Below are 110851 nucleotides of genomic sequence, written 5' to 3'. Positions count from 1 at the left end.
CGGGTCCGAGCGGCTCCCCGGCGAACGGATGGTCCCCCGCCGGGATCCTGGCCAACGGCTGGGCGCGTCTGCTCCTTGGATTGATCATTCCCGCCGCGGTGCTGGCCGCCTGGCAGCTGTCCACAGCGGCCGGGGCGTTCAGCGTGGTGCAGCTCCCGCCGCCGGCCATGGTGTTCGAGGCAGGCATCGACCTCCTCCAGCGCGGGCAGCTGGGCCAGCACATCGCCATCTCCACCCAGCGTGTGCTGATCGGCTTCGCCGCCGGCGCGGCCCTGGGCCTGGTGCTCGGCTCGCTGGTGGGCCTGTCCAAGGTTGCGGATGCCCTGCTGGCACCGACCATCGGCGCGCTCCGCGCCGTCCCGTCGCTTGCGTGGGTGCCGCTCCTTATCCTCTGGATGAAGATCGGCGAGGACTCCAAGGTCACCCTGATCCTCATCGGCGCGTTCTTCCCGGTGTTCACCACCGTCTCCCTCGCGCTGCGGCACGTGGACCGGAACCTGGTGGAAGCGGCCCGCGCCTTCGGGCTCAAGGGCGTGAAGCTGCTGACCACCGTCCAGCTTCCGGCCGTGGTTCCGGCCGTCTTCTCCGGCCTGCGGCTGGCCCTCGCCCAGGCGTGGCTGTTCCTTGTGGCCGCCGAACTCATCGCTTCCTCGATGGGCCTGGGCTTCCTGCTCACCGACTCCCAGAACAACGGCCGCACCGACCGGCTCCTGTTGGCCATCGTGCTGCTCGCCGTGATCGGAAAAACCACCGACGCCCTGCTGGGCCTCGCAGAGAAATGGGCGGTGAAACGATGGGCGTAACCACAGAAGCGGCGCCGGCCGTGATCCCGGCCGGCGCCCCGGCCACCGAAGCGGAACGCCTCGCGTTCTGGGAAGCAGCCGCACTCCGGCTCGACTGGGAAGAGGCGCCCGGGCAGGACCGGCCCTGGCACACCACCCACCGCCGCGTCCCGGCCGACGTCGGGGCCGGCCTCGGCCCGGACATCACCTGGTTCGCCGGCGGCCGGCTCAACGTCGCCACCAACTGCGTCGACCGCCATGTAGCGGCGGGACGCGGGAACAAAGTCGCCTTGCACTTCGAAGGCGAACCGGGCGACCGCCGCACCATCACCTACGCGGACCTCCAGCGCGAAGTCTCCAAGGCCGCCAACGCGCTCCTGGACCTCGGCATCACCAAGGGCGACCGGGTGGTGATCTACCTCCCGGTCCTCCCGGAAACCGTGATCATCACCCTGGCCGTGGCCCGGATCGGCGCCATCCACTCGCTGGTCTTCGGCGGTTTCTCAGCCGAGGCGCTCCGCTTCCGGGTGGAGGACACCGGCGCCAAACTCCTGGTCACCACGGACGGCCAGTTCCGCCGCGGCACCGCCGTGCCAGTGAAGGACAACGCGGATACCGCCGTGTCCGGGGACAACGCGATCGAACACGTCCTCGTGGTCAACCGGACCACGGCTCCGGAATTCCTGCACACCGTTCCCATGACGGCAGGCCGCGACGTGTGGTGGCACGACGCCGTCGGGCAGGCCTCCGACGTGCATGAAGCGGAAGCGTTCGATGCCGAGACGCCGCTGTTCATCATGTACACCTCCGGCACCACCGGAAAGCCAAAGGGCCTGGTGCACACCTCCGGCGGCTACCTCACACAGGCGTCCTGGAGCTTCGAACACCTCTTCAGCAACCCCGACCCCGCCCTGCGCGACCAGGACGTCCACTGGTGCACCGCCGACCTCGCCTGGGTCACGGCGCACACCTACGAGCTGTACGGGCCCCTGTCCAACGGCGCCACCCAGGTGATCTTCGAGGGCACCCCGAACACCCCGCACCCCGGCCGGCACTTCGAGATCATCGAACGCTACGGCGTCACCCAGTACTACACCGCGCCCACCCTGGTCCGGTCCCTCATGGGCTGGTTCCCCGACGGCGTCCCGGCCGGCTACGACCTTTCCTCCATCCGGCTGCTCGGCACTGTGGGTGAGGCCGTCAACCCCGAGGCCTGGCGCTGGCTGCGGGACAACGTGGGCGCCGGCACCGCGCCCGTGGTGGACACCTGGTGGCAGTCCGAAACCGGTGCCACCATCCTCTCCCCCGCCCCCACCGACACGACATTCAAGCCCGGCTGCGCGGCCCGCCCGCTGCCCGGCGTCAGCACCCGGATCGTGGACGACGCCGGCAACACCGTGCCGCCGGGCGTCCAGGGCTTTATTGTGGTGGACGCCCCCGGCCCCGCCATCGCCCGCACCGTGTGGGGCAACCCGCGGCGGTACTTCGACTCGTACTGGCGCCAGTACGCGGACCAGGGCTGGTTCCTCGCGGGCGACGGCGCCAAGTACGACGACGACGGCGACATCTGGATCCTGGGGCGGGTGGACGACACCCTCAACGTCTCCGGCCACCTGCTCTCCACGATCGAGATCGAATCGGCGCTCGTCGCCCACCCGGACGTGGTGGAGGCCGGCGTCTGCCCCGTCGCGGACCCGAAGACCGGCCACGCCATCGTCGCGTTCGTCGTACTTCGGGAATCGGCGGTTACCCCCTCCCGCCGCTTAGCGTTCACGGACTCCCCCGAGCTCGCAAGCTCGCCCGGGGACCCCGGTCCGATCACTTCACTCGCTCGTTCCTCGCTCGCGCGATGCGCGGCTACGGAGGGGGTTACCGCCGATTTGAAGGCTTGGGTCGGCGACAAGATCGGGCCGATCGCCAAGCCGCGCGACGTCGTCGTCGTTCCCGATGTGCCGAAGACCCGCAGCGGCAAAATCATGCGCCGGCTGCTGACCCAACTGTTCGAAGGAACCCCGCTCGGCGACACCACTTCCCTGCAGAACGAACCGTGCATCGCCGGCATCCAGTCCGTCCTTCGTGAACGCAACAACACCACCGCACCACCTGCAAGTAAGGAACTCCCATGACTGACAACAGCAACGTCGCCCGTCTTTCCGAACCGCTCAAGTTTGCCTACTGGGTCCCGAACGTCTCCGGCGGCCTGGTGGTCTCCACCATTGAACAGCGCACCGGCTGGGACTTTGAGTACAACAAGAAACTCGCCCAGATCGCCGAAAGCTCCGGCTTCGAGTACGCCCTCACCCAGACCCGCTACGCCGCTTCCTACGGCGCCGACAAGCAGCACGAGGCCACCTCGTTCAGCCTGGCGCTCCTGGCCGCCACAGAGCGGCTGAAGGTGATCGCCGCCGTCCACCCCGGCATGTGGCACCCCGGTGTGCTGGCGAAATACCTCATCACCGCGGACCACATCTCCAACGGCCGCGCCGCCGTGAACATTGTCTCGGGCTGGCTCAAGGCGGAGTTCGAAAACTTCGGCCTCGAATGGCTGGAGCACGACGAGCGCTACGTCCGCACGGAGGAATTCATCAAGGTCCTCCGCGGCCTGCTGACGGAAAAGAACTTCAGCCAGTCCGGCAAGTACTACAACATCACCGACTTCACCCTGCAGCCCGCCCCGGTGGACGTGCCGGGCCGGGCCCACCCCGACATCTTCTTCGGCGGCAACTCCACCGCCGCCCAGGCCACCGCCGGCCGGGTGGCGGACTGGTACTTCTCCAACGGCAAGGACCTGGAAGGCTTCAAGGAGAACATCGCCGGGGTGGTCGCCTCCGCCCGTGAGGCCGGCCGGGGCACCGGGGGCGCCCTGGCGGCCCCGAAATTTGGCCTCAACGGCTTCGTCATCGCCCGGGATTCTGAGAAGGAGGCCCGCGAGACCCTCCGTGAGATCGTGGCAAAGGCGCACAAGCCCGCCGTCGAAGGCTTCCGTGACGCGGTCCAGGAGGCCGGCGCGTCCACCAAGGACGGCAAGGGCATGTGGGCCGACTCCAGCTTCGAGGACCTGATCCAGTACAACGACGGGTTCAAGACCCAGCTGATCGGCACCCCCGAGCAGATCGCGGAACGAATCGTCGAGTACAAGAAGATCGGCGTGAACCTCCTCCTGACCTGCTACCTGCACTTCCAGGAGGAGGTGGCCGCGTTCGGTAAGGACATCCTGCCGATCGTCCGCGAACTCGAGGCCGACCTGGCCCGCAAACACGGCACCGAACTCGTCCCCACCCACCACACCAAGATCGAGGTGAACGCGTAATGGCTGACCGTACCTTCGGATTCCGCACCCGCGCACTGCACGCCGGGGGCACGCCCGACGCCGAGCACGGCGCCCGGGCCGTGCCGATTTACCAGACCACGTCCTTCGTGTTCAAGGACACCCAGGACGCCGCCAACCTCTTCGCGCTGCAGAAGTACGGCAACATCTACTCCCGGATCGGCAACCCCACCGTGGCCGCGTTCGAGGAGCGCATTGCGTCCCTGGAGGGCGGAATCGGCGCCGTGGCCACGTCCTCGGGCATGGCCGCGGAGTTCATCACCTTCGCCGCGCTGACCCAGTCCGGTGACCACATCGTCGCGGCCTCCCAGCTCTACGGCGGCACCGTGACCCAGCTGGACGTCACGCTGCGCCGCTTCGGGGTGGACACCACGTTCGTCCCCGGGACCGACCCCGCGGACTACGCCGCCGCGGTCCGGGAGAACACCAAGGCGATCTTCGTCGAGGTGGTGGCCAACCCGTCGTCGGAAGTCCAGGACCTGGAGGGGCTGGCCAAGGTGGCGCACGACGCCGGCATCCCGCTCGTGGTCGACGCCACCTTGAGCACCCCGTACCTCGTGCGGCCGATCGAGCACGGGGCGGACATCGTGATCCACTCCGCCACCAAGTTCCTCGGCGGGCACGGCACCACCCTCGGCGGCGTGATTGTCGAAAGCGGCCGGTTCGACTGGGGCAACGGCAAGTTCCCCGCCATGACCGAGCCCGTCGCGTCCTACGGCAACGTCTCCTGGTGGGGGAACTTCGGCGAGTACGGCTTCCTCACGAAGCTGCGCTGCGAGCAGCTGCGTGACATTGGCCCGGCGCTGTCCCCGCAGTCGGCGTTCCAGCTCCTGCAGGGCGTCGAGACCCTCCCGCAGCGCCTCGACGAGCACCTGCGGAACGCCCAGGCCGTGGCGGAATGGCTGGAGGCGGACGAGCGCGTGGCCTACGTAAACTTCTCCGGCCTGCCCTCGCACCCGCACTTCGAACGGGCCGCGAAGTACCTGCCGCTGGGCCCCGGTTCGGTGTTCTCCTTCGGCGTGAAGGGCGGCCGGGCCGCGGGACAGAAGTTCATCGAGTCCCTGCAGCTGGCCTCGCACCTGGCCAACGTCGGCGACTCAAGGACCCTGGTGATCCACCCCGGCTCCACCACCCACCAACAGCTCAGCCCGGAACAGCTCGAATCCGCGGGTGTCCCCGAGGACCTGGTCCGCATTTCGGTCGGGCTCGAGGACATCGAGGACATCCTGTGGGACCTCGACCAGGCCCTGGCCGCCGCGTCGGACGTCCCGGCCGACGGTGTATCCGCGGACACTGAACCCACTGAGGCAGAAACCTGCACGATCGGAGCGAACGCATGAGCACGCAAGAGCGGACTTGGACCGGGCCCTCGGCGCCGGAACGGCTGAACCTGCTGCGGCAGGCAAAGTCCATCGCGATTGTGGGCGCCTCGGACAAGCCGTCCCGCGCCAGCTACTTTGTGGCGACCTACCTGCAGTCCTCCACGCGCTACAAGGTGTATTTCGTCAACCCCGTGGTCAAGGAGATCCTGGGCGAACCCACGTACGCCTCGCTCGCGGACCTGCCGGAAAGCCCGGACATTGTTGACGTGTTCCGCAAGCATGATGACCTGCCGGGTGTCCTGGACGAGGCCGTCGCGGCCGGCGCCAAGACGCTGTGGCTGCAGCTGGGGTCGTGGCATGAGGACGTTGCCAAGGAAGCGGAGGCCGCCGGGCTCGACGTGGTCATGGACCGGTGCGTGAAGATTGAGCATGCCCGTTTCCACGGCGGCCTGCATCTGGCCGGGTTCGATACCGGCGTCATTTCCTCCAAGCGGCAGGTCCTGGCCTAGCCATCTCCGGGGCCCGGCTGCCGAACTCGCTGGAAACATGCGGGCTCGCCGTTTAATTACGGCGAGCCCGCACGTTTCCCGCGAACCGGCTGTCCGGCCGGCTAATTGCTGGGGAGTGTGGGGAGCACCGCGGGAAGCGTCGGCTCCGGCTTCGGATCCGACGGCGCACCCCGGTCTTTACCCGGCGCGGGGAGCCCAGGCACGCCCGGGCTGACGGGACGGCGCGGCGGGTCCGGAAGGACGCCGTCGCGTCCAACAGCTGGCGGAGTGGCGGCTCCGGGCGTCGCAGGAACGGCACCGGCGGAGCCGGGTGCCTTCGGCACGACGCCTGCCGCCGGAGGCGTGGCACCGCCCGGCACCTTTGCGGGCGCGGGAGCTGCCGGAAGGTCCGTCGGCGAGGGCCTGGCGGGTTCGGGCGCGACGTCGGGCGCCTCGTCGACCGGCTGCCAGATGATGCCCACGGTCTTGCTGACGCTGTCCCGGAAATCCTCGCTGGAGGCCGCCACAGCGCCGACCCCGAGTGTCATGGCGCCGATGACGGCGCCTCCGACGATCGCCAGCCTGCGCTTCCGGCCGCGGCGCTCGGTAAGGCTTACGACGCCGGCCGGCTGGTCCACCGCTGAGACGGCGGGCATCGCCGTCGTATCGGCCGCGACGGCAGGCATCATGGTGGTGGAGGCTTCTCTTGCCGCGCCGGCTCCCTGGCCGCCGGACAGGAGCGCGGCGAGGTCGGCGCGGGGCACCGGGGCCCGGTCCGGCACCAGGGCGCGCAGTTCCTCGAGTGAGCTGCGGAGTTCAGTGGAGGTCTCGAGCCCGGAATCACGGAGCATCGCGTGGATGCTGCCATCCTGCTGGGGGTCGCGTGTTCCGGTCATGATGCTGCGTGGTCCTTTTCGGTGACGAGTTCGCGCAGGGCGTTGAGCCCGCGACGCTGAAGCTGTTTGATGGCCCCCGGGGTTTTGTCCATGATGCGGGCCACCTGTTCGATGGAGAGGTCCGCGACAATCCGCAGGACCAAAACTTCCCGTTGCTCCTCATTGAGCAGGGAGAGGGAATCTGCAATCCCGCCCAGGGAGCCCAGCACCTCGTCCTCGGCGGACGCGGCGTACCGCGTGTCGTCCAGGGGATCGTACTCGGCCAGATGGGGGGTTCGTTCGGCCCGCCGGCGGTGGTCCACCAGGCGGGCGTGGGCCACGGAGAAGATGAAGGTCCGCAGCCCGCTGTGGCCGCCGGTGACTTTGGCCAGTTTCGGCAGGACGTCCACGAAGACGTCCTGTGTCAGGGCCTCGGCGTCATCCACGCCCCGGGCCCGGAAATAGCCGAGCACCGCGGGTGAAATGACGGTGTAGACAGCGCTGAATCCTGACGGGTCGCCAGCCAAGGCTGCTGACAATTCGTCGTCGCTTAGCTGTGCTGCCAAGTGGCTGTCCTTCCGGTTACTGCTGGGGTGCGGCCCCCGGCAAGTCTAGCGGCCGCACCCCGGGTGCCTCCAAGGAGGCGTTTGTTGCCTACTTGCTGCGCTCGGGAAGCTCGTCCGACGGCAGGGTCGGAACGCCCGGAACAGCGGGGGCGGCCGGAACGGCCGGAACGGCCGGGGTGCCCTTGGCGCCCGGAACGGCGGGAACGGCGGGAACAGCAACCGTCACGTGGGCCCCGGCCCGGGCAGCGACCTCGGCCTGGGCCGCGCCCTTGGCGTTGGCGGCACCCTCGGCGGAGACGGCGTCCTTGTCAGCGGCAACTTCTCCGGCGGCGGAGCCTTCGGTGCCTTCAATGTCTGACTCGCCCTCGGCGGAGCCATCAACGGACGGGGAAGCCGGAACCGCGGGGACGGCCGGCGTGGCGGGAAGTTCGGAAGTCGCCGGAACCTCGGGGGTTGCCGGGATGGCGGGCGTAGCGGGGGTCACTTCAGCTTGCTGGGTGTTCGAAACCTGGGCCGCGTTGGCCAGGCCGATACCGGAGAAGCCTCCGACCGCGAGAATCGCGGCGCCGACAGCAATCTTGGTGGTCTTGCTAACACTCTTCATATGAAACGTACATCCTTTGTTTTGTTTGAAGGCTGGCTGAGGCCTGATGGGGGCAGTCAACAGCCCGCGCTTTCAGTGGAAGGCTGGCCAGCGCCCGATGGGGGCGGGCGCTGGCCTGCACTTGCAGTGGAAGGACCGGCCGGAGTCCTGGTGGGGGGTCCATCCTCCGGCGGCGCTTACAGAGGGGTAATCGTCGGGGCGCGCCAAAAGGTTACGCACCCGGCGGAAGTTTTTTCGCCGGCGGGTTCCGGGCGTTAACCACGACGGCGGCGGGCCACCTTTGAAAGGTGACCCGCCGCCGTCGTGCGTCAGTTGGTAAAGCGTCAGTCGTTGATGAGGTCGTTGACCACAATCGTCTGGTCACGGTCCGGGCCGACGCCGATCGCCGAGAAGCGTGTGCCGGAGAGCTTCTCCAGGGCCAGGACGTAGTCTTTGGCGTTCTCCGGGAGATCGTCCAGGGTGCGGGCGCCGGTGATGTCCTCGGTCCAGCCCTCGAAGTACTCAAAGATGGGCTTCGCGTGGTGGAACTCGGTCTGGGTCATGGGCATTTCATCGTGCCGGACGCCGTCGACGTCGTAGGCCACGCAGACCGGGATCTGCTCGATGCCGGTGAGGACGTCCAGCTTGGTGACGAAGTAGTCCGTGAAGCCGTTGACGCGGGAGGCGTGGCGCGCCAGCACGGCGTCGTACCAGCCGCAGCGGCGCGGCCGGCCGGTATTGACGCCGAACTCGCCGCCGGTCTTCTGCAGGTACATGCCCATGTCATCGAACAGTTCCGTCGGGAACGGGCCTGCGCCGACGCGGGTGGTGTAGGCCTTGATGATGCCGATGGAGCGCGAGATGCGGGTGGGGCCGATGCCCGAGCCCACGGAGGCGCCGCCGGCAGTGGGGTTTGAGGAGGTCACGAACGGGTAGGTGCCGTGGTCAACGTCCAGGAACGTGGCCTGGCCGCCTTCCATGAGGACCACCTTGCCTTCGTCCAGCGCCGTGTTCAGCACATAGGTGCTGTCGATGACCAGTGGGCGGAGGCGTTCGGCGAAGGACAGGAAGTACTCCACGATCTCGTCCACCTCGATGTCGCGGCGGTTGTAGACCTTGACCAGCAGCTCGTTCTTCTGGCGCAGCGAACCTTCCACCTTCTGGCGCAGGATGGAGGCGTCAAAGACGTCCTGGACACGGATGCCGAGGCGGGCCACCTTGTCCATGTAAGCCGGGCCGATGCCGCGGCCCGTGGTGCCGATGGCGCGGCTCCCGAGGAAGCGCTCGGTGACCTTGTCCAGGACCTGGTGGTAGGGCGCCACGAGGTGGGCGTTGGCCGAGACGCGCAGCTTCGAGGTGTCGGCGCCGCGGGCTTCCAGCCCGTCGATCTCCTGGAACAGCGCCTCGAGGTTCACCACGCAGCCGTTGCCGATAATCGGAACCGCGTTGGGGCTCAGGATGCCGGCAGGAAGGAGCTTGAGCTCATACTTCTCACCGCCTACGACGACGGTGTGCCCGGCATTGTTGCCGCCGTTGGGCTTGACGACGTAGTCGACACGGCCCCCGAGCAGGTCAGTGGCCTTACCTTTGCCTTCGTCGCCCCACTGGGCTCCGACGATCACGATTGCTGGCATGGGATCCTCCCCCATTCGTTCGGGCTGAAGTCCGGGTGATGCACCGAGGTGGTCACCGGGGGTTCAGCGCCGTTCATGAGAATGCCCCGAATCTACCGCTGTGAGCAGTACCACTACGATCTGTACTGCTTCGATCTGCACTGGTTTGATCCATGCCGTCAACGCCAGAGTCCGGGGCTCTTACCACCCAAGTTTAGCCGATGGCGGGGGCGGCAGCTCATTTGACCATCCAATGGACTTCCGCAGGGCTTGATAGACTACTAACGACCGCTCATGAATTCGGTCCACACCACATTTTCAAACCACACCGTACTTGGCGTGCCCGTGTTCCGCGTGCCCGCGTGCGGTCTGGCAGCGTTACCAATCCCGCAGGAGACTCAGCAACATATGACAGCCTTGGCCACTGAAAATTCCCGCGAGCAGCTTTTGAGCCGCCGCTACGAACCTAGCGTCGCAGCCGTCAACGAACTGTGCGACACGCTGCAGGCGGCCAAGGCCGGCACCACCGTCCCCTACGTCGATCCGATGCACGACGTCGACGAGTGCCGGATCATCAGCCTCTTCTCCAACATCGGAACCGAGGACAAGTCCGGGTTTATCACCGCCGGCGACGATGAGGCCGCCACCCGGCTGCTCGGCGTCCAGTGGAAGCTGGGCCTGCGCCCTGAGTACGTCATGCCGTGGAACGTCCACCCTTGGCACGTCCCGGGCGAGCCGAACGGAAAGTTCACGCCGGACCAGATCTCCGCGGGCCTGAAGCCGCTGCTGAAGTTCCTCGCCCTGGTGCCCCGCGCCTCCGTGATTGTGGCCCACGGCACCGAGGCGAACCGCCTCGCCAACCTGCTCCTGAAGACCGAAGTTCCCATGATCTGGCGCCGCGGCCTCAAGACCTACAAGGTCCGCTCGCTCAGCGGACGCGCCTTCGCCGGAACCCCGGCCCGCCAGGAGCAGTACCTCGAAGAAATGGGCACCGTGTACGCGGATGCCATGGCACGCACGGGCCTGGCCAAGGCCAGCTGACCTTCCAGAGCACGACGGCGGGCGCCCACCTTTGGTGGACGCCCGCCGTCGTGCGTTAACAAACAACGCGGGGTCAGTTCCCGCCCATCCCAAGGGGATTTATGGGCGGGAGCTGACCCCGCGTTGGTTTGTCAGCGCTTCTCGGCTTCGATCGCTGCCTTGGCGGCGGGATCGGAGTCGTTCAGGAACTTTTCGATCCGCTCCGGCTCGTCCGCCTCGCCGATCGCCGCTGATGCGCGGCCCAGCGAGTACAGGGCGCGCAGGAATCCGCGGTTGGGTTCGTGCTCCCACGGGATGGGCCCGACGCCGCGCCAGCCGTTGCGGCGTAGCGAGTCCAGGCCGCGGTGGTAGCCGACGCGGGAGTAGGCGTAGGAATCGATGGTCCGTCCCTCAGCCCACGCTTCCTCGGCCAGCACGGCCCAGAGCAGCGAGGACGTCGGGTGCTTCGCCACGAGGTCCAGGGCCTCCTGGCCGAGGGCCAGGTGCTGGTAGACCTCGGTCTCCGCCGGCAGGAGCGTGGGCTCGGGGCCCATCAGGTTCTTGCGGAACTCGTCCGACATGCCTAGAACGTCTTGCCGGTGGAACCGAGCTGCTGGGCGGCTTCGACGACGCGGGCCGCGAGGCCTGCCTCGGCGGAGGCGCCCCACACGCGGGGGTCGTACAGCTTCTTGTTGCCCACCTCGCCGTCGACCTTCAGGACGCCGTCGTAGTTGCGGAACATGTGGTCCGCCACCGGGCGGGTGTAGGCGTACTGGGTGTCCGTGTCGATGTTCATCTTGATCACGCCGTACGAGACGGCGTCGGCGATTTCCTGATCGGAGGAGCCGGAGCCGCCGTGGAAGACCAGGTCGAACGGGCTGGACTTGCCGATCTTGGCGCCCACCTGCTCCTGGATGTCCTTGAGGATTTCCGGGCGGAGCTTGACGCCGCCGGGCTTGTAGACGCCGTGCACGTTGCCGAAGGTCAGCGCCGTGATGTAGCGGCCGTTTTCGCCGGAACCGAGGGCGTCGATGGTGGCCAGGGCGTCCTCGACGGTGGTGTACAGCTTGTCGTTGATGGCGTTCTCGACGCCGTCTTCCTCGCCGCCGACGGTGCCGATCTCAACCTCGAGGATCATCTTGGCGGCAGCGGTGCGCTCCAGGAGTTCACGGGCGATGCGCAGGTTTTCCTGCAGGGTTTCCGCGGAGCCGTCCCACATGTGCGAGTTGAAGAGCGGGTTGCGGCCGGCTTTGACCTCGGCCTCGGAGGCGGCCAGCAGCGGCAGGACGAAGCCGTCCAGCTTGTCCTTGGGGCAGTGGTCGGTGTGCAGGGCGATGTTGACGCCGTAATTCTTGGCCACCTCGCGGGCGAACGCGGCGAAGCCCAGGGAGCCGGCCACCATGTCCTTCGTGGACGCGCCGGACCAGTACGCTGCACCGCCGGTGGACACCTGGACGATGCCGTCGGACTCGGCCTCGGCGAAGCCGCGGAGGGCCGCGTTGAGGGTCTGGGAGGAGGTGACGTTCACGGCGGGGAACGCGAAGCCGCCCGTCTTAGCGCGGTCGATCATCTCGGAGTAAATCTCTGGGGTTGCAATGGGCATGCTGACTCCTAAAGTGAATTTCGTCTGCGGGCTGGGGTGCCCCTGCGGGGAACCTCGTCGGCTACGAACCATCCTAGCCATTCCGACGCCGGGGGCCGTGTTTCCGGTCACTCGGCCTGTAATACTCGCCCCCCGCCGAGACGACACTTCGCGGCAGTGACCCTCTGGGCAGGTCAATTGATCGGAGCAACGCGGGAAAACCGCGGCGGCCCTCAGCCCGGGGGCTGGTGGAACACGTGCCGGCGGATCCAGGCGTGCATCGCGATGGCCGCGGCCGAGGCGGCGTTGATCGAGCGGGTGGAGCCGAACTGCTCGATCGACAGGGTGTCCACCGCGGCCTCGTGGACCTCGGGGGACAGCCCCGGGCCCTCCTGCCCGAACACCAGCACGCAGTCCTTGGGCAGCTCGTAGGTTTCCAAAGGCACGGAATCGGGGAAGATGTCGATCCCGATGATTGCCAGGCCCTCTCCCTGCGCCCATTCCACAAAGTCCTGGACGGTGGGGTGGTGCCGGACGTGCTGGTAGCGGTCGGTGACCATGGCGCCGCGGCGGTTCCACCGGCGTCGTCCAATGATGTGGACTTCCTTGGCCAGGAACGCATTGGCGCTGCGCACTACCGTGCCGATGTTCATGTCGTGCTGCCAGTTTTCAATGGCGATGTGGAAGTTGTGGCGCTTGGCGTCCAGGTCCGCGACGATCGCCTCGTGCTTCCAGTAGCGGTACTTGTCCACCACGTTGCGGCGGTCGCCGTCCGCCAGGAGGTCCGGGTCCCAGTGCGCACCCTCCGGCAGTTCGCCTTCCCAGGGCCCGACGCCGACCTCCGGCTTGGGCTCCCCCTCCGGCGCTAGCGCCAGCTCCGGCTCCGGCTCCGGCTCTGGCTCCGCCAGGTGGCCGGGGCGGGTTTCGCTGGGGATCTCGGGTTCAGTCACCAGTCAACATTAGACTGGGACTGGCATCGGCACATTATCGGCGGAGGACAGCATGGCGGAGCAGCAGGAACAGCACAGGGACAACCCGGACGACGTGCGCTCGGCACCGTCGGTGTACCGCAGCGGCCAGGAGATCGAGTGCTGGCTGACCGACATGGACGGTGTCCTGGTCCACGAAAACCAGCCGATTCCGGGCGCCGCGGAACTGATCCAGCGCTGGGTGGACACGTCCCGGCGGTTCCTCGTCCTGACCAACAACTCCATCTTCACGCCGCGGGACCTCGCCGCACGGCTGAAGAGCTCCGGCCTGGAGATCCCCGAGGAGAACATCTGGACCTCGGCCCTGGCCACCGCCCAGTTCCTCAAGGACCAGGTACGCGGCTCGGAGTCCGGCAACCGCGCCTACACGATCGGCGAGGCGGGCCTCACGACGGCGCTGCACGAGGCCGGCTTTATCCTCACGGACCAGGACCCGGACTTCGTGGTGCTGGGCGAGACCCGCACCTACTCCTTCGAGGCCATCACCATGGCCATCCGGCTGATCCTGGGCGGTGCGCGGTTCATCGCCACCAACCCGGACGCCACCGGGCCCTCGAAGGACGGGCCCATGCCGGCCACCGGCGCCATCGCGGCGCTCATCACCAAGGCGACCGGCCGCGAGCCGTACATTGTGGGCAAGCCCAACCCGATGATGTTCCGCTCGGCCATGAACCAGATCGACGCGCATTCGGAAACCACGGCCATGATCGGCGATCGGATGGACACGGACATCATTGCCGGGATGGAGGCGGGGCTGCACACGGTGCTGGTGCTCAGCGGCATCACGCACAAGGACGACATCGCCGCCTACCCGTTCCGTCCGAACCAGATCCTGAACTCCGTAGCGGACCTGAAGAACCAGATCTAGGGCCAGGCCTCAGAACGCGGTCTTCTTGCCCCCGCCGGAGGGCAGCGGGAACATCCCGTCCTGCAGTTCCTCGATGATGGGCCGGTAGATGAACGGGTTCCAGCCCGGGCTGGCGTGCGCCGGACGGGCGCCGTCGGTACGCAGGGAAGCGTTGGCCATGTTGTCCTTGAAGGTCAGCGACCAGGAGTCCCGGGCGGTCTCGTAGTCCACGGTCCGGTCCCGGGGGTTGCCGACGAAGGCCATCCGGGTCCCGCCGAGTTTCCCCGCGAAACGGGTGGCATCGAAGTGGTAGATGTAGGCGGACTCGGACTGGATGAGCACGCTGGAGGGTGCGATCGGCGACAGCTGCTCCAGGGTCTGGTCCAGGATCTGCCCCCAGCTGCGCTCGTCCTTGTGCAGCATCCGCTCCCCCAGTTCGTAGCCGCCGCGCAGCACGGTGGGGAACCGGAAGCCTTTTTCGTAGAGGAACACCACCCCCTCGAACCAGCTTTGGTCCAGCACGTCGTACTTGCTGCACGGGCTGGAATCGAGCAGGATAAACGCCACCTCGATGCCGTGCAGCTCCCGGAGCCGGGCGGCGACCTGGGTGGCCACCATGCCGCCGAAGCTGTGGCCGTAGAAATAGAGGGTAGTCAGCTGATGCGCCCGGGCATGCTCCACCACAGCGATCACGATCTGGTCAATGTCCAGGCCCACGTTGGAATAGCCGACGGCGGCCAGCTGGCCGCGTTTGTTCAGTGTTCCGCGCAGCGCGTTCAGGATCCACAGGGCCTCCTCCCAGCTCGTCTTGTAGCCGGGGAAAAGGAACCAGCTGGCGTTGGGGTAGTAGGTCTCCGCGGTCTCGTCCGGCACCGGGAGGATCCGGTGGACCCGCCGTTCGGCCTGCACCCGCCGGGTGAACAGCATGTCGGCCGCCAGCACCGAGGCGGCCGCCGTGCCGCCCAGGAACCCGCGCCGCGAAAACCGCTGGAGTTCGGCGGCGTGCCGCAGCACACGGGCGTCGGCGTCGCCGGCCCCGCCCAGGTTCTGATTCTCCGGCTCTTGCGGCACATCACTACCGTAGCCACCGGGGCTGCCGGATCGGAAACGCGCAGAGAACGGCCCCGGCGCCGGAATGACGCCGCCGCCCTGCCTACGCGGGCTTGGCGGCGCGGCCAACTTCGCGGCGGGCGATTTCCAGGGAAATGTCGTCGAAGGTGGCCAGGAGTTCCGAGCGGGCCATGACGGCCGGGTTGTCTAGGAGCCCGAACACCGAATCGCTGGCGGCCAGCAGTTCGTCGTCCGAATAGCCCGCCAGCGGGCGCAGGCCGGACGTGTCCATGGGCGTCTGGACTTCTCCGGCAAGGTCCAGGGGCTGCAGCGCCGCCGCGGGTCCGAGGACACCGGTGGAAAGCATCAGCGAGACACCACTTCCCTTGGCGGCCGTGCCGGCAACGGGGCCAGCGCCGCCGTCAACGGCGTTAAGGTCGGCGCGGAGACCGGCCAGGGCGGCAGATTCAACGAATGCTGCGCTGCCCAGTTCCACCCGGATGTGCGAGGTGATCCCCATCTGGCGGACACGCCGGATGGTCTGCATGAGGGACGGCCGGGAGATCTGGGTGAGGCTGCCAAGGACGTCGATCCGAACGGTATCGGAGACGGTATCAATCCTGACCTGAGCATTAAGAGACTGGTCCATAGGTACTCCAAAAAATAGGAATCTATGGCCGACGGCTCAACCTCGTTCAGACTATAGGTCCCCGACAGTGCGCACAAGTCATATCCCGCTCCCGGTTCAGCCGGTGGCCTGCCGCCCGGGTTCCTCGAAGTGGGTCCGGGACGCCGTGCCGCCGACGGAGCGGACCAGGGACGCGGCAATGTCACGCAGCTTGACATTCCCATTGCTCGAAGCGTCCGTGAGGATGCGGACGGCCGTTTCCTGGTTGCAGCGGTTCTGCGCCATGACAATCCCGATCGCCATGTCGATAACGGTGCGGGATTCGAGGGTGGCCCGGAGGTTGGTAGCGCTGTCCGTGTGCAGGGAGAAGCGGACCGCGAGCCGGAGCGCCTGCGAGATCTGGCGAGTGTAGTCGCGCGCCCGGGCGGCCACATCGCCGTCGAACTTGTGCGGCGCGTCGGAGTACAGGTTCAGTGCCGCCTGGGCCTCGCCCTGCAGGTGGAACGGTACGGAAAGCACCGAGCGAAGGCCGTGGGACGCGACGGCACTGGCATAGTCCGGGCCCCAGCGATCCTCTTCGAACAGGTCCGGAACATAGACTTCCCGTTCCTCCTGGGCCGCCGTCAGGCACGGGCCCTGCGAGAGCCGGTACTGGATTTCGTCCACTTCGCGCGCGGACTCGCTGCTCCAGCCGATGGTTGCTGCCTTCCGGTCGCGCAGCAGGGTGATCCCGCACAGGGCATCGTCCCCGGCGCCCGCCACCTGGTGCGCCGAAAACCGCGCGAGTTCGTTGAGGAAATCCTCGAAGTCGGCACTGTCCAGAATGAGGTTCTGGACCTGGTCTACGGTGGTGAGGTGCTCGGATTCGAGGAGTTCGTCGGGTTCGGGCAGGAGCATGTCGCGTGGTCTCCGGGGGCTCTGGTGGCTATCTGAAAATGATAAGACACCGCAAACCCCCGGTCCACACGCGTCCGCTGAGGGAAGAACGCCTAGCTCAGGCCGAGTTCGTCCTTGCCGAAGGCGAAGAGATAGGGAACTCCGGCCTCTGCCTCGATCTTTTCCTTGGCGCCCGTGTCGCGGTCCACGATCACAGCGACGGCGACGACGTTGCCGCCGGCCTTGCGGACGCCCTCGACGGCGGCAAGCGCCGAGCCGCCGGTAGTGGACGTGTCTTCAAGCACCAGCACCTTGCGTCCCTCAACGGAAGGGCCTTCCACCTGGCGGCCCATGCCGTAGGACTTCTGCGCCTTGCGGACCACGAACGCGTCCACGGGGCGTCCGCCGTCGACCGCGGCATGCATCACAGCGGTGCCGACGGGGTCGGCCCCCATGGTCAGCCCGCCCGCGCACTCAAAGTCGATGCCGGCGTCGTCCATCAGGGACAGCATGACCTGGCCCACCAGCTTGGATGCCTCGTGGTGCAGCGTGATGCGGCGCAGGTCGATGTAGTAGTCGGCCTCGGCGCCGCTGGAGAGGATGACCTTGCCGCGGACCACGGCCAGTTCCTTAATCAGTTCCAGCAGGCGGGCACGGGCGGCAGCGGCATCGGCTGCGGGGACACTGGTGGCAGTCATGGGACCCAGTTTAGTGGCTGGACGGCACGCGACTGCCCGCGGCCCGGTTGGATGTCGGGGACTCCCGGGCGGCCCGCGCCGGGCCTTTTTCCTCTAGGCACCCCCTCCGGGCTGGAGTGCCATGGAACCATGACGGCAGGAACGGAACCTTCCACCCGCTGGCCCGCCATCCCCAAGGACCCCGCGAGCTTCCGGGTCCGCCCGAACCTGGTGGACTACGACGCCGCGTGTGCTGCGTTTTCGTGGAACGAGGCGCGCCACGAACTGTCCGGCCTGCCCGGCGGCCGCGGCGTGAACATCGCCTATGAGGCGGTGGACCGGCACACCGCAGGCGCTCTCGCGGGGCACGAGGCGCTGCGGTTCATCCGGGCCGACGGCAGCGTCCGTTCCCTCAGCTTCGCCGGGCTCGCCGAGCAGACCAGCCGGTTCGCCGCGGTGCTCCGCGGCCTCGGCATCGGACGCGGCGAGCGCGTCTTCTCGCTCACCGGGCGCAGCCCGGCGCTCTACATCGCCGTGCTGGGAACACTCAAGAACGCCAGCGTCTTTTGCCCGCTGTTCTCCGCCTTCGGCCCGGAACCCGTCCGGCAGCGGCTGCACCTGGGCTCCGGCCGGGCCCTGGTGACCACCCGGGCGCTGTACCGCAAGAAAATTGCCGGGATCCGCGGGTCCCTGCCGGAGCTCCGGCACGTCCTGCTGACCGACGCCGACGGCGACCCGGAACCGGGCACGCTGGACCTCACCGCGCTGATGCGCGCAGCGCCCGCCGACAGTGAGGTAGCCGCCACGCAGGCAGAGGACATGGCCCTGCTGCACTTCACCTCCGGGACCACGGGCACGCCGAAAGGCGCCATCCACGTGCACGACGCCGTCACCGCGCACCACGCGACGGGCACCACCGCCTTGGACCTGCACCCGGACGACATTTACTGGTGCACGGCCGATCCCGGCTGGGTCACCGGAACCTCCTACGGCGTGATCGCGCCGCTCACCCACGGGGTGACCACCATTGTGGACGAGGAGGAGATGGACCCGGACCGCTGGTACCGGATCCTCGCCGAACAGCACGTCACCGTCTGGTACACGGCCCCGACGGCGCTGCGGATGCTCATGAAGGCCGGGGCGGACCGGGCCCGGGGCCACGACCTGTCCGCGCTGCGCTTCGTCGCCAGCGTCGGTGAACCGCTGAACCCCGAGGTGGTGGCCTGGGGCCAGGAGGCGTTCGGCCTGCCCGTGCACGACAACTGGTGGCAGACCGAAACCGGCGGCATCATGATCTCCAACTATGCCGCCACCGAAATCCGGCCCGGCTCCATGGGCCGGCCGCTGCCCGGCGTCGAGGCGGGCATCGTGGCCCGGGACGCCTCCGACAAGCCGATCGTCCGCGACGGGAAGGCGGTCCTCGTAACGGAGCCGGACGCGGTGGGCGAGCTGGCCCTGCGGCCGGGCTGGCCGTCGATGTTCCGCGGCTACCTGCACGAGGAGGAACGCTACCGCCGCTGCTTCGCGGGCGGCTGGTACCTCACCGGCGACCTCGCCAGGCGCGACGCCGACGGGTACTACTGGTTCGTCGGGCGCGGCGACGACGTGATCAAGTCCTCCGGCCACCTGATCGGCCCGTTCGAAGTGGAGAGCTGCCTGATGGAGCACGACGCCGTCGCCGAGGCGGGGGTGATCGGGGTCCCCGACCCCGTGGCCGGCGAGGTGGTGAAGGCATTCGTGGAGCTCCGGTCCGGCTGGCAGCCGTCCGAGGACCTGCAGCTGGAGATCATCGGCTTCGCCCGGAAGCGCCTCGGACCCGCGGTGGCGCCGAGACTGCTGGAGTTCACCGCGGCCCTGCCCCGGACCCGCAGCGGCAAGATCCTCCGGCGGCTGCTCAAGGCCCGGGAACTGGGCCTGCCCGAAGGCGACACGTCCACGGTGGAGTCCCCCGTTGAGTCCCCTGCCGGGGCGTCGGAGCCGGAACCCGGAGCACCGCAATGACCGGCCCCCTCGACCCTCCGGCCCGCGTCCTGGACCCCGCCCACGGCCGGCACCTGTTGCTGCAGATGCTGCGCGTCCGGCGGCTCGAGGAAAAGTGCGTCGAGCTCTACAGCGCCGCCAAGATCCGCGGGTTCCTGCACGTGTACATCGGGGAGGAAGCGGTGGCGGCCGGCGTCCTGGAGACGCTCGCCCCGGACGACGCCGTCCTCGCGACCTACCGGGAACACGGCCACGCCCTGCTCCGCGGGGTCCCCGCGGGGGCGATCCTCGCCGAGATGTACGGCTACGTCGAGGGCTGCTGCCGGGGCCGCGGCGGCTCCATGCATCTTTTCGACGCCGCCACGCGCTTCTACGGGGGCAACGCGATCGTGGCCGGCGGCCTGCCGCTCGCCGTTGGGATGGCGCTCGCGGACAAGATGACCGGCCGCTCCCGCGCCACGGTGTGTTTCTTCGGCGAGGGCGCCGTCGCCGAAGGAGAATTCCACGAGAGCCTCAACCTTGCCGCGCTGTGGCAGCTGCCCGTGCTGTTCTGCTGCGAAAACAACCTGTACGCCATGGGAACCGCACTGGGGCGCTCGGAATCCCAGACGGACATGGCGCTGAAGGCCGCCGGCTACGAGGTGGCCGCGTGGGCCGTGGACGGCATGGACGTGCTGGCGGTCGAAGATGCGGCCCGCCGCGCCGTCGAGGCTGTGCGCTCCGGCGGCGGCCCGCATTTCCTGGAGCTGCGCACCTACCGTTTCCGGGCCCACTCGATGTTCGACCCGGAACGGTACCGCGACAAGGCCGAAGTCGCCCGCTGGCTGGAGCGCGACCCCATCACCCTGCTGCGCACCTCGATGGAGGCCGCGGGCCAGCTCACCGCGCAGGAGTGGGAACAGCTGGAGGAGGAGGCCGATGCGGAGGTCGCCGCCGCCGTCGACTTCGCCGAGGCCGGGACCCTCGAACCCGTGGAGGACCTGACCCGTTTTGTCTACAGCGAGCGCGGCGCGGACAGCCGGGCAGCCACCGGGCGGAGCGGGCCATGAAGTCCAGCTACCGCGAAGCGCTCCGGGCCGGGATCCGCGATGCGATGCTCCGCGACGAACGGGTCTTCCTGATGGGCGAGGACGTGGGGTCCTACGGCGGGTCCTTCGCCGTGAGCCTCGGCCTGCTGGAGGAGTTCGGCCCGCAGCGCATCCGGGATACGCCGCTCTCCGAGTCCGGTTTTGTGGGCGCCGGGATCGGCGCGGCGCTGGCCGGTTTGCGTCCCATTGTGGAGATTATGACCGTCAACTTCAGCCTGCTGGCCCTGGACCAGATCGTCAACAACGCCGCGAGCCTGCTGCACATGTCCGGCGGGCAGTTCAACGTCCCGCTCGTGATCCGGATGACCACGGGCGCCGGCCGCCAGTTGGGCGCCCAGCACTCGCACAGCCTGGAGGGCTGGTTCGCGCACATCCCCGGCCTGCGCATCCTCGCCCCCGCCACCCTGGCGGACGCCCGCGGCATGCTGTGGACGGCGCTGCAGGACCCGGATCCGGTGCTGATCTTCGAACACGGCTCGCTGTACAACGTCGCCGGCGAACTCGACGACGACGCCGGGGCCGTGGACATTGACACCGCCGCGGTCCGGCGGCCCGGCGCCGACGTCACCCTGATCACGTACGGCGGGACGCTCCAGCCCGTCCTCGATGCCGCCGAACAGCTCGCCGTCGACGGCATCGACGCCGAGGTGCTGGACCTTCGGACGCTCCGTCCCCTCGACGAGGCCGCCATCCTCACCTCCGTCCGCAGGACCCACCGCGCCGTGGTGGTGGACGAGGGCTGGCGCAGCGGCAGCATCTCCGCCGAAATCAGCGCCCGGATCACCGAGAACGCCTTCTATGACCTGGACGCCCCGGTGGGCCGGGTCTGCAGCGCCGAGGTGCCGATCCCCTACTCGAAGCACCTTGAGCTGGCGGCCCTGCCCTCCGTGGACCGGATCACCGCGGCGGCGCGGCAGGCGGTCAGCGCCGGTGGCTGACTTCCTGATGCCCTCGCTGGGGGCCGACATGGAACACGGCAAGGTGGTCGAGTGGCTGGTCCGGCCCGGCGACTACGTCCGCCGCGGGGATCTGGTGGCGGTGGTGGACACGGACAAGACCGTTATGGACGTGGAGTCCTTCCAGGAGGGGGTGGTGGCCGAGCTCCTGGTGGACCTAGGCACCACAGTGCCGGTGGGCACACCGCTGGCCCGGATCACTCCGACCCCGGCCGAGACCAGCGCCACACCCGGCCCCGCGGCCGGAGCCATATCGCCGCCGTCCGCCGCTCCGGCCCCCTCCCCTGCCGGGGACGCTCCGGCCCCCTCGCATGCCGGGGAGGCTGCCCCGATCGCGCCGCCCGTCCGGCATCTGGCCCACGGGCTGGGCATCGACCCGGCCCGGCTCCATGGCACCGGCAAGGGCGGCGCGGTCACTCGGGCCGACGTGGAGCACGCAGCCGCGGCCCGGCCGTCCGCAGGACGGGTACGGTCCTCCCCCCGGGCGCGGCGGCTGGCCGCGGAACTCGGCGTCGACCTGTCCGCCGTCAGCGGCAGCGGCCCGGACGGTGCCGTGACCGTGGCGGACGTGCAGCACGCCGCGGGCCGCCTGCCGGAAGCCGCGGCTGCTGCCGCCGTCGGGCTCCCCCCGCCCCCGCAGGAGCAGCCCCCGCCCGCGGCTCCGGCCCCGGGCAAAACCGCGGAAGCCCGCGAGCGCGTCGCCAGCCTGCGCCGCGCTGTGGGGGCCCTGATGTCGCGGTCAAAGAAGACCATTCCGCATTACTACCTCAGCACCACCCTGGACCTGCGGGCCGCCGTCGCCTGGATGCAGTCCGTCAACGCGCAGCGGCCGGTGGCGTCCCGGCTGGTGGCCTCGGCGCTCCTGCTGAAGGCCGCGGCGCTCGCGGCCCGGGATGTGCCGGAGGTGAACGGCTTTTACGACGACGACGGCGGGTTCCGGCCCAGTGCGTCCGTGCACCTCGGCGTCGCGGTGGCCCTCCGGCAGGGCGGCATTGTGGCCCCGGCCCTCCACGACGCGGACACCCTGGCCGTGGACGTGCTGATGGAGCAGCTGCGGGATCTGGTCAGCCGGGCGCGCGCCGGGCGGCTGCAGCGCGCCGAAATGGCCGATCCCACCATTACGGTGACCAACCTCGGGGACCTGGGCGTGGACAGTGTCTTCGGTGTGATCTACCCGCCGCAGGTCGCGATGCTGGGCCTCGGCCGGGTGGTGGAGCAGCCGTGGGCGCACGACGGCATGCTGGGTGTCCGTCCCGCCGTGACGGCCACGCTCTCCGCCGACCACCGGGTCAGCGACGGCCTGCGCGGGGGCCGCTACCTGACCCGCATTGATGAGCTGCTGCAGAAACCGGAGGAGCTGTGAGCCGGGGCCGGAGCGGGAATCGGATCGGAACGCGGGAGGAACCATGAACGAACAGGACGCCCGGTTGGCGGTGCAGGCCGCGATCGGCAAGGTGGCGCCTGACGTCGACCTGGCCGACGTGGACGAGGACGCCCGGTTGCGGCAGGACCTGGAACTCGACTCGCTGGACTTCCTCCGGCTCATCGAGACGATCGACACCGCCACCGGCGTCGACATTCCGGAGCGGGACTACCCGGCGGTGGCTACGGTCAAGGGACTCATCGAGTACCTGGCCTCCCGCGGCTGACCCTCTCCGCTGCTCCGCCCTTCTGGGGCTGCACGGGCTGTTACGGAGCAATCGATGGAGGGGAAGGAACGCGGCGGGCGAAGGCGGGCGCGTGTTCGGGCCGCGGCCCGAAGGCCACGAACCGCGGGACCACCCTTCCGGCGGCCGGGACGTGCCGGGCCAGGAACAGCAGGATGGCCGGCGCCCCGGCCCGCGTCCCGGTCATGATCGGCTCGAACAACAGCCGGTGCATCACGCGCTGCACAGTCTGGACGACGACGGTGGGCAGGCGCCGCCGTCGGACAACCTTCGCCAGGTCGGCGCGGGTGACCTGCCCTCGGAGCAGCGCCGGGGCCAGGCAGTCCGCGGCGGCCACGGCGTCCTGGATTGCCAGGTTGATCCCCACCCCGCCGGCCGGCGACATCGCATGGGCGGCGTCTCCGATACAGAGCATCCCGTTGATGTGCCAGCGGCGCAGCCGGTCCAGGCGCACGTCCAGCCAGTGCAGGTCCTCCAGCGACGCGATGGCATCCACCCGGTCGGCGAGATCGGGGCGGAGGGCCGCAATCCGGCGCCGGAACCCTGCCACCCCCTCGGCCCGGATCCGGGCATCCGTGCCCTTGGGCGCGAGGTAGCCCATTTGGAAGTAGTCGGTCCGATTGAGCGCCAGCAGCGCCTCGCCGCGGCCGAACGCCGGCACAATGCCCGCGATCTCACCGCGCTCGGAGGCGAGCCTCGGCAGCCGGAACCACCATGTGTCGAACGGCACCGGGTACTCTTTCGGGGCAAGTCCGGCCGCGCTGCGCAGGGCGGAATGGCGCCCGTCCGTCGCAACCACCACGTCCGCCAGGATCTCCCCCGACTCCCCGTCCGCGGTCCGGTAGTGGACGCCCCTGACCCGGCCGCCGTTCCGGACCAGCGCAGTGGCCCGGTGGCCCATCCGCAGGCTGAAGGAGGGCTCCTGGGCGGCGGCGCCGGCCAGGAAGTTCAGGAAGTCCCACTGCGGCATCATGGCGACGTAGTTGTACGGCGGGGGCAGGGCATCGAAGTTGCCCATCGTCACGGGTGGACCGCCGGGCACCGGGAACGCCACGTTGCTCAGCCGGCTCTGCGGGAGCCGGCGGAACTCCTCGCCCAGGCCCAGCTCATCGATCAGCCGGATGGTGGACGCATGGACGGTGTCGCCGCGGAAGTCCCGGAAGAAGTCCGCGTGCTTCTCCAGCACCGTGACCTGAACGCCGGCCCGGGCCAGCAGCAGTCCCAGCATCATGCCGGCGGGGCCGCCGCCCACCACCACACATCCGGTCTTCTCCATGGCCATACGCTACGCCTGCGGAGCCCGCCCGCGGGAGGGGTTTCCCCCACCCACCTCACGGTCCGCGGCTCCACCGCCCCGGCCCCGCTCGCAACGCCGGGCTGACTGACTTAGTTGAGCACGGTTGACACTGCTGGCTAGGCTTTGAGTCATGCGTGAACTCCAGGCGAAGATCATCGAAGAAATGGGTGTCCAGCCCCGGATCGACCCCGCCGGGGAGGTGCGCAAGCGCGTCACGTTCCTGAAGGACTACCTCCTGGCCACCCACACCAAGGGCTTTGTCCTCGGAATCTCCGGCGGGCTGGATTCCTCCCTCGCCGGCCGGCTGGCCCAGCTGGCGGTCGAGGAGCTCGCGGCCGACGGCGTCGACGCCAACTTCGTGGCCGTCCGTCTCCCCTACGGGGTGCAACACGACGAGCAGGACGCCCAGGCCGCGCTGGACTTCATCCAGGCGAAAACCGAATGGACGTTCAACATCTCCGCGGCCGTGGACGGCTTCGAGGACGAATTCGAGAAGACCGTGGGCAACGGAATCTCCGACTTCCACAAGGGCAACACCAAGGCCCGCACCCGCATGATTGCGCAATACGCCCTCGCCGGGGAACACAACTACCTGGTGATCGGCACGGACCACGGCGCAGAATCCGTCACCGGGTTCTTCACCAAGTTCGGCGACGGCGGCGCGGACATCCTGCCGCTGTTCGGGCTCAACAAGCGCCAGAACCGGGCCCTGCTCGCCGAACTCGGCGCCCCCGCCCGCGTCTGGCAGAAGGTCCCGACGGCGGACCTCCTGGACGGCCAGCCCGGCCGCACCGACGAGGACGAGCTGGGCCTGACGTACGACCAGATCGACGACTACCTCGAAGGCCGCGAGGTCCCGGACGCCGTGGCCGAATCCATCGAGCAGAAGTACCTCCGCACCCGGCACAAGCGCACCGTCCCGGTCACCATCTTCGACACCTGGTGGAAGTAGCCGGCGCTCCGGGGGCACATTGAGGCCCGCCCGGCCCGGCGGGACGCCACAGCCCGGCGTGTCCGTGGCGAAGTGCCCCCGGACCGCCGTCGGGTCCTAGCGGCGCTGCAGCAGCGTGGAGATCCGGTGCGCCTCCTCCATCAGCAGGCGGCCCAGCATCTCCTGCCGTTCGCCCTTGAAGCGCGGTTCAATGCCGGTCAGCGACAGCGCCCACGCGGGGCGGCCGCGCTGGTCGAAGACGGCGGCGCCCATCCCCCAGCTGCCCTCCAGCACCAGCCCCGGATTCACCGAATAACCGGCCTGCCGCGTCTTCGCCAGATTCTCCCGGACCAGCGGCGCGGTGTGGGCAGCCGCGAAGGCACCCGCGTGCGCGTCCCAGTCCGCCAGGAGCTCCTCCTGCTCCGCCGCGGGCAGGAACGCCATGATGGCGGTCCCCGCGGAGGCCACCCCGAGCGGGAAGCGGACACCCTCGTGCAGCACGAAGGACCGTACGGGGAAGCTCCCCTCCTCGCGGAGCAGGCACACCGTTTCCGCGCCGCGCCGGATGGAGAAGAACGCGCTTTCGCCGGTTTCCTCGGCGAGCCGGCGCAGGCTCGGCCGGGCGATGTCCTCCAGCGGGAAACGCGCCGAGGCCACGGAGCCCATCAGCAGGATCTCCGGCCCCAGCACCCAGTTGCCGCTCTGCCGGTCCTGGTCCAGCAGCCCCTCGGCGGCGAGCGAGGACAGGAGCCGGTGCACCGTGGGGCGGGTCAGCCCGGATTCCCGGACCAGTTCCACCAGCGGGGAGCCAACAGGCGTCCGCCCGACAATGCGCAGCAGCGACGCGATGCGGCTGACCACCTGCGCGCCCTGGACCGGTGCTGAACTCATGTTCCCCCTCGAACCCCTGCGTATCCCGTGAAAGTATCCATAATGTGGATGCTCCATAGCCTAGCGTCCACACTGTAAAAATGGCACCACAGAGGTCGAAATCACCCGTTGACAGCCTCCATTTCCGCCCCGTAGGCTCCTTCAGCAGGAAGCCGGTCCACAAAGTGGATTGCCAGCCGGGCAGCAAGAAGAGCTCAATGAGGAGATGCAATGTCAAAGGTGAAATCCGGAGCGGCGGCCGCGCTGCAGGACGTACTGCGGGACGGGATGACGCTCGCCGTCGGAGGTTTTGGCCTCAGCGGCATTCCGGCTGACCTGATCGAAGCCGTGCGCGATTCCGGCGTCAAGGACCTCACGGTGGTGTCCAACAACATGGGCGTCGACGGGAAGGGGCTCGGAGTCCTCATTGAAGCCGGCCAGGTCCGCAAAGTTATCGCCTCCTACGTGGGGGAAAACAAGCTCTTCGCCGAGCAGTACCTCGCCGGCAACCTCGAAGTCGAGTTCACCCCGCAGGGCACCCTCGCCGAGCGCCTCCGTGCCGGGGGCGCCGGGATTCCGGCGTTCTACACCAAGACCGGCGTCGGCACCCTCGTCGCCGAAGGCAAGCCGCTGGCGGAGTTCGACGGCGAGACTTTCGTCCTGGAGCGCGCCATCAAGGCCGACGTCGCACTGGTGCACGCCCACACCGCCGATACCGACGGCAACCTGATCTACCGCTACACCGCGCAGAACTTCAACCCCGTCGTCGCGACCGCCGGCGCCGTCACCGTCGCTGAAGCCGAGGTGATTGTGGAACCCGGCCAGCTGGACCCCAACCACATTGTCACCCCGGGCGTCTTCGTCCAGCGCCTGGTGCAGGCCAGCGGCCGGGCCAAGGACATCGAACAGCGGACGGTCCGGCCCCGCGAGGCAGCCGCTGCGGCTGCTGACACTGCCGCCGCATCCGCCGTCGCCGTCTGATCCGGCCTGAGCGCCACCACCCACACTTTTCAGGAGAAATCACCATGGCTTGGACCCGGAATGAAATGGCCGCCATCGCGGCCGAAGAACTTAACGACGGCGATTACGTCAACCTCGGCATCGGCATCCCCACGCTGGTCGCCAACAACCTGCGCGACGGCGTCCGCGTCGTCCTGCAGAGCGAAAACGGCCTGCTCGGCATGGGCCCGTTCCCCTACGAGGGCGAAGAGGACGCGGACCTCATCAACGCCGGCAAGCAGACCGTCACGGTGCTGCCCGGCGGCAGCATCTTCGACTCCGCGACGTCATTCGGCATGATCCGCGGCGGGCACGTGAAGGTCGCCATCCTGGGCGCCATGCAGGTCTCCGGCAACGGCGACCTCGCCAACTGGACCATCCCCGGCAAAATGGTCAAGGGCATGGGCGGCGCCATGGACCTGGTGGCCGGGACCCCGCGCGTGGTGGTCCTCACCGAGCACAACGCCAAGGACGGCACCGCCAAGATCGTCAAGGAATGCACCCTCCCGCTGACCGGGCTGAGCTGCGTGGACCGGATCATCAGCGACCTGGCCGTGTTCGATCTGGACAAGGACGAACAGAAAGCCGGCGTCCGGCGGCTGACGCTGACCCGCCTCGCCCCCGGCGTCACCGTGGAGGAGATCCGCGAAAAGACCGAAGCGGAGTTCGACGTCGCCCTCGGCAACGACGCAGCCCCCGCCCTGGAAGGAGCCACGGCATGAGCCTCAAGGAACAGTTCGGCAAGGATGTCCTGCTGACCGGCTGGGGCCACAGCCGCTTCGGCAAACTCACGGACGAGACCCTGGAATCCCTGATCGTCCAGGTGGCCACGGAGGCCATCGGCAACGCCGGGATCGAGCCGGGCCAGATCGACGAGATCTACCTCGGCCAGTTCAACTCCGGCATGATGCCGCTGGCGTTCCCGTCCTCACTGGCCCTGCAGGTCTCCGACCAGCTGGCCAACGTCCCGTCCACCCGGGTGGAGAACGCCTGCGCCTCCGGCTCGGCCGCCTTCCAGCAGGGCACCAAGTCGCTGCTGGCCGGCACCGCCAAGACCGTCCTGGTGATCGGCGCCGAAAAGATGACCCAGGCCGGGGCCGACGTGGTGGGCGCGGCCCTGCTCGGTGCCGACTACGACATGGCCGGCAAGGCCTCCACCACCGGTTTCACGGGCCTCTTCGCCGAGGTGGCCAAGCACTACGAGAAGCGCTACGGCGCCGCCGGGAACCTGTCGGACGTGCTGGGCACCATCGCGGCCAAGAACCACCGCAACGGTGTGGACAACCCCTACGCCCAGCTCCGCAAGGACCTCGGCGAGGAGTTCTGCCAGACCGTCTCGGACAAGAACCCCATGGTCGCCGACCCGCTGCGCCGCACCGACTGCTCGCCCGTATCCGACGGCGCCGCCGCCGTCGTGCTGTCCGTCTCGCCGACCGGGGGTGCCACCGCGCCGGTCCGGCTCGCAGGCTTCGGCCAGGCCAACGATTTCTTCCCCACCGAGCGCCGCGACCCCACCGCGTTCGCCGCGACCCGGGCCTCCTGGCATCGCGCCCTGGGGATGGCCGGCGTCGGGCTGGAGGATCTGGACTTCGCCGAAGTGCATGACTGCTTCACCATCGCCGAGCTGCTCATGTACGAAGCCATGGGGCTGACCGAGCCGGGGCAGGGGGCGCGCGCTGTCCGGGAAGGCTGGGTCTTCAAGGACGGCAAGCTGCCCATCAACGTCTCCGGCGGGCTCAAGGCCAAGGGCCACCCCGTCGGCGCCACCGGCGTCTCCCAGCACGTCATCACGGCGATGCAGCTCACCGGCACCGCCGGCGACATGCAGCTGCCCACGGCCCGCCGCGCCGCCGTCCAGAACATGGGCGGAGTGGGCATCGCCAACTACGTCAGCGTGCTTGAAGCCGTCTAACCAAACCAACGCGGGGTCAGATGCCGCCCATCCGAAAGGGGATTATGGGCCGCATCTGACCCCGCGTTGAATGGTTCGACGGCGGTACTAGCGTCCGCGGATCAGTTCCGCGATGGCGCGGAAGCCCAGGCGTTCAGCGTTCTCCAGCGCCGTCCGGCCCTGGGGGTCCCTGATGCCGGGGTCGGCGCCGGCGGCGAGAAGCATCCGGACCACTTCCTGCTGCCTGGGACCGCCGTTGTTCAGCAGGATGGCTTCCTGCATCGCTGTCCATCCCAGGTTGTTGACGTGGTTGACGGGGACTCCGGCCGCGATCAGGATCCGGACCGTTTCCACATGGCCGTGCTCACTCGCCGGGATGAGGGCAGTGCCGCCGAACCGGTTGGTGCTGCGCACGTCCGCACCGGCGGCCAAGGTCAGCTGCAGCAGCTCGTTGAACCCCTCTGCACCGGCGTAAAGGAACGCCGAGTCCTGGATGCCGTCCTTGGCGTTGACGTTGCCCCCGGCCCGGATGAGCTCCGCGGCCAAGGCCACGTCATTGGCCTTCGCGGCCCGGACCAGTCTCTGGTCGAGGTCGCCCTGTGCCTCGGGGGACAACGCCGGACTGGTACTGGCGGCCGGCGCAGCCACTGGTGGAGGACTTGACGACGGCGGCGTCTCCGGCGCGCCGGGATCCCCGGCTGGCTGGCAGGAGGTCAGGCAGGCAACCACGCAGGCAGCCGCGCAGGCCGCGGCGAGGAGTCCCCCGGCTCCCTGCCGCCCCCTGAACCACGTCCTGAACCGCGTCATAAACCCAGATCCTACTTCGGGATCCCGGCCGCGATGGCCTCGGCGCCGGCGGTTGCACACGCTTCGTCCAGCATGCCGTCCGGGGCGCCGCCCACACCGATTCCGGCCACGGAGACTCCGTTGACCTTGAGCGGAACTCCGCCGTCCAGGAACAGGGCGCCGGGGAGGTCCGCGATGCTGGGTCCGTTGCCGTTGATGCGCTTGGCGAGTTCGCTGGTGGGCGTGCCGAAGGCGGCAGCCGTGTAGGCCTTCTGCCGCGCGGCTTCAATGGTGTGCTCGGCGGCGTTGTCGCCGCGGAGCAGGGCCTGCACGGTTCCGAACCTGTCCACCAGGGCCACCGTGACGAACGGGAGCTTGTCCGACTGGCACCTGGCGAGGGCGGCCTTCACCGCGTCCGCCGAGGCGCCGACGCTGATCCGGTTTTGGGCCACCACGGCTTCGGGCACCGGCTGGATATCGACGGCGGGAACAGCAGCCGGAGCCGGCGCCGCAGGAGCAGCGGCCGGCGTGCCGGCGTTGGCCGCGGCTGTCACCCCGCCAGCCAGGAGCAGTGCACCGGCGGCAGCGGAAGCAGCGATTTTCTTGGACATCGTCACGGGGTACTCCTTGGAAGTCAGGTGCTGGGAACTGCCCGGAGTTGTGCCTCGGGGCCTTGACCCCATCCTTTCGGCACGGGACCTGGCAGGGCATCGGGCGTTCGTCTGCCGCAGCCTCCCCCATCGGGCTGGGCGTATCAGCCAAAAGGCTGAGGGAGCCGCGACGGCGCGGGTCATAGCATGGTGGGTAGCACCCCTCCACCTGAACCGGACCCCCATGCCCTCCCCCGCACCAGCCCTCCCCGCACCGGCAGCCCCTGGACCCGGCCCCCTCCCCGTCCCGGACAGCGCGGCTGCCGGCAACGGCCGGCTGGGCCGGATTGACGCCGTCGTCCATCTCGGTTTTGCCGTCCTGCTGGTGGCGTCGGCCGTCCGCTACGTCATGCGTCACAGCCCCGCAGACAACGTGTGGGTGCTTGCCCTCGCCGCGGCGGTGTGTGCGCTGTACGCCGTGATCGCCGTGCTCTCGCAGCGGCGCCGGCCGTGGGCGGTGTGGATGTTCGTCCTGGTGGCCCTCTGGGCAGTCCTGGTGATCGCGGCGCCCAGTTTCGCTTGGTGTTCGTTCGCGCTGTTTTTCCTGTGCCGGACCGCCTTCCGCGGCAGGGCGGCATACCTGGCGGCAGGCGCGACGGCGGCTGCAACCGCCGCGGGACTGTTCCGGCTCAGCGACGGCAGCGACATTGCCATGCTTCTGGGTCCGCTGGCGGTTGGGGTCATGCTGACGCTGATCTACGACCGCATCGAGCAGGACGCGGCCGAGCAGCACCGCCTGCACACCGAAGTGTCGCTGGCCCAGGGCCGGCAGGCGGCATCCGAGCGTAGGGCCGGCACCATCGAGGAGCGCGAACGGGTTTCCCGGGAAATCCACGACACCGTGACACAGGGCCTGGCCAGCAGCCTCCTCCTGTTGGAGGCCGCGAACAGGTCCTGGCCCAGCCCGGCGGCGCGGGAGGACGTTCTCGACGCCAGCGGAATGCTGCGCCGGAACCTGGCGGACACCCGCAGCCTGGTCCACGAACTCGCCTCCCCCGGGCTGGACTCGGCACCGCTGCCGGATGCCCTGCTTCAGGCCGCGTCCCCGTACGTTCCGGGCGTGCGCCTCCTGGTCACGGGCGAGCCGCGCCGTGTGCCCGCGGATGTCCGGCATGCCCTGCTCCGCGTGGTCCAGAGCGCCGCCGCCAACATCAAGCTCCACGCGGCGGCGTCCAGCGCCACGGTGACCCTGGGCTTCCTGCCCGGCGCCGTCACCCTGGACATTTACGACGACGGCGCCGGCTTCGACCCGCAGTCGCTGGCACCGCCGTCGGACGCCGGAGGTTACGGGCTCCGGGCCATGCGGCAGCGGGTGGAGCGGCTGGGCGGCGTATTCTCGGTGGAAAGCGCTCCTGGCGAAGGAACGATCGTGGCCGCGCAAGTGCCCACCGCGGAGGAACAGGGAATCCGATTACCGTGCTGCTGGTGGACGATCACCTGGTGGTCCGCAGCGGGCTCAGGGCGCTGCTGGGAACGCAGCCCGACATCCAGGTCGTAGCCGAGGCGGCCTCCGGCGAGGAGGCGCTGGCCCAGGCGGAACAGCTCGGGCCGGCCGTGGTGGTGATGGACCTCGCCATGGGCTCGGGGATGGACGGCATCGAGGCCATCAAACAGCTGCGCCGCCGCAACAGCGGGCAGGCTGTGCTGGTGTTCACCACCTACGATTCGGACGCTGACATCGTCCGCGCCGTTGACGCCGGCGCCATGGGCTACCTGCTCAAGGATGCCGCTCCGGAGGAGATCTTTTCCGCGATCCGGGGGGCGGTCCAAGGCAAGAGCGTGATGAGCGCTCCGGTGGCGTCGCGGCTCTTCCAGCAGCTGCGGAACCCTGAGGAGATCCTGACGCCGCGCGAAGCGGAGTTGCTGAGCCTGCTGATCGAGGGCCTCAGCAACCGCGAGCTTGGCCAGCGGCTGTTCATCTCCGAGGCCACGGTGAAGACGCACCTGGCGCACATCTACGCGAAGCTCGGAGTGGAAACCCGGGCTGCCGCGATCGCCACCGCGATCCGCCGGGAGGGCATGCGGTAGCATCTGCCCTCCCGGCGTCGCACCCAAAGCACCGCGGGATCAGGCGTAGTCGTTGTAGAAACCGCGGCCGCTCTTGACCCCCAGCCAGCCTCTCGAGATGTAGTCCTCCAGCATGGGGGCCGATTTATTCTCAACCCCGGCCAGCTCGCAGTAGTGGTTCTCAATCTCGAGGACCACGTCCAGGCCCACCTCGTCCATAAAGCGGAAAGGGGTGACCTCGGACCTGAAGAGGTCTGCGAACAGGGCGTCCACGTCCCGCGGCTCGGCCACGCCCTCGGCCACCACCAGGAGTGATTCGCGCTTAATGGCCGCCCAGATCCGGTTGAAGATGAAACCGGCACTCTGCTGGCGCACCAGATGCGGCTTCAGCGCATATTTGGGCAGCTCGGCCATGAGCAGCTCCATGATCCGCGGGTCGGTGTGGCCGCTGGACATCAGTTCCACCGACCGCATGTCCGGCGGCATGTAGAAGTGCATGTTCAGGACCCGTTCCGGGTGCTCCACTCCCCCGATGAATTCCGAGGAAGCGAACGCGGAGGAGTTGCTGGCCAGCACGGCATCCGGATCCGCCAGCTGGTCCAGGTCGGCAAAGATGGCCTGTTTGAGGCCAAGCTTGTCCGGAACGGACTCGACCACCAGCCACGAATCCCGCAGGGCGTCCACGAGATTGTCCTTCGCCGCGAGCCGTACCGCCGGTGTGCCCCCGAGCTCCTCCACGGCGCGGTGGCGCTGGGTGGCGACGTACTCCAGCGCGGCTCTGGCCACGGTGATGCTGGTGTCGTAGACGCGCACTTCGGCGCCCTGAAGCGAGAGCATCAGGGCGATGCGGCGGCCCATGGTTCCACCGCCGACGACTGTTATGGGCCGGTCCGCGATGTCAACGGGGAGCGCGTAGGTCATGTCGGGTCCTTTCAGGAGGCTGCCAACCCTGCGGCGGCGGGCGGCGGCAGGTTCTTGTGCCCTTGGCGATCAATACAAAGGCAGGGACGGCGGCCGGCACAAGGGCCGGCCGGCAGGGAGGACTAAACTCGGTCCAAGCCTGCCCGCAACCTGAGGAGCCTCCATGCGCGCCACCATCATTCACGGCCCCGGCGATATCCGGGTCGAAGACCGCGGCTACCCCGCCGTGCAACTGCCCACCGACGCGGTCGTTAAGGTCACCGCGTCCTGCGTCTGCGGCTCCGACCTGTGGCCCTACCGCGGCGTCCGGCCCACCCACGAACCGCGCGCAATTGGCCACGAATTCATCGGCACCGTGGAGAGCATCGGCGACGCGGTGACGGAACTGGCCGTGGGCGATCTGGTGATCGCCCCGTTCGTGGTCAGCTGCGGGGACTGCCCGCAGTGCCGCAACGGCGTCACCGTGGCCTGCGACCACTTGGCCGGCTGGGGCGGCAAGGACGACACCGGGCACGCGATCGACGGCGGCCAGGGCCAGGCGGTCCGCGTCCCGCTGGCCGGCTCCACCCTGGTGAAAGTTCCCGGCGTCACGGAACCGGACGAGGCCCTCCGGAAGAGCCTGCTCACCCTCTCGGACGTGATGGCCACCGGCCACCACGCCGCCCTCGCCGCGAAGGCCGGCCCGGGACGGACCGTCGTGGTGGTGGGCGACGGCGCCGTCGGTCTCTGTGGGGTACTGGCCGCCAAGCGTCTCGGGGCGGAGCGGATCATCGCGATGTCCCGCCACGCGGACCGGCAGGCGATCGCCCGCGAATTCGGGGCCACCGACATTGTCGAAGAACGCGGGAACGAGGGCGTCGAAAAGGTCCGCGAGCTGCTCGGCGGGGTCCTGGCCGATTCCGTCCTCGAGTGCGTGGGGACCAAGGAATCCATGGAGCAGGCGCTGCACAGCACCCGCCCGGGCGGCGCCCTGGGCTTTGTCGGCGTCCCCACCGGCGGCGGTGAGGTACCGCTGCGCCACCTTTTCGACACGAACATCTCCATCGGCGGCGGCATGGCTCCGGCGCGGACCTACATCCCGGAACTGCTCGCCGACGTCCTCGCCGGCACCATCAATCCGGGCCGGGTTTTCGACGTCGTGATGCCGCTCGAGGACGCCGCCGAGGCCTACCGCGCCATGGACGAACGCCGCGCCATCAAGGTCCTGCTGACCCCCTGAGGGCAGGCGCGACGGCGGCGGGGCAGGTAAGGCGGCAAGCCTCTTGTACTGCCACCGCACCAGGTCTAGCGTGAAGCCCATCAGCATCCGCCGCCGTCGAGGAGCCGTCATGGCCAGGTTCGTGCAGATCATCGAATTCCAGTCCAGCCGCATAGAGGACATCGAAGCGCTGGGCCGGCCGTCCAGGACCGAAGGAAGCACCGCTCCCACGTTCCGCCGGATCCTTGCCACCGCGGACCGCGACCGGCCCGGAACGTATCTGACCATCGTCGAATTCGATTCCTTCGACTCGGCCATGGAGAATTCCGCCCGGCCGGAGACCTCGGAGTTCGCGGCCAGGATGGCCGCGCTCTGCGACGGGCCGCCGGTGTTCCGGAACCTGGACGTGATGTGGGAGGACGACGGCGCTTCTGCGGACACCCCGTAGGACCGGGCCATGGACTCTGCAGACAGTGCCGCAGACCCATTGGTGCTGGACCTCCGCGGGACCGGCGCCGCACCCCTGCGGCTGGTGGGCGGCAAAGCCCTGAACCTGGGCAAGCTCGTGGCGGCCGGGTTGCCGGTGCCGCGCGGGTTCTGCCTGACAACCGTCGCCTACGAACTGGCGGCACCGCCGGGCCTGGCTGCCCTCGCGGCCGAGCTCGATGCGCTGGGTTCCCGCGCGGCGGCGGACGCGGCGGCGCTGGGACCGATCGCCCGGCGGGCCCGGACCCTGATCCAGGAGGCGCCGATCCCGCCCGGCGTGGACGCCGCGGTCCGGAAAACCTACCAGGCCATGGGCGCCAACGTCCCTGTGGCGGTCCGGTCCTCGGCCACGGCAGAGGACCTGCCGTTCGCCAGCTTCGCGGGCCAGCAGGACTCCTACCTGGACGTCGTCGGCGCCGCCGCCGTGGTCGAGGCAGTCCGGCGCTGCTGGGCCTCGCTGTGGAGCGAGCGGGCCGTGGCGTACCGGTCCGGCAACGGCATCAGCAACCGCGACGTCGGCCTCGCCGTCGTCGTCCAGGCCATGGTCGACGCCGCCACGGCCGGGGTCCTGTTCACCGCGAATCCCGTCACCGGCACCCGGACGGAGACTGTGATCAACGCGAGCCAGGGCACCGGCCAGGCCGTGGTCTCCGGCGCCGTCAACCCGGACCAGTTCGTGCTGGACACCGCCACCACCGGGCTCATCCAGCGGACCCCCGGCGGGACGGACGCCGGACGGAGCCCCAGCCTGGACGACCCCCAGCTCCGGGAGCTCACAGCACTGGGGGACGGCGTCCAGCACCTCTTCGGGGCACCGCAGGACATCGAATGGGCCATCGACGCCGGCGGAAAGATCTGGCTCACCCAGTCACGTCCCATCACCACGCTGTATCCGCTGCCCGAGCCCGGGGACGCGGCGGCCGGGGCCGCGGCGCCCGTCCGGGTGTACATTTGCGGCACCCTGTTCCAGGGCCTCACCCGGCCGATCACACCGCTGGGGCTGACCGTCCTCGAGATGATGCGCAACAGCAAGGGACCCTGGAAATACGTCAACCCCGGCCTGCGGATGTACGTGGACCTGACCGCCGTGGCCCGCAGCAAGTCCGGCCGCGCGTACCTGCTGCGGGTCCTTCCCCTGGCTGACGGCAGGTCCGGGGCCGTGCTGCCGGCCCTCCTGGCGGACCCACGGTTCAGCGTGATCGAGCGCCCCCTCCGGGCATCGATCCGCAATGCCCTCCGGAAAGGCAGCGGCACCACGCCGCCGGGCCGCAAGGGCAGCAACGAACAGACCGCCAGCTTGGGCCTCCTGGTGGGCCTCCTCCCGGCGCTCATCCGTCCCGTGTTCCGGCCCGCCGCTGAGCTGCGCCGGGCCATGAACTACGGGACCCAGCTCGAGGCCAGCCTGGTCCTGGCCGAACCGGCCAGCGCCGCCCGGCGGCTCGACCACACCGAGCAGATCCTGGCCCGGACCATCAACGGGCTGATCCAGGCCACCCTGCCGGGGCCGTCCGCCGGCTACATCATGCTGGCCGTGGCCCGGCGGCTGCTGCGCGGGATTGTGCCGCCCCGCGAACTGGAAGCCGTGCTGCGCGGGCTCCCCCACAACGTCACCACCGACATGGACCTCGAACTCTGGCAGCTGTCCGTCTCGATCGGCGACGACCCGGTCTCGCGCGGGGAGTTCCTGACGAAGCCGCCCGAGGAGTTGGCCGCAGCCTACCTCGCCGGCAAATTGCCGCCCCAGGCCCAGTCCGGTGTACGCGGCTTCCTGGCCCGCTACGGCCACCGCGCCGTGGCGGAAATCGACCTTGGCATGCCCCGCTGGTCCGAGGAACCCGACCATATTCTCGGCATGATCTCCAACTACCTCCGCGTCGAGGATCCGGAGCAGGCACCCGACCGGCAGTTCGCCCGGGCCGCCGAACATGCGGAGGACCGGATCCGCAGCCTCGTGGAGCGGGCGCGGGCCCGGAGCCCGTGGCGCGCCCGGGCCCTGGCGCTGAGCCTGCGCCGGGTGCGGCAGCTGGCGGGACTGCGCGAACTGCCCAAGTTCTACATCGTGCTGGTGCTCGGCGAGATGCACCGCCAGCTGCTGCGGGTCGGCGCGGACATGGCCGCGGCCGGCGTCATGGCGGCCGCTGACGACGTGTTCTTCCTTGACTTTGACGAGATCCGCGTCGGCCTGCGCGGCGCGGACCTGCACAACATCATCGCCGACCGCCGCCGGCTGTATGCCAATGAACTGCGACGGCGGCGCATCCCCCGGCTGCTGCTGTCCGACGGCACCGACGTCGAAGCCGCCTTGATGGCGAAGTCCCCCGCGGCCGGCGCCCTGGCCGGGACCCCGGCCTCGGCCGGCACCGCCACAGGGAGGGTGCGGGTGATCCTCGATCCGGTGGGCGCCCACCTGGAGCCCGGGGACATTCTGGTGGCCCCCTCGACGGACCCCGGCTGGACGCCGCTGTTCATGACGGCCGGGGCCCTCGTGATGGAAATGGGCGGCGTCATTTCCCACGGGGCCGTGGTGGCGCGCGAGTTCGGCATCCCCGCCGTCGTGGGCGTCCCTGACGCCACCACGCGGCTGCGCACCGGCCAGATGATCACCGTGGACGGGTCCGCGGGCACCATCACCGCACAGCTTTAGCACAGGTGTGCCAGATAGACTGGACCCATGACCATTCCGGCCCGCCGGCCAGCGCATCATGTGCCGCTCTTCCAGCGCCGGACGCCACCGCCCGCCGGCACCGGCGCGCTGTCCCGCCGGGCCCGGAGCCTTCTGCAGCGCGTTCCCGTGTGGACATGGCGGGTGCTGATGCACTCGGTGAAGGCCAGTGAGAACTCCCGTTTCAACGTCGACCCGATTACCGGCGTCGACTACATCCACGACATCGACTTCGTCGGTGACGGCATCCGGGCGCACCGCCTCGATGTCATTACCCCGCACCGCCCTGAGGAGAATCCACAGTGCGGGACCGCCGTTCCGGGCGGGGCGCTGCCGGTCTACGTGTACTTCCACGGCGGCGGCTGGACGTCCGGGGACAAGTCCTCGCTGACCAAATACTGCGCCAGCCAGGCGGAGGGCGGCATGGTGGTGGTGAATGTGAACTACCGGAAGGCGCCCCGCTTCCAGATGGCCCATGTCCTGGCGGACGCCAACGCCGCACTGGCCTGGGTCCGGCACAACATTGCCGGCTACGGCGGCGACCCCACCCGGCTGGTGCTCGGCGGGGATTCCGCCGGCGGCCAGATCGCCGCCCTGATCACCGCAGCCAGTTTCCAGCCGGACCTGGCGCGGCACCACGGGCTCACCCCGGCCATGCCGGCATCCGATGTCAAGGGCCTGGTCCAGCATTGCAGCGTGGTGGACTTTTCCGTCTTCTTCGAAAAAGGGTTCGTAATGAGCCTGAACTTCATCCGCATGCTGCTCCCGGGACTCGGGTACGGCCGGCGCAGCCGGGGTGGCGGGACCGGCGGCACGGACCCCCTGGACGACCTCCGCACCGGGGCGGCCTTCCTCTCCCCGATCGAATGGCTGGATTCCCGGTTCCCGCCCGTCTTCGTCACCACCTCGGAGCGGGACTTCTTCTACGCCGCCAACCTGAACTTCATCGCCCGGCTGCGCGCACATTCCGTCCACGTGGACAGCCTGATTTACGACTGGGACAGCCCGAACACCGAACACACGTGGCAGCAGAACTTCCGCTACCCGGAATCGCAGGAAGTGTACCGGCGGCTGCACGCCTTCGTGCGCAAAGTGGCCTGAGGCCGCCCGGCCAGGCCCGGCCCCGCCGATGCCGGGCTATGTTTAGTCCATGGTGTTTGCCGACAGCAACGCACACGATATCCCGGACCCTGCTGGGTTCGGATCCGCGCTGGTCGATGAAGCCGCCCGGCGGGACGCGGCCCTGGGCGACGTGGACTGGGCCGCCCTGCCCGTCGGCGCCGTCCGGGGCACCTTCGAGGCCCCCAGCGGAACACTCGCCACGCTGTCCATGGGCACGCCGGGGAACCCCCGGGTCCTCCTGATACCGGGGGCCACCGGTTCCAAGGAAGACTTTGTGCTGATGCTGCCCGAGCTCGCCGCCGCCGGGTACTTCGTGCTGAGCTGCGACATCGCCGGGCAGTTCGAGTCCGCCGCGGCGGGCCCCGAAAACCTCGTCCCGCCCCGCACCCACTACGACTATGACTTGTTCACCAACGACCTCATCGCCCTGCTCGACGCCCAGGACGGGCCGGCGCACGTGGTCGGGTATTCGTTCGCGGCGATTCTGGCCCAGCTCGCGTTCGTGCGCCGTCCGGAGAAGTTCCGCAGCCTCACCCTGCTCAGCTGCCCGCCGGAGCCGGGCCAGGCCTTCCGCGGGGTCCAGCGCGTCGGCTGGTTCAGCGGCTGGACCAGCCCGCGGGTCGGGGCCGCGCTGATGATCTGGGGCATCCGCAGCAACGTGGTCCACGTCCAGCCCGGCCGGATCAGGTTTGTGAAATACCGGTTCCGGTTCACGCGCCGGAGTTCGGTGCGCGACATCTTCGGCCTGATGCAGCACGTCCCGGACCTGAGCGCCGAACTGGCCGCGGCAGCGCTGCCCAAGTTCGTCGCCGTCGGCGAGCACGATCTCTGGCCGCTGGCCCTGCACCGCCGCTTCGCCCAGGCCATCGGCGCCCGGATCGCGGTGTACCGGGGCGGGCACAGCCCCAGCGAAACCTCGCCGCACCAGATGAGCCGGGACCTGATCGCGCTGTACGGCTCCCTTTAGCCGGCGTGGTCCCGGACCCACTGCCGCCGCCGCCGGCGCCGGCGGAACGGGTTCTCCTCACGGAATTCGATCCGGAACGTCGTCCACGCCATCGACAGGCGGCGCCCGACGGCGGACCAGCTCGCCAGCGGCCGTGCGGACACCTGCACGCGCAGCGTGGGATCGGCGACGACGGTCACCTCGGGCGGGATCTGGTACGAGATGTCCAGATCGTCGTGGACGGGCGGTACGCCCCGGTGGACCGAGCCTCGGATCCGGTCCCAGACGCGGGCGCGCAGGGCGAAATTCGAGCCGAAAAGCGGCGGATGGCCCAGCAGCCACCCCACCGCCCAGAAATACCCGGGAATGTACGCCTTTGTGCCCAGCCACCGGGCGAACCGGTTTTCGCCGTAGAAGTCACCCGGGCCGGACACCGCGGACAGCGGACCCGCGTCCTCGAGGATGGCCACCACCCGTTCCAGCCAGTCGGCCGGGGGCACGGAGTCGGTGTCCAGCCGGGCAATCAGTTCGGAGCGGGCCTCGTCGAACCCGCGGGCCGTCGAGGCGGCGATGCCCGGAAGGTCGACGGCGATCCGGCGGACGTCTGCGGCGGCGCAGACCTCTGCGGTGTTGTCCGTGCTGGCGTTGTCCACCACAACGATTTCGTCCGCAGGGCGCGTCTGGCCGGCGAGCGCGGCGAGGCAGACGGCGAGCATACCGGCGTCGTTCCTGGTCGGGATCACCACCGAAATTGTTGTCATGGTGCCCCGACTATAGCCCCGGGACTAGACGAAATGCCCCCGCTGGCCTCTTGCACCGAGGCCCCGCGACCCGTAGGTTGGGCAACAGCGGACGAATGTCTCCGCAGCCGTTGGCCTCCGGGCCGCCGGAGATCAGCAGCATTTCAGAAGGATATGGCATGGCTACAGGCACAGTTAAATGGTTCAACGCCGAAAAGGGTTTTGGCTTCATTGCCCCGGATGACGGGTCAGCCGACGTTTTCGCCCACTACTCGGCAATCGCCAGCAGCGGCTACCGCTCGCTGGACGAGAACCAGAAGGTCGAGTTCGACGTCACCCAGGGCCCGAAGGGCCCGCAGGCTGAGAACATCCGCCCGCTCTAAGTACTCCGGATAGCAGCACCGGCCAGCCGGCCGCCATGCTTTCCCCAACACCACAAACGCCTCCCCCGGGATTTCCCCGGGTGGGGCGTTTGTCGTTGGTGCGGGCTACAGCCGGCCGGCGCGGGACTGGACTGGCGGCGTCTACACGAACGCGGATTTCCCGGTGACGGCGCGGGCCACGATCATCGAGTTGATCTCGTAGCTGCCCTCGTAGGTGTACAGGACTTCGGCGTCGCCGAAAAGCTTGCCCATCTCGTAGTCGCTGCTGATGCCGTTGCCGCCCATCAGCGACCGGCCCATCGCCACCGACGCCCGCGCCAGCCGGGTGGTGGTGGACTTGGCCATCGCGGCCTGGGCCATCTCGAGCTTGCCGTCGGCCTGGATCCGGGCCAGCTGCGCCATCAGCGCGAGGGACGCGGAGGCGTTGCCCAGGATTTCGGCGAGCTGCTGCTGGATCAGCTGGAACCGTGCCAGTTCCTTGCCGAACTGCTTGCGCTGCAGCGCATAGGACCGCGCGACGTCGAACGCCGCCAGCTGGATGCCGGCGGCCTGCCAGCCCACCCAGGCGCGTGAATCGCGCAGCAGTTCGTTGGCCTTGGAGAAGTCCGTGGCGCCGGGCAGGAGATTCGACGCCGGGATGCGGACGTCGTCGAGCACAATATCCGCGTTCTGCATGATCCGCAGCCCGATCTTGTTCTCGATTTTGGTGGCGGTGTACCCGGGGCGGTCCGTCTCCACGATGAAGCCTTTGATCTGCTGGTCCGCGACATCCCGCGCCCACACCAGGGCGAAGTCGGCAATGGTGCCGGCGCCGATCCACCGCTTCGCGCCGCTGATGACCCACTCGCTGCCCTCGCGCCGCGCCGTCGTCGCGAGCCCTCCGGCGATGTCCGAGCCGTGGTCCGGCTCGGTCAGGGCAAAGGCTCCGATCTGGGTGAAGGCGGTCAGGCCCGGGAGCCAGCGCGCTTTCTGCTCTGCGGAGCCGAGCTGGTCGACCATGCCGACGATCAGTTCGTTGTGGATCCCCACGAGGGCAGAGAGGGACACATCCGCGCGTGCCACCTCGACGTACATCAGCCCCTTGAACAGCTTGGAGGTGCCGTCGGTCTGCAGACCGCCCAGGCCGTACTTTCCGAGTTCAGCGAGCAGCCCGAACGGAAACTCCTCTCGGTTCCAGTAGTCGATCGACGCCGCCCGGATCCGGGACTGGAGGAACTCGCGGATCTCCTGGTAGCGGGTCTGTTCCGCCGGAGGCAGCAGATCGACGATATGCATCATGTCCGCGTCCGGAAACGGCGGCGGCGCCGTCTCTTCACGCGGTGCTGCATCCTCGGTGAGTCCCTGTCCGCTGGCACGTCCTTGTGGCTGCACGGGCATGTGTCCCTTCGTAGTGATCCGGTTCCGAACGAGTCGGATCTTCCAAACCCTTGGATGTCCTAGTATATTGCACAGTGATGAGGATCACTAGGCAGCTGGTGGTCTCCGGGCAACGGCGCCGGGCTGCAACGGCCGCGCCACCATACTTTCGAAAGGTGCACCATGACAGTCACTGAGGACTTCCGCGCAGCACGCGACCGCCTGCTTGAACTCCGCGGGGACTACGACGCGGCGCGCAGCGAATTCCAGTGGCCCCGCTTTGAGCACTTCAACTTCGCCCTCGACTGGTTTGATGCGATCGCGGCGGATCCGGCCAAGGCGGACAACCCGGCCCTCGTCATTGTCGAGCAGGACGGTTCCGCCACGCGGCGCAGCTTCGCCGACCTCTCCCGGCGCTCCGCCCAGGTGGCCAACTGGCTGCGCAGCCAGGGCATGCGGCGCGGCGACCGGATGATCATCATGCTCGGCAACCAGGTGGAGCTCTGGGAACTGATGCTCGCCGGGATCAAGCTGGGCATCGTCATGATCCCCACCACCACCCTCATGGGCCCGGCGGACCTGAAGGACCGGGTGGAGCGCGGCGGCGCGAACTGGGCCGCCGTCGGGAGCGCCAACATCGCCAAGTTCGACGACGTCCCCGGCAACTACACTCTGATCGAAGTCGGCAGCGGAGACGCCGCCACCGACACCACGGCCCTGCAGTACGCAGACTCCGCCGGTTCCGGCGAGGACTTCACGCCGGACGCGCCCACCCTGGCCGACGAGACCCTGCTGCTGTACTTCACCTCGGGCACCACTTCCAAGGCCAAGCTGGTGGAGCACACGCACACCTCGTACCCGGTGGGCCACCTGTCCACCATGTTCTGGATCGGGATGGAACCCGGGGACGTGCACTTGAACGTGGCCTCGCCCGGCTGGGCCAAGCACGCGTGGTCCAACGTGTTCACGCCGTGGATCGCGGAAGCCTGCGTCTTTGTCTACAACTACGAGCGCTTTGATGCCAAGGCGCTCATGGAGCAGATGGACCGCGAATCCGTCACCAGCTTCTGCGCCCCTCCCACCGTGTGGCGCATGCTCATCCAGGCCGACCTGACCCTGCTCAAGAACCCGCCCACCAAGGTGGTGTCCGCCGGGGAGCCGCTCAACGCCGAGGTGATCGACCAGGTCCAGCGCGCCTGGGGCCAGACCATCCGCGACGGGTTCGGCCAGACGGAATCCACCGTACAGATCGCCAACACCCCCGGCCAGCCGATCAAGATCGGTGCCATGGGCAAACCCCTGCCCGGCTACGACGTGGTCCTGGTCGATCCTGCCACCGGCGCGGAAGGCGACGACGGCGAGCTGTGCCTGCGCCTCGATCCCCGGCCCGCCGGCCTGATGAAGGCGTACTACGGAGACCCGGAGAAGACGGCGGAGGCCTTCCGCGACGGCTACTACCACACGGGCGACATGGCCAGCCGGGACGAACGCGGCATCATCACGTACGTGGGCCGCGGCGACGACGTCTTCAAGTCCTCGGACTACCGGTTGTCCCCGTTCGAGCTTGAGAGTGTGCTGATCGAGCACCCGGCGGTGGCCGAGGCCGCCGTCGTGCCGTCCCCGGACCCGCTCAAGCTCTCGGTACCGAAGGCGTTTGTGGTCCTGGCCGCCGGGCACCAGCCCGGCCCGGAACTGGCCGAGGACATCCTGCGGTACTGCCGCGACCACCTGGCACCGTTCAAGCGGATCCGCCGGCTGGAATTCGCCGAGCTGCCCAAAACCATCTCGGGCAAGATCCGCCGCGTGGAGCTGCGGCACAGCGAGGAACTCCGCCACGGCGGCGGGGCGGTCCCGGCCGGCCTCGGCACGGAGTACTCCGAAGCCGATTTCCCGGGACTGAAAATGCCGGCGGAAAAGCTAGGCTGAACCCCATGGGATTCGGGACGAGCAGCTGGAGGTGCCGTGGCGACGCCGCTGCCGCGTGATCCGATCGCCGACGCACGGCTGAACTGGGAACGGCACGGGTGGTCCGACGTCGCCGCGCCGATGGCTGCGATCACCGCCATCATGCGGACCCAGCAGATCCTGCTGGCCCGGATTGAGGGGGTCCTGAAGCCCTTCGGCCTGACGTTTGCCCGTTACGAACTGCTCGCCCTGCTGAGTTTCGCCCGCAGCGGCGCACTGCCCATGAACAAGGCCAGTGCGCTGCTGCAGGTCCACCCCACCTCGGTGACCAACGCCGTCGACCGGCTGCAGCAGGCGGGGCTGGTGCTCCGCTCGCCGCACCCCACGGACGGCCGCACCACCCTGATCGAACTCACCCCCGAGGGCCGGACGCTCGCCAAACGCGCGACGGCGGCGCTCAACTCCGAGGTGTTCGCCCAGTCCGGCTTCGGGGACCAGGATGTGGACCAGCTGATCCGGATCCTGGGCACCTTCCGCCGCAATGCCGGCGACTTCAGCGATTAATCCATCCGGCAAAACAGCCGACGACGATTTGACGGCCCGTCCCGCAGCGGCGGCGGGTTCCGCGGTACCAGGAGACGACTCATGCAGCCGAACGCCTATTCCCGCCCCGACGACCGGGGGCTGCTCCAGGCCTCCCTGCGCCACCTGTCGGGCAGGCTGCGGCCGGCCGTGCTCTTCGCCGGGCTGGCCAGCGGCGAGCGGCTGCAGCTGACGGATTTCCTGGGCACCGCCACGTCCAGCCTGCACCACGTGGTGGTGGTCCCCGGCGCGGGCCTCGGCGGCCGGGTCTTCACGCAGCGCCGGCCGTTCCTGGTGGAGGACTACATCGAATCCGAGGGAATCACCCACGAATACGACCTGGCCGTCCGGCGGGAGCGGCTGACCTCGATGGCGGCCGTCCCCGTGGTGGTCAAAGGCCGGTCGAGGGCGGTGCTGTATGTCGCGAGCCGGGACAGGACCGCCCTGGGGGAAACCGCTGTGGGCGAGGCAGTGGAGGCCGCCGCGGAAATAGCCCACGAGCTGCGGGTCCGGGACGAGGTGGACCGCCGGGTGTCGATCATCGATACTGCGCGGGCCGAGCCCGCCCTCGCGCTGGACCGGAGCTGGCTGGAGCATGTCCGGGAAGCCCACGCCGAACTGCGTTCCCTGGCCGGCACCGTGTCTGATCCGCACCTGGCGCAGCAGCTGGACATTATCGGCAGCTACCTGGCACCACCATCGCCGCCCGAGGGCGCCCCTCCGGCCGTTCGGCTGGCGCGGCGTGAACTCGATGTGCTGGCGCAGGTGGCGCTCGGCTGCTCCTACCAGGAGACCGCGGAGCGGCTTGGCCTGAAGGCGGTGACGGTCAAGAGCTACCTGCAGAACGCGATGGTCAAACTGTCCGCGCACAACCGGCTGGAGGCCGTGTCCGCGGCCCGCCGGATGGGCCTGATTCCGTAAGCGGGGCTGCCGGTCGTGCCGGCAGCCCCGCGTCCCGGCCGCGGATCCCCCAATATCAGAATCCGCGGTCCGGCCCGGACCCCTAGGGCCCGGAGACGGGCTCGGCGATTCCTGCGCCGTCCGCGTGCTGCGCGGCCGGCTGCTGCTTGCCCTCTTCCAGCCCCCGCTTTTCCCGGTTGGGCAGGGCGAAGGTGCAGAGCACACTGAACACGCCGATCCCGGCGAGCAGGAACCCGACGGCTGCGGCGCCGCTCGTTCCGGCCAGCTGCGCGGCGACGAGCGGCACAATGCCGCCGCCCACGACGCCGGCGAGGTTGTAGCCCATGCCGGCGCCGGTGTAGCGGTAGCGGGTCTCGAACAGCTCCGGCAGCAGGGCGCCGGCCGGACCGTAGGCGATGGCGAAGATCACCAGGGTGACGGTCAGCCCCACACCGAAGGCGAAGACGGTGTTGGCACTGAGGATCGGGAACAGGACCAGGGACCACGGCACGGCGAGGATGCACGAGGTGGCGATGACCTTCTTGCGGCCGAAGCGGTCCGAGAGAATGCCGGAGGCCAGGGTGGCGGCGGCGACGAACACCGAGGCCACGATGCCCGTGCTGAGCACTTCCACCCGTCCCAGCTGCATGCCGGTGGGGCTCGTGGCGAAGCTGGTGAGGTAGGCCGTGCCCATGTAGAAGAAGGCGAAGAGCAGGGTCAGGGAGCCGCCCGCGAGGAGGATTTCGCGCGGCTGGCGCTTGATCGATTCAAGGACGGGCAGCCGGGTGGTGGCGGGGGCGGCCTTGGCGGCGTTCTTGAACACCGGGGTTTCCTCGATGCTGAGCCGGACCCACAGGCCCACCATCACCAGCACGGCGCTGAGGATGAACGGCACGCGCCAGCCGATGGAGATGAAGGCCTCCGATTTGTCGCCCAGGGTCAGGTTGGTGATGAGGAACGTGCCGCTGGCGAGGGCGAAGGCCACCGAGGGGCCGATCTGCGGGAAGGACCCGAAGAGCCCCCGCTTTCCCGTGGGGGCGTATTCCGCCACGAGGAGCGTGGCGCCGGCCCATTCGCCGCCGACGGCGAGCCCCTGCACGAAGCGGAGCACCACCAGGATGATCGGGGCCGCGACGCCGATGGTGTTGGCGTCCGGAATGAACCCGATGAGTACGGTGGCGATGCCCATCATGAGCAGCGTGGTGATGAGTGTCTTTTTCCGGCCCATCCGGTCACCGAAGTGGCCGAACACGATGGCGCCGACGGGGCGGGCGAAGAAGGCGACCGCGAAGGTGCCGAAGGAGGCCACGGTGCCGGCGGCGGCGCCGAGCGCCGGGAAGAACACCACCGGAAAGACCAGGGCGGCAGCGGTGCCGTAGATGAAGAAGTCGTAAAACTCGATGGTGGTCCCGGCGAAGCTCGCGAAGGCAACCTTGCGCAGGGTTTTGCGGCTGGGCGGCGCCTGCACCCCGGCCGGTGCAGCGGGTGGAACTGAGGTCATGGCAATCTCCTTTGATGTCAGCCTCGAGACACGGATCTGTGACTTGGATCACTGTAACCAAAAGCATGGATATCCAACTACCTCCGAAAAGAGGTAATTGGATAAAACCGGAGAATCCCGCGGCCGGTCCCCTAGACTGCGACCAGGAACCAACCCTGCAGCCAAGGAGAACGACGTGATTCCGGAGATCAACATCTGGGCGGTACTGCTGGCCACGCTGTCCAGCATGGTGGTGGGCTCCGTCTGGTACACGCCCAAAGTTTTCGGCAACTACTGGATGCGCGTCGCCAACGTCTCACCGAGCGGTGACGCCAGGGACGCCGTTCGACCCATCCTGCTCACGCTGGTGGTCAGCTTCATCAGCGCCGCGGTCCTGGCCGGCGCCGCCGCCATCTCGCAGCACTTCTACGGCGGAAACTTCCTGGCGAACACCCTGGTCACGGCGGTGATCCTCTGGGCCGGGTTCACGGCGGCCCGGTTCATCACCCACGACGCGTTCGAAGGCCGCCCGGCCGGCCTGACCGCGCTGAACTGCGCGCACGAATTCGTGACGTTGACGGTTATGGCCCTCATCATCGGCCTGTTCGGGATCAGCGCCGCCTGACCCTGCGCGGCGGATAGTGCCCTGCGACGCGCGAAAGCCCTGGCGCTACCGGAATACGGCAGCGCCAGGGCTTTTGCGCGTCATGGGGCGGATCCCGCAGCGCAGGGAGGTCCGCTCCCCTGCTCAGCGGTGCGTGAAGTCCGGCTGGCGCTTCTCGGCGAAGGCCGCCATGCCTTCTTTCTGGTCGGCGGTGGCGAACAGGGAGTGGAACACCCGCCGTTCGAACAGCACACCCTGGGCGAGCCCGGTCTCGAAGGCTGCGTTGACCGCTTCTTTGGCCACCATGGCCACCGGCTTGGACTTGGACGCAATGACCTCGGCTGCCTTGAGGGCCTCCTCGACCACGTCCGCGGCCGGCACCACCCGGGACACGAGGCCGGCGCGTTCGGCCTCCGCGGCGTCCATCATGCGTCCGGTCAGGATCATGTCCATTGCCTTGGATTTTCCGACGGCGCGGGTGAGGCGCTGGGAGCCACCCATCCCCGGCAGCACGCCGAGGTTGATTTCGGGCTGGCCGAACTTGGCGCTGTCCCCGGCAATGATGAAGTCGCACATCATGGCGAGCTCGCAGCCGCCGCCGAGCGCGAAGCCGGACACCGCCGCCACCACCGGGATCCGCAGCCGGGTGAAGTCCTCCCAGCCGCGGAACCAGTCGGCCGCGTACATGTCCATGTAGTCCTTGGACTGCATTTCCTTGATGTCCGCGCCGGCCGCGAAGGCCTTGGCGGAGCCGGTCAGCACCACGGCCCCCACCTCCGGGTCGGTGTCCATGGCGGACACCGCCGCCACCACCTCGTCCATGGTGGCCTTGTTGAGGGCGTTCAGCGCCTCGGGCCGGTTGAGCGTCACGAGGCCCACCCGGCCGCGCCGCTCCACGAGAATGTTGGTGTACTGCTCCGTCATGCCTGTCCCCTCAGCTGCTGTTTGACAATGTTTGCTGCCCGGAAATGGTCCCCGGCCGGTCAATGCCCGGACTTGTCCCGGATGTCCGTGATGATGCCGGAGAAGTCCCGGCCGGCCCCGCCCTCCGCGGCAAACGTATCGTAGATTTCGGACGCCAGCGGCCCCAGCCGGGCGGCGACGCCGGTGCTTTCCAGCGCGTTCAGCGCCAGTTTGAGGTCCTTCGCCATCAGTGCTCCCGCGAAGCCGGGCTGGTAGTCCCGGTTGGCGGGGCTGGTGGGGACGGGCCCCGGAACGGGACAGTTGGTGGTCAGCGCCCAGCACTGGCCGGACGCTGCGGATGCGACGTCGAACAGGGCCTGGTGCGTGAGCCCCAGCTTCTCGCCGAGCACAAAGGCCTCGCTGACAGCGATCATCGAGACGCCGAGGATCATGTTGTTGCAGATCTTCGCGGCCTGGCCGGCGCCGTGTTCCCCGCAGTGCACCACCCGTTTGCCCATGATTTCGAGCAGGGGCCGGACCGCCTCGAAGTCTTCCGGAAGCGCCCCGACCATAAACGTCAGGGTGCCCGCCTCGGCCCCCACCACGCCGCCGGACACCGGGGCGTCGACGGCCCGGTGGCCGGCCGCAACGGCGAGTTCGGCGGCTTCCCGGGCCTCGTCCACGTTGATGGTGGAGCAGTCCAGGAAGAGGGTGCCCGGGGCCGCAACGTCCAGAAGGCCGGGCTGGCCGCCGCTGCCGCGGTAGGCATCCAGCAGAAGTTTGCCGCTGGGCAGCATGGTCAGGACAACGGCGGCGCCCGCCACCGCCTCCGCGGCGGTGTCCGCTGTAACGATCCCGTGCGCACGGGCTGTCTCCAGCGCGGCCGGCACCACGTCGAACCCGGCCAGCGTGTGGCCGGCTTTGACCAGGTTAACGGCCATCGGTCCGCCCATGTGGCCGAGGCCCAGGAACGCGATGGTGCCGGCCGGCGCCGCGGACTGGCCCTGTTCAGGGGTGGTGGTCTCAGACATTGTCCCGCTCCTTTGCCAGCTTCAGTTCCTTCTCGCCCAGCGACGCAAAATAGGAGTCGACGTCGGCCTGGCTGACCTCCGCCAGGGTGGCCGGCTGCCAGTGCGGCTCGCGGTCCTTGTCCACCACCTGCGCGCGGATCCCCTCGCGGAAATCCGGTCCGGTCAGGAACCGCAGCCCCACCCGGTATTCCTGCTCCAGGGCTTCCTCGAGGCTCAACCCCCGGACCCGGCGCAGCGAGGCCAGCGCCACCTTCACGGCGGTGGGCGACTTGGCCTCGATCGTGCCGGCCGTATCGGCAGCTTCCCCGCCCGTTTCCCCGCCAAAGGCCCGCAGCCGGCGGACGATCTCCTCGGCGTCGTCGCTTGAGTAGCAGGCGTCGATCCATTCCTGCTGGGCAGCCAGCGCCGAGGGCGGCGCTTCCCCGGCGAAGCGTGCGACGGCGGTGTCCGGCGCCTCGGTCTCCAGCGCCGCCGCCAGGTCGGCGAGGTCTGCGGACGGCACGAAGTGGTCCGCCAGCCCCAGGAACAGGGCGTCGGATCCGGTCAGGTGTGCGCCGGTGAGGGCCGCATGTGTGCCCGTCTCCCCCGGCGACCGGGAGAGCAGCAGGGTTCCGCCGACGTCGGGCACAAACCCGATGGTGGTCTCCGGCATGCCCATCCGGGTGCGTTCCGTGACGATCCGGACCGAGCCGTGCGCGGAGATCCCCACCCCGCCGCCGAGGACCAGCCCGTCCATGAAGGCGACGTAGGGCTTGGGGTACTCGGAAATCAGCAGGTTCAGCCGGTATTCCTCCGCCCAGAAGTCGGCCGTCGCGTCGCCGCCGTCGATCATGTCACGATAGATGGCCACGATGTCGCCACCGGCGCACAGCCCCCGGTCGCCGGCGCCGCGGACCAGGACCGCCGCGACGTCGTCGTCGTCCGCCCACAGCGTGAGCTGTTCCAGCATGGCGGCGGCCATGCCGGCGGTGAGCGCGTTGACGGCCCGGGGCCGGTTCAGCGTGACGACGCCGAGCCGGCCGCGCCGTTCGAAGAGCACTTCCGCGGGTTCTGCGTCCGCGGAGTGTTTGCCCGTCATCAGCTGCCTTCCGGCATGACGAAGCTGGCACCGGTGCGGATGCCGGAGGGCCAGCGGGTGGTGACCGTTTTGGTCTTGGTGTAGAAGCGGAAGGCGTCCGCGCCGTGCTGGTTGAGGTCGCCGAAGCCGGAGGCTTTCCAGCCGCCGAACGTGTAGTACGCGATGGGCACGGGGATGGGGACGTTGATGCCCACCATGCCCACCTGGACCCGGCTGGCGAAGTCGCGGGCGGAGTCGCCGTCGCGGGTGAAGATGGCTACGCCGTTGCCGAACTCGTGCTCGCTGCACAGGCGCAGGGCCTCATCATAGTCCTCGGCGCGGAGGACGCTCAGGACCGGGCCGAAGATCTCCTCCTTGTAGATGGTCATGTCCTTGGTGACGTTGTCGAAGAGCGTGGGCCCGACCCAGAAGCCGCCCTCGTAGCCGTCGACCTTGAGGCCGCGGCCGTCAGCCAGCAAGGTGGCACCCTGGTCGACGCCGGCCTGGATGTAGCCTTCGATCCGTTCCTTGGCGGACGCGGCCACTACCGGGCCGAAGTCAGAGTCCTTGGCGAGGCTGTGGCCAACCTTGAGGTCCGCGATCCGTTCCTGCAGTTTCGCAACCAGGGCGTCGCCGGTGGCCTTGCCGACCGGCACCGCCACGGAGATGGCCATGCAGCGTTCGCCGGCGGAGCCGAAGCCGGCCCCCATGAGGGCGTCTGCAGCCATGTCGAGGTCCGCGTCCGGCATGATCACCATGTGGTTCTTGGCCCCGCCGAAGCACTGGGCGCGCTTGCCGTGCGCGGCGGCCGTGGCATAGATGTACTGCGCGATCGGGGTGGAGCCGACGAAGCCGACGGCCTGGACGCGGGGGTCCTCCAGGAGCGCATCCACTGCTTCCTTGTCGCCGTTGACCACGTTGAAGACGCCGGCGGGCAGGCCGGCCTCGGTGAACAGCTCGGCCAGCCGCAGCGGGACGGAGGGGTCGCGTTCGGAGGGCTTGAGGACGAAGGAGTTGCCCGCGGCGAGCGCCGGGCCGGACTTCCACAGCGGGATCATCGCGGGGAAGTTGAACGGGGTGATGCCGGCGACGACGCCGAGCGGCTGGCGCAGCGAGTGGACGTCGATGCCGGTTCCGGCGCTGTCGGAGAACTCGCCCTTGAGCAGGTGCGGGGCGCCGGCGGCGAATTCGACGACCTCGATGCCGCGCTGGATGTCGCCTTTCGCGTCGAGGAAGGTCTTGCCGTGCTCCGAGGACAGCAGGGTGGCGAGCTCGTCCAGGTTCTGGTTGACCAGGTCGACGAACTTGAGCAGGATGCGGCCGCGGCGCTGGGGATTCATGGCGGCCCATTCGAGCTGGCCCTTTTCCGCGTTGGAGACCACGTTGCGGACTTCCTCGGCACTGGCCAGCGGCACCCGGGCCTGGACCTCGCCGGTGCACGGATCGTAGACATCGCTGAAGCGCCCGGAGGTGCCTTCAACATGCTGCCCGTCAATGTAGTGGGATAGCTCGCGAACCATGGGGAAATGCTCCTTTGCACCGTGTGATTGCCGTGTGGCGGCCGGGCCGCCTGTGACTCACGTCATCTTCCGTTCCTGAATATACTCGGACTTCCTACTAAATTCCAGAGGTGGCGGCCGGGCGCAGCTTCGCCGCGAAGCCAAGTTCGGTAAGTTAGGGACTGTGAAGATAGCTACCTGGAATGTGAATTCGCTCCGTGCCCGTGCCGACCGCGTGGAAGCCTGGCTTCAGCGCACCGACTGCGATGTCCTGGCCATCCAGGAGACCAAGTGCAAGGACGACAACTTCCCCTGGGAGCTGTTCGAGAACATGGGCTACGAAGTGGCGCACTTCGGTCTGTCCCAGTGGAACGGGGTGGCGATCGCCTCCCGGGTGGGGCTCGACGACGTCGAACGCACCTTCCTGGACCAGCCCGTCTTCGGCAAGAACGGCAAGGATGCCGTGCAGGAGGCCCGCGCCATCGGCGCCACGTGCGGCGGTGTCAGGGTCTGGAGCCTCTATGTCCCCAACGGCCGGGCCCTCGACGATGAGCATATGCCGTACAAGATCAGCTGGCTGGACACGCTGCGGACCCACGCCGAGGGCTGGATCAAGGAGGACCCGCAGGCGCAGGTCGCCCTGATGGGGGACTGGAACATCGCCCCGCAGGACGACGACGTCTGGGACATTGACTACTTCCGGGCCAACGCCCTCACCCACGTCAGCGAACCCGAGCGGGCGGCCTTCCACGCGTTCGAAGACGCCGGTTTCCAGGACGTGGTCCGCCCGCACACCCCGGGCCCCGGCGTCTACACCTACTGGGACTACACGCAGCTCCGCTTCCCGAAAAAGGAGGGGATGCGGATCGACTTCATCCTCGCCTCCCCCGCCCTGGCCGCCCGGGTTACCGGCGCCTCGATCGACCGCGAGGAACGCAAGGGCAAGGGCGCCTCGGACCACGCCCCGGTCATCGCAGAGCTGAGTGACTGATGACCGCCCAGGGAAGCGACGGAACGCCATGACGGGAAACCTTTACCGCGGACAGGCGGGACTGCCGTTCTCCTCCGCCCTCCGGATCTACGAACCCCTGGCGGCGTTCCCGGAGGACCAGCAGCAGGGCCTGCGGGCCGCGGGCGCCCGGAGCGCTTCCCGCGCCGCCGTCGAAAACGCCGAACTCCTGGCCTCCCTGGGCCGCATCACCCGCCCGGGCGGGGACCCGTTCCCCACCGGGGCAACGGACCTGGTGCGCGTCCTTGCGGCGCCGCACCCGGCGGCTCCCGCGGCCGACGGCGGCACCCCCTCACCATCCCCCTCCCCCGACCTCCCCTCCCCCGACGGCGGCGCTTCCGCGCCCGCCGCAGCACAGGCGGACAACCTGCTGTACTGCCCCAGCCAGCTGGTGCTCCGGGCCGGGCTGGCCGCCAACGCCCTCATGGAGGGCATCCACGGACCCCTGGCGCAGCTGCTGATACCGGAGGAACAGCGCGACAGGCACCAGGAACGCATCGACGAAGTGCGGGCGCACGCCGGGCTGGGCCGGGTGCACACCCGGGCATCCACCTGGGGCATCCCGTTCAGCTGGTTCTGCCTGTTCCAGGAAGCGGACCCCACGGACGTGGTGGAAGCCGACGGCCACATCGTCACCGTCCGGATCCGCGCGGCCATCGGCGACGCCCTGGAACGGGTCCGCTACGCGGTGGCCCATCTGGCCCTCGCCGCGCCGGACCTGGACATGCTGGAGGACCTGACGCAGCTCACCGAATGGCTGGAGCTCTTCCACCCGGGCTCGGTGGTGGAACTGGACTACGGCGCCGTGGCGGACAAGGTCTACCCGGATGACTCGCCCATGGACGTGCGGCTGGGCATTGAGTGCCTGGCCGAAGGTGACATGACGGGCGCGGCCGCCGCGTACCGCCGGCTGGCGTCCCGCTGGATCCCGATCCGGCAGCTGGCGCGCGCGTCCTGACCGTGGGATCCGGGCCCGGGGCTTAGGCCGGCTGCCGGCCGCCCGGTTCCCCGGCGACGGAGTTGGAGCGATCACTGTGTGAGGCGCTGTCCCTGCGCGGCGGCGCCGTGGTGGTCCGGACAATCAGCTGGTGCGGGGCCACTGTGGACCGCACTGACCCGGCAACGCCGTCCAGCTCGTCCAGCAGCATCTTGGTGCCAAGTTCGGCCTGCTCATCGGGCCGCTGCCGGACCGTGGTGAGGCCCATGGCCTCGGAAAAGTCGTGGTCGTCGATCCCGATGACGGAGAGGTCCCCGGGAACGCTCACTCCGGCCCGGGTGGCCTCGAAGATGACGCCCATGGCCATTTCGTCGGAGGCGCAGAAGATTGCGGTGGGTTTGGGGCCGGGCCGGTTCCAGAGCCGGCGGAAGGCATCCTGGCCGCTGCGGACGGTGAAGTCCCCCCACTCATCCCATTCCTCCCGGACGGCCAGGCCTGCTTCGGCCATCACCTCCTGGAAGGCCCTGATCCGGACCCGGGGGACATCGAAGTTGAGGTCGGTTTCGTCGTCGCCGTGCAGGAGGGCGATCTCCGTGTGCCCGAGGCCGATCAGGTGCCGCACGGCCGTCGCGGCGGCCCCGTAGTCGTCGATCCCGATGTAGGGGCATTCCTCGACGTGCCCGCCGACCACCACCAGCGGGATGTCGATCTTCTGGAGGTGTTCGATTTCCTCGTGCGTCAGCGCCATACAGAGGACCAGCAGGGCGTCGATCTGCTTGTAGACCATGGTCTTGCTGAAGAGCCGCTCGCGGTGGCTGCCGTGGCCGCCCAGATTGAAGAGCGAGAGGTTGTACTGCCGGGCGTGGAGTTCCCGGTCCGCGCCCTCGATGGCTTTGGAGAAAAACCAGCGGCTGACAAACGGGGCCAGCACCCCGATCGTTTTGGTGCGGCCGGTGGCCAGCCCGGACGCCGAGGAGGACGCGACGTAGCCCAGGGCCTCGGCGATGCCCAGGATTTTTTCCCGGGTGGCCGGCGAAACCCTGGGCAGGCCGCGGACGGCGCGGGACACGGTGGCGGTGGACACTCCGGCGGCGAGGGCTACGTCCTCGATGCTGACGCCGGAATGGCCTCCGCGTTGCGCCCTGTCTGTTGTTTTTGCCACCGTGTCCCCTTGTCGACTGTCTGCCCGTTCAAGCAACGCGGGGTCACTTCCCGCCCATAAATCCCCTCGGAATGGGCGTTATGTGACCCCGCATTCATTTGCGCCGGGTTGCCGTCCTTTCGGGGAGGCGGCGGCGCAGCCGGATCAGGCCGTAGAGGGCCAGCACCATGGCCAGCAGCCCCAGCGCCCAGCCGAGGGCCGGCTGGCCGGTCACCTCCATCCAGACGGTGACCACGAACAGGACCATCGCCCAGAAGCCGAGGAGCCCGATGATGATATCGAAGTCCTCGCCCGAGCGGACACGGCGGTGTTCGCTCCGGACGAGGCCTCGCTGTGGTGTGTTCATTGCGCTGCCGTCACTTCACGGCGCCGGCCGTGAGGCCCGCGACGATCTTCCGCTGGAAGACCAGCACCAGGATGACCAGCGGAATCGTAACGATGGTCCCGGCGGCCATGATGGCCGTGTACGGAATCTGTTGCGGCTGGGCCCCGGCGAAGTTGGCAATGGCCACCGTCACCGGCTGGGTTGCGTCGTTCGAGAGCTGGCTGGCGATCAGGAACTCATTCCAGGAGGAGATGAACGCGAGGATCGCCGTCGTGAAGATGGCCGGTGCCGCCAGCGGCATGATCACCTTGCGGAACGCCTGCCCCTGGGTGCAGCCGTCCACGCGGGCTGCCTCCTCCAGCTCCCACGGCATTTCCCTGAAGAACGACGTCATGGTGTAGACCGTCAGCGGGAGCACAAAGGAGATGTTCGGAATGATCAGCGCCTGGTAGGTGCCGATCCAGCCGATGTTCGTGAACAGCTGGAACAGCGGCGTGATCAGGGCGACGCCCGGGAACATGGACGCGCCCAGGATGAAGCCCAGCACCAGGTACTTGAACCGGAAGTTCAGGCGGGCCAGGGCATAAGCCGCAAACACGCCGAGCACCAGCGAAATCAGTGTGACTGTGACGCCGATGAACACACTGTTCAGGAGTGCCTGGCCGAACCTGTTGCCGAACGACGTGTCGAACGCCGTGATGAAGTTGTCCAGCGTTACGTGGGTGGGCAGGAGCGACGTGTCGTAGGTGTAGCCCACGTCGCGGAACGCCGTGACCACCATCCAGTACGCCGGGGCGAGGCACCAGATCAGGATGACGGCGGCGCTGACGTACGTGCGGACGCTCGCCCATTTCTCCCGGTTCTGGGCGGCTTTCCGGCCCTGGTCCTGCTTGGCCCGGAGTTCGGTCGCGGCGGTCATTTCTTCCCCTTACCTGCGCCGGTTTGCTGCTCCACGACGTTCGCTCCGAGGAAGCGGACGAAGATGAAGGCCACAATGAAGATGATGATGAATGTGATGGTGGACAGCGCGGCGGCCGAGTTGAAGCCTTGCCTGATCTGGTTGACCACCAGGATGGACAACGTGGTGGTGTTGTTGGAGCCCTCCGTCAGGATGTACGGGAGGTCGAACATGCGCAGCGCGTCGAGGGTACGGAACAGGATCGCAACCATCAGCGCCGGCTTCACCAGCGGCAGGGTGATCATCCGGAACCGCTGCCAGGCGGAGGCGCCGTCCACCTTGGCCGCCTCGTAGACCTCGGCGGGGATCATCTGCAGGCCGGCCAGGATCAGCAGCGCCATAAACGGCGTCGTTTTCCAGGTATCGGCGATGATCACGGCCCACCGGGCCGGGATCTCGCTGCCCGTCCAGAGGATGGTGGTGTTGAAGAGCTTGTTGCCGATGCCCTCAAAGGCGAAGATGAACAGCCACAGCTGGGCCGTGACGGCGGTGGGAATGGCCCACGGCACCAGCACGGCCGCGCGGACCAGGCTGCGGCCGCGGAAGGTGCGGGCCATGATGATGGCCATCCAGAAGCCGAGGATCGTCTCCAGAGTCACCGTGACGATGGTGAAGTAGAACGTGGTTCCCGTGGCGGACCAGAACTGGGAACCGAGGGTGCCAGGCGGGCAGGCCACGGTTCCTCCGCCCGGGGCGGCGCACTGCTGGAAGATCCAGTTGGTGTAGTTGGAGAACCCGGCCGGACCGCCCGCGGTGAACAGCCCGGTGACGGGGTCGAGGCCGGCGTCCTTCTGGAAAGACATCACAATAGCGCTGATGATCGGGTAGACGATCACGATCGCCAGCGCCACGATGGTCGGCGCAAGGAGCCACGATGCCCACTTGCCCTGGCTCGCTATCGCGTTGTCCTCCCCCACGCCCTTGGGGCCGTGGTGGATCGGGGTACCGCCCGACGCCGGTCCTTTGACCGGCGTCGGGCCCAATTCGGTTGCCATGGTGGGGCTACTGTCCGGCGCTAGCGGACTCGATGGACGCCTGCATGTCGGACAGCGCGGCATCCACGGACTTCTCGCCCTTGATGGCCGAGTAGGCATTTTCCTGGATGGCCTTGGTGACCGCCGGGTAGAACGGGGTTACCGGACGCGGCACGGCATTCTCGATGGAGGTCTTCAGCACCGGCAGGTACGGCAGCTTGGCCACGAGCTCCTGATCGTCGTACAGCGCGCCGAGGACCGGGGCCAGGGAGCCCTGGGTGGCGTAGAACTTCTGGGTTTCTTCGGAGGTGAGGAACTTCAGGAAGTCCAGGGCGGTGGCCTTGTTCTTGGAGTAGACGCTCATGCCGGCGCTGTGTCCGCCGAGGGTCGAGGCGCCGGGGCCGTCCTTGCCGGGCAAAGCGGTCATGCCCAGGACGTCCTTGACCTTGGACGAGCCTTCCGTCACGGCCAGGTTGTAGACGTACGGCCAGTTGCGGTGGAAGAGGAGCTTGCCGTCCTGGAAAGCCTGCCGGCCCTGTTCCTCCTGGAAGGTGATGGCTTCCTTGGGGATGCTGCCGTCGGCGTAGGCCGCGGCCAGATTCTCAAGGCCTTCCTTGGCTTCGGGGGTGTTCAGGTTCGGCTTGCCCTCGGCATCCAGCACCGCGCCGCCGGCGGAGTTGATGGCCTCGGAGGTGTTGACCGTCAGGCCTTCGTACTTGGCGTACTGGCCGGCGAAGCAACCGATGCCGTTCTGCTCGGCCACGGTGCACATGCCCATCATTTCGTCCCAGGTCTTGGGCGCCGTGGGGACCAGGTCCTTGCGGTAGTAGAGGATGCCGCCGTCGGAGTTCTGCGGGGCCGCGTACAGCGTGCCCTTGTAGGAGGCACTCTCTACCGTCGGCTTCAGCATCGCGGAGGTGTCCAGCGCCATCTTGTCCTTGAGCGGCTGGAGCCAGCCCTTGGCGGCGAACTCGGCAGTCCACACGACGTCGACGCTGACGACGTCGTAGTTGGCGTTCTTGGCCTGGAAGTTCTGGACCAGGTCATCGTGCTGCTGGTCGGCCTGGTCGGTCTGCTCCTTGAACGTCACCTGCTCGTCCGGGTGGGCTGCATTCCACTTCTCGATCAGGGGCCGGACCACGTTGCTGTTGTCCTTGCCCTGGACGTAGGTGATGGGACCGCGGCCGTCGAGGCCCTGCTCGGCGTCGGAGCTGGCGGTGGTGCCGCCCCCTCCGCCGCCGCAGGCGGAGAGAGTCAGGGCCAAGACGCCTGCTGTGGCGACGGGAAGTAGGAACTTCGGTGTTTTCATACTGGGGGCTCCTCGCTGAGTACCGGACGAAAAACGGCGGTGCGTTGTGTGGTGCCCCTCACAGTAATCAACAGGCGGTGAGGAATGCAAGCGTTTACATCGAACCTTTACGGAAAGGAGACCCTTGCCCCGGGCGCATTTTTGTGCCCTGATCCGCGGCGATTCGGGCCCGGCGCGCCGTTCTGCGCACCTTGCCGGGCAGTAGAAAATATTGCCGGAAGCTCACAACGGATCAGCGAACCCGCTCCACCCGCCCGAACCTCGAGCGCGCACCGGAGGCGATGTGGATGAGCACCGGGGTGCGCTTGCCGAGCGCGACGTCGAGCGCCTCCACCAGGAGCGAGACCTCTTCGGCGAGCCGGTGCGGGGCCACGCCCTGGCGGGGCTGGATCCGGATTTTCAGGGCCGGTTCGCCGCGGAATGTGTAGGTGGCAACCGTGGTCCCGGCCAGGTCGGGACGGTCCGCCAGGGCGGCCCGGATCGCCTGCTCGGCTACGCCGCTGCCGATCCTGACATTGCCGGGCACGCCGCCAGGGTCCTCCTCGGAGACCAGCAGGCTGGTCCGCCCCTTGCCCTGCTGGGCAACCCAGGCCACCATGGCCCCCACCACAAGAAGCAGTATCAGGACCACCACGATCCAGAGCCAGCTTTCCGGACGCCCCGGGAAGCGCGTGCGCTCAAACAGGTCCTGCCAGAGGCTCCAGACGCCGGCGGCCCAGGTGTTCCACCAGACGCCGGCTGCCGGCACAGTCGCGAGAACGATGAGCAGCAGCCCGATGGCGAGGAGCTTGGCGCCGAGGACGCCGATCAGGAGGCGGTTGAGGATTCTGGGGGTGCCGTTCATGCGCCGATCACCCCTGACGGGGCCACGGTGATCCGCACGTCCGGGGCCGGGTGCAGGCCCATGTCCCGGAGTTCACTCTCGACGGCGGCGCGGACGGCATCCGGTTTCAGCGGCACCCCCGAGGTGGGACGGACACTGACATCGACGTGCTGCCGGGACACCGTCACCATGACCTGTTCCTGGCTCACGTTCACAGCCACGCGTGCCCGGCGCGCCAACGCGGAGGCGATGACTTCGTCGTCCACCACCACGGCGGCCCGGGGGTCCCGCAGGACATGGCGGGCACGCCGCCCGGGGAGCACCGCGTACAGGAAAAAGTACAGGCCGGCCATGGCCAGCACCGCGCCCAGGGCACCCAGCAGGAGCGGTGGGACGCCGCCGGGGAGGGCCACCAGCTGTTCCGCCGCGGTCTCCGGATCCACGAGCCAGGGCGGCTGGCCGAAGGCACGGACGGCGGTTTCCAGGAGGGCATATCCGCACAGCGCCGCCACCAGGACAGCGGCGATGATGGAGGGCACTGCCCGGGAGGAATGGGTTTCACGGCGGAGGATGTCGTCCATGCGGGGGTCTGCCGCCGCCTGCGGCGCCGCAGTGTCAGTGGCTGCAGGGCTAGTGGCTGCAGGGCTAGTGGCTGCAGCGCCGGGGGCGGCACTCGGAGGTGGCGGGACGTTGCTGCCGGGGATGGCGCCGTGTTCGGAGTTGTGCCTCAATGGACGCGCGCCCCTTCCTTCATGCTGGCCCCGCCGATCCGGATGTCCACCCGGCTAAGCCGGGCGCCGCTCAGCTGCGTCACGCGCTCCAGGATTTCGGCCTTGGCGGCCACGGCCCGGTCCCAGATGGAACCGCCGAAGCCTGCGACCCGTCCGGCGCCGCGCAGCACTGTGGCCAGCGGGGGGACGGTAATGGGGGCGACGACGGACAGAGCCAGCAGCCCGTCGTCGTCGGACCAGTCAGCCCGGACGTCGTGCGGCGCGACACCGAGGGCTTCCGCCGCGGCAGCCCTGGCCACGCTGGTGAGCGCCTGGGTGCTGATCCGGTTGTGTCCGGACATCGGGGCGGCGCGGGCGGCGCCGGCGTGGCCGCTCATGAGGAGGAACGCCGGCCCGTGAGGGCGTCGAGCACGCTGCGCAGGTCCAGTTTCCCTTCCGCGGCGCGGCCCAGGAGGGCACCGATTCCCATGAACAGCAGGGCGCCGAGGAAACCCCAGACGCCGAACTGGAAGGACATAAATGCCACAAAGGCGCCGGCGGCGATGCCCACCACGGTCAGACTCACTGGATTGCCTCTCTCGCGGGCCGGGTCTCGGCCGGGGTGCCGGGCTTCGCCGGGCCGGGCACGTAGACGTCGTTGATCTCGATGTTGACTTCGATGACCTGAAGCCCGACGAGTTCCTCGACTGCTGCGTAGACGGCGGCGCGGATCTGGTCTGCCAGTGCGTGCAGGGGTGTGCCGTACAGCGCCACCAGGTCGATGTCCACGGCCACCTGGGTTTCCCCGACCTCGGCGCGGACACCGGCGGCGTGGTCGGTGCTCCCCACCGCGTCACGGAAGGCGCCGAGCGCACGGGACGGGCCCGAGCCGAGGGAGTACACGCCGGGGACGGAGCGGGCGGCGATACCCGCAACCTTCGCGACGGCGGTTTCGGAAATGACGGTGCGTCCGCTGCCTGGCTGCGGCTCGGCCAGGCCGGGTACCGCGGCCGCTGCGGGCTGAGGATCCGGGTATTCCATGAGGCACTCCCCCTTCTGTTTGAGACCACCCTAATACCTGCCGGCGGCAAGATGGCCGGTGGGACCGGAATGCCCAGGCGCATTCCGGTCAGCGCGTCGAGGCCAGCTGCCTGTAACTGAACGATTTAAGCGTCAGGGACCCCCCTGACGTGGCGGCGTTGAGGGCCGGCGCACCTCCGGTCGGAAAAACAAGGGACGTCATGGTCTTCTCCCCACCATTGATGAAAACCTCGACGGAGGAATAGTCGACGAATATCGCCAAGTCCACTTTCCCCTCCCGCGGCGGGCTGGCGGTGCGCCGCGTTTCCCGGTAACCAGGGTGCAGGTCGGCGATGCCGGTGGCGGCCGCGTCCGTGTCCCGGGACAGAAAAGCCGATTCACTCGCGAAGTCGTATCCCACCGTCGCGAACGTTCCATGCTCGCCACCGAGCTCGATCCTGGCTTCAGACCCGTCGTCGTCCGCCGCCCGTTCGAGCGTCACGTCAAGCCGGTAGGCCCCGCCCGGCGGGGCCGGAAGCTCCCCCGCGCCGTCCGGCGTCATCCGGCGTTCCCCGACCATGGCCCCGGGTCCTTCTATGGACGCCATGGCAGGGGTGGGGCTGGACACCAGGGCCGGCTTTCCGGTGACTGTCTTCAGCCTGATGTCGCGCACCATGGAGTCTGCACCGCCGTGCCAGTCCTCTGTGGGCAGTTGACGGGCGTACGACCAGTTGTTCATCCACCCGAGGGCGTGCCGGGAGGACATCCGCTGGCTCTCGGTGAGCCGCGGATCATCCCATGTCACGGCGGCGTAAAAGTCCGAGCCGGCGTCGAGCCATTGGTGTTCCGGATCATCGGCGGTGAAGCGGGAGCCGTCCCACGAGCCCGTCCAGTAGGCGACACCCGTGGTGAATCCCTCCTCGCTTCCGTTGGCGCTGGCAGCCAGCACCCACGTCCGCTTGGATGGATCGCCGTCGAGGTCCAGCTGGAAGAGGTCCGGGCATTCCAGGGTGCCCAGACCGGCAAGTTCGAGGCCGGATGAGTAGTGCCACTCTTTGAGGTCTGTTGAGGTGTACATGCCGATTTTTTCGCCCTCGGCCAGTGCCATCACCCATTGGCCGTGGGCTTCGTCGCGGATGATTTTGGGATCCCGCCAGTCCGGTTGTCCGGGGTTTTCCATGACGGGGTTCTTCTCATACCCGGTGAACGAGTAGCCGTTGTCGGTGGAGTAGAACAGGGACTGCCGCTGGATGCCCTGGTCCTGTTGCGTCATGACCGCGATGACGGCGCCCTTGCCAAAGCCGGCCGAGTTGTTATGGTCCACCACGGCGCTTCCGGTCTCGATGTCGCCCAGGCCGTTTTTGTACTTGGCGATCGCTACCCCTTCGTCTTTCCAGTGCACCAGGTCCGTGCTAGTCAGGTGGTACCACTCGGTGCCGTTTTCCTCCGGATACCCCGCGTTGTAGAGGTAGTAGTAGTGCCACACCCCGTCCAGCAGGATCGGACGCTGCGGATCGTTCATCCAGTTCTTAGCGGGGGTGATGTGATAGCCGGGCCGGTACCCGGAGGCTCCCTCGGGCCGGTCGAAAGCCAGAGCCGACGCCGGCGTCTGCCGGGGCACGCCAAGATCCGAGAGCATGGATGCCACTGCTTCGGAAGTTATGCAGTCCGGGCGCGTGACGTCGCCGTCGCCGGCACGGACCACCCGGTCCTCCACGCTGGACCTGAGCTCGACGCCGTCGCCAACCCGTGCGGCCGCGACCCACCCGCCGGCACATTCGATGCTCCGCAGGTCCGCAACCCCTTCGGCCCGGATCGGATGCGTCAGCTTCTCGAGTGTGCGGTCACCGCCGCTGAGCCAATACGAGCCGTAACTGCCCTGGGATGCCATGGCCGCGGTTTGGGCGTCGGCGATGCCCCGAAGCGCCTGTTCGGCGAGGCCGCGGCCCGGACGGGAACCGACCGTCGTCGAAACCAGCACCACCGCGACAAGGGCTGCAGCGGCCGCTGCAGCCACAACCATCCAGATGGTGCGGGGGCCCGGCGTTCCGGACGGAAACTTTTTCGCGGTATCTCGTCTCACGATTCAACATTCCTGGTTCTGGGCACGCGACGCCGGAAGGTCCGGCGGGCTTTGAGGGCCGGCCGGACCCGGAGGGGGAGGCATCCGGTTTCCCGGGCGCCTCCCCCTGTTACTGCGTCATTGATGCACTGCCTGTTAGTGGCCCACGCCGCCGAAGGTGACATTGGTGGGCAGGTAGCCGAACGGGCCGAGGCCGTTCTGGCCGAAGGTGCGGTCAACCGCTGAAACCCCGTCGCGGAAGTTGATCTTCACGGTGGGCGAGAGTGAACCGCCGCGGACGCCATTGACGTTGTCAATGAAGGACTGCACCAGGCCGCCGGGCTGCACGTAGTGCGAGTAGGCCTGGAACTGCCGGCCGTTCTGGTTGGGGGTGGGGGCCTCCGGGGACTCGGACGGAAGGTTGAGGTCCGTCGGCGAGCCGAGGGCCAGGCCGCTGTTGTTCATCGGCTGGTAGTCGGAGCGGACCCCGTCCCCGACGAAGCCGTAGACACCGTCCGGGCCGCGCATGCCGGCCGCGTAGGTGAACTGGTGGCTGATGGTGAACAGGTAGTACTTGTTCTTGCCACCCTCGTTTTGGATGAAGATCTGCGGGCGTTCGGTCTGGTCATTGACGCAGTTTGCCGACAGCAGGGGCGGGAGGAAGGACCACTTGGTGAGGTCCTTGTTGTCCGCCACGGCCAGGCCCACGTTGGCCGTCTGGAAGTAGGCGCCGCTGCTGTTGACAGTGTCCACGTCCTCGGCGTTGGGATCGCCGGGCCGGTAGCCCAGGTCCTCCTGCTTGCACTCATACTCTCCGCGCGTTCCGCCAGTGTTGCCCTCGAAGACCATGAACGTCTTGCCGGGGTGTGCCGGGTCCGCGAACGTGTACGGGTCGCGGAAGGCGAAGCCCGGGTTTTGGGCCTTGCTCTGGTACATCTTTCCGTCCGGTTCCAGCAGCTTGGTGTGCTGGAAGCCGTCGAACGTGACGCCGTTCCGGTCCGCGTGGATCTTGCCCAGGGCCTTCGCGATGGCTGCATCCGGGGCGATTCCGCCGCCGCCGGCGTTCCGCTCGGCCACATCGTAGAAAGTGGTGGCCGTGTAGAAGACGTTGACCTGGTTGCCCTGCATCAGGCGGGTGGAACCGGACCATTCAGTGTTGCCGATCGAGGCTCCGTCAGCGAAGACGTGGCCGCCGTAGTTCCATTTGTCCTTGGCCGGGTCGGCGTCCGTTTTGCGGAAGAAGTAGCCGATCCGGGCGTTCCAGTGCCGCTGGTCGAAGCCGTAGCCGGCGTCCCGGTCGGCGACCAGGGAGAAGATGACGTCCCAGCCCTTGTAGCTGATCTGGTTCGCGTTTTCGTCGGTGAGGGACCAGGTGTCCCAGACCCAGACGTCCTCATTCATGGTGGGGAAATCTTCCGGGATTTCCGGCATGGTGACGTTCGGGCTCATCGAGTTCTCACCAGGGGTGACCGTGGGGTCACTCTGCGCCATGATCTGCTTGGCGTCGGCGCGGGTCCACTTGGATGTGAAGTCCGACGCCGGATCGTACGCCTGCTGGCTGTGTTGGGTGGGAAGCGGGAAGCCGGGAGTCGGTGCCGGCATCTGCGTTGCCGGCGGATCCGAGGGTTCGTTGGCCTGGGCCGAGGGAGCGGCCAGAAACGCTGAGGCTACGATGGCGGCCGCCAGTGCCGCGGCGGCAGGGCGCCACCGCGACATCAGGGGTGTTGTGGGGTGCTTGTGCATGCTTGCTTCTCTCACGGAGTAATGACGAGGCGTGATTGACGGGCGTGTGCCGTCAATCCCCGAACTCCGACAATCCCGACAACACCTCAGGCGTCATCGAGGACGCCGTTGTGTCGAGGGGCGGGGCTTCGGTAGAGCCCCGGCTGGCGATTCGGAAAGGACTCGCTTTCCGGTGCCGGTTTCCACGCTATGTAAGCCAAAGCCTGCTTATCAAACTGGTGCGGGAAGGCCTGGTAGCCGATTTTCGCCGGCAGCGCGTAAGCGTTTACATTGTCCAATCCGCGCGCGTGGCACAGGACGAATCGCACGTCAAATGTCCCCCAAAAAATCGGATTTAGTGTGAAATGTCACCCGCGGGCGGCGGCGCCAGCGGAGGCACCGGCGTCTGGATGGCAGGGCGAGCCGGTCCTGGTGGTTGACCCGTGACCGCCTTCGGATGGCTTGCCGTCTCCTGGACCGTCTCCGCCGGGTAGGAATCTTGTTCACCCAGCTGCACAGCGATTTAAACAGGCTCGATGTCGCGGCCCCGGGAACACCGCACACCCACCGGCTGAGACCGCCGTCGAGCGTCCCCATGGACCAGAGCGAACGGCACCGCGGCCGCCGCAGAAGAAGGTCTCTGGAGCCCCGCAGGCTGGGCAGGACGCACCTGACACGCCCGGGGTTTACACACGTTTTGTCCTATAACCCTCACATCGGGGGTTAAAAGAAGAAAAGCACCAGTTCATAATGAACTGATGCTTCCCAGTGGTGGCTCCGACCGGCGTCGATCCGGTGACCTTTCGATTTTCAGTCGAACGCTCTACCAACTGAGCTACAGAGCCTAGGTGACTTGTCACCTTGAGAGCCGGAATTTCTTCTGGCAATCAGAGCGACCCTGACGGGACTTGAACCCGCGACCTCCGCCGTGACAGGGCGGCGCGCTAACCAACTGCGCTACAGGGCCTTGCGTTTACTGCTGTTTTCTTGCTTCTTACCGTATCGCTACCGCAATTTTTCAAGGCCTTTAGCCTACCAGACTTTTACATCCGCTTTGACCAGTTCCTTGCGTACCCCCAACGGGATTCGAACCCGTGCCGCCGCCGTGAAAGGGCGGTGTCCTAGGCCGCTAGACGATGGGGGCCAGGACGCCGTCCGGCTGAACAGGGCAAAAATTCAGGGCCGAAGCCTTTCGTTTTTGTCCTTTCGGGTTCCTCCGAACTGGACTATAAAACTATAAGGGCACACCCCGGAATATCCAAAATCAGCCGGCCGGGCGTCCTGCCGGGGCGCAGTGCCTAGGATTTCCGGTCCGGGCGGGCCCGCTCCACATCGTCGGCCGCATCCTGCTCGCCCCTGGCCCGCAACCCCGCGATCACGCCGTCAATGTCGGCCTCGGGCCGGTTCTGGCTGAGCTTCCGCTTCGCCTCGACGCGCGTGATGACAAGTTCGACGCCGACAATCGCCCGGAGCTGCCCGGCAATGTAGCGGGCGGGCGCGTCGTCCACCGCCCAGGGACGGTCCGAGGCTGCTTCGTGCTGCGCGGTCAGCCGCCGCACCAGGCCGTCGACCCACTCCGGGTCGTCGTGGATGACCAGCCGGCCGTAGGCGTGCGCGGTGGTGTAGTTCCAGGTGGGCACCACGCGGCCGTGATCGGCCTTGCTGGGGTACCAGTTCGGGGAGATGTACGCATCGGATCGCTGGATGATGGCGAGGGCCTCGCCCTGCGCAGGCACCTGCCATTGCTCATTGTTGCGGGCAAAATGGCCCAGCAGGGCTCCGTGCTCCCCCACCGCCGGATCGTAGACGAACGGCAGCAAGGTGGCGAGGAGCCCGCGCTCCGTGGACGTCACCAGGTTGGCGGCGCCGGCGTTCGCCAGCAAATCCCTGACGACGTCGTGGTCCGCGGCGAAGTGTTGGGGGACGTACATGGCGGTTCCTTTGTCGAGAAGTTTCACGGGCGCGCTGTCTGCCTCAGGCTACGAGCATGACAGCGAGGGTGACCATCACCAAGGCGATGCCGCCGTCGAGCACCCGCCAGCTGCCGGGCCGGGCGAACCACGGGGCAAGGTACCGGGCGCCGGCGCCGAGCGCGGAGAACCAGGCGATGCTGCCAAGGCCCGCTCCGGCCGCAAACCACCACCGTCCGTCCGCGCCGTGGGCGCCGGCCAGGGACCCCAGGAGCAGCACGGTGTCCAGATACACGTGGGGGTTCAGCCAGGTTAGGGCCAAGCAGGTGCCGAGGGCGGCGGCCCACGACCCCCGGCGGCCCTCCACGGTGAGGGCCGTCTGGCCGCCCCGGACGGCCCGCATGGCCGCCATCAGGCCGTAGGCCAGGAGGAAGGCGGCTCCGGCCCAGCGCACCACCTCCAGGACGGCGGGCGCCCGTTCAATCAGGACGCCCACCCCGGCCACCCCCAGCACAATCAGCACCAGGTCCGACAGGGCGCAGACGGCCACCACCAGCAGCACGTGCGAGCGCTGGACGCCCTGGCGGAGCACAAAGGCGTTCTGCGCACCGATGGCGATGATGAGGGAGAGCCCGCTGGCCAGCCCCGAAGCGAGGGAGTAGATCACGCTTCCAACGGTAGGGGCCGCGCCAACATGAAACCAGTTAATAATTCTTCGACAACATAAGATTGGCTAATGATTGACATCCAGCCGGAGCAGGCCCGCACACTGGCCGCCATCGTGGCGCACGGCAGCTTCGAGGCCGCCGCCAGCCACCTGCGGGTCACGGCGTCGGCGGTGAGCCAGCGCGTCCGCGCCCTCGAAGCTACCGTCGGGCGGCCGGTCCTGAAGCGCACCCGCCCCGTCGAACTCACCTCATCCGGCCAGGCGGTGGTGCGCTTCGCGCGGCAGCTGGACATGCTCTCCGCCGACCTGGCCGAAGAGCTGCAGCCCGGAGCGCAGCCTGCCAGCGTGCGCCTGGCCCTCGTGATCAACAGCGATTCCCTGCACACGTGGGCGCTGCCCGGCCTCGCCGCCGTGGCGGGCAAGGTCCAGCTGGAGATCCTGCGCGAGGACCAGGACTATTCACTCGAGCTCCTCCGCAACGGCGCCGCCGCCGCGGCCATCACCACCACCGCCAAGGCGGCCCCGGGCTGTACGTCCCGGCGGCTGGGCGTGATGCGCTACCTGCCGGTCTGCACTCCGGAGCTCGCCGACCGGTGGTTTACGGGCGGGGCGACGGCGGCTGTGCTCGCCGACGCCCCCGTCATCATCTTCGACCGCAAGGACGACCTGCAGGACCGCTACCTGCGAAGCGTCAGCCGGGCTGCGCTCCACCCGCCGCGGCACTATATCCCGGCCGCCCACGAGTTCGGCGAGGCGATCCGGTGGGGCATGGGCTGGGGGCTGCTCCCCGAGATCGAGGTGCGGGAGGAACTGAAGCGCCGCACCCTGGTCTCCCTGGACCCGGCCGCCCACGTGGACGTCCCGCTCCACTGGCAGCAGTGGCGGCATGGATCGGCCGCCCTCGACGAAGTGGCCGCGGCCATCCAGGCCGCCGCCCGCCCTCTTTTGTGAACGGCCGGGACACTGCCGCACACCGGCTGGCAGGAACTCGTGCAGACGTGACCGATTTCCGCCAGTCCCCGGGCCCCGGCACGGGCTACATTGGCAGCATGGCAACAACCGCCCAGACAGGCTCCCCGCACCTCCGCCCGGCCCGGATCAGCAAACTCGGCATCGCCGCCGTCGTGGCCACCGTGGTGTTGTGGGCGTCCGCCTTTGTGGGCATCCGGGCCGTGGGCCCCAGCTTCTCCCCGGGCTCCCTGACGCTGGGCCGGCTGGCGATTGCCGCCGTCGTACTGGGCCTGGTGGTGCTGCCACAGCTGCTGCGGAAGGGCAGCAGCCTCCCGCGGGGCCGCGAGTGGTGGCCCATCCTGGCCTACGGCGTTATGTGGTTCGGCGGTTACAACGTGGCCCTGAACGCCGCCGAGCACCTGCTCGACGCCGGCACGGCGGCCCTGCTGATCAACGTCAACCCGATCCTGGTCGCCATCATGGCCGGATTGATCCTCAAGGAGGGCTTCCCGCGCTGGCTGATCATCGGCAGCCTGGTCGCGTTCGGCGGGGTGGCAGTGATCGCGCTCGGTTCCGGGCAGCGGTCGACGGCGGACGTGACGGGCGTGCTGCTCTGCCTGCTGGCGGCAGCCCTCGCCGCGGTCAGCGTGATCGTGCAGAAGCCCGTCCTGCGGAAACTGCCCGCGGCCCAGGCCACCTGGTTTGGAATCCTGGTGGGCGCGGTCTGCTGCCTGCCCTTCAGCGGCCAGTTGGCCGCCGAGCTGCAGGCGGCCCCGCTGCCGGCGACGCTGGGACTCGTATACCTCGGCATTTTCCCCACGGCCATAGCCTTCACCACCTGGGCCTATGCGCTGTCCCTGATCGACGCCGGCCGGCTCGCCGCCACCACGTACCTCGTGCCGGGCACCACCATCCTGATCTCCTGGCTGGTGCTGGGCGAGATCCCCACCGTCTGGGGCCTGGTGGGCGGTGCCATCTGCCTCGTGGGGGTGGGCCTGACCCGGCGCCGGTCCCGCTGATTCGGCACTAAAGTTCAGGTATGCCCGCTTTCCTGCCGCCAGGCCTCCCCATCGTCCCGGACGAACCTGACGACGGCCCGGACGACGGCGGCCACGGCCCGTTCCCGATGTCCGAGACCGACTTCGAAGCCGCAGTCAACGACGCCCTGGACCGGATCCCCCCGGAGCTCGCAAAAACCATGAACAACGTGGCCATCTTCATCGAGGACGACTACACCCCGCAGCCCGGCGAGGACCCGGACACGGTGCTGCTGGGCCTCTATGAAGGGGTGCCGCTCACCGAAAGGGATTCGTGGTGGGACGCCGGGTCCCTGCCGGACCGCATCACCATCTACCGGCAGCCCATCCTGGACATCTGCGCATCGCGGGAGGACGTGATCGAGGAAGTCACCATCACGGTGGTCCACGAAATCGCGCACCACTTCGGCATCAGCGACCACCGCCTGCACGAGCTCGGCTGGGGCTAGCCTTGTAGGCATGGGACACAACCACAGCCACGCGCACGGCCTCGGCGCCCCCGGCACAGCCACGGCGAAGCACCGGAAGCGCCTGGTGGCCGTCCTGGCCATCACCCTCGGCGTCGTTCTGATCCAGGTGGTCGGCGCGCTGGTGTCGGGGTCCCTGGCCCTGCTGGCCGACGCCGGGCACATGCTCTCCGACGCGGCCGGCGTCTCCATCGCCCTCCTGGCCGCCTGGATCGCGTCCCGGCCGGCAAGTGACCAGCGCACGTACGGCTACCAGCGCGCCGAGGTGCTGGCCGCCATGGCGAACGCCCTGGTGCTGATCGTCATCTCCGTGGTGATTTTCACCGAGGCCATCCGCCGGCTGGGTTCCACACCCGAGGTGCAGACCGACGTGATGCTCTACGCGGCCGTCCTGGGCGCGGTCGCCAACCTCGTGTCCCTGCTGATCCTGCGCGGAGCCCAGAAGGAAAGCCTCAACGTCCGGGGCGCCTACCTTGAGGTCCTGGGCGACCTGCTGGGTTCCTTCGCGGTCATCGCCGCCGCGCTGGTCATCATGGTGACCGGATACCAGGCGGCGGACACCATCGCCTCGATCGTTATTGCGCTGATGATCCTGCCGCGCGCCTGGCACCTGCTCCGCGACGTGGTGGACGTGCTGCTCGAGGCAACCCCCAAGGGGGTGGACGTGCAGCTGATCCGCGAGCACATCCTGGCCGTGGACGGTGTGGTGTCCGTGCACGACATCCACATCTGGACCATCACCTCCGGCGTGCCGGTCTTTTCCGCCCACGTGGTCGTGGAGGACGCGGCCCTGGACGCCCGCGGCGCCGACCAGATCCTGGACAAGCTGGTCAGCTGCCTGGGCTCGCACTTCGACACCGAGCACTGCACGTTCCAGCTGGAGCCGGTGTCCCATGCGGAGCACGAGTCGCACCAGCACGCCTGATGTCCGGGAACGTGCCGGCCAGCCTCAGGACAGCACGTCCTTGGTGATGAAGCGGCCGTAGGCGAGCGCCCCGAACACGGCAACGTAGCCGCCCTGCAGCACCAGGTTGGTGAGGAAGGAATCCCAGGCGATCGGCTGCCGGAGCAGGTCCGCGAAGTCCAGCCAGTAATGGGTGAACAGCCACGGGTGCAGCCATTCCAGCTGCGGCAGGGCGTCAAGAACCTGGGACACAACCGACAGCACCACGGTCGCCGCCATCGCCCCCACCGGGACGTCCGTGAGGGTGGACATAAACAGGCCGATCGCCGACAGGCCCATCAGCGAGACCGCGAGGTAGGAGGCGATCAGGAGCAGCCGGAGCAGCGCCTCAGCCGCGCCGATCGAATCGCCGGACAGCAGGGTCACCGGCCCCACCGGAAAGAGAACCGCCCCGATCCCGGCACCCACCAGCGCCACCACAAGCGGGGCGGTGAGGGCGAATACCACCGCGCCGGCGTACTTGACCAGCAGCAGCCGGACCCGGCCCGCGGGTCCCACCAGCAGATACCGCAGCGTTCCCATCCCGGCTTCCCCGGCCACGGTGTCCCCCGCCACCACGCCTACGGTGAGCGGAAGGAACAGGGGAACGGAGACAAGCATCGCGGTCACGCCAACGAACAACCCGTTCTGGGAGATCCGGTCAAGGAACGCCGGGCCGCGGCCTGGCGGTACCGCGGAGGACACCCGGACGGCCACGGCGATCAGGATCGGAATGGCGGCGAGCGCACAGAGCATGGCCCAGGTCCGGCGTCGGCGGAACAGCACGCCCAGCTCGGACGCGAGCAGGCCGCGGCCCCACCGCCGTCCGGCGGGCCCGCCCGCCGGACAGTGCACGCGATTGCCGGCGGCGTCCCCCGGGACGGTGTCTCCGCCGGTCCGCTCCCGGGAGCCGGATTCCTTATTGGACAACGTCAAAGCCCTCCCCCGTCAGCGCCACGAACCGTTCCTCCAGGCTGACCTCTTCCAGGGCGAAGCCCCGGACCCGGACGCCTGCTGCCACCAGCGCGGCCACCACATTCTCCGGCGCCACTTGGCCGTTACCGGCCGCGGCGGGAAGCTGGGCATACACCACCTCACCGGCTCTGGTGATTGACCTCCCGGCAGCATCGGCGCCCGGCACCGCTCCCGGACCGGCTGCAGCCGTCCCGCCGCCGGCCGCGCCCAGGCCCAGCCGGGCCAGCACGTCGGCCGCGGCTCCCGGGTCCGGCGTCAGGACCCGGATCCTCGACTGCCCGTCCTGGCGCAGCCCTGAGAGGGTCCCCTGCGCCACCAGCCGGCCGGCACTCATGATGGCTGCGTGTGTGCAGATCTGTTCCACCTCCGCCAGCAGATGGCTCGAGACGAAGACGGTGGCGCCGTCGGCCGCGAGCGACCGGACCAGGCTGCGGACCTCCCGGGTGCCCTGCGGGTCCAGCCCGTTGGTGGGCTCGTCCAGGATCAGGAGATCGCGGGGCGCCAGCAGGGCGTTGGCAATGCCGAGCCGCTGCTTCATGCCCAGCGAATAGGCTTTGACCTTCTTATCCGCGGCGTGCGTCAGGCCTACCCGGTCCAGCGCCGACTGCACCCGCGCCTTCCGGGTGGCGGCGGAAGCCGCCGGATCCGCGGCGTCGAGGCGGTGCAGGTTGGCTGCGCCGGAGAGGAAGGGGTAGAACGCCGGCCCCTCGACCAGGGCGCCCACGCGGGGCAGGACACTGCGCAGCCGCCCGGGCATTTCCTCGCCCAGCAGCCGGACGGAGCCGCTGGTGGCGGTGGCGAGCCCCAGCATGACCCGGATGGTGGTGGTTTTGCCGGAGCCGTTGGGGCCCAGGAACCCGAAAACCGAGCCCTTGGGCACGGCCAGGTCCACACCGTCGACGGCGAGTTGGTGGCCGAAGCGCTTGCTCAGACCGGAGGTCTCGATGCTCAGTTCCGTCGCCGGCCCGGCGGCGGTCACCCGGCGGTCACCCTGCGCTCACTGCTGCGCTGCCGCGGCCTGGAGCCGCTCCAACGGCACGGAACCGGCGAGGATACGCCCGTCCTCCAGGATCAGCACGTTCACCAGCGACGTGGACACCAGCCGCCCGCCCGGGACGGCCACCGCGGCCTGGTCCAGGAGCGAGGCCGCACCGGACCGGGGTTCGTCAGCGGCTGGGGCCTTCATGGCCCCGGCCGGGAACTCGAGGACCGTTTCCCAGCCCGTTCCGGTGACAGTGGGCCGCTTGGCGGCCTTCGCCTGGGCAACGTCCGACGGCGGTGCGGCGGCGGCTTTGCGCTCCGGCAGCGGCACTTCCTCCACGGTGGCACCGGGCGGCGGGGTGAAGTCGAAGAGGGCGGCATCCGGGGCACCGAGGGTCAGGTTTGTGTATTCCACGCTGAACGCGGGCTCGGACTGCCCCCGCGCCCTCAGTTCAACGCCGAGCGGGAGCCCGCTTTCGCCGTCGACGGCGATGGCGACCGAATCCACCAGAGTGGTGCCGGACTTCGGGGTGAGCACCAGGTTGTAGGCTGCCCGGCCGGCCACCTGGGTGTCCGGACCCACAGCCACCTCAGTGCTGGAGTCGAGTTTGGCGAGGAGTTTGTCCGCCAGGTCGCCAGGGGTCGCGGTGGAGGGGCTGTCCTGGTGGCGGGCGGCCGCATCGGCGGGAAGCTGCATATGCGCGGCCGTGTTGTCCTTGGAGTTGTAGAACCAGAGCTCGTCGCCGTTCCGGACCGCGTTCCGCTCAGCCATCCGGTCCATGACCTGCACCCGGGCTTTATCCGGCCCGTCGAGGTAGACCCGTGCCGTGTGGGGGCCCGTCAGCAGCTCCAGCCAGGCGGCTTCCGGGGCGCCTGCGCCGGGGCCGGACGCCGGGAGTTCCGGCAGGCCCAGCGCGGAGGTTTGTGCCAGCGTGCCGGAAAGGGACTCCTCGCCGTGCTGGGCGAGCATCAGCAGGACCTGCTGCGGCGTCTTCTCCGGCAGCGGATCGCCCGCGCTTGCGGGCAGGGAACCGGACAGGACGCCGGCCGCGATCACGGCAGGCACCACCACGGCGGGCATCCAACGCAACCATTTGCGCGTCATCGCGACCGCGCTCCAACCTTGCAGCTCATGGTTCAACAGTACGCCTGGAAGTGCTCCTCTTCACCTCCTCGGCGGACATTGCCGGCACGACGGTGCCGGCGGCGCCGTCGACCGTGATGCGTTGGCCGGTGCTGATCAGGGTGGTGGCGTCCGGGACCCCGACCACCGCGGGAATCCCGTACTCCCGGGCGACCACCGCACCGTGCGAGTTGGGACCGCCCATTTCCATCACCAGTCCGCCGGCGGTGAGGAACAGCGGCGTCCAGCCCGGATCGGTGGAGGGCGCCACCAGGATCTCGCCGGGCTCCAGCCGCGCACCCCGGGGTTCGAGGATGACGCGGGCCGGGGCGGTGGCTGTGCCCGCCGACGCGGGTGCGCCCGTCAGCAGTCCAGGGGTTGCGGGCCCTGTCCCGGGGCGGGCGGCGTGCACCGCTTCGGGCTCGGTTCCGTCCGAGAGCAGCACCCGCGGAATGTGCCGCCGGCCCAGTTCCTGCGCGTAGTCGCCGCGGCGTTGCGCCACGAGGTGCTGCAGCGGAGTCCCGGTGAGGCCTTCCCGGGCCTCCGCCAGGTCCAGGAAGAAGACGTCGTCCGGCGCGCTGATGCTGCCGGCGGCGGCCAGTGCCGTCCCGACGACCAGCAGTTGGCCACGCACCGCGGCCAGGGCCTCGACGATGTGGTACTTCGGCAGTTCGCGCAGCCCGGCGAACAAACGGGTGCGCTTCAGTGCTGCCCGGACCAGCGCCGCGCGCAGCCTGCTCCGCTCCCCCGCGGCCCCGGCAAGCCGTTCCACCTGCGCCTCGGCTTCTTTGGCCGCCTTGGTGAACAGCCCGTCGGGGGCCTGGCCGGGGTCCTCGAGCCGGAGGTAGTTGGCGAGGACGCCGAGGATATGGGACGGGTCGTCGGACCACCGGGGCATCCCCACATCGATTTCGGCCACCGCACGGTGCCCGTACCTGCCCAGGAATCCGGCCAGCCCGGACTGTGCGACGGCGGGAAGCTTCCGGGCGCGGTACCGGCCGGCCAGCTCCGCCAGCACCCCGTCGTCGGGCCCTTCGCCGTCTGGCCCCGCCCCGTCGACAGCAGACCCGTCAAACAGCGCTGCCGCGGCGTCATCGGCCCGGATTGCCGATGCGAGCTGCCACAGCGCCAGGTCCATTTCGGTGGTCACATTGTGGGGCAGACCCCGCAGCACCGTCTGCAGCGAACCCGGGCCCGCGCCGGAGCCCAGCAGTTTGCCGGCTCCGGCCAGCAAGGCGAAGCCGAGGGCCGGCAGCGGGATGATGCTGGGGACCACGGCGAAGAGTTCCTTAGCCAGGATGCGCTCCACGTGGTCCAGCCGCTGCACCGGTGTGGACCCTGCCGGCACCGCCAGCGCCGCCCTGAACCGTTCGCCGAACTTCTCCACGCGGCGCAGCGCCGCCTCCGGCCGGACCAGGCCGCGGAGCAGTGTTTCCGGCACCCGGGCACGCGCGGCCACCGGCGCAACGTGGCGGAGCACCGGCCACGGGGACCGCACCGTGACAGACAGGCGGGGGTCCTCGAACAGGCGCCGCAGCACGGCCGCGGAACGGGCCTCCATCACGTCGAACACGCGCGGCACCACGGCCCGGCCGACGCTGCTGCGGACCACCGGGGTCAGGTCGAAGAAGATCCGCTGGCCCGCCTCCGCGTAGGGCGGCGGACCGTCGCGGGGCACCGGCACGTCGAAGTGCGCCGCCCGCGCCACGGACGAGGCAATCAGCCGGAAGCAGGCCAGCCCCATTGGGGTCAGCGGGCGGGTCAGGCCCTGGGCGAGGCTGAAGCAGAAGTAGGCCCGGGGTCCGTCCGGGACCCGGCGGCGGGAAGGCAGCGGGTACAGGGTGGTGATGGGCCGCGACTGCGTCAGCCACAGCGTTCCCCTGCCGTCGATGGCCCATTCGAGGTCCTGCGGCGCACCGAAATGCAGTTCCGCGCGGCGGCCGAGCAGCTCCAGCTCGGCGAGCTGGGCATCGTCGAGGCAGGGCCCCGGTCCGGCGCCCGGCACGCTGACCTGTTCGGTCCCGCCGCCGGGCCGCGGCCGGACGGCTACCCCCTTGCTCCCGATCCTGCGCTCCGTGACCTTGCCGGTGGCGCTGTCGACAACGAAGCGGTCCGGATTGACCGCCCCGGACACCACGGCCTCCCCGAGGCCCGGGCTGGCGTCGATGACGGCCTCGTGCCGCCGGCCGGTCACGGGATTAGCGGTGAACAGGACACCGGCCACAGCCGCGTCCACCATCCGCTGCACCACCACGGCAAGTGCCACCGCGGACGGCGCGATTCCGTGCGTGGCACGGTAGCTCACGGCACGGTCCGTCCAGAGCGAGGCCCAGCAGCGCCGCACCGCCTCCACTACGTCGTCGGCGCCGGCCACGTTGAGGAACGTGTCCTGCTGGCCGGCGAAACTGGCGAACGGCAGGTCTTCGGCGGTGGCGGACGACCGCACGGCGACGGGCGTGTCCGGTCCCAGCGCCGCACAGGCGGCACGGACGGCGTCGGCGATTCCCGCCGGGACGTCCGAGGCGAGGACCCGTTCGCGGGCGTCGGCGGCCAGCGCGGCGAGGCGCGGCAGGTCATCCGGCGCGGTCGCGGCCAGGGCGGCATGAACGGCGTCGAGCCCGGCGGCCGCTGTGGCCTGCCGGTACGCCCGGGTGGTCAGCACGAAACCGGCCGGAACCCGCAGGCCGGCCCGCATCAGCTCGCCGAGATTGGCTGCCTTGCCGCCGACGTCGGGAACGAGAGCGGCGCCAGCCAGCTCCAGGGCAAGCACCGGGCCTGGCTGGTGCGGCTGCTGTTCCACCCGTCGGCCCTCCCGTCACCCCGCCCGCGGCCATGAGCCGCCCGGCGCTACGAATCGCCCAGGACGGGCCCGAAGTTCACCCGGTCCGCCAGCCGCGGGTCGTCGTGGTCCGGAACCACCATCACCGGGCCCTTGGCATGGTGCAGGATGCCGTCCGACGTGGAACCGAGCAGCATTCCGGTGAAGCCGCCGCGGCCGCGGGTGCCCACGACCACCAGTTCCACATGCCGACTGGCTTCAACGAGGATGTCCACGGGAGAGCCGTCCACCAGCTGCGACTCCACAGTGAGGCGAGGGAAGTGGCTCCTGATCCAGGCCGTGCCTGCGTCGAGCTGGGTCCGGATGTCGGCGAAGAGCGCTTCCCGGTCCATCGGGGCGGGGACCCACGCCAGCGATCCGCTGTACTGCGGAACGGCGCAGACCACCCGCAGCGGCGCCGAGAGCCGCTCGGCCTGCTCTGCCGCCTCCAGGACCGCCACCCGGGCCTGTTCGGAGCCGTCCACGCCCACCACCACAACGTTTTCAACCGGGAGGTGCCCGGCCTTGGCGCGTTCCGCCAGGACGTGCTTGTCGTCGGTGGTTTCGCCCAGCCGGTCGGAGCAGATCAGGGGCACGGTGACGGTAGGGCACTTGGCGTGGGCGGGAAGGGCGCTGCTGACGGAGCCGAGCAGCCGGCCGACAAATCCCCCCCGGCCCCGGGTGCCGAAGACCAGCAGTTCGGCGGTCTCGGACATTTCCAGCAGGACGCCGGAGGCATCCCCGTTCTCCACCGACGCGTCGACGTCGATCAGGTAGCCGGACACCTTGTTCACAGCCTGGGCAAGGATGGCCTCGGCCCCCTCGCGGATCACCGAATCATCCACGGTGGCGTACCCGCCGTCGAGCCCGGACGCGGCGAAAATGGGGACGGAGTAGGCGGTCACGATGTGCAGGGGACGACGGCGGCGCTCGGCCTCGCGGGCCGCCCACACCAGGGCGCACTTGCTGTGGTCTGAACCGTCGACGCCGACCACGATCCCCCGGGGAGCCGCGGGCCCGCCGGGGATCTCCCCTGCCGGATCCGGATGCACCTGTTCTCGGCCCATGGGGTCCGCCTCCTCGCGATTCTTGCCTGATGTTGCGGCTATTCTGCCAGACGTATCCGCCCGCAGCGTCCACCGGCAACGCGCCCGAGGAAGCTGCGGGCTGCACCCCTGATTTTCCCAACTATTCTCGGTTTCGCGGGAACAATCAAGCGGCCGGGGCGGCCGCCGTCGGGCATGTTTTACCCAGTGTTTACATGGAAACGCGGGGCCCGGGCGACGCCGGATCCGCGCCCTCCGGGGCGCCGGAACAGCCCGGAAATCAGCGGCCCGGACAATGTTGGACGCACTCTATCCAAGCCGGAGAATGTTAGGTATTCTTCGATGCGTTGCTGAACCGAGACTCGTGTTTCAGAACGGCGTTCACACCATCCAAGGAGGGACACTGCAGTGTCGAGCATGCCTTTGTCCGGGGGAATCGAGCGGACCGCTGCCGTCGTGATCGGCACCGGCCTGTCCGGCTTGGCGGTCGCCAGCGAGCTGCAGCGGCGCGGCGTGGACGCCATCATTGTGGACGGACTCGACCTGCTGGGCGCCGGCCATCCGGCCAACACCTCCTCGCTGCAGCGCTGCGACGCAGCCGACGCCGCCACCCTGCGCGAACGCAATGAGATCCTCCGGCACCTGCGGAACTACGCCACCAGCCACAAGCTCGATGTCCGGAACAACATTCGGGCCCTGCAGCTGGACCACCTCGACGCCGGCGTCACCGGACCCACCCAGCAGTGGGCCGTCCGCACACCGGGCGGCGTCCTCCTGGCGGACCACCTTGTCCTCACCCGCTGCGCCCACAGCCAGCTGCGCCGCATGCTCTCCGAACTCGGCATGGCCGCGGGCCAGAACCTGATGGCGGCCATGCACGCCCTCGGGATGTACCTCGTGGGCGTGGGTGAACTCATCACGCCTACGCCGAAGGAAGTGCTGCGGCAGGCAAAGGTGGTGGGCCAGGCCATCTCCGCCAAGGTCAACGCCGACGGTTTCCCCGCGGTCCTGTCCGGCGGCTACGCCCTTGCGGCTCCCGCCTAGCCAAACCAACGCGGGGTCACTTTCGGCCAGTCAGAGGGGGCTATTGGGCGGGAAATGACCCCGCGTTGCTTTCGTCAGTCCGCGGTGCCGGGTCCGTCGGTGCCCTGCCGTTCCTGGCCTGCGAGCCGGCGCTTGGCCATCAGGCCCAGGACCACCACGATGCCGATGCCGGTGCCCACGAAGATCACGATGCTCCAGGGGAAGGGCTCGGAGGAGTCCGCCGGCTGCGCCGGCGCCGGGGTAATGCCGGGCTGCGCGGTTCCCATCGTCGGCACCGCGGCAGCCGCCGTCGAACCTGCCGCTCCCGCGGTGGCGGTGAACGTAAAAGTCCCCTCGATCGGGTGCGAGTCGGAACTGACCACCCGCCACACCACCGTGTAGGCGCCGGCCGGGGCTCCCTGCTTGAGCTTTTGCGAGGCGACGTTGTCCACGATCTCCACCGCGCCGTCGGCCCAGTTGGTGCCGCCGGCATCGGTGACCACCATCTGGGAACCGAGCCCCAGCGGCTTATTGTTGAACGTGACCGAGACCTTCTCCGGCGGCGTCGCCACGGTGGCGCCCGAGGCCGGAGCGGTGGACTCGGCGGCGTCGTGCGCCGATGCCGGAGCCGCGATGCCCAGGAGGGCCGCGGCGAAGATCATGGCGCCCAGCAGGGCACTCCGAAGCTGTCGGATGAGGCACATGGAAAGAGCTGCTCCTAGTGTTGGCTTCCTTACAGACTAGGCGAAATCGGCAGGCTCCCCGGCGCCCGGCTAATAAGATGCAAGGAACACCCCCACGTCTCCCGGAGGACTCATGCCAGACCTGATGCTCAAGCAGGGCTCTGCACTTGATCGATATTTCAAGATCACCGAGCGGGGGTCGAACCTTTCGCGCGAGATCCGCGGCGGGTTCGCCACGTTCTTCGCCATGAGCTACATCGTGGTGCTGAACCCGTTGATCCTGTCAGGCCCGGACTCCACCGGCGCCACCCTTGGCTTTCCCGCCGTCGCCGCCGTCACCGCCTTCGTGGCCGGCATCCTGACAATCCTGATGGGGGCCTGGGCCAAGCACCCGTTCGCCCTGGCCACGGGCCTCGGCGTCAACGCCTTCGTCGCCGTCACGGTGGCCACCAACCCCGGGCTGACCTGGCCGGACATGATGGGCCTCGTGATGCTCTCGGGCATCACCATGCTGATTCTGGTCCTCACCGGCTTCCGGACTGCCGTCTTCAAGGCTGTCCCGGAGGGGCTGAAGACCGCGATTGTGGTGGGCATCGGCCTCTTTATCGCCCTGATCGGCCTGGTCAACGCCGGCTTCGTGCGCCGCATCCCCGACGTTGCCGGCACCACCGTCCCGGTGGGTCTGGGCTTCGACGGCAAGCTCCTGGGCTGGCCCACGCTGGTGTTCGTCTTCGGCCTGATCCTCACCATCGCCCTCGTGGTCCGCAAGGTCAAGGGCGCCATCCTGATCGGCATTGTCGCCTCGACCATCCTGTCCGTGATCCTTGAATCCACCCTGCGCATCGGCCCCAGCTTCGACGGCACGACCTACAACCCGCAGGGCTGGTCCCTCGTGGCCCCGAAGTTCTCCGAATGGGCGGCCCCGGACCTGTCGCTGATCGGCAGGGCCAACCCGTTCGGCGCTTTTGAGCACCTGGGCTTCGTTGCCGCGACCCTGCTGGCGTTCGTGATCCTGCTGAGCATCTTCTTCGACGCCATGGGCACCATGGTGGGCCTGGCCACCGAGGCCGGCAGCATCGACAAGGACGGCAACATCCCCAACGTGGACCGGGTCCTGCAGGTGGACGCGCTGGGTGCGATCGTCGGCGGCGGCGCCTCGGTCTCCTCGAACCAGATCTACGTAGAATCCGGCGCCGGCATCGGCGAGGGTGCCCGCACCGGGCTGGCCTCCATCGTCACCGGCTTGCTGTTCCTGGTGGCGATGTTCTTCACCCCGCTGATCAACCTCGTGCCGTTCGAGGCCGTGGCCCCGGCGCTGGTGGTGGTCGGCTTCATGATGGTCTCGCAGGTGGGCAAGATCGACTGGCAGGACCTTGGCATCGCCATCCCGGCGTTCCTGACGTTCACGCTGATGCCGTTCACCTACTCGATCGCCAACGGCCTGGGCGCGGGCTTCATCATGTTCGTCCTGATCCGCACCTTCCAGGGCCGGGCCCGCGAGGTGCACCCGCTGATGTGGGCCGTGGCCGGGGCGTTCCTGCTGTTCTTCGCGATCGGCCCCATCGAGGCGGCCCTGGGGATGCACTAGTCCCCTCCCTTCCCCGCCGAGTTCACACTTCGCGGCAGTGTTTAACGGAATACATTGCCGCGAAGTGTGGACTCGGCGGCGTTTAAGGGCAGGTTCCGGGATTCCGGACAGCCCGACGGCGGCGCGGCTGGTTTTCCGGCTCTGGCTGGGGTGAGCTAGGACCATGGCTTCTCCTGCGCTCTCCGTTGATGTCCCGCCGCAGCCCTGGACCGGGCGGTTCGACGGCGACGGGCCCGAGCACCGGCGGTGGTGGCAGGCCGTCACCCCGTACACCCCGCCCCGCAGCCCGGCAGGGTCGGCCGGGCCGGCCGTCCGCTCCGCTGGCGCCCGCCCGGCCGTGATTCTCGGTTTCGGCAGCGACGCCGGGGTGCGGCGGAACAAGGGCCGCACCGGCGCCGCCGCCGCCCCCGCAGCGATCCGCGCCGCGCTGGGTCCGCTCGCGTTCCATCTGGACCGGGACGTCCGCGACGCCGGCGACGTCACGGTGGCCGGCGACGCCCTGGAGGCAGGGCAGGCCCGGGCCGGGCTCGCCATCACCGGACTGCTCGACGCCGGCCAGCTCCCCGTGGTGCTGGGCGGCGGGCACGAGACCGCGTTCGCGAGCTATCTGGGCGTGGCCGGTTCCGCGGCGGTCCGTGAGGGCCTGCGCGTGGGGGTGCTGAACCTGGACGCCCACTTCGACCTCCGGGACGAGGCGGTGCCAAGCTCCGGCACGCCGTTCCTGCAGATGGCCCGCGCGGAAGCCGCCGCGGGCCGCGGACTGCAGTACGCCGTCGTCGGCATCTCCGAACCGAATAACACCCGGGCGCTGTTCCGGACCGCCGACGAACTGGGGGTGGACTACCTGCTCGACGAGGATTGCACGGCGGAGGCCGCCCGCGTGTTCGTGGCGGCGTTCCTGGCGCAGGTTGACGCGCTGTATCTGACCATCGACCTGGACGTCCTGCCGGCGTCCGTGGCGCCCGGCGTCAGCGCCCCGGCCGCGTACGGCGTGCCGCTGCCGGTCATCGGCGCGGTGTGCCGGCAGGTGGCTGAGAGCGGGAAGCTCCTGCACCTGGACGTCGCCGAGCTGAACCCGGAGTTCGATATCGACGGCCGGACGGCCAAGGTTGCGGCCCGGCTGATCAGCACGCTGCTGGGGTAGCCGGGGGCGCCAAGGCCACGTCAGATGGGTGTTTTCGGGGCCTTGCCCTCGTCGCCGTGCTGTTGCACGGCTTTCCGTTCCCGGAGCCGGTCCAGCCGGTTCATCACGGGAGCAGTGGTGGCCCCGTGGAGCACGATGGACATTGCGACCACCAGGCCGATGAATGCCCACAGCTCTTCGGCCTGGGCACCGAAGTCGCCCTTGCTGAGGGCGTACGCCAGATAGTACAGCGACCCGATGCCGCGGATGCCGAAAAAGGCGATGGCGATCCGCTCCCGCGGACCGGTCTTGCCCCTGGCCAGGCCGATCCAGCCGGCCAGCGGGCGGACGAGCAGCAGGAACAGCAGGGCCACCAGGATTTCCGCCCAGCCGATGCCGGCCAGCAGGCCCCGGGCAATCGCACCGCCCAGGAGCACCAGGATGACCACCGTCATGAGCCGTTCGAGCTGCTCCACGTAGGAGTGCATCACGCGGTGGAACCCGTGCGTCCGTTCCGCGGCCCGGATGGTGACGGCGCAGACAAAGACGGCGATGAACCCGTAGCCTTCCAGCATTTCCGCCGCCCCGTAGGCCAGGAAGGTGGCTGCCAGCGCCACGAAGCCCTCGGAGTGGTTGGACAGCCGGATGCTGTCGCGGGCGGAGAAAAACAGCAGGCTCAGCGCTTTGCCGGCCAGCCAGCCGATGCACAGTCCGACGGCGATCCGCCACAGCACGTCGACGGCGAACCAGGAGACGAACCATTCCGAGGGGTCAGGACCCACCAGGCTGATGGCGATGGCCAGGTAAACGAAAGGGAAGGCCAGGCCGTCATTCAGGCCTGCCTCGGAGGTCAGGCCGAAGCGGATCTCATCTTCGCCCTGTTCGGTTTCGTCCTCATCATCGGCGGGCTCGCCCACCTGGACTTCGGAGGCCAGCACGGGGTCCGTCGGCGCGAGCGCCGCCGCGACCAGCAGTGCGGCTCCGAGCCCCAGGCCCAGCAACCCAAGCCCCAGCAGGGTGAGGGCAACGATGCAGATCGGCATGGCCAGGCCCAGCATGCGCCAGGTGGTGGACCACCGGCGCAATCCCACGGGGCGGTCCAGCGCGAGGCCGGCGCCCATCAACGAGATGATGACGCAGATTTCGGTCAGGTGGGTGGTGAACTCCCCGTGCTGCAGGGGATCCGGGTCCGGCAGTGCCGGGATGAAGGTGAACGCCAGCATGCCGGCGGCGAGGAACACCATCGGCATGGACAGCGGTGCATTGCGCAACACCTTGGGAAGCAGTGCGGCGGCAAAAACGGCCAAACCCGCCGCCGCGAAAATAATACTGGGAGCCTCAAACACTGCGTAGTCCTTCTGCCGGGGCCCGGTAGCCCGGGGACGAAGGAGGCGCCGTCCCATCGGAACGGCGCCCCCTCCTCCAAAGATACGCGCTGACTGCTCGAAACGCGGTGCCGGCTAGCTGCGCCGCACCTCCACGCCGTCGGACTTCAGGAAGAGCTCCGTCTCCGACGGCACCGCCGGCACCAGCCAGAGCACGTTGCCGCTGAGTGAGACTTCCTCGACCTCGCCGGCAGCCAAAACCTGTGCATGCTTGAGGATTTCGACCCGGTCGCCGGCCTTGAGGCTGCGCCAGTCGGAAACCGCCGTGGCCGACGCCAGGCGCCTGGACATAACCGTCCCGCGTGCTTTCATGAACTTCTACCCCTTTGTATATGTTCTGTATCACAACGTCATTGGTGCGACGTTCCCTTTGTACTACACTTCCGGCGCCTCCGAAGGCCGTGTTGCCCACTATTTCGGAGGCGCCGGAAATTGTTTATTCGAACTGCATGTTGTTTTCCCTCAGGCGAGATTTCCGACGGCGGATTCGGCCGCCGCCCGGACGGTACCTGCTGCGACCAGCCGGTCCGCGGCCTCCAGTTCCGGGGACAGGAACCGGTCCGTGCCGGGCCCGTCCACCACATCGCGCAGCGCCGCAATCACGGCAGTGCCCGCGGGTCCGGGGGTGAGTTCCCCGCCGGAGAGCTGGGTGCGGATGTCGAGCGCCCGCGCGGAGGTCACCAGCTCCACCGCCAGGACGCGGCGCAGGTTCTCCACTGCGCGGCGGAGCTTGCGGGCCGCGTGCCAGCCCATGGACACGTGGTCCTCCTGCATCGCCGAACTCGGAATCGAGTCCACCGACGCCGGGACGGCCAGCCGCTTGTTGTCCGAGACCAGCCCGGCCTGGGTGTACTGGGCGATCATCAGGCCGGAATCGACGCCGGGGTCCGCGGCGAGGAACGCCGGCAGCCCGTGCGAGCGGGCGGGGTCCAGCATCCGGTCGGTGCGCCGTTCCGCGATGGAGCTCAGGTCCGCGACGGCGATGGCCAGGAAGTCCAGCACGTAGGCCACGGGGGCGCCGTGGAAGTTCCCGTTGGAGCTGACCCGGCCGTCGGGCAGCACCACGGGGTTGTCGATCGCGGCGGCCAGTTCGCGGGACGCCACCAGGGCGGCATGATCCACGGTGTCGCGGACGGCGCCGGCCACCTGCGGGGCGCAGCGCAGCGAGTAGGCGTCCTGGACCTTGGTGTCATTGATCCGGTGCGAGGCCACGATCGGGGAATCGGACAGGACGCGGAGCATGTTGTCGGCGGAGGCCGCCTGGCCCGGGTGCGGGCGGAGTGCCGCGTGCAGCTCAGGCAGGAACACCTGGTCCGTGCCGAGCAGCGCCTCGACGCTGAGCGCAGCGGTGATGTCCGCCGTCGTGAGCAGCTGGCGGATGTCCGCGATGGCCATCAGCAGCATGCCCAGCATGCCCTCGGTGCCGTTGACCAGGGCGAGGCCCTCCTTTTCGGCGAGTGTGACGGGTTCGATCCCGTGCGCGGCGAGGAGCTCCGCGACGGGGCGTGTTCCGGCGGCGCCGTACAGTTCGCCGTCGGGGCCGGTCGCTTCGCCTTCGCCCATGAGGACCAGGGCGCAGTGGGACAGCGGTGCGAGGTCGCCGGAGCAGCCGAGGGAGCCGAATTCGCGGACCACCGGGGTGATGCCGGCGTTGAGGACGTCCACCATGGTCTGCAGGACGACGGGGCGGACGCCGGTGCGGCCGGAGGCGAGGGTCTTGGCGCGCAGGAACATGATGCCGCGGACCACCTCGCGCTCCACGGCCGGACCCATGCCGGCTGCGTGGCTGCGGATCAGCGACTTCTGCAGCTGGGTGCGCAGCTCGGTGGGGATGTGCCGGTTGGCCAGCGCCCCGAAGCCGGTGGAGATGCCGTACGCCGGGACCTCGCTGTGCGCCAGGCCGTCGATGTGGGCGCGGACCTTGGCGACGGCGTCGAGGGCGTCCTGGGAGATGGTCACCTTTGCGTCGTGGCGGGCGACGGCGACGACGTCCTCGGGGGTGACGCCGCTGGAGCCGAGGGTGACGGTGAGCGGTTCGTGGGTCGTGACAGACATGATGTTCCTGCTTCATTCTCGTCGAGTGCTCCGTAAGTGCCCTTTTGGTGGCTCAAAACGGCAGTTACGGAGCAGTCGATGTGGGGTGGGGAGCTGGTTAGCGGTTTTCTGACATGGGGATGCGGACGCCGCGTTCCTTGGCGACCTCGAGGGCGCGGTCGTAGCCGGCGTCGGCGTGGCGGATGACGCCCATGCCGGGGTCGTTGGTGAGGAGGCGCTCGAGTTTCTGCGCGGCGAGGTCGGTGCCGTCTGCGACGGAGACCTGGCCGGCGTGGAGGGAGCGGCCGATCCCGACGCCGCCGCCGTGGTGCAGGGAGACCCACGTGGCGCCGGAGGCGGTGTTGAGCAGGGCGTTCAGCAGCGGCCAGTCGGCGATCGCGTCCGAGCCGTCGGCCATGGCCTCGGTCTCCCGGTACGGGGACGCGACGGAGCCGGAGTCGAGGTGGTCGCGGCCGATCACGATGGGCGCCTTGACCCTGCCGTCTTTGACGAGCTGGTTGAACAGCAGCCCGGCCTTGGCGCGTTCGCCGTAGCCCAGCCAGCAGATGCGGGCGGGCAGGCCTTCGAACTCGACCCGTTCCTGGGCGGCGTCGATCCAGCGGTGCAGGTGCTTGTTCTCCGGGAAGAGCTCTTTGATGGCCTCGTCCGTGACGCGGATGTCCTCGGGGTCGCCGGAGAGGGCAACCCAGCGGAACGGGCCGAGGCCCTCGCAGAAGAGCGGGCGGATGTACGCCGGGACAAAGCCGGGGAACTCGAAGGCCCGGGCATAGCCGCCCTTGCGGGCCTCGTCGCGGATGGAGTTGCCGTAGTCGAAGACCTCGGCGCCGGCGTCCTGGAACTCCACCATGGCCTGGACGTGCCGGGCCATGGAGGCTTGGGCTTTCTTGGTGAAGCCGTCCGGGTCGGCGGCGGCCTCGCGGTGCCATTCCTCCACCGTGATGCCCTCGGGCAGGTAGCTCAGCGGATCGTGCGCGGATGTCTGGTCGGTGACAATGTCCACGGTGAGTTCGCCGGCGTTGTGGCGGCGCAGGATCTCGGGGAAGACCTCCGCGGCGTTGCCGACGTAGCCCACGGACCAGCCGCGGCGCTCTTCCTTGGCTGCCAGGACCTTGGCGATGGCGGCGTCGAGGTCGGTTTCCACCTCGTCGAGGTAGCGCTTGCCGGCGCGGCGGCGCAGGCGGGTCTCGTCGACGTCGACGATCAGGCAGGCCCCGTCGTTGAGGGTGACGGCGAGCGGCTGGGCGCCGCCCATGCCGCCGCAGCCGCCGGTGAGGGTCAGGGTGCCGGCGAGGGTGCCGTTTTCGTCCCCGGTGAGCTTGCGGGCGATCGCGGCGAAGGTCTCAAAAGTGCCCTGCAGGATGCCCTGGGTGCCGATGTAGATCCAGGACCCGGCGGTCATCTGGCCGTACATCATCAGGCCCTCGGCCTCGAGCCGGCGGAACTCCGGCCAGGTGGCCCAGTCACCCACGAGGTTCGAGTTCGCCAGCAGCACCCGCGGGGCCCATTCGTTGGTGCGGAAGACGCCCACCGGCTTGCCGGACTGGACCAGGAGGGTCTCGTCCTTGTCCATGGTTTCCAGGGTGCGGGTGATCGCATCGAACGCGGCCCAGGAGCGGACAGCGCGGCCGGTGCCGCCGTAAACCACCAGGTCGTCCGGGCGCTCGGCGACCTCCGGGTCCAGGTTGTTCATGAGCATGCGCAGCGGGGCTTCCGTCTGCCAGCTCTTGGCGGTGAGCTTGGTGCCGCGGGCTGCTTTGACCGGGCGGGCACCGGTGGTGAAATCGGCGGGTGCCATGGTGGCTCCTTTTGTGTCGTGGTGGGTGACGGCTGGGCCGGCGGGAATGAGGTTCTGTATCAACTAAAGCCTGTCCGGAGCCGTGTAAACAGGGCCTCAAGACGGGTGCTGTCCGGTATTCCAGACAAGTCCTGCAGCCCCTCCCACCCGGCGTTGCCCTATCACTTTTGGCACCCAAAAGGCCTGAATGGCCACGCAAAGTGATGGCGCAACGGGCGGTCAGCCGGGCTGCGGGCGGCCGTGGATCCGGGTGGAGAGATCGTCCGCGACCTTCTGCACCCGGGCGGCCAGGGCGGGCCATTCCTCGGCCGGCAGCTTCTCCTCCAGGAAGGTCACGGCGACGGCGGCAGTCGGCCAGCCCACGTGGTCCGTAACGGCGGCGGCGATGGAGCCGAAGCCCGGCGTCACCTCGCCGTGTTCGGTCGCGTAGCCGCGCTGCCGGACCTGGTCCAGGTGCGAGGACAGCGCCGAGTACTTCATGATCGGAAACTCGGTCTCGTGCCGGGCGGTGAAGGCGGCCGCATTGGGATACAGCGCCCGGACCTGCGACTTGGGCAGCGCCGCCAGGATGGCCCGCCCGCTGGCGGTGAGGTGGCTGGGCAGCCGGACCCCGACGTCGGTCACCAGGGACGGCCGGTTCTTGGCCCGCTCCTCCACGATGTAGAGCACATCGCGGCCGTGCAGCACGGCGAGGTGGGCACTCTCCCCGATCACGTCCACCAGCGAGGCGAGGAGGGGCCGGCCCAGCCGGGACAGCGGCTCCTGCCGGGAATAGGCGGAGCTGAGCTCGAAGGCGCTGATTCCGAGACCGTACCGCTGCTCCTCATGCAGGTGCAGCACGAATCCGTTGGCCTCCATGACGCCGAGCAAGTGGTAGACGCTGGAGCGCGGCAGCCCCAGCGCAGTGGCAATGTTCGACGCCGCCATGGGTCCGCGCTTGGAGGCCAGCAGTTTGAGGATCCGCAGGGTATTTTCTGCCGCCGGCACCTTGGAGGCCGACTTTGCAGGGGCGGCCTGCGGCGCCGCGGCGGGTGCGGTGTTGCTGGTGGCTGGCATGAACCTCTTCTGTCCTTGGTGTCCGGGATCCCGTACTTAAGCATGCCCTGCCGGGCCGGGGCCCGGGCCAGCCCGGGGGTGGCTAGGTATCTGGGATCCCGGACAGCCGCCGCAGGCGCCGCAGGGGCGGGCTGGCCGTCGGGAGTGTCTGAAATGAAAGACACCGCTTGCCCGTGAGTCTCATCACAGCTCCGCCCCACATGGTCTGCTGGATAGCGGTCCCCCTCCCAATGACGAGAAGGTATTCGCATGCAACAAACCACGACGGACATCAAGCCAACACCTCCTCCGGGACCCAGCGGCGCAGGCGGCACCGCCGGCAGCGCGGTCAGCGCCGCCGTCGGCACCGTCCTGAACCGCGGACTCAACGTCCGCCACATCCGCTTCATGGCCTTGGGTTCCGCGATCGGCACCGGACTGTTCTACGGCTCGGCCTCCGCCATCCAGAAGGCCGGCCCCGCCGTCCTGCTCGCGTACATGATCGGCGGCGCCGCCGTATTCATGGTGATGCGGGCCCTGGGTGAAATGGCCGTCCGCCACCCCGTCTCCGGGTCGTTTGGCCAGTACGCCAGCCGCTACCTCGGCCCGCTGGCAGGATTCGTGACCGGCTGGACATACGTCTTCGAGATGGCGATCGTCGCGATCGCGGACGTCACCGCGTTCAGCATCTATATGGGCTTCTGGTTCCCGCAGGTGGACCGCTGGATCTGGGTGCTGGCGATCATCTTCTTCCTGGCCGCGCTGAACCTGCTCAGCGTCAAGGTCTTCGGCGAACTCGAATTCTGGTTCTCGCTCATCAAGGTTGTGGCCATCATCGCCATGATCGCCGGGGGCGCCGCGATCATCGTCTTCGGCTTCCAGGCCGGCGGCGCCACGGTGGCGCCCGGCGTCGGAAACCTCGTGGAGCACGGCGGACTGTTCCCCCACGGCTTTGAAGGCCTCCTTGCCTCGTTCGCCGTCGTGATGTTCGCTTTCGGGGGCATCGAAACCCTGGGGATCACCGCCGGTGAGGCCGCTGATCCGAAGAGGGTCATCCCGAAGGCCGTCAACACAGTCCCGGTGCGGGTGCTGCTCTTCTACGTGCTGACCCTTGGCGTCCTGATGAGCCTGTTCCCGTGGAACGAGATCGGCACCAATGGCAGTCCGTTTGTGCAGATCTTCAGCGGCCTGGGCATTCCGGCCGCGCCCCACATCCTCAACGCCGTGGTCATCACCGCCGCGCTCTCCGCGATCAACAGCGACATCTTCGGCGCCGGCCGGATCCTCTTCGGGCTGTCCCGGCAGGGGCACGCCCCCGCGAGCTTCGGCAAGGTCTCCCGGCACGGCGTGCCCTGGATGACCGTGGTGATGATGGCCGGCATTCTGCTGGTGGGCGTGGTCCTGAACGCCGTCATCCCGGAGGACGTGTTCCTCCTGATCGCCTCGATCGCGACCTTCGCCACCGTCTGGGTGTGGGTGATGATCCTGGCCTCGCACGTCGCGATGAAGCGCGAGATTGCCCGCAAGGGCCTGCCGGCGTCGGAGTTCCCGTCGCCGTGGTGGCCGGCCGCGTCGGTGGCCACCATCGTGTTCATGGCGCTCGTGATCGCCATCCTCGGCGCCTTCGAGGACACACGCGTGGCCCTCTACGTCGGCGCCGCCTGGCTTGGACTGCTGGTGGTGGGGTACCGGCTCTGGGTCCGCGGCCACGGCCGGGTCCGGGCCGAACTGGCGGACGAGACAGCACCGGGCGCCTCGGTTCCGGCGGCAAAGTAGGGGCCCCCGGGGGGACTACTTGGCGGCCGCCGGGCGGCAAGTAGTGGGCCCCAGGGCCTAGGTGGTGCCCCGCGCGACGGGGGTAGAAGTTACTCGTGTGACGAATGGGGCGGGCGGCTACAGTTGCCTCACGGCGTATCGGACCGGCCAGGGCACTGGCTGGGGAGTCCTTCCACAGCTGGTCCGGAACCGCCATTATTCCGTGTGGCGCTCATCCCGAAGGAGTGGTTCCGATGGAGTTTCCAGCACCTCCACAGGCTCAACGTCAACGACGCCGTGTGGCCTCCGTCTGGTCGGACCGGATGAGCCGCGCCAGAGCACCCCGGATCCCGTTCCGGGTGGGGCAGGTCCTGATCGGGGATGATCCGTTCAACGGCCGGCGGGTGGGGACGGTGGCCGTGATCGAGGCGCCTTATGTGGGCCTCCGGACAGCAGACCGCGCACCCGGCGACGTCATCTTCTACGACTACCGGCAACTCCGGTACCCCGACTAGTGGAAGAGCAAGAAGACATGGGCGCAGCGAACGTATCCTCCCACTTCCTGACCATTGCGGAAGTCGCCGCGGCGATGCGGGTCTCCAAAATGACCGTGTACCGCCTGGTCAAGGCGCACGCCATCGCGGCGGTTCGCGTCGGCCGTTCGTTCCGGGTCCCTGAGGAAGCTGTTAACGACTACATCCGCCGCTCCACCGAACCCGCCACGAGGGACCAGGACGACTACAAGAACGGTCCGGCCGGCTGACCCGTCCCGCCCGACCAGGGGCAACGCACCAAAAGCAACGCGGGGTCACTTCGCGCCGATCCCGGGGCCCGGGATGGGCGCGAAGTGGCCCCGCGTTGCTGTGTGGGAAGTCAGCGGGCGGACCAGCCGCCGTCCATGGTGTAGCTCGCGCCGGTCACCATGCCGGCGTCGTCGGAGGCCAGCCAGGCCACCAGCGAGGCGACCTCTTCCGGCTCGACGAGCCGCTTGACGGCAGCTTCGGTCAGCATGATCTTGCTGAGCACCTCGGACTCGGGGATGCCGTGCACTCTGGCCTGGTCGGCGATCTGGGATTCGACCAAAGGCGTCCGGACGTAGCCCGGGTTGATGCAGTTGGACGTGACGCCGTGCGCGCCGCCCTCCAGCGCCGTCACCTTGCTCAGGCCTTCCAGGCCGTGCTTGGCCGAGACGTAGGCGCTCTTGAACGGTGACGCGCGGAGCCCGTGCACGGATGACAGGTTGATGATGCGGCCGAAGTTGTTGGCGTACATGTGCGGCAGCGCGGCGCGGATCAGCAGGAACGGCGCCTCGAGCATGAGGGTGATGAGGCGGCGGAAGTCGGCCGGATCGAAGTCCTCGATCGGGCTGATCCGCTGGATGCCGGCGTTGTTGACCAGAATGTCGCAGTCCAGGCTGACGGCCTGCAGTGAGTCGACGTCGAGCAGGTTCACCGCCCAGGAGGTGCCGCCGACCTCGTCGGCCAGGGCGGAGGCCGCAGCCTCGTCCACATCCGCGATCACCACCTTGGCACCCCGGGCCGCGAGGGCGCGCACACTGGCCGCGCCGATCCCGCCGGCACCGCCGGTCACCAGGGCCTTGCGCCCGTTCAAGCTGCTCTCCATGTGTGCACTCCTCAGTTCGCTGTTGTCCACGGGCCCAGGGAAGGTGCAATGCACGACGCCGGGCAGCTTCACTGAGTATTGCCGCACAAAGTTGGCGTTTCAATGGTCAAACCGGCACCCCTTGTGTGCAGAATTGCAGATATGAAGGCTAATCCCGATGACCTGCTGGTGCTCCTGGCCGTCTCCCGCTCCGCGAAGTTCACCACCGCGGCCCAGGCCCTCGGGTTGAACCACACCACCGTTTCGCGCCGGATCGCAGCCCTGGAAAAGGCCCTGGGCGGGCGGGTGCTGTCCCGCGCTGCGGGCGGCTGGGAGCTCACCGACCTGGGGGCGGAGGCGGTCCAGGTGGCCGAGCGGGTGGAGGCGGCGGTGCGCGCCCTGGAACAGCCGGGCAGGACCCCGGACCCCATCACCGGTGTGGTCCGGATGACCGCGACGGACGGCTTCAGCGCCTACATCGCCGCCCCCGCCGTGGCCAGGCTGCGCCGGGACCACCCGGGCCTGAGCGTGGAGATCATCACCGTCACGCGACGCGCGCTGCAGCAGCGCTCCGGCCTGGACATCGAGGTGGTGGTGGGCGAACCCCAGGTGCACCGGGCCGCGGCGGCCCGGCTCGGCGAATACATGCTCGGCATGTACGCCTCCCGCGACTATCTGGCCGAGTACGGCACGCCGACGACGGTCGAGGAACTGACCACCCATTCCCTGGTCTACTTCGTGGATTCCATGCTGCAGGTGGACGACCTGGATGCCCCGCGGCGGCTGGTGCCCACCATGCGGGACGGCCTGAGCTCCACCAATGTTTTTGTCCACGTGGAGGCGACGCGCGCGGGCGCCGGGATCGGGTTCCTGCCGTGCTTCGCCGCGGACCTGCACCCCGACCTGGTCCGGCTGTTGCCCGGGGAGTTCGCGGAACTCCTGCCGTACTGGATGGTCCTGCGGCCCGATTCCATGCGCCGCCCCGCCGTCGCGGCCGTGGTGCAGGCGCTGCGCGAACAGACGGAGGCCCACCGGGCGGCGCTGATGGGCCGGGGCGGCCCGGATACCGGCCCTGCCAGCGGACGTTGATGGGCCCCTAGAGGTCAGCCGACGCCGGGCCCACCGTTTTCGGGTCATGGCGGACCGGGGCGCCGGCGACGAAGGCCCGCACCCGGGCATCGTCCCAGATGTGGGCGGGCACTGCGCCGCCCAGCAGGCGCCGCGCCAGCCCGGCGTCATCGCCCAACGGGACATCACTGCCGGCGATGATCATGTTTCCGTAGCGCCGGCCCTTGAGCATGGCCGGGTCCGCGATGATCACGGTGTGCCTGAAGGATGCCGCGATGGTGGCGGCGTCCTCACGGGCGTTCTTCAGGTCCGGCGCGTCACCGGAGTTCACGACGTACAGTCCACCCGGGGTCAGGACGCTCCGGACGTGCTGGTTGAACTCGAAGGTGGTCAACGGCCGCGGGGTCACCGAACCGGCGAAGACATCGCGGATGACCAGGTCCCGGGTCTGCGGCGTCAGGCTCTCGGTCACGGCCCGGGCCTCCCCCACCCGCAAGCGCAGGAGCGGCGCCTTGGGCAGGTCGAACCAGCCCCGGACATACTCGGCTAGCTTGCCGTCCAGTTCCACCACCACCTGGCGCGCGTCGGGGTAGGCGGCATGGAAGTAGCGGGCCAGGGAGCATGCCCCGCCGCCGAGGTGCAGGGCGCGCAGCTTCGGCCGGGAGTCCGGGGGCCAGTGCGACTCCACGAGGGCCGAGATCCAGCGCATGTACTCGAAGTCGAGGAACAGCGGATCCGCTACGTCGATGTGCGAGCTCATCACGCCGTTGATCCGCAGCAGCCAGCCGGTGGAGTTGTCCTGGTCTGCGATCAGCTCGCAGTCGCCGGTATCGATGTAGTAGATGCCCTCCGCGGGCCCCTCCGGCCGGCTGCCCTTCGGGACCTCCACCACCCCTGCGGCCTTGTCGGCACCGTTCCTGCCGGCGGCCCTGCCCCGTTTCGCCATCAGCCGTCCACCGTCTCACCCATCCTCCAAGCCTAAATCACCGCCCGGCGTCGGCCTTCCGGCGCGTCATGGGACGGCGTTCCCGAAAAATTAAGCAAAGGGTACTTACTATTTATTGATAATCATGCTTACTATTTATGTCCCAGTTATTGCTGGTTCGTGATCAGCAGCCGATCTTGAAAGAGAGCGAAGATGACAGAGAACCAATGGCCCCAGGACGGCAGCTACGGCACGGCCGCAGCCGCCCAGCAGACCCCGCTGCGGCCGGAGAGCACGTTCCCGCCCGCGGCGAACGGCAACGGCACCTTCGACGGCGGCAGTGCGTCGCGGACCGACGCGGCCAAGGACGAGGCCGCTGATGTAAAGCGCCAGGCCGCGGAATCCGCCCAGAACGTGGCTGAGACCGCCAAGACGGAAGCCGCCAACGTCGCGGCCGAGGTGAAGACCAACGCCAAGGACCTCCTGTACCAGGCAAAGTCCGACCTGACCGACCAGGCCGGCGCCCAGCAGCAGAAGGTCGCCGAAGGCCTCCGCTCCATTTCTACGGAGCTGAGCTCGATGGCTTCCGCGTCCGACCAGCCCGGGGTGGCCAGCGACTTGGTGCGCCAGGCCGCCGAACGGTCGTCCGCCGTCGCGTCGTGGCTGGACGGTCGCGATCCCGGATCCCTCGTCACGGAGGTCAAATCCTTCGCGCGCCAGCGTCCCGGCACCTTCCTGCTGCTCGCTGCCGGTGCCGGTGTGCTGGCCGGCCGCCTCAGCCGCAGCCTGAGCGCCGGTGCTCCCGGGACGGACGCTTCCGCCCCGCACACACCGGCCCGCGTCGCCGACACGGGAATGGCCGTCCCGCCGCCGCCCGTGCAGATGCCGGCTCCGGAAACCACGACGGCGGGTCTCGCCGACACCTATCCCCCGAGCCCGCTGGGTGATCAGGACCGGTGGGATGCACCCACCCCGGGAACCGACCCGCTCCGCCAGGATCCGCTCGGCACCGCGGCCCCGCTTCGCGATGACCCCTTTGACGGTGGCCGTCGATGACCAGCGAAGTACCTCCGACGGCAGCTCACGTGAAGGCCGAGACATCGTCTCTTGGCGATCTTCTGGGTGACGTCACGCGGGACATGTCCACCTTGATGCGGCAGGAAGTCGAGCTGGCCAAGGTTGAGCTCAAGCAGTCCGCCACCCGGGCCGGCAAGGGCAGCGGAATGCTCGCCGGCGCTGGGGTGGCTGGCCACTTTGTGCTCCTTTTCCTCTCCCTGGCGCTCTGGTGGGCGCTCGGTGAGCTGATGGGGCTCGGCTGGTCCGGCGTCGTCGTCGCCCTCATCTGGGGCATCGTCGCTGCAGTCCTGGCCTCCATGGGCCGCAAGGAACTCAAAGCGATCAAGGGCATGCCCCAGACCGCCGAGACGCTGCAGGAAATCCCGCCCACGCTCAAGCCCAACTCTTAGATCCAGCGAGGAAAACACTATGAGTGAAAACCCGGATGTCATCCGAGCAGATATTGAAGCGACCCGCGCACGGCTCGGCACCAACGTCGACGCCGTAGCGGACAAGGTCACCCCGTCACATGTCGTCCAGCGCCAGACCGACAAGGTCAAGGAAAGCGTGAAGGACGCCGTGTTCGGAGCGAAGGAGAAAGTCATGGGAGCGGCAGACCACACCGCAGGGAACGTCCACTCCGCCACCGGTTCGGCCGGAGCCCACCTGGGCGACGCCGGCGCGGCGATCGGGGACGCCCCGGCCCGGGCCAAGACCAAAACCCAGGGCAACCCGCTGGCCGCAGGCCTGATCGCCTTCGGCGCCGGACTGCTGGTGTCCTCCCTGATCCCGGCCAGCCAGAAGGAACGCGAAGCGGCGGATGCCCTGAAGTCCGCGGCCGAACCGCTCACCACGGAACTGACCGAGGCTGCGAAGCACGTTGCCGAGGGCCTCAAGGAACCGGCGCAGGAAGCCATGGAAAACGTCAAGGCCACGGCCGCAGACGCCACCGAGCACGTCAAAACGGAGGGCCAGGGCGCAGTAACGGACGTCAAGGACCGCACCGCCGAAGCCAAGGACAACGTCCAGCAGGCGTAGCCCGCTGGACCCGGCCGGCCGCCCCAGCGCACCCGCGCCCGGGCGGCCGGCCAATGCGCTTTAACCCGAAGAAAGAAGATCTCCCATGGCCCAGAACCCTGCCAAGGCAGAAAATGACACTATGGCTGACGCCGAATCCGCAGAGAGCAGCACCGCCAAGGCCCGCACCGCGCCCGCCCCGGACGATTCCCGGAAGCCGGACAGCCCCACCGACGTCGCCAAGCCCTCGTGGAAATACATCGCCAAGAAGACGCTGCGCGAATTTACCAAGGACCAGTGCCCGGATCTCGCCGCGGCACTGACCTACTACTCGGTCCTGTCCATCTTCCCGGCCCTGCTGGCCCTGGTGTCACTGCTGGGGGTCTTCGGGCAGGCCGAGAAGACCACCTCCGCGCTCCTGGACATCGTTGCCGGCTTTGCGCCCGCTGAAACGGTCGAGGCCGTCCGCCAGCCCGTGGAGCAGCTCAGCAACTCCTCCGCTGCAGGATTGACCCTGGTGCTCGGCATCCTCACGGCCCTGTGGTCCGCGTCGGGCTATGTGGGGGCGTTTGGCCGGGCCATGAACCGGATCTACGAAGTCGATGAGGGCCGGCCCTTCATCAAGCTGCGGGGTACCATGCTCGCCGTCACCATCGCCACGGTCCTGATCGTGCTCGTGCTCTCGGCCATGCTGGTCCTCAGCGGGCCGGTGGCCGAGTCCGTGGGCGGCGCGATCGGCCTGGGCGACGCCTTCCTGACGGCGTGGAACATCCTCAAGTGGCCGGTGATCCTGCTGCTGGTCATCCTCGCGGTCGCCATCCTCTACTACGCCACGCCCAACGTGAAGCAGCCCAAGTTCCGCTGGATGAGCCTGGGGTCCTGCATCTTCCTGGTGATCTTCCTGCTCGCCTCCCTGGCGTTCGGGTTCTACGTCGCCAACTTCAGCAGCTACAACGAGACGTACGGCACCATCGGCGGCGTCATCATCTCGCTGCTGTGGCTGTGGATCCTCAACATGTCCCTGCTGTTCGGGGCGGAGTTCGACGCCGAGATGGAACGTGGCCGGCAGCTGCAGGCCGGCATCGAAGCCGAGGAAACCCTCCAGCTCCCGCCCCGCGACACCAAGCAGAGCGACAAGCTGCAGGCCCGCGAGGAGGAAGACATCGAGCGCGGCCGCGAACTGCGCGAGCAGTACAGCAACGGCCCTGAGGCAGGCGCGCACGCCGACCGCGCGCCCGGTCAGGAGCCGCGGAACCCGCGGGACCAAAGCCCCTAGCCCTTTCCGGCAGGGAGCGTTCTACTGGGGGCAAAGTACCGCCCGGACGCGGGCATGGCTGACCGGGAGGACGGATGACTGCACCGGCCGCAGGGCACGGACGCACCACGGTTGCAGTCGGCTATGACGGGTCCGAGGCCGCGCAGGGTGCCGTCCGGTGGGCTGCGGAGTACGCCGCCGCGGGAAAGTACCGGCTCCGGGTGGTGCACGCCTGGGTGTGGCCCCTGTTCACCAAGAAGCTCGGGCCGGTGCGCGGCGTCGAGGGCAGCGGGCTGCGGCACGCCGCCGAGGCGATCCTGGCGGAGGGCGTCGAGCTGGCGCGGACGGCCCACGCCGCCGCCAGGAACGCTGCGCCGGGTCCCCCGGAACCGGACGCCGCAGCCGGCGGCACGGCCCCGGCAGCCGACACCCCGGCGGGCGCCGAGCCGGAATTCGCCGTCGAAGGTGTCATCGAAGCCGGGCTCCCGGCTCCGGTGCTCCGCGGCGCTGCCGGCGACGCCGCCCTCCTGGTGGTGAGCAGCCGCGGGCTTGGCGGCCTGCTGGGGCACGTTGCCGGATCGGCCTGCCTCGCCCTGGCCGGATCCTCGCCGTGCCCGCTCATGGTCATTCACCGCCCCCGCGGCCCCGGCGAGCCGCCGGGGCCCGTGGTGGTTGGCGTCGACGGGACGTCCCGGAGTTCCGCGGCGCTGGCCGCCGCCGCACGGCTGGCAGCGATGTTCGGGGCACCCCTGCAGGTGGTCCATATCGACAAGACGCGCGGCAGGGCCCGTGCCGTGCACGGCAAACACGTCCTCCACGGCCAGGAACTGCTGGACCACGCTGTGGCGGACGCCAAAGTGCTGGCCCCGGAGGTGCCGGTCTCCGGCTCCCTCAGGGAAGGCCACGCCGCGTCCAAGGAACTCCTGGCGGCCGCCGCGGACGCTGATGTCCTGGTGATCGGCGCCCACAACCGTGAGGGCGGCCCCGGGAACACCGTCACTGCTGTTCTGAACAAGGCGCGGTGCAACGTCCTGATTACGCGCTGACCCCATCCACCGGACCACCGCCTTCAGAGGGGAGCTGAAGGTTTTAGCAGAGGAGGCGCCCGTGCGAGCCTGGCGGGTAGGACAGCCCGGACCGATGAAAAACGGCCCCCTGGTGGAGGATGAATGCCCCGATCCCCTGCCCGGCCCCCGGGAGGTGCTGTTGCGGGTCCGGACGTGCGGCGTCTGCCGCACCGACCTGCACCTGGCCGAGGGGGACCTCGCCCCGCGGCACGCCGGCACCATTCCGGGCCACGAAGTGGTGGGCGAAGTCGTGGGTCGCGGCACCCGCGCAACACGGTTCTCCCCCGGCGACCGGGTCGGGGTTGCCTGGCTCGGCGGGACCTGCGGCTCCTGCCGCTTCTGCCTGCGCGGGGAGGAAAACCTGTGCCTCACCCCGGTGTTCACCGGCTGGGACCGCGACGGCGGCTACGCGGAGCTCATCACGGTGGCCGAGGACTTCGCCTACCGGCTCCCGGCCTTGTTCTCCGACGAGGAAGCTGCGCCCCTGCTGTGCGCGGGAATTATCGGTTACCGGGCCCTCGCCCGCGCGGAGCTGCCCATCGGCGGGCGGCTGGGGATCTACGGCTTCGGCGGATCCGCCCACCTGGCAGCCCAGATCGCCCTGTACCGGGGCGCCCGCGTGTACGTGATGACGCGGTCGGAGGAAGCCCGCAGCCTGGCCCTTGAGCTGGGCGCCACCTTCGCCGGCGGGGCCGACGAGCAGCCCCCGGACCCGCTGGACTCGGCCATCCTGTTTGCCCCGGCGGGCGGCCTGGTTCCGGTGGCCCTGCGGGCCCTTGACCGCGGCGGGACCCTCGCCGTCGCTGGGATCCACCTGAGCGACATTCCCCCGCTGCACTACGCGACGGACCTGTTCCAGGAACGCCAGCTGCGCAGCGTCACGGCCAACACCCGGGCCGACGGCGAGGAGTTCTTCCGGATCGCCGCGGAGGTTCCGCTGCGTCCCACAACGGTGCCCTACCCGTTCTCCGCCGCGGACCGGGCACTGCTGGACCTGTCGGAGGACCGGGTCACCGGCGCCGCCGTCCTGCGGATGGAATCCCCGTAACCGGCGCCGCGCCGGGGGCAGGCCAGCCGTCCCTGCGCAGGAACTCGTGCACTCGCCCGGGCCGGAGCAGTACCCGGTGGGTTCCTACCCGCACCAGCACCGGGGCGGCGTCCCCCGGGGCCGCCGACACCGTCAGCCGGTCGCGTTCCAGCTGGACGGCGAGCAGCTGGTCCCGGTAGCGGACATGAAACTTCAGGCGGTCAAGCTCTACAGGCAGCCGGGGCGCGAAGTCGAGGGCGTCCCGCGTGATCCGCAGCCCGGCGAAGCTGCGCTGGACAACGTCGATGGTCCCGGCCATGGCGCCCAAGTGGATGCCGAAGCTGGTGGTTCCGCCCTGCGTGTCATCGAGGTCCGCATCCAGGGCTTCCCGGAACACCGCCCACGCCCGTTCGGGGTCCCGCTGTGCCAGCACTGATGCGTGCGCCACCCGGCTGAGCGTGGACCCGTGCGCCGTCCGGGCCAGGTAGAAGTCCACTGTGGCGGCCATCTGCGCCGGGCTGACCGGATACCCCAGCCGGGCCAGGAACCGGAGGAGCTGGTCCTCGCCCAGGACGTACAGCAGCATCAGCACGTCGGCCTGCTTGGCCAGCCGGTAGTGGTTGGTGCTGTCCCCTTCCGCCTCGAGAATCAGGTCCAGGCGCTCGATGAGCCCGTAGCTGCGGCGGTAGTGCTTCCAGTCCAGCTCCTGCAGCGCGCTGTAGCCGTCGAACTGGCTGATGACGCCGTCGTCGTGGAACGGAACGAACATGCGCCGGCTCAGGTGCTCCCAGACCTCGATTTCGGCGCCGGTCACCAGCAGCCGGGCGCGCAGCTCCTCCATGTCGAACCCGCGGACTGACTCCATGATCCAGACGGCCTGGTCGAACACCCACGCGGCCATGACGTTGGTGTAGGCGTTGTCGTTCAGCCCGCCGCCCGGGTCACCGGGGTTTCCCGTGTGGTACTCGTCCGGGCCCATAACGCCGCGGAGGTGGAAGCGGTCCTCCGCCGGGTCGAACTCAGCCATGGATGCGAACAGGCGGGCGACGTCGACGATGATTTCCGCGCCGTGCTCGGTCAGCCAGCCGCGGTCCTGGGTCGCTTCGAAGTACTGCCAGGCGTTGTAGGCGACGGCGAGGCCCACGTGCCGCTGGAGCCGGGAGTAGTCCTGCATCCAGTGCCCGGACCGCCGGTTGAACAGCAGCTTCGGCGTCTGCTCCGTGCCGTCGCTGCCGCTTTGCCACGGGAACAGCGCCCCCTCCAGGCCCGCGGCGCGCGCCGCGTCCCGGGCGGTGCCCAGCCGCCGCCACCGGTAGTCGAGCAGCTCCCGCGCGAGCGACGGCAGCCGCGAGTTCAGCACCGGCAGGACGAAGAGTTCGTCCCAGAAGATGTGCCCCCGGTAGCCCTCGCCGTGCAGACCCCGGGCCGGTACGCCGGCGTCGAGTTCAGCGGTGTGGGTGGTGAGCGTCTGCAGCAGGTGGAAGACGTGCAGGTTGAGGATGAGCTGCGCCTGCGAGCTCGCGTCGAACTCGATGGTGAACGGCTTGAGCAGGATCTCCCAGGCGGCCTCGTGCTCGGCCTGCAGGGCTGCGAAGCTGCCCGGGGCGCGGGCCAGCGCTGCCCGGGCGGCCGCCAGCGGCGAGGCGATGGCGTGGTCGCGGGAGGACGCCACGGCCACGGTTTTGAGCACGGTCAGCGGCTCCCCCGCCTCCGCGGACAGCTCGAAGCGGTGGGTGTGCAGCCCGCCCAGCTGTTCGGGAATGGCGGTGCCGGCCGGTCCGCCGGCCCCGGACACCTCCGTCCGGAGCGCCAGGGCGATCCCGATTCCGCTGCTGACGGTGCGGACCTCCACCGTGAGCCCGGCCGCTCCCGGGCCGGGCCCGGAGGCGCCAGCTGTAACAGACCCCAGGTGCCGGCTGGACAGCGACGCGTCCTCGGGGACATTGGCGTTGGTGACGTCCGTGTCGCAGCCGCTGCGCACGCTGATGCCCCCGCTCCAGCCGACGGCGGTGATGACGGTTTCCAGGGCGGCGAGGTTCGGTGTGGCCATGGACACCAGTCGGCGTTGCAGCACCTGGAGCTGACGCCCGGCGTCGTCCTCCAGTAGTGCCTCGCGGCTCAGCACCGCCCGTTTCAGGTCCAGCGTCCGCCGCTCGCTCCGGAGCGCCAGGCCGCCCTCGGACCACCAGCCGCCGTCGCCGATCCGCAGGTCCAGGGGCAGCCAGTCCGGGATGTTGACCAGGTGTTCGTCGTCGGATTCCTGGTCCAGGACCACGCTGTGCAGGCTGTTATAGACGCCGGCCAGGTAGCTGCCGGGATAGTGCACGGCCCCGGCGCGGTGTTCCGGGGCGGCTCCGCGCGTGGCCAGATAGCCGTTGCCCAGGGTGGTGAGGGCTTCCCGGTGGCCCTCGTGCGCCGGGTCGAAACCCTCGTAGACCAGCAGCCACGGGTGGGTAATGACCAGGCCGATGTCCAGCTGGCTGACGTCCTCGACGACGACGTCGGCACCCGCCGCTTCCAGCCGCTCCCGCCGCCCGTCCCGGTCGATGCCGACCACCAGCCCGAACCTGCCGCGGCGCCCTGCCTCCACCCCGGCCTCCGAGGCCTCGATGACCATCGCGCGGGCAGGAGGTATTTCCAGCCGACGCACCGCTTCCAGCGGCAGTGCCGGGGCAGGTTTTCCCGCGACGCCGCGGTCCAGGGCCGTCCGGCCGTCGATCACGTGGTCGAAAGCGTCCCCGAGACCGACGGCAGCCAGCAGTGCGCCGGCATTCCGGTCGGAGGTGGCAAGCACCACGGGAACGCGCCCGGCCTTCAGCCGGCCGAGCAGGTCCGTGGTGCCGGGGTAGGCCCGCACGCCGGTGGTGCGGAGCAGTGTGTCGAACAGTTCGTTCTGGCGAGCCGCGAGGCCGAAGGCGGTCCACTCCCCGGGGCCGTCCGAGGGTTTTCCGTCCGGGATGCGCGCCCCGCGGGAGCGCAGGACGGCGCACACCGCGTCCTCACCGGTCCGGCCGGCCACTACATCCAGGTAGTCACCGGAGCTGAACGCGTCCCTGCGGGTCCCGGCGGGAAGCCGCGGGTCCTGCAGGAGGTCGTCGAAGAGCTCCTTCCACGCCGCGGCGCGGAGTTCCGCCGTGTCTGTGACCACCCCGTCGAGGTCAAAAATTACAGCGTCGACGGGCGCCAGCGCGGCGGCCAGGGTGGGCGACTCCGTCATGCCCCAGTCGTACCAGCCATCGGGCCCCGGCGACAGGGGCGTACTGCCACAATGTCGGGGCAGTTGCCGGCTTCGGGACCTGAGTCAGCGCAGCAGCGCATCGAGGGTGGTGAAGCCGTAGCCGGCCGCGCGGATCCGCGCGATCATCCCCGGCAGGGCATCGGCGTCGAGGGTGGTCCCGTCGTCGGGGTTGGAGCCGATGTGCATCAGCACAATCTCCCCGGGCTGGAGCCGGGCCAACACCCGGTCCGCCACGATCTGCGCCGTGATCCCGCCGCTGGTGCCCTTCCAGCCGAGGGTGTCCACGGTCCAGCGGACGGGCAGGTAGCCGTAAGCGTTGACCGTGGCGATGGTGCGGGCGTCGCGTTCGCCGAAGGGAAAACGGAAGAGCGGCCGCGGGTCCCCGCCGCCGGCCCGGATGGCCTGCTCGGCGCCCTGCAGCTGTTGCCGGATGTCGGCGTCCGGCAGGCCGGTGAAGCCGGGGTGGGTCATCGAGTGGTTGCCCAGCCGGTGGCCGCCGGCGGCGATCGCCGCGACTCCCGCGGGGTTGGCGGCGGCCCAGTTGCCGGTGAGGAAGAACGTGCCGCGCACTCCGGTGGCGGCGAGGGTCTGCAGGATGCGCGGCAATCCGGCTGAGTTCGCGCCGGCGTCGAACGTCAGGGCCACCACGGCGCCGGCCCCGGGGATCACCTCGAGGTCGCGGCCGGCGAGCGCTGCGGGAAACGGGGCGGCCGGGGCGGGCGCCGGGGGTTCAAGGGCTGGCGGCGCAGGCGGTACCGGGACCGGGACCGTGAGCAGTGGGGCGGGCCCGGCCGGAGCCGTTCCGCCGGGAGCGGGAACCGGACTGTCCGGCGGACCCGGCGTCGAACCGTCAGGCGTCGAACTGTCAGGCGTCGGGCTGTCAGGCGTGCCCGACGTCGAACTGCCAGGCGTGCCGCCCGCGGCCGGAGCCGACGGTGACGGTGGTGGCCCGGCCGACGGCGGCCCAGCGGCCAGGAAAACCGCCAGCACTACCCCGGCGGCCAGCAGCAATACCGCGCCCCCGGCCGCCAGCCAGCGGCGCCGGCCGGACAGGATGGACCACATGCCTCACTGTGGCACCACCGGTCACAGCCGGGCTAGGGCTGAAGTGCCCGGGCCAGCCGAAGCAACGCGGGGTCACTTGGCGCCCATGATGGCCACCCGGATGGGCGCGGTCTGACCCCGCGTTGCCTTGTTCCGCGGTGGCCGTAGTGCGGCGCTCCGTAACCTGGGCTCGTACGGGCCTTCACGGGAGTGGCCCGCAGTAGGATGCAACTAACCGAAAATGATCATCCCGACGCCGAGACTGAGGCGGCCCGCCTTGAAACTTATGCTCCGGTATCCGCTCGTGGCGGGCACACTTGCGGCCCTCCTGGCGGTGATTGTCCTGCTGCTGTCCGGGCAGCCGGTGGTTGCGCAGGTCTCGGCCAGTATCTACGCGCTGGCCGTGGCGGCCTACCTTGCCGTCGGCATGGCCCGCCGCCTGATGGGCGGCCAGTGGGGCATCGACATCCTGGCGGTCACCGCGATTGTCAGCACAGTGCTGGTGGGCGAGTTTATCGCGTCCATGATCATCGTCCTCATGATGGCCGGCGGAACCGCCCTTGAGGACTACGCCGCCGGCCGGGCCAAGAAGGAACTGACGTCCCTGCTCGAACGCGTCCCCCAGACGGCCCACCGCGAGCGGGGCGGAAGCTCCGCAGCCGGAACAGACACAGGCGGAACCGGCACAGCCGGGCCCTCCGCAGCCGGAACAGACACGGCCGGCACTGCCAACACCGCCGGCAGCACTGACGGCCAGCATGAAGATGTGGCCGCCACCGACGTCGGGATCGGGGACATCCTGCTGGTGCGGCCGGGAGAGGTGGTGCCGCTGGACGGCATCCTGCTCTCGGACTCCGGCACCTTCGACGAATCCTCGCTGACGGGCGAAAGCCTCCCGGTGGAGCGGGCGGCCGGGGAGCCGCTGATGAGCGGTTCCCTCAACGGCGAGGCGGCGGTCCGGATGCAGGTGACGGCCCGGATGGAGGATTCGCAGTACAGCCGCATCGTGGCCTTGGTCAAGGAGGCCTCGGAGAGCAAGGCGCCCATGGTCCGGCTTGCCGACCGGTATGCCATCCCGTTCACGGCCCTGGCCTACACCCTGGGCGCCGCGGGCTGGATCATCAGCGGAGACCCGGCCCGGTTCGCTGAAGTGCTGGTGGTGGCCACCCCCTGCCCGTTGCTGATTGCCGCTCCTGTGGCGTTCCTGGGCGGCATGAGCCGGGCCGCCCGTTCCGGTGTGATCGTCAAATACGCGGGCGTCCTGGAACAGCTGAGCCGGATCAAGACCGCGGCGTTCGACAAAACGGGCACCCTGACCTACGGCCGGCCCGCCCTGGTGGGCGTGCGGACGTCGGGGGCGTTTACCGAGGACGAGGTGCTCGGCCTTGCGGCCTCGGCCGAGCAGTACTCCTCCCATGTGCTCGCCGCCTCGGTGATGGATGCCGCGCGCACCCGCGGGCTGGTGTTCGAGCCCGCCACGGAGGCGACCGAATTCGCCACGCACGGCGTCCGGGCCCGCTTCGACGGCCGCGACGTGGTGGTGGGCAAACCCAATTTCGTGGCGGAATCTGCCGCGGGCGTCGTGGAAGCGGAGCTGGCCAGCGGCGAACTCGCGATCTACGTGGGCGTGGCCGGGAAGTTCGCCGGCGCCTTGGTGATGAGCGACCCCATCCGTGGGGAAGCCCGCCGCACCCTGGCCGAGCTCAGGGAGCTTGGTGTCACGCAGACGGTCATGCTGACCGGCGACGCCCTCGCCACCGCCGAGCACATCGCGGCCGAAGCAGGGCTGACCGACGTCCGGGCCGAGTGCCTGCCGCCGGACAAGGTGGAGGCCGTCCGGTCCCTGCCGCTCCGCCCGGTGATGATGGTGGGCGACGGCGTCAACGACGCCCCTGTCCTGGCGGTCGCCGACGTCGGCATCGCGATGGGCGCCCGTGGCTCGACGGCGGCCGGCGAGTCGGCCGACGTCGTGATCATCCTCGATGACCTGTCCAAGGCCGCCACCGCTGTGCGGATCGGCCAGCGCACCGTCAGGGTGGCGCTGCAGAGCATCTGGATCGGCATTGCGCTGAGTGTGGCCCTGATGGTTGCCGCGGCCGCCGGCTATGTCCCGGCCATCGCCGGTGCCCTGTCCCAGGAGCTGGTGGACCTGGCCACCATCCTCAACGCGCTGCGCGCGCTCAGCGCGGGCAAGGACACTGCCGGCACGGGTGCCGGAAGAAAGGGTGCCGGAAGAAAGGGTGCCGGAAGAAAGGGTGCCGGAAGGAAAGGGTCCGGGGCGAGGGGCGCCGGCGTTGGAGGCCCCGGGCTGCCGGCGGCCGGGCGCGCTACCGGGGCGGTTGCTGGTTCTCGGCTTCCGCGATCCGCGGAACAGTCCTGAGGTAGCTGTCCGGGTTCAGGGAGATCGAATCGATCCCCTCCCCGACCAGGAACGCCGCGAACTCGGGATGGTTGCTGGGGCCCTGGCCGCAGATGCCGATCTTGATCCCGGCGGCGTGGGCCTGCCGGATGGCCTCGCTGATCATGGCCATGACGGCTTCGTCCCGTTCGTCGAAGAGTGCTGCCAGCTGCGCCGAGTCCCGGTCCACCCCCAGGACCAGTTGGGTGAGGTCATTGGAGCCGATGGAGAAGCCGTCGAAGCGCGTGGCGAACTTGGCGGCGAGGACCACGTTGGACGGGATCTCGCACATCATGTACACCTGCAGGCCGTCCTGGGCGCGGACAAGGCCGTGCTCCGCCATGACGGCCAGCACCCGGTCCGCTTCGTGCGGCGTGCGGCAGAAGGGCACCATCACAATGACGTTGGTGAACCCCAGCTGCTCGCGGACCCGTTTGAGCGCGGCGCATTCGAGGGCGAATCCCGCACGGTAGCGGTCGTCGTAGTAGCGGGAGGCGCCGCGGAAGCCGAGCATCGGGTTTTCCTCCGGCTCCTCGAAGGCGGAGCCGCCGATCAGATGCGCGTACTCGTTGGTCTTGAAGTCGCTGAGCCGGACAATCACGGGCCGGGGGTAGTAGGGTGCGGCGATCTTGGCGATGCCCAGCGCCAGGGCGTCCACGAAGTAGTCCTTCGGGTCGGGGTAGCCGCGGGTGAGGTCCCGGATCTGTTCGGCTTCCCGGGGGTCGGTGACCCGGTCGGGATGGACCAGCGCCATGGGGTGGACGCGGATCAGGCTGCTGATGATGAATTCCATCCGGGCGAGCCCGACGCCGTCGGCCGGCAGCCGCCACCACTGGAAGGCCGCCGCGGGGCTGGCGATGTTGACCATGACTTTGGTGCGCGTCTCCGGCAGGTCGCCGAGGTCCACCTCCTCGGTGTCGAACGCGAGGGTTCCCTCGTACACCCGGCCTTCATCGCCCTCGGCGCAGGAGAGGGTCACAGCCCGGCCTTCGGCCAGGACCGCGGTGGCGTTGCCGGTGCCGACGACGGCGGGGACCCCGAGTTCGCGGCTCACGATCGCCGCATGGCTGGTGGGGCCGCCGTGGTCCGTGACGATGCCGGCGGCCCGTTTCATGATCGGAACCCAATCCGGGTCGGTCATTTCGGTGACCAGGATGGCGCCGTCGCGGAAGTTCTCGATGTCCCCCGCGCTCCGGATCACGCAGGCGGTGCCCTGCGCGATCGAGTCGCCGATCGCGGCGCCGGCGGCCAGCACGGTGCCGGTTTCCCGCAGGTGGTGGAGGGTGAACCGGGAGCCTGATTTCTGCGATTGGACGGTCTCGGGCCGGGCCTGGACCATAAACAGCTCCCCAGTGACGCCGTCCCTGGCCCATTCCATGTCCATCGGCCGGGCATAGTGCTCCTCGACGCTCACCGCCCAGCGCCCCAGGGCGAGGATTTCGGCGTCGGCCAGGACGAAGGTGCGGCGTTCGGCGTCGGAGGTGTCCACCATCCTGGTCCGCGCATGGCCGCCCCGGCTGTAGACCATCTTGCGCTCCTTGGAGCCGAGGGTCTTCTCGATAATGGGACTGAATTTGTCCGCGTCCGCGGCCGGCGTCAGAAGCGGCTTGAACACAAGGTATTTGTCCGGGTTGATGGTGCCCTGGACCACGGTTTCGCCCAGGCCCCACGCGGCGCTGATCACGGCCGCCCGGGGAAAGCCGGAATCCGTGTCGATGGAGAACATCACGCCGGAGGCGCCGACGTCGGAGCGCACCATCCGCTGCACGCCGATCGAGAGTGCGACGTCGAGATGGTCAAAGCCCTTGACTTCGCGGTAGCTGATGGCCCGGTCCGTGAACAGGGAGGCGTAGCAGCGGCGGCAGGCGTCCAGGAGTTCCCGCTCCCCCGCGATGTTCAGGAACGTCTCCTGCTGCCCGGCAAAGCTCGCGTCGGGCAGGTCCTCGGCGGTGGCGCTGCTGCGGACCGCGACCGAGAGCCGCTCCAGTCCGGCGCGCTCGCCCAGCTCCCGGTAGTGGGAGCGGATGGAATCGGCGATGTCCGCGGGGAACTCACTGTCCAGGAACAGCTCACGGATGGCCTCCCCGGTGGCGCGCAGGGAGGTTTCGCCCGAACGGTAGGACTTGATCCGCGAGCGCATTGCGGCCTCGATCCCGTTGGCCTCGAGGAACCGGCGGTAGGCGTCCGCGGTGGTGGCGAAGCCGTCCGGCACGCGCACGCCTTTGGCTTTCAGGGACTGGATGAGCTCCCCGAGGGAGGCGTTCTTGCCGCCCACCTGCGGGACATCGCCCATGCCGATCTCTTCGAACCACAGCACCGGGGAGTCAGTCATGGACCCATCCTGTGGCGGCGGGCTGTCCGGGGTCAGAGTCTTTGGACCTTTGTGGCCGGTACGGCCGCCGCGGCCCGGCGGTGGCGGGCGATCTTGTAGAGCCAGTCCGCGAGCAGCACGGCGGGAATGGCGGCGAGCGCCACGGCCAGGCCGCCGGGCGACGGCGGGGCGTGGCCCAGCAGGGCGGCCAGCGGCCCGAGGAACAGGAACACCGCCAGCAGCCCCAGTTCTGCCAGCACTGCCCAGACCAGCAGCCGGTTGGTGAACCAGCCGAGCCGCCACGGGGGGACGGAGGCGCTGCGGCAGGCGAAGGCGTTGGCGAGCTGCGCCAGGACCACGGTGGTGAACGCGGCGCCGGAGGCGGCCATCAGCACGTCCGACGGTGGCAGTTCCGCCCCGGGGGTCCAGCCGGCCCCGACCAGTACCGCCGTGTACGCCGTCATTTCGAAGAGTGCCTCCACCGGGCCCAGCAGCCCGAATACCCGGAACATCAGCGCCCGGTCCATCAGGTGCCTGCGCTCCGGCGGGCGCTTCAACGTTCCCTTGCTGGGGGCCTCGCTGCCCAGCGCCAGCGCGGGCAGCAGGTCCGTGCCGATGTCCAGCGCCAGGATCTGCAGCACGCTCAGTGCCAGCGGGAACCGCCCGCCGGAGAGCGCCCAGATCACGAAGGGGGTGAGCTCGGCGACGTTGTCCGTCAGGTGGTAGGTCAGGAAGCGCCGGATGTTCGCGTACGTGGCGCGGCCCTGCTCCACCGCGGCGATGATGGTGGCGAAGTCGTCATCGAGCAGCACAAGGTCCGCCGCCTCGCGGGCCACGTCCGTGCCGCTCAGCCCCATGGCCACGCCGATGTCGGCCTGCTGCAGGGCCGGGCCGTCGTTGACGCCGTCGCCGGTCATGGCCACCACGTGGCCGCGGCCCTGCAGCAGCCGGGCCACCCGGAGTTTCTGTTCCGGGGTGACCCGGCTGACCACCACCCCGTCGCGGTCCAGCAGCGCGGCCAGGACGGCGTCGTCCTCGGGCAGGTTGTGGCCTTCGAGCACCAGCTCGGGTGTTCCGATCAGCCCGGTTTCCCGGGCGATGGCGGCTGCCGTGAAGGCATGGTCGCCGGTGACCATGGCGACTTTGATGCCGGCCTCGCGGGCCGCCTCGAGCGCCACGCGGACCTCGGCGCGGGGCGGGTCGTGCAGGCCGATCAGCCCCAGCAGCGTCAGTTCGCTCTCGGCCTCCTCCAGCTTGAAGCTGGCGCCGGGCGGGCCGGGCAGGGTCCGCTCGGCCACGGCCAGCACCCTGAGCCCGTGGGAGGCCATCTGGTCGACTTTCTCCCGTGCCCGGGCGGCGCCCGCCGCCTCACCGGCGTCGCCGCCGCCGTGCACGCACAGTGGAATCACGGATTCCGGGGCGCCTTTGACGTACAGGGTGGTTCCGACGATCGCGGACTCCCGCAGCCGGCGGGGGTCGAAGGCGAAGCGGTGGGACACCGCCGGCTCCTCTGCACCCCACCGGGGATCCGGCCCGGGATCCGGCCCGGGGCCGGCCAGTCGGGCGGCCAGCGCGGCGATGGCGGCCTCCATCGGGTCCCCCTCGGCGATCCACTTGCCCTCATGGAGCACCGCACGGCCCACCGAGGCAGCCAGCGCGGCGGTGCTGAGGTGCTGGGCCTCCCCGGTGCCCGTACCGGTGACCTCAGCCTCCGGCCCGTACCCGGCGCCGATGACGCTGAGCACCCCGGCCGGGGTCCAGACCTCGACGGCGTTCATCCGGTTCTGGGTCAACGTGCCGGTCTTGTCCGTGCAGATGAAGGTGGTGGAGCCGAGAGTTTCCACCGCTTCCAGGTTGCGAACCAGTGCGTTGCGCTGTGCCATCCGCTGCGCCCCGACGGCCAGGGACAGCGTGACCGTGGGCAGCAGGCCCTCGGGCACCAGCGCCACCATCACGCCGATGGCAAACAAGAAGGCGTCCCGCCAGGAGATTCCAACCAGCAGGGACAGCACGAAGAACAGCACGCCGATGCCCAGCGCCATCGTGGCTGTGATGCGGACGATTCGTTGCAGTTCCCGCGCGAGCGGGCTCGGCGGCGCCTCCACTTTCCCCGTCAGGGCTGCGATTTCCGCGAGCCGGGTCTTCCCGCCCGTTCCCGCGACCACACCTTCGGCCTGGCCGTTGACCAGGAAGGTCCCGCCAAAGACGGTGTCGCCCGGGACCTTGGCGAGCGCCTCGCTTTCACCGGTGAGCATCGATTCGTCCACCGAGCAGCCTGCCGCCATGACCAGCCGGAGGTCCGCCGGGACCCGGTCGCCGGCAACCAGTACGACGGCGTCGTCAGGCACC

102 protein-coding genes and 3 tRNA genes (2 of these 105 only partly in view) are annotated in these 110851 nt (G+C 69.0%); 48 read left to right on the top strand and 57 right to left on the bottom strand.

What is annotated here, in order from left to right; all coding sequences use genetic code 11:
• The 5 genes in view from ACTWQD_RS03190 to ACTWQD_RS03170 are tightly spaced (each overlapping or abutting the next) and all read left to right on the top strand, a layout consistent with a single transcriptional unit that may run on beyond the window.
• On the top strand, positions 1-803 hold the 3' portion of the coding sequence (locus tag ACTWQD_RS03190) for an ABC transporter permease (RefSeq protein WP_443194736.1). It extends 109 nt beyond the left edge of the window; 803 of the gene's 912 nt are visible here — the last part of the coding sequence; the start codon falls outside the window, past its left edge; its stop codon occupies positions 801-803.
• A complete protein-coding gene (locus ACTWQD_RS03185; protein WP_443194735.1) occupies positions 794-2908 on the top strand; it encodes an acetate--CoA ligase in 2115 nt (704 codons plus the stop codon). The genes ACTWQD_RS03190 and ACTWQD_RS03185 overlap by 10 nt, the downstream gene beginning before the upstream one ends.
• Positions 2905-4092, top strand: a complete 1188-nt coding sequence (gene sfnG, locus ACTWQD_RS03180) for a dimethylsulfone monooxygenase SfnG (protein WP_443194734.1) — start codon at positions 2905-2907, stop codon at positions 4090-4092. Before ACTWQD_RS03185 ends, sfnG begins: the two co-directional genes overlap by 4 nt.
• Entirely contained in the window at positions 4092-5450 is a 1359-nt protein-coding gene (locus ACTWQD_RS03175) for an O-acetylhomoserine aminocarboxypropyltransferase/cysteine synthase family protein (RefSeq protein WP_443194733.1), read from the top strand. Before sfnG ends, ACTWQD_RS03175 begins: the two co-directional genes overlap by 1 nt.
• On the top strand, positions 5447-5941 hold the full coding sequence (locus tag ACTWQD_RS03170) for a CoA-binding protein (RefSeq protein WP_443194732.1): 495 nt from the start codon (positions 5447-5449) through the stop codon (positions 5939-5941). Before ACTWQD_RS03175 ends, ACTWQD_RS03170 begins: the two co-directional genes overlap by 4 nt.
• Before the next feature lie 101 nt (positions 5942-6042).
• On the opposite strand, the gene ACTWQD_RS03165 is transcribed toward ACTWQD_RS03170, so the two are convergent.
• The 4 genes from ACTWQD_RS03165 to ACTWQD_RS03150 all read right to left on the bottom strand — a co-directional run bounded on the left by ACTWQD_RS03165 (position 6043) and on the right by ACTWQD_RS03150 (position 9578).
• Positions 6043-6816: a hypothetical protein gene (locus ACTWQD_RS03165; RefSeq protein ID WP_443194731.1), complete on the bottom strand. Its 774-nt coding sequence runs from the start codon at positions 6814-6816 to the stop codon at positions 6043-6045.
• Entirely contained in the window at positions 6813-7361 is a 549-nt protein-coding gene (locus ACTWQD_RS03160; RefSeq protein WP_443194730.1) for an RNA polymerase sigma factor, read from the bottom strand. The genes ACTWQD_RS03165 and ACTWQD_RS03160 overlap by 4 nt, the downstream gene beginning before the upstream one ends.
• An 88-nt stretch (positions 7362-7449) precedes the next feature.
• Positions 7450-7965, bottom strand: coding sequence for a hypothetical protein (locus tag ACTWQD_RS03155; RefSeq protein WP_443194729.1), 516 nt, complete (start codon positions 7963-7965; stop codon positions 7450-7452).
• Between the two features lie 323 nt (positions 7966-8288).
• Positions 8289-9578, bottom strand: coding sequence for an adenylosuccinate synthase (locus ACTWQD_RS03150; protein ID WP_443194728.1), 1290 nt, complete (start codon positions 9576-9578; stop codon positions 8289-8291).
• Between the two features lie 387 nt (positions 9579-9965).
• Between ACTWQD_RS03150 and ACTWQD_RS03145 the strand changes: the two genes are divergently transcribed.
• On the top strand, positions 9966-10598 hold the full coding sequence (locus ACTWQD_RS03145) for a uracil-DNA glycosylase (RefSeq protein ID WP_443194727.1): 633 nt from the start codon (positions 9966-9968) through the stop codon (positions 10596-10598).
• Positions 10599-10729: 131 nt separating this feature from the next.
• On the opposite strand, the gene ACTWQD_RS03140 is transcribed toward ACTWQD_RS03145, so the two are convergent.
• The 3 genes from ACTWQD_RS03140 to ACTWQD_RS03130 form a co-directional block, all read right to left on the bottom strand.
• Positions 10730-11158: a DUF3151 domain-containing protein gene (locus ACTWQD_RS03140; RefSeq protein ID WP_443194726.1), complete on the bottom strand. Its 429-nt coding sequence runs from the start codon at positions 11156-11158 to the stop codon at positions 10730-10732.
• A 2-nt stretch (positions 11159-11160) separates the two neighbouring features.
• Positions 11161-12180 (bottom strand): class II fructose-bisphosphate aldolase, encoded by a 1020-nt coding sequence (fbaA, locus tag ACTWQD_RS03135; RefSeq protein WP_443194725.1) that lies wholly within the window; start codon positions 12178-12180, stop codon positions 11161-11163.
• Positions 12181-12392: 212 nt separating this feature from the next.
• A complete protein-coding gene (locus tag ACTWQD_RS03130) occupies positions 12393-13067 on the bottom strand; it encodes a TrmH family RNA methyltransferase (protein WP_443194914.1) in 675 nt (224 codons plus the stop codon).
• Between the two features lie 94 nt (positions 13068-13161).
• Between ACTWQD_RS03130 and ACTWQD_RS03125 the strand changes: the two genes are divergently transcribed.
• Positions 13162-14016, top strand: a complete 855-nt coding sequence (locus ACTWQD_RS03125; RefSeq protein WP_066433172.1) for an HAD-IIA family hydrolase — start codon at positions 13162-13164, stop codon at positions 14014-14016.
• A 9-nt stretch (positions 14017-14025) separates the two neighbouring features.
• Here the strand turns inward: ACTWQD_RS03125 and ACTWQD_RS03120 are convergent, their stop codons facing one another.
• From ACTWQD_RS03120 to pyrE, 4 genes are all read right to left on the bottom strand, one after another.
• The gene (locus ACTWQD_RS03120; RefSeq protein WP_443194724.1) at positions 14026-15066 is read right to left on the bottom strand and encodes a thioesterase domain-containing protein; all 1041 of its coding nucleotides are present in this window, start codon (positions 15064-15066) and stop codon (positions 14026-14028) included.
• 82 nt (positions 15067-15148) lie between these two features.
• Entirely contained in the window at positions 15149-15694 is a 546-nt protein-coding gene (locus ACTWQD_RS03115) for a hypothetical protein (RefSeq protein WP_443194723.1), read from the bottom strand.
• 96 nt (positions 15695-15790) lie between these two features.
• Positions 15791-16570: a GAF and ANTAR domain-containing protein gene (locus ACTWQD_RS03110; protein ID WP_443194722.1), complete on the bottom strand. Its 780-nt coding sequence runs from the start codon at positions 16568-16570 to the stop codon at positions 15791-15793.
• 92 nt (positions 16571-16662) lie between these two features.
• Positions 16663-17247 carry an orotate phosphoribosyltransferase gene (pyrE, locus tag ACTWQD_RS03105; RefSeq protein WP_443194721.1) on the bottom strand — a complete coding sequence of 195 codons (585 nt, stop codon included), beginning with the start codon at positions 17245-17247 and terminating at the stop codon, positions 16663-16665.
• A gap of 129 nt (positions 17248-17376) precedes the next feature.
• On the opposite strand from pyrE, the gene acsA reads away from it, so the two are divergent.
• From acsA to ACTWQD_RS03080, 5 genes are read left to right on the top strand one after another with little or no spacing between them, the layout of a single operon-like run.
• A complete protein-coding gene (acsA, locus tag ACTWQD_RS03100; protein ID WP_443194720.1) occupies positions 17377-19227 on the top strand; it encodes an acetate--CoA ligase in 1851 nt (616 codons plus the stop codon).
• On the top strand, positions 19224-20255 hold the full coding sequence (gene pdhA / locus ACTWQD_RS03095) for a pyruvate dehydrogenase (acetyl-transferring) E1 component subunit alpha (RefSeq protein WP_443194719.1): 1032 nt from the start codon (positions 19224-19226) through the stop codon (positions 20253-20255). Before acsA ends, pdhA begins: the two co-directional genes overlap by 4 nt.
• The gene (locus ACTWQD_RS03090; RefSeq protein WP_443194718.1) at positions 20252-21232 is read left to right on the top strand and encodes an alpha-ketoacid dehydrogenase subunit beta; all 981 of its coding nucleotides are present in this window, start codon (positions 20252-20254) and stop codon (positions 21230-21232) included. The genes pdhA and ACTWQD_RS03090 overlap by 4 nt, the downstream gene beginning before the upstream one ends.
• Complete coding sequence (locus ACTWQD_RS03085) at positions 21225-22613, top strand: dihydrolipoamide acetyltransferase family protein (RefSeq protein WP_443194717.1); 1389 nt, start codon at positions 21225-21227, stop codon at positions 22611-22613. The genes ACTWQD_RS03090 and ACTWQD_RS03085 overlap by 8 nt, the downstream gene beginning before the upstream one ends.
• A 43-nt stretch (positions 22614-22656) precedes the next feature.
• Complete coding sequence (locus tag ACTWQD_RS03080) at positions 22657-22899, top strand: acyl carrier protein (RefSeq protein WP_443194716.1); 243 nt, start codon at positions 22657-22659, stop codon at positions 22897-22899.
• Between the two features lie 40 nt (positions 22900-22939).
• On the opposite strand, the gene ACTWQD_RS03075 is transcribed toward ACTWQD_RS03080, so the two are convergent.
• A complete protein-coding gene (locus tag ACTWQD_RS03075; protein ID WP_443194715.1) occupies positions 22940-24193 on the bottom strand; it encodes an FAD-dependent oxidoreductase in 1254 nt (417 codons plus the stop codon).
• A 151-nt stretch (positions 24194-24344) separates the two neighbouring features.
• On the opposite strand from ACTWQD_RS03075, the gene nadE reads away from it, so the two are divergent.
• Complete coding sequence (nadE, locus tag ACTWQD_RS03070) at positions 24345-25166, top strand: ammonia-dependent NAD(+) synthetase (protein WP_443194714.1); 822 nt, start codon at positions 24345-24347, stop codon at positions 25164-25166.
• A gap of 96 nt (positions 25167-25262) precedes the next feature.
• Here nadE and ACTWQD_RS03065 read toward each other — a convergent pair whose 3' ends face one another.
• A complete protein-coding gene (locus tag ACTWQD_RS03065; RefSeq protein WP_443194713.1) occupies positions 25263-26036 on the bottom strand; it encodes an IclR family transcriptional regulator in 774 nt (257 codons plus the stop codon).
• A gap of 210 nt (positions 26037-26246) precedes the next feature.
• Between ACTWQD_RS03065 and ACTWQD_RS03060 the strand changes: the two genes are divergently transcribed.
• The 3 genes from ACTWQD_RS03060 to ACTWQD_RS03050 are packed head-to-tail and all read left to right on the top strand — an operon-like array spanning position 26247 to position 28926.
• Entirely contained in the window at positions 26247-26996 is a 750-nt protein-coding gene (locus ACTWQD_RS03060) for a CoA transferase subunit A (RefSeq protein ID WP_443194712.1), read from the top strand.
• Positions 26997-27040: 44 nt separating this feature from the next.
• Positions 27041-27736, top strand: a complete 696-nt coding sequence (locus tag ACTWQD_RS03055; RefSeq protein ID WP_443194711.1) for a CoA transferase subunit B — start codon at positions 27041-27043, stop codon at positions 27734-27736.
• A complete protein-coding gene (locus tag ACTWQD_RS03050) occupies positions 27733-28926 on the top strand; it encodes an acetyl-CoA acetyltransferase (protein ID WP_443194710.1) in 1194 nt (397 codons plus the stop codon). Before ACTWQD_RS03055 ends, ACTWQD_RS03050 begins: the two co-directional genes overlap by 4 nt.
• Before the next feature lie 87 nt (positions 28927-29013).
• On the opposite strand, the gene ACTWQD_RS03045 is transcribed toward ACTWQD_RS03050, so the two are convergent.
• A complete protein-coding gene (locus ACTWQD_RS03045) occupies positions 29014-29712 on the bottom strand; it encodes an ankyrin repeat domain-containing protein (protein WP_443194709.1) in 699 nt (232 codons plus the stop codon).
• Between the two features lie 11 nt (positions 29713-29723).
• On the bottom strand, positions 29724-30302 hold the full coding sequence (locus tag ACTWQD_RS03040) for a GlcG/HbpS family heme-binding protein (RefSeq protein ID WP_443194913.1): 579 nt from the start codon (positions 30300-30302) through the stop codon (positions 29724-29726).
• Positions 30303-30525: 223 nt separating this feature from the next.
• On the opposite strand from ACTWQD_RS03040, the gene ACTWQD_RS03035 reads away from it, so the two are divergent.
• Together ACTWQD_RS03035 and ACTWQD_RS03030 are read left to right on the top strand one after the other, a co-directional pair.
• Entirely contained in the window at positions 30526-31839 is a 1314-nt protein-coding gene (locus ACTWQD_RS03035) for a sensor histidine kinase (protein WP_443194708.1), read from the top strand.
• Complete coding sequence (locus ACTWQD_RS03030; protein ID WP_443194707.1) at positions 31767-32369, top strand: response regulator; 603 nt, start codon at positions 31767-31769, stop codon at positions 32367-32369. The genes ACTWQD_RS03035 and ACTWQD_RS03030 overlap by 73 nt, the downstream gene beginning before the upstream one ends.
• Positions 32370-32408: 39 nt before the next feature.
• On the opposite strand, the gene ACTWQD_RS03025 is transcribed toward ACTWQD_RS03030, so the two are convergent.
• Positions 32409-33269, bottom strand: coding sequence for a 3-hydroxyacyl-CoA dehydrogenase family protein (locus ACTWQD_RS03025; protein WP_443194706.1), 861 nt, complete (start codon positions 33267-33269; stop codon positions 32409-32411).
• A gap of 163 nt (positions 33270-33432) precedes the next feature.
• Between ACTWQD_RS03025 and ACTWQD_RS03020 the strand changes: the two genes are divergently transcribed.
• The 5 genes from ACTWQD_RS03020 to ACTWQD_RS03000 all read left to right on the top strand — a co-directional run bounded on the left by ACTWQD_RS03020 (position 33433) and on the right by ACTWQD_RS03000 (position 39704).
• Positions 33433-34488, top strand: coding sequence for a zinc-dependent alcohol dehydrogenase family protein (locus ACTWQD_RS03020; protein WP_443194705.1), 1056 nt, complete (start codon positions 33433-33435; stop codon positions 34486-34488).
• A 109-nt stretch (positions 34489-34597) separates the two neighbouring features.
• The gene (locus ACTWQD_RS03015) at positions 34598-34915 is read left to right on the top strand and encodes a hypothetical protein (protein ID WP_443194704.1); all 318 of its coding nucleotides are present in this window, start codon (positions 34598-34600) and stop codon (positions 34913-34915) included.
• 9 nt (positions 34916-34924) lie between these two features.
• A complete protein-coding gene (locus ACTWQD_RS03010; RefSeq protein ID WP_443194703.1) occupies positions 34925-37597 on the top strand; it encodes a PEP/pyruvate-binding domain-containing protein in 2673 nt (890 codons plus the stop codon).
• 27 nt (positions 37598-37624) lie between these two features.
• Complete coding sequence (locus tag ACTWQD_RS03005) at positions 37625-38716, top strand: alpha/beta hydrolase (protein ID WP_443194702.1); 1092 nt, start codon at positions 37625-37627, stop codon at positions 38714-38716.
• Positions 38717-38765: 49 nt separating this feature from the next.
• Positions 38766-39704, top strand: coding sequence for an alpha/beta fold hydrolase (locus tag ACTWQD_RS03000; RefSeq protein ID WP_443194701.1), 939 nt, complete (start codon positions 38766-38768; stop codon positions 39702-39704).
• On the opposite strand, the gene ACTWQD_RS02995 is transcribed toward ACTWQD_RS03000, so the two are convergent.
• The gene (locus ACTWQD_RS02995; RefSeq protein ID WP_443194700.1) at positions 39701-40444 is read right to left on the bottom strand and encodes a glycosyltransferase family 2 protein; all 744 of its coding nucleotides are present in this window, start codon (positions 40442-40444) and stop codon (positions 39701-39703) included. The genes ACTWQD_RS03000 and ACTWQD_RS02995 overlap by 4 nt on opposite strands.
• 158 nt (positions 40445-40602) lie before the next feature.
• Here ACTWQD_RS02995 and ACTWQD_RS02990 point away from each other — a divergent pair, with 158 nt between their 5' ends.
• A complete protein-coding gene (locus ACTWQD_RS02990) occupies positions 40603-40806 on the top strand; it encodes a cold-shock protein (RefSeq protein ID WP_013599688.1) in 204 nt (67 codons plus the stop codon).
• 141 nt (positions 40807-40947) lie between these two features.
• Here the strand turns inward: ACTWQD_RS02990 and ACTWQD_RS02985 are convergent, their stop codons facing one another.
• Positions 40948-42084: an acyl-CoA dehydrogenase family protein gene (locus ACTWQD_RS02985; protein WP_443194912.1), complete on the bottom strand. Its 1137-nt coding sequence runs from the start codon at positions 42082-42084 to the stop codon at positions 40948-40950.
• A 261-nt stretch (positions 42085-42345) separates the two neighbouring features.
• Here ACTWQD_RS02985 and ACTWQD_RS02980 point away from each other — a divergent pair, with 261 nt between their 5' ends.
• From ACTWQD_RS02980 to ACTWQD_RS02970, 3 genes are all read left to right on the top strand, one after another.
• Complete coding sequence (locus ACTWQD_RS02980; RefSeq protein ID WP_443194699.1) at positions 42346-44088, top strand: AMP-binding protein; 1743 nt, start codon at positions 42346-42348, stop codon at positions 44086-44088.
• Positions 44089-44124: 36 nt separating this feature from the next.
• Positions 44125-44631, top strand: coding sequence for a MarR family winged helix-turn-helix transcriptional regulator (locus ACTWQD_RS02975; protein ID WP_066439824.1), 507 nt, complete (start codon positions 44125-44127; stop codon positions 44629-44631).
• An 81-nt stretch (positions 44632-44712) separates the two neighbouring features.
• A complete protein-coding gene (locus tag ACTWQD_RS02970) occupies positions 44713-45570 on the top strand; it encodes a LuxR C-terminal-related transcriptional regulator (protein WP_443194698.1) in 858 nt (285 codons plus the stop codon).
• Between the two features lie 82 nt (positions 45571-45652).
• Here ACTWQD_RS02970 and ACTWQD_RS02965 read toward each other — a convergent pair whose 3' ends face one another.
• Positions 45653-47050 (bottom strand): MFS transporter, encoded by a 1398-nt coding sequence (locus tag ACTWQD_RS02965; RefSeq protein ID WP_443194697.1) that lies wholly within the window; start codon positions 47048-47050, stop codon positions 45653-45655.
• A 175-nt stretch (positions 47051-47225) separates the two neighbouring features.
• Here ACTWQD_RS02965 and ACTWQD_RS02960 point away from each other — a divergent pair, with 175 nt between their 5' ends.
• A complete protein-coding gene (locus tag ACTWQD_RS02960) occupies positions 47226-47654 on the top strand; it encodes a DUF1761 domain-containing protein (RefSeq protein WP_443194696.1) in 429 nt (142 codons plus the stop codon).
• A 123-nt stretch (positions 47655-47777) separates the two neighbouring features.
• Here ACTWQD_RS02960 and ACTWQD_RS02955 read toward each other — a convergent pair whose 3' ends face one another.
• From ACTWQD_RS02955 to ACTWQD_RS02940, 4 genes are read right to left on the bottom strand one after another with little or no spacing between them, the layout of a single operon-like run.
• Positions 47778-48557: an enoyl-CoA hydratase gene (locus ACTWQD_RS02955; protein ID WP_443194695.1), complete on the bottom strand. Its 780-nt coding sequence runs from the start codon at positions 48555-48557 to the stop codon at positions 47778-47780.
• 59 nt (positions 48558-48616) lie between these two features.
• On the bottom strand, positions 48617-49567 hold the full coding sequence (mmsB, locus tag ACTWQD_RS02950; RefSeq protein ID WP_443194694.1) for a 3-hydroxyisobutyrate dehydrogenase: 951 nt from the start codon (positions 49565-49567) through the stop codon (positions 48617-48619).
• Complete coding sequence (locus ACTWQD_RS02945; RefSeq protein WP_443194693.1) at positions 49560-50645, bottom strand: enoyl-CoA hydratase/isomerase family protein; 1086 nt, start codon at positions 50643-50645, stop codon at positions 49560-49562. Before ACTWQD_RS02945 ends, mmsB begins: the two co-directional genes overlap by 8 nt.
• Positions 50645-52144, bottom strand: a complete 1500-nt coding sequence (locus ACTWQD_RS02940; RefSeq protein WP_066439838.1) for a CoA-acylating methylmalonate-semialdehyde dehydrogenase — start codon at positions 52142-52144, stop codon at positions 50645-50647. The genes ACTWQD_RS02945 and ACTWQD_RS02940 overlap by 1 nt, the downstream gene beginning before the upstream one ends.
• Before the next feature lie 163 nt (positions 52145-52307).
• Between ACTWQD_RS02940 and ACTWQD_RS02935 the strand changes: the two genes are divergently transcribed.
• Positions 52308-53114 (top strand): exodeoxyribonuclease III, encoded by an 807-nt coding sequence (locus tag ACTWQD_RS02935; RefSeq protein WP_443194692.1) that lies wholly within the window; start codon positions 52308-52310, stop codon positions 53112-53114.
• Positions 53115-53142: 28 nt separating this feature from the next.
• Positions 53143-54090, top strand: a complete 948-nt coding sequence (locus ACTWQD_RS02930) for a hypothetical protein (RefSeq protein ID WP_443194691.1) — start codon at positions 53143-53145, stop codon at positions 54088-54090.
• Between the two features lie 22 nt (positions 54091-54112).
• On the opposite strand, the gene ACTWQD_RS02925 is transcribed toward ACTWQD_RS02930, so the two are convergent.
• The 17 genes from ACTWQD_RS02925 to ACTWQD_RS02845 all read right to left on the bottom strand — a co-directional run bounded on the left by ACTWQD_RS02925 (position 54113) and on the right by ACTWQD_RS02845 (position 67711).
• The gene (locus ACTWQD_RS02925) at positions 54113-55231 is read right to left on the bottom strand and encodes a LacI family DNA-binding transcriptional regulator (protein WP_443194690.1); all 1119 of its coding nucleotides are present in this window, start codon (positions 55229-55231) and stop codon (positions 54113-54115) included.
• Positions 55232-55325: 94 nt separating this feature from the next.
• Positions 55326-55577 carry a hypothetical protein gene (locus ACTWQD_RS02920; RefSeq protein ID WP_443194689.1) on the bottom strand — a complete coding sequence of 84 codons (252 nt, stop codon included), beginning with the start codon at positions 55575-55577 and terminating at the stop codon, positions 55326-55328.
• A 10-nt stretch (positions 55578-55587) separates the two neighbouring features.
• The gene (locus ACTWQD_RS02915; RefSeq protein WP_443194688.1) at positions 55588-56475 is read right to left on the bottom strand and encodes a carbohydrate ABC transporter permease; all 888 of its coding nucleotides are present in this window, start codon (positions 56473-56475) and stop codon (positions 55588-55590) included.
• Positions 56472-57509: a carbohydrate ABC transporter permease gene (locus tag ACTWQD_RS02910; RefSeq protein ID WP_443194687.1), complete on the bottom strand. Its 1038-nt coding sequence runs from the start codon at positions 57507-57509 to the stop codon at positions 56472-56474. Before ACTWQD_RS02910 ends, ACTWQD_RS02915 begins: the two co-directional genes overlap by 4 nt.
• Positions 57510-57516: 7 nt before the next feature.
• The gene (locus tag ACTWQD_RS02905; protein WP_443194686.1) at positions 57517-58797 is read right to left on the bottom strand and encodes an ABC transporter substrate-binding protein; all 1281 of its coding nucleotides are present in this window, start codon (positions 58795-58797) and stop codon (positions 57517-57519) included.
• A gap of 232 nt (positions 58798-59029) precedes the next feature.
• Positions 59030-59641, bottom strand: coding sequence for a hypothetical protein (locus tag ACTWQD_RS02900; RefSeq protein WP_443194685.1), 612 nt, complete (start codon positions 59639-59641; stop codon positions 59030-59032).
• Positions 59638-60201, bottom strand: coding sequence for a DUF6286 domain-containing protein (locus ACTWQD_RS02895; RefSeq protein WP_443194684.1), 564 nt, complete (start codon positions 60199-60201; stop codon positions 59638-59640). Before ACTWQD_RS02895 ends, ACTWQD_RS02900 begins: the two co-directional genes overlap by 4 nt.
• Before the next feature lie 146 nt (positions 60202-60347).
• Positions 60348-60728 carry a hypothetical protein gene (locus tag ACTWQD_RS02890; protein ID WP_443194683.1) on the bottom strand — a complete coding sequence of 127 codons (381 nt, stop codon included), beginning with the start codon at positions 60726-60728 and terminating at the stop codon, positions 60348-60350.
• Positions 60725-60916, bottom strand: a complete 192-nt coding sequence (locus ACTWQD_RS02885) for a hypothetical protein (protein WP_443194682.1) — start codon at positions 60914-60916, stop codon at positions 60725-60727. The genes ACTWQD_RS02890 and ACTWQD_RS02885 overlap by 4 nt, the downstream gene beginning before the upstream one ends.
• Positions 60913-61371 carry an Asp23/Gls24 family envelope stress response protein gene (locus ACTWQD_RS02880; protein WP_443194681.1) on the bottom strand — a complete coding sequence of 153 codons (459 nt, stop codon included), beginning with the start codon at positions 61369-61371 and terminating at the stop codon, positions 60913-60915. The genes ACTWQD_RS02885 and ACTWQD_RS02880 overlap by 4 nt, the downstream gene beginning before the upstream one ends.
• 88 nt (positions 61372-61459) lie before the next feature.
• The gene (locus ACTWQD_RS02875) at positions 61460-63373 is read right to left on the bottom strand and encodes a glycoside hydrolase family 32 protein (RefSeq protein WP_443194911.1); all 1914 of its coding nucleotides are present in this window, start codon (positions 63371-63373) and stop codon (positions 61460-61462) included.
• A gap of 195 nt (positions 63374-63568) precedes the next feature.
• Positions 63569-65155: a glycoside hydrolase family 68 protein gene (locus ACTWQD_RS02870; protein WP_443194680.1), complete on the bottom strand. Its 1587-nt coding sequence runs from the start codon at positions 65153-65155 to the stop codon at positions 63569-63571.
• A 748-nt stretch (positions 65156-65903) separates the two neighbouring features.
• Positions 65904-65979: transfer RNA gene (locus ACTWQD_RS02865), tRNA-Phe, on the bottom strand.
• A gap of 48 nt (positions 65980-66027) precedes the next feature.
• A tRNA-Asp gene (locus tag ACTWQD_RS02860) sits at positions 66028-66101 on the bottom strand.
• A gap of 104 nt (positions 66102-66205) precedes the next feature.
• Positions 66206-66278: transfer RNA gene (locus ACTWQD_RS02855), tRNA-Glu, on the bottom strand.
• A gap of 154 nt (positions 66279-66432) precedes the next feature.
• Positions 66433-67065 carry an FMN-binding negative transcriptional regulator gene (locus tag ACTWQD_RS02850; RefSeq protein ID WP_443194679.1) on the bottom strand — a complete coding sequence of 211 codons (633 nt, stop codon included), beginning with the start codon at positions 67063-67065 and terminating at the stop codon, positions 66433-66435.
• Positions 67066-67108: 43 nt separating this feature from the next.
• On the bottom strand, positions 67109-67711 hold the full coding sequence (locus ACTWQD_RS02845; protein WP_443194678.1) for a LysE/ArgO family amino acid transporter: 603 nt from the start codon (positions 67709-67711) through the stop codon (positions 67109-67111).
• A 69-nt stretch (positions 67712-67780) separates the two neighbouring features.
• Between ACTWQD_RS02845 and ACTWQD_RS02840 the strand changes: the two genes are divergently transcribed.
• From ACTWQD_RS02840 to ACTWQD_RS02825, 4 genes are all read left to right on the top strand, one after another.
• Positions 67781-68662: an ArgP/LysG family DNA-binding transcriptional regulator gene (locus tag ACTWQD_RS02840; RefSeq protein ID WP_443194677.1), complete on the top strand. Its 882-nt coding sequence runs from the start codon at positions 67781-67783 to the stop codon at positions 68660-68662.
• Between the two features lie 98 nt (positions 68663-68760).
• A complete protein-coding gene (locus tag ACTWQD_RS02835) occupies positions 68761-69681 on the top strand; it encodes a DMT family transporter (protein ID WP_443194676.1) in 921 nt (306 codons plus the stop codon).
• 20 nt (positions 69682-69701) lie between these two features.
• Positions 69702-70148: a metallopeptidase family protein gene (locus tag ACTWQD_RS02830; protein WP_443194675.1), complete on the top strand. Its 447-nt coding sequence runs from the start codon at positions 69702-69704 to the stop codon at positions 70146-70148.
• 10 nt (positions 70149-70158) lie between these two features.
• The gene (locus ACTWQD_RS02825) at positions 70159-71091 is read left to right on the top strand and encodes a cation diffusion facilitator family transporter (protein WP_443194674.1); all 933 of its coding nucleotides are present in this window, start codon (positions 70159-70161) and stop codon (positions 71089-71091) included.
• A 24-nt stretch (positions 71092-71115) separates the two neighbouring features.
• Here ACTWQD_RS02825 and ACTWQD_RS02820 read toward each other — a convergent pair whose 3' ends face one another.
• The 5 genes from ACTWQD_RS02820 to ACTWQD_RS02800 all read right to left on the bottom strand — a co-directional run bounded on the left by ACTWQD_RS02820 (position 71116) and on the right by ACTWQD_RS02800 (position 78073).
• A complete protein-coding gene (locus ACTWQD_RS02820) occupies positions 71116-71865 on the bottom strand; it encodes an ABC transporter permease (protein WP_443194910.1) in 750 nt (249 codons plus the stop codon).
• A 163-nt stretch (positions 71866-72028) separates the two neighbouring features.
• Complete coding sequence (locus ACTWQD_RS02815) at positions 72029-73063, bottom strand: ABC transporter ATP-binding protein (protein ID WP_443194673.1); 1035 nt, start codon at positions 73061-73063, stop codon at positions 72029-72031.
• An 18-nt stretch (positions 73064-73081) separates the two neighbouring features.
• Entirely contained in the window at positions 73082-74170 is a 1089-nt protein-coding gene (locus ACTWQD_RS02810) for a LolA family protein (RefSeq protein WP_443194672.1), read from the bottom strand.
• Between the two features lie 25 nt (positions 74171-74195).
• The gene (locus ACTWQD_RS02805; protein ID WP_443194671.1) at positions 74196-76988 is read right to left on the bottom strand and encodes a PEP/pyruvate-binding domain-containing protein; all 2793 of its coding nucleotides are present in this window, start codon (positions 76986-76988) and stop codon (positions 74196-74198) included.
• A gap of 47 nt (positions 76989-77035) precedes the next feature.
• Entirely contained in the window at positions 77036-78073 is a 1038-nt protein-coding gene (locus tag ACTWQD_RS02800; RefSeq protein ID WP_443194670.1) for a universal stress protein, read from the bottom strand.
• 396 nt (positions 78074-78469) lie between these two features.
• Between ACTWQD_RS02800 and ACTWQD_RS02795 the strand changes: the two genes are divergently transcribed.
• On the top strand, positions 78470-79096 hold the full coding sequence (locus ACTWQD_RS02795) for an FAD-binding protein (RefSeq protein WP_443194909.1): 627 nt from the start codon (positions 78470-78472) through the stop codon (positions 79094-79096).
• 74 nt (positions 79097-79170) lie between these two features.
• Here ACTWQD_RS02795 and ACTWQD_RS02790 read toward each other — a convergent pair whose 3' ends face one another.
• Positions 79171-79779: a copper resistance CopC family protein gene (locus ACTWQD_RS02790; protein WP_443194669.1), complete on the bottom strand. Its 609-nt coding sequence runs from the start codon at positions 79777-79779 to the stop codon at positions 79171-79173.
• A gap of 124 nt (positions 79780-79903) precedes the next feature.
• Here ACTWQD_RS02790 and ACTWQD_RS02785 point away from each other — a divergent pair, with 124 nt between their 5' ends.
• Positions 79904-81346 carry an NCS2 family permease gene (locus tag ACTWQD_RS02785; protein WP_443194908.1) on the top strand — a complete coding sequence of 481 codons (1443 nt, stop codon included), beginning with the start codon at positions 79904-79906 and terminating at the stop codon, positions 81344-81346.
• A 163-nt stretch (positions 81347-81509) separates the two neighbouring features.
• Positions 81510-82490, top strand: a complete 981-nt coding sequence (hutG, locus tag ACTWQD_RS02780; protein ID WP_443194668.1) for a formimidoylglutamase — start codon at positions 81510-81512, stop codon at positions 82488-82490.
• 20 nt (positions 82491-82510) lie between these two features.
• Here the strand turns inward: hutG and ACTWQD_RS02775 are convergent, their stop codons facing one another.
• The 5 genes from ACTWQD_RS02775 to ACTWQD_RS02755 all read right to left on the bottom strand — a co-directional run bounded on the left by ACTWQD_RS02775 (position 82511) and on the right by ACTWQD_RS02755 (position 88760).
• Positions 82511-83815 carry a cation:proton antiporter gene (locus ACTWQD_RS02775; RefSeq protein WP_443194667.1) on the bottom strand — a complete coding sequence of 435 codons (1305 nt, stop codon included), beginning with the start codon at positions 83813-83815 and terminating at the stop codon, positions 82511-82513.
• A gap of 114 nt (positions 83816-83929) precedes the next feature.
• Positions 83930-84166 carry a hypothetical protein gene (locus tag ACTWQD_RS02770; protein WP_443194666.1) on the bottom strand — a complete coding sequence of 79 codons (237 nt, stop codon included), beginning with the start codon at positions 84164-84166 and terminating at the stop codon, positions 83930-83932.
• A gap of 150 nt (positions 84167-84316) precedes the next feature.
• Positions 84317-85909 (bottom strand): histidine ammonia-lyase, encoded by a 1593-nt coding sequence (gene hutH / locus ACTWQD_RS02765; RefSeq protein ID WP_443194665.1) that lies wholly within the window; start codon positions 85907-85909, stop codon positions 84317-84319.
• Positions 85910-86006: 97 nt separating this feature from the next.
• On the bottom strand, positions 86007-87704 hold the full coding sequence (gene hutU / locus ACTWQD_RS02760; protein WP_443194664.1) for a urocanate hydratase: 1698 nt from the start codon (positions 87702-87704) through the stop codon (positions 86007-86009).
• Between the two features lie 219 nt (positions 87705-87923).
• Positions 87924-88760 (bottom strand): IclR family transcriptional regulator, encoded by an 837-nt coding sequence (locus tag ACTWQD_RS02755; protein ID WP_443194663.1) that lies wholly within the window; start codon positions 88758-88760, stop codon positions 87924-87926.
• A gap of 249 nt (positions 88761-89009) precedes the next feature.
• On the opposite strand from ACTWQD_RS02755, the gene ACTWQD_RS02750 reads away from it, so the two are divergent.
• The 3 genes from ACTWQD_RS02750 to ACTWQD_RS02740 all read left to right on the top strand — a co-directional run bounded on the left by ACTWQD_RS02750 (position 89010) and on the right by ACTWQD_RS02740 (position 91257).
• Positions 89010-90515: an amino acid permease gene (locus tag ACTWQD_RS02750; protein WP_443194662.1), complete on the top strand. Its 1506-nt coding sequence runs from the start codon at positions 89010-89012 to the stop codon at positions 90513-90515.
• Between the two features lie 302 nt (positions 90516-90817).
• Positions 90818-91009 (top strand): hypothetical protein, encoded by a 192-nt coding sequence (locus ACTWQD_RS02745; RefSeq protein ID WP_443194661.1) that lies wholly within the window; start codon positions 90818-90820, stop codon positions 91007-91009.
• 17 nt (positions 91010-91026) lie between these two features.
• On the top strand, positions 91027-91257 hold the full coding sequence (locus tag ACTWQD_RS02740) for a helix-turn-helix domain-containing protein (protein ID WP_443194660.1): 231 nt from the start codon (positions 91027-91029) through the stop codon (positions 91255-91257).
• A gap of 110 nt (positions 91258-91367) precedes the next feature.
• Here ACTWQD_RS02740 and ACTWQD_RS02735 read toward each other — a convergent pair whose 3' ends face one another.
• Positions 91368-92117 (bottom strand): 3-hydroxybutyrate dehydrogenase, encoded by a 750-nt coding sequence (locus ACTWQD_RS02735; protein ID WP_443194659.1) that lies wholly within the window; start codon positions 92115-92117, stop codon positions 91368-91370.
• A 141-nt stretch (positions 92118-92258) separates the two neighbouring features.
• On the opposite strand from ACTWQD_RS02735, the gene ACTWQD_RS02730 reads away from it, so the two are divergent.
• Complete coding sequence (locus tag ACTWQD_RS02730; protein WP_443194658.1) at positions 92259-93185, top strand: LysR family transcriptional regulator; 927 nt, start codon at positions 92259-92261, stop codon at positions 93183-93185.
• Positions 93186-93192: 7 nt separating this feature from the next.
• On the opposite strand, the gene ACTWQD_RS02725 is transcribed toward ACTWQD_RS02730, so the two are convergent.
• The gene (locus ACTWQD_RS02725; RefSeq protein WP_443194657.1) at positions 93193-94110 is read right to left on the bottom strand and encodes a spermidine synthase; all 918 of its coding nucleotides are present in this window, start codon (positions 94108-94110) and stop codon (positions 93193-93195) included.
• Between the two features lie 192 nt (positions 94111-94302).
• Between ACTWQD_RS02725 and ACTWQD_RS02720 the strand changes: the two genes are divergently transcribed.
• The 6 genes from ACTWQD_RS02720 to ACTWQD_RS02695 all read left to right on the top strand — a co-directional run bounded on the left by ACTWQD_RS02720 (position 94303) and on the right by ACTWQD_RS02695 (position 99532).
• Complete coding sequence (locus ACTWQD_RS02720) at positions 94303-95145, top strand: hypothetical protein (protein WP_443194656.1); 843 nt, start codon at positions 94303-94305, stop codon at positions 95143-95145.
• Positions 95142-95555, top strand: coding sequence for a phage holin family protein (locus ACTWQD_RS02715; protein WP_443194655.1), 414 nt, complete (start codon positions 95142-95144; stop codon positions 95553-95555). Before ACTWQD_RS02720 ends, ACTWQD_RS02715 begins: the two co-directional genes overlap by 4 nt.
• Before the next feature lie 19 nt (positions 95556-95574).
• Positions 95575-96183: a DUF3618 domain-containing protein gene (locus tag ACTWQD_RS02710; protein ID WP_443194654.1), complete on the top strand. Its 609-nt coding sequence runs from the start codon at positions 95575-95577 to the stop codon at positions 96181-96183.
• A 121-nt stretch (positions 96184-96304) separates the two neighbouring features.
• Positions 96305-97438, top strand: coding sequence for a YihY/virulence factor BrkB family protein (locus ACTWQD_RS02705; protein WP_443194653.1), 1134 nt, complete (start codon positions 96305-96307; stop codon positions 97436-97438).
• A 74-nt stretch (positions 97439-97512) separates the two neighbouring features.
• The gene (locus ACTWQD_RS02700) at positions 97513-98463 is read left to right on the top strand and encodes a universal stress protein (protein ID WP_443194652.1); all 951 of its coding nucleotides are present in this window, start codon (positions 97513-97515) and stop codon (positions 98461-98463) included.
• A 94-nt stretch (positions 98464-98557) separates the two neighbouring features.
• Positions 98558-99532: a zinc-dependent alcohol dehydrogenase family protein gene (locus ACTWQD_RS02695; protein WP_443194651.1), complete on the top strand. Its 975-nt coding sequence runs from the start codon at positions 98558-98560 to the stop codon at positions 99530-99532.
• Here the strand turns inward: ACTWQD_RS02695 and ACTWQD_RS02690 are convergent.
• Positions 99495-102728 (bottom strand): HAD family hydrolase, encoded by a 3234-nt coding sequence (locus ACTWQD_RS02690; protein WP_443194650.1) that lies wholly within the window; start codon positions 102726-102728, stop codon positions 99495-99497. The two genes, ACTWQD_RS02695 and ACTWQD_RS02690, sit on opposite strands and share 38 nt — an antisense overlap.
• Before the next feature lie 84 nt (positions 102729-102812).
• Complete coding sequence (locus ACTWQD_RS02685; protein ID WP_443194649.1) at positions 102813-103814, bottom strand: polysaccharide deacetylase family protein; 1002 nt, start codon at positions 103812-103814, stop codon at positions 102813-102815.
• Positions 103815-104034: 220 nt separating this feature from the next.
• Here ACTWQD_RS02685 and ACTWQD_RS02680 point away from each other — a divergent pair, with 220 nt between their 5' ends.
• A complete protein-coding gene (locus tag ACTWQD_RS02680; RefSeq protein WP_443194648.1) occupies positions 104035-106173 on the top strand; it encodes a heavy metal translocating P-type ATPase in 2139 nt (712 codons plus the stop codon).
• On the opposite strand, the gene ppsA is transcribed toward ACTWQD_RS02680, so the two are convergent.
• Both ppsA and ACTWQD_RS02670 read right to left on the bottom strand, forming a co-directional pair.
• On the bottom strand, positions 106121-108523 hold the full coding sequence (ppsA, locus tag ACTWQD_RS02675; protein ID WP_443194647.1) for a phosphoenolpyruvate synthase: 2403 nt from the start codon (positions 108521-108523) through the stop codon (positions 106121-106123). The genes ACTWQD_RS02680 and ppsA overlap by 53 nt on opposite strands.
• A 32-nt stretch (positions 108524-108555) precedes the next feature.
• On the bottom strand, positions 108556-110851 hold the 3' portion of the coding sequence (locus ACTWQD_RS02670) for a cation-translocating P-type ATPase (RefSeq protein WP_443194646.1). Its footprint extends 389 nt past the window's final position; 2296 of the gene's 2685 nt are visible here — the last part of the coding sequence; the start codon falls outside the window, past its right edge; the stop codon is at positions 108556-108558.

It is taken from the genome of Pseudarthrobacter sp. 1C304, from assembly GCF_052245515.1.
Classification (GTDB): Bacteria; Actinomycetota; Actinomycetes; order Actinomycetales; family Micrococcaceae; genus Arthrobacter.
Note: the sequence above shows the minus strand (reverse complement) of the source record. Positions and strands in the feature narration are given on the sequence as shown.

Excerpts from the sequence above, each read along its gene's own strand:
- ACTWQD_RS02755 (WP_443194663.1), bottom strand. The coding sequence starts at position 88,760 with ATGCCAGCCACCAGCAACACCGCACCCGCCGCGGCGCCGCAGGCCGCC.
- ACTWQD_RS02920 (WP_443194689.1), bottom strand. The coding sequence starts at position 55,577 with ATGAACACACCACAGCGAGGCCTCGTCCGGAGCGAACACCGCCGTGTC.
- ACTWQD_RS03055 (WP_443194711.1), top strand. The coding sequence starts at position 27,041 with ATGGCTTGGACCCGGAATGAAATGGCCGCCATCGCGGCCGAAGAACTT.
- ACTWQD_RS02880 (WP_443194681.1), bottom strand. The coding sequence starts at position 61,371 with ATGGAATACCCGGATCCTCAGCCCGCAGCGGCCGCGGTACCCGGCCTG.
- ACTWQD_RS02875 (WP_443194911.1), bottom strand. The coding sequence starts at position 63,373 with ATGGTTGTGGCTGCAGCGGCCGCTGCAGCCCTTGTCGCGGTGGTGCTG.
- ACTWQD_RS02910 (WP_443194687.1), bottom strand. The coding sequence starts at position 57,509 with ATGGCAACCGAATTGGGCCCGACGCCGGTCAAAGGACCGGCGTCGGGC.
- ACTWQD_RS02915 (WP_443194688.1), bottom strand. The coding sequence starts at position 56,475 with ATGACCGCCGCGACCGAACTCCGGGCCAAGCAGGACCAGGGCCGGAAA.
- ACTWQD_RS02735 (WP_443194659.1), bottom strand. The coding sequence starts at position 92,117 with ATGGAGAGCAGCTTGAACGGGCGCAAGGCCCTGGTGACCGGCGGTGCC.
- ACTWQD_RS02800 (WP_443194670.1), bottom strand. The coding sequence starts at position 78,073 with ATGGGCCGAGAACAGGTGCATCCGGATCCGGCAGGGGAGATCCCCGGC.
- ACTWQD_RS02705 (WP_443194653.1), top strand. The coding sequence starts at position 96,305 with ATGGCTGACGCCGAATCCGCAGAGAGCAGCACCGCCAAGGCCCGCACC.
- ACTWQD_RS02965 (WP_443194697.1), bottom strand. The coding sequence starts at position 47,050 with ATGACCTCAGTTCCACCCGCTGCACCGGCCGGGGTGCAGGCGCCGCCC.
- ACTWQD_RS03090 (WP_443194718.1), top strand. The coding sequence starts at position 20,252 with ATGAAGTCCAGCTACCGCGAAGCGCTCCGGGCCGGGATCCGCGATGCG.
- ACTWQD_RS03080 (WP_443194716.1), top strand. The coding sequence starts at position 22,657 with ATGAACGAACAGGACGCCCGGTTGGCGGTGCAGGCCGCGATCGGCAAG.
- ACTWQD_RS02785 (WP_443194908.1), top strand. The coding sequence starts at position 79,904 with ATGCTCAAGCAGGGCTCTGCACTTGATCGATATTTCAAGATCACCGAG.
- ACTWQD_RS02685 (WP_443194649.1), bottom strand. The coding sequence starts at position 103,814 with ATGTGGTCCATCCTGTCCGGCCGGCGCCGCTGGCTGGCGGCCGGGGGC.
- ACTWQD_RS02830 (WP_443194675.1), top strand. The coding sequence starts at position 69,702 with ATGCCCGCTTTCCTGCCGCCAGGCCTCCCCATCGTCCCGGACGAACCT.
- ACTWQD_RS02930 (WP_443194691.1), top strand. The coding sequence starts at position 53,143 with ATGACGGGAAACCTTTACCGCGGACAGGCGGGACTGCCGTTCTCCTCC.
- ACTWQD_RS02810 (WP_443194672.1), bottom strand. The coding sequence starts at position 74,170 with ATGACGCGCAAATGGTTGCGTTGGATGCCCGCCGTGGTGGTGCCTGCC.
- ACTWQD_RS02710 (WP_443194654.1), top strand. The coding sequence starts at position 95,575 with ATGAGTGAAAACCCGGATGTCATCCGAGCAGATATTGAAGCGACCCGC.
- ACTWQD_RS03025 (WP_443194706.1), bottom strand. The coding sequence starts at position 33,269 with ATGACCTACGCGCTCCCCGTTGACATCGCGGACCGGCCCATAACAGTC.
- ACTWQD_RS03035 (WP_443194708.1), top strand. The coding sequence starts at position 30,526 with ATGCCCTCCCCCGCACCAGCCCTCCCCGCACCGGCAGCCCCTGGACCC.
- ACTWQD_RS02850 (WP_443194679.1), bottom strand. The coding sequence starts at position 67,065 with ATGTACGTCCCCCAACACTTCGCCGCGGACCACGACGTCGTCAGGGAT.
- ACTWQD_RS02770 (WP_443194666.1), bottom strand. The coding sequence starts at position 84,166 with ATGAAAGCACGCGGGACGGTTATGTCCAGGCGCCTGGCGTCGGCCACG.
- ACTWQD_RS03065 (WP_443194713.1), bottom strand. The coding sequence starts at position 26,036 with ATGAGTTCAGCACCGGTCCAGGGCGCGCAGGTGGTCAGCCGCATCGCG.
- ACTWQD_RS02695 (WP_443194651.1), top strand. The coding sequence starts at position 98,558 with ATGAAAAACGGCCCCCTGGTGGAGGATGAATGCCCCGATCCCCTGCCC.
- ppsA (WP_443194647.1), bottom strand. The coding sequence starts at position 108,523 with ATGACTGACTCCCCGGTGCTGTGGTTCGAAGAGATCGGCATGGGCGAT.
- ACTWQD_RS03165 (WP_443194731.1), bottom strand. The coding sequence starts at position 6,816 with ATGACCGGAACACGCGACCCCCAGCAGGATGGCAGCATCCACGCGATG.
- fbaA (WP_443194725.1), bottom strand. The coding sequence starts at position 12,180 with ATGCCCATTGCAACCCCAGAGATTTACTCCGAGATGATCGACCGCGCT.
- ACTWQD_RS02945 (WP_443194693.1), bottom strand. The coding sequence starts at position 50,645 with ATGACGGGCAAACACTCCGCGGACGCAGAACCCGCGGAAGTGCTCTTC.
- ACTWQD_RS03155 (WP_443194729.1), bottom strand. The coding sequence starts at position 7,965 with ATGAAGAGTGTTAGCAAGACCACCAAGATTGCTGTCGGCGCCGCGATT.
- ACTWQD_RS03000 (WP_443194701.1), top strand. The coding sequence starts at position 38,766 with ATGGTGTTTGCCGACAGCAACGCACACGATATCCCGGACCCTGCTGGG.
- ACTWQD_RS02985 (WP_443194912.1), bottom strand. The coding sequence starts at position 42,084 with ATGATGCATATCGTCGATCTGCTGCCTCCGGCGGAACAGACCCGCTAC.
- ACTWQD_RS03015 (WP_443194704.1), top strand. The coding sequence starts at position 34,598 with ATGGCCAGGTTCGTGCAGATCATCGAATTCCAGTCCAGCCGCATAGAG.
- hutG (WP_443194668.1), top strand. The coding sequence starts at position 81,510 with ATGGCTTCTCCTGCGCTCTCCGTTGATGTCCCGCCGCAGCCCTGGACC.
- ACTWQD_RS03175 (WP_443194733.1), top strand. The coding sequence starts at position 4,092 with ATGGCTGACCGTACCTTCGGATTCCGCACCCGCGCACTGCACGCCGGG.
- ACTWQD_RS02690 (WP_443194650.1), bottom strand. The coding sequence starts at position 102,728 with ATGACGGAGTCGCCCACCCTGGCCGCCGCGCTGGCGCCCGTCGACGCT.
- ACTWQD_RS02750 (WP_443194662.1), top strand. The coding sequence starts at position 89,010 with ATGCAACAAACCACGACGGACATCAAGCCAACACCTCCTCCGGGACCC.
- ACTWQD_RS03185 (WP_443194735.1), top strand. The coding sequence starts at position 794 with ATGGGCGTAACCACAGAAGCGGCGCCGGCCGTGATCCCGGCCGGCGCC.
- ACTWQD_RS03110 (WP_443194722.1), bottom strand. The coding sequence starts at position 16,570 with ATGCTCCTGCCCGAACCCGACGAACTCCTCGAATCCGAGCACCTCACC.
- acsA (WP_443194720.1), top strand. The coding sequence starts at position 17,377 with ATGACGGCAGGAACGGAACCTTCCACCCGCTGGCCCGCCATCCCCAAG.
- ACTWQD_RS02870 (WP_443194680.1), bottom strand. The coding sequence starts at position 65,155 with ATGCACAAGCACCCCACAACACCCCTGATGTCGCGGTGGCGCCCTGCC.
- ACTWQD_RS02745 (WP_443194661.1), top strand. The coding sequence starts at position 90,818 with ATGAGCCGCGCCAGAGCACCCCGGATCCCGTTCCGGGTGGGGCAGGTC.
- ACTWQD_RS03045 (WP_443194709.1), bottom strand. The coding sequence starts at position 29,712 with ATGACGCGGTTCAGGACGTGGTTCAGGGGGCGGCAGGGAGCCGGGGGA.
- ACTWQD_RS02835 (WP_443194676.1), top strand. The coding sequence starts at position 68,761 with ATGGCAACAACCGCCCAGACAGGCTCCCCGCACCTCCGCCCGGCCCGG.
- ACTWQD_RS02795 (WP_443194909.1), top strand. The coding sequence starts at position 78,470 with ATGCCTTTGTCCGGGGGAATCGAGCGGACCGCTGCCGTCGTGATCGGC.
- ACTWQD_RS03005 (WP_443194702.1), top strand. The coding sequence starts at position 37,625 with ATGACCATTCCGGCCCGCCGGCCAGCGCATCATGTGCCGCTCTTCCAG.
- ACTWQD_RS03170 (WP_443194732.1), top strand. The coding sequence starts at position 5,447 with ATGAGCACGCAAGAGCGGACTTGGACCGGGCCCTCGGCGCCGGAACGG.
- ACTWQD_RS02725 (WP_443194657.1), bottom strand. The coding sequence starts at position 94,110 with ATGGCGAAACGGGGCAGGGCCGCCGGCAGGAACGGTGCCGACAAGGCC.
- hutU (WP_443194664.1), bottom strand. The coding sequence starts at position 87,704 with ATGGCACCCGCCGATTTCACCACCGGTGCCCGCCCGGTCAAAGCAGCC.
- ACTWQD_RS02825 (WP_443194674.1), top strand. The coding sequence starts at position 70,159 with ATGGGACACAACCACAGCCACGCGCACGGCCTCGGCGCCCCCGGCACA.
- ACTWQD_RS02790 (WP_443194669.1), bottom strand. The coding sequence starts at position 79,779 with ATGTGCCTCATCCGACAGCTTCGGAGTGCCCTGCTGGGCGCCATGATC.
- nadE (WP_443194714.1), top strand. The coding sequence starts at position 24,345 with ATGCGTGAACTCCAGGCGAAGATCATCGAAGAAATGGGTGTCCAGCCC.
- ACTWQD_RS02700 (WP_443194652.1), top strand. The coding sequence starts at position 97,513 with ATGACTGCACCGGCCGCAGGGCACGGACGCACCACGGTTGCAGTCGGC.
- ACTWQD_RS03140 (WP_443194726.1), bottom strand. The coding sequence starts at position 11,158 with ATGTCGGACGAGTTCCGCAAGAACCTGATGGGCCCCGAGCCCACGCTC.
- pyrE (WP_443194721.1), bottom strand. The coding sequence starts at position 17,247 with ATGACTGCCACCAGTGTCCCCGCAGCCGATGCCGCTGCCGCCCGTGCC.
- ACTWQD_RS02890 (WP_443194683.1), bottom strand. The coding sequence starts at position 60,728 with ATGAGCGGCCACGCCGGCGCCGCCCGCGCCGCCCCGATGTCCGGACAC.
- ACTWQD_RS03125 (WP_066433172.1), top strand. The coding sequence starts at position 13,162 with ATGGCGGAGCAGCAGGAACAGCACAGGGACAACCCGGACGACGTGCGC.
- ACTWQD_RS03115 (WP_443194723.1), bottom strand. The coding sequence starts at position 15,694 with ATGGACCAGTCTCTTAATGCTCAGGTCAGGATTGATACCGTCTCCGAT.
- ACTWQD_RS03145 (WP_443194727.1), top strand. The coding sequence starts at position 9,966 with ATGACAGCCTTGGCCACTGAAAATTCCCGCGAGCAGCTTTTGAGCCGC.
- ACTWQD_RS02840 (WP_443194677.1), top strand. The coding sequence starts at position 67,781 with ATGATTGACATCCAGCCGGAGCAGGCCCGCACACTGGCCGCCATCGTG.
- ACTWQD_RS03075 (WP_443194715.1), bottom strand. The coding sequence starts at position 24,193 with ATGGAGAAGACCGGATGTGTGGTGGTGGGCGGCGGCCCCGCCGGCATG.
- ACTWQD_RS02940 (WP_066439838.1), bottom strand. The coding sequence starts at position 52,144 with ATGGTTCGCGAGCTATCCCACTACATTGACGGGCAGCATGTTGAAGGC.
- ACTWQD_RS02715 (WP_443194655.1), top strand. The coding sequence starts at position 95,142 with ATGACCAGCGAAGTACCTCCGACGGCAGCTCACGTGAAGGCCGAGACA.
- ACTWQD_RS02905 (WP_443194686.1), bottom strand. The coding sequence starts at position 58,797 with ATGAAAACACCGAAGTTCCTACTTCCCGTCGCCACAGCAGGCGTCTTG.
- ACTWQD_RS02730 (WP_443194658.1), top strand. The coding sequence starts at position 92,259 with ATGAAGGCTAATCCCGATGACCTGCTGGTGCTCCTGGCCGTCTCCCGC.
- ACTWQD_RS02720 (WP_443194656.1), top strand. The coding sequence starts at position 94,303 with ATGACAGAGAACCAATGGCCCCAGGACGGCAGCTACGGCACGGCCGCA.
- sfnG (WP_443194734.1), top strand. The coding sequence starts at position 2,905 with ATGACTGACAACAGCAACGTCGCCCGTCTTTCCGAACCGCTCAAGTTT.
- ACTWQD_RS02740 (WP_443194660.1), top strand. The coding sequence starts at position 91,027 with ATGGGCGCAGCGAACGTATCCTCCCACTTCCTGACCATTGCGGAAGTC.
- ACTWQD_RS03150 (WP_443194728.1), bottom strand. The coding sequence starts at position 9,578 with ATGCCAGCAATCGTGATCGTCGGAGCCCAGTGGGGCGACGAAGGCAAA.
- ACTWQD_RS03020 (WP_443194705.1), top strand. The coding sequence starts at position 33,433 with ATGCGCGCCACCATCATTCACGGCCCCGGCGATATCCGGGTCGAAGAC.
- ACTWQD_RS03060 (WP_443194712.1), top strand. The coding sequence starts at position 26,247 with ATGTCAAAGGTGAAATCCGGAGCGGCGGCCGCGCTGCAGGACGTACTG.
- ACTWQD_RS02680 (WP_443194648.1), top strand. The coding sequence starts at position 104,035 with ATGATCATCCCGACGCCGAGACTGAGGCGGCCCGCCTTGAAACTTATG.
- ACTWQD_RS02895 (WP_443194684.1), bottom strand. The coding sequence starts at position 60,201 with ATGGACGACATCCTCCGCCGTGAAACCCATTCCTCCCGGGCAGTGCCC.
- ACTWQD_RS02995 (WP_443194700.1), bottom strand. The coding sequence starts at position 40,444 with ATGACAACAATTTCGGTGGTGATCCCGACCAGGAACGACGCCGGTATG.
- mmsB (WP_443194694.1), bottom strand. The coding sequence starts at position 49,567 with ATGTCTGAGACCACCACCCCTGAACAGGGCCAGTCCGCGGCGCCGGCC.
- ACTWQD_RS02955 (WP_443194695.1), bottom strand. The coding sequence starts at position 48,557 with ATGACGGAGCAGTACACCAACATTCTCGTGGAGCGGCGCGGCCGGGTG.
- ACTWQD_RS03050 (WP_443194710.1), top strand. The coding sequence starts at position 27,733 with ATGAGCCTCAAGGAACAGTTCGGCAAGGATGTCCTGCTGACCGGCTGG.
- ACTWQD_RS03010 (WP_443194703.1), top strand. The coding sequence starts at position 34,925 with ATGGACTCTGCAGACAGTGCCGCAGACCCATTGGTGCTGGACCTCCGC.
- pdhA (WP_443194719.1), top strand. The coding sequence starts at position 19,224 with ATGACCGGCCCCCTCGACCCTCCGGCCCGCGTCCTGGACCCCGCCCAC.
- ACTWQD_RS02970 (WP_443194698.1), top strand. The coding sequence starts at position 44,713 with ATGCAGCCGAACGCCTATTCCCGCCCCGACGACCGGGGGCTGCTCCAG.
- ACTWQD_RS02900 (WP_443194685.1), bottom strand. The coding sequence starts at position 59,641 with ATGAACGGCACCCCCAGAATCCTCAACCGCCTCCTGATCGGCGTCCTC.
- ACTWQD_RS02990 (WP_013599688.1), top strand. The coding sequence starts at position 40,603 with ATGGCTACAGGCACAGTTAAATGGTTCAACGCCGAAAAGGGTTTTGGC.
- ACTWQD_RS02820 (WP_443194910.1), bottom strand. The coding sequence starts at position 71,865 with ATGCTCTGTGCGCTCGCCGCCATTCCGATCCTGATCGCCGTGGCCGTC.
- ACTWQD_RS03040 (WP_443194913.1), bottom strand. The coding sequence starts at position 30,302 with ATGTCCAAGAAAATCGCTGCTTCCGCTGCCGCCGGTGCACTGCTCCTG.
- ACTWQD_RS02980 (WP_443194699.1), top strand. The coding sequence starts at position 42,346 with ATGACAGTCACTGAGGACTTCCGCGCAGCACGCGACCGCCTGCTTGAA.
- hutH (WP_443194665.1), bottom strand. The coding sequence starts at position 85,909 with ATGTCTGTCACGACCCACGAACCGCTCACCGTCACCCTCGGCTCCAGC.